Genomic DNA, 89,685 nt, shown 5'->3' with positions numbered 1-89,685 from the left:
GTTCAACAAGGGATTATGTGACACAAACAACGTGTCCCATAAATACTAAGATGTTAACTGTCTTGTTTAATTTTGGGGCTGAATTCATGGAATTAGAAAATGATATAGTTATTACTGGTAAGGTTGTTGGATATAAAGGTGATAATTCACTTATAAAAGGCGTTATTTCTAATGAACACTCTTTAGATCCTATTAAAGTTGAATTGATTCGAAAGCAATTCCAGATTGTAGGTGATATCTCGCTTATCCCTATGTTGGAAACTGAATTATTTGGCTATTTTAATAATAATCATTCAGAAGCCTTAATAATTCCTAGTATGTGGGAATCAGGTGGCACTGAGAAAACTATTCTTAGGCTTAAAAAATTGAGGGAGAGGTTTGACTTACATGTAAGTAGTAATCTAAATAAAATATTCGATCAAAGCTCCACAAAGTTTCTCATTAGCCCCCTAGTTAATGAAGCTGAAGGATTGAAGATTCAAGCACATGAATATGCATTACATGAATTAGGCCATATATCTAATAACTCGTTATTGAAGAAGTATAAACAGGGGGTGTTTTCTAATTTATCTTGCCAAGCTATTGAAGAACTAAGGGCTGATTTGATTGGCTGGGCTATAGCTCATAATGTTTTTGATTCAGCTTACTGTGTTGATATCTTCCTATCAACTTTATGTTTAAGGCTTGGTTATGACTACCATCGTTTCGATAACGACTTAAATCCTCATAGTTTATGCGGAGAGATGTACATACAATTTTTAAAGCATAAAAAAGTTATCAAAAAAGAAAATGGTAAGTATAAGTTTTGTGACATCTCTTTTGATTTTATGGAATTATTTGATGAATTAATAAACTGGGCTATTGAATCTTCAATAAATGTAGACTCATATGAGTATGGATTAGACAAAAAAATCTTAAAAAAAATTGGAGCTTGGTATGAGTGATTTAACTTTTGAATTCAGTGATTTGCTTGGTTATATAATAGCGATTTTATCATTGTTTGTTTCATTTTGGCTACATTACAAATCTAAAATAACCGAACTAAATAGCAACGTTTATAAGCAGTCTTTAATCGATATTTCTAAAATGATTCACAATGTTGCTTTTAAAACTGTTTTAGAAACCAAGAATTATCCTTCAGATGTTGAAGGGTTATCTAAACAACGTGACCTTCTAACTTCCTCTTTAGAAAGCATTCAAGAAATTGCCAAGAATAAATTAGGGGATGAAATTTTAATTGGAGATTACGTATATGGAGATAAGCTTAGCCGACTAGAGCTGAGCTCATCAGTTTCTGATATATGGCTATTTAGCCATGATTTAAAACCTGATATTGATGAATATGAAGTGCTCAAGATCGTTTCAATGAATTTGGCTGCGGGAAAGAAGTACCATTATATTTTCCCTAGCGACCTTGATGAAGAAAAAATAAATACGTTTAAGAATAGAATACAAAATCAGCTTAGAAAGATTAAAGGCCGAAAACAAAGTGGGTTAAGTAATTTATATTTTATCCCTATAGATAGAGCAGTGAATATAGATCTATTTGCTCGTGGGAATATTGCTATTTACGAGTTTGAAAAAGAAGTAGATAGTGGAACTGTTGATGGATATATGGAAATTGTCCTCCCTAACAAAAGGAGAGGTTCATTATGGATACGTCAAGAGGGAAGTGTTACAAGTTCACTTTTGTATCAATTTCAGCATTTATCCAAGCAGAACTCTAAAGTTGATATGGACCTAGTTTTTAATAATACAGATTCAGAAAAGTCTATTATCGTAAAAATTGTTGAAACACCTGAAGAGTTCGAATTTGTTAAAGATATACGCCGAAAAGTTTTCATAAATGAACAAGGTGTAACTGAAGAAGAGGAATTTGATAGTGTTGATGAAAAAGAATGTACTCATTTGATAGCCCTTTCTGCTGGGAAGCCTATTGGTACATTACGTTTTTATCCAATAGAAAATCAGGTTCAAATTGGACGTGTTTGTGTTCTAATCGAATTTAGAGGAAAAGGGATTGGAAAGATATTAATGCACAATGCTCTTCAGTTAATAAATATTCAATATGTTAAAAGCGTAGTATTAGAATCACAATTAGAAAAAATAGGTTTCTACGAAAAGTTTGGCTTCATTCCCTATGGTGATTTATTTATTGATGCAAGAATACCTCACAGAAAAATGGTATTGTGTTTAGACAGTTAACAAATTGCTCAAAGCGGATTCCATAAACTGCTCCGTTTTTTGCTATTACGCTTCGCGAGCAAAAACCGGCCCAGTTTATTCCACCGTTTAGCAAAGCGTTATGCTTAATCACGTAAAATCAGTAGCTTATGCTTTTTCTTTGTTCCCTCAGCTTTTTGGCTTTGAGCTTGTCGGCAAGTTGGCTTCAGTGGGCGCTGTTTTCCGGACACTTATTCTTTGGCGCTGAAAATTCAGAGTGTTGCCTCAGTCAATTTTCGGGTAAGCGCGAGGTTAGTGCGGCTAGCTCAATCAGTACTTCGAACTTAGGTTTCTGAGTTTTAGCAGCCAAATTTCAAAGCCTGATTTTCAAAACTTATGAGTCATTTCGGCTTTCTACGTTTTGGCTTTTGTTTGTAAATCAAAGTCGAGTTAATCTTGGTTTAGGAAAAGTTTAACCCATTGAAGCTTAAGCATAACACATATGAGCCTTCTCAAAGTCAATAGGTAATATCATTCTTTTGGCCGCGTTAGCGGCCAGTTTATTGTCCATTAGCAAGATAGACTGCTTCATCTGTCATCATGGTTGCCAAGCGATGGCTTGCAACAAACACATATCGGGGCTCTCTTATCTCACTCTCAATGAGCGCCTGCTGATCTCAGTATCCTTACTGACAGCAGGGGCACCAGACATTCATTGGTTAACCTATTGCTGGCACTATTCAACGTGTCGGGCTTAAAGCCAGTTAATTTCAGGCTCAGCATAGGTGCATACCATCTTGCTGATGGTAAATGCGCGGCGACAAGGTGTCTAATCAAAGCGCTCTGGCTACGGCAGTGTGCCAGAAGGTGGGTGTTCAGTTTATTGCTACGGGCTACCCACTCTTCAGTTGAGCATCAAGCATGATGTTCGAGTTAGACCTTCAGCTCACCTTGTCCCGCGACTTTAGTCGGCTAGGAAACGTTTTTCATTGGAGACCTTTTGATTTTTCAGCATGTAATATACACAACGGCCAATTTTATGCGCTAGGGCGGAGAGTGCCTTTGCCTTGCTCATACGTTTTTGTAGTTTTAACAAATAGTTTTTGGCTTTGTCATTACCGCGTAAGTAAAGCACTGCAATTTCGCCGAATGCCCATTTCAAATGAGCGTTACCAATTTTATTACCTCGGGTGCCATAGCTTTTACCAGCTGATTCGGCTTTGCACTTTATTAAGCGGCTGTAGGAAGCAAAGTCCTGTACAGTGTTAAAGCGGGCGATATCACCAATCTCTAGAGAATAGTCAGCGCTAGGATGCGGCCAATGCCTGGAAAGCTGGTGAGGATATGATAATCACTACCGTTATGATGTTTAGCATGCTTTTCAATGAAGCATTCGATAGCGCTGAGTTCATGGTTGTAAAAGGCAATAATGTTTAAATCTAAATCAATATTACGTTGTACAAACTGATCGTCAAAGCGATCCCGCATCGCATCGCGGGCATAGGGATAGCGTAAGTTCAGATCATTAGGGGGTAAGTTGTACTGACTGGTGGTGTTTTTAACATGTGCTTTTAAGTCCGCCCCATGACGCACAATGCGGGTGCGGCGGCGCAGCAAATCACGGACAGAGCGCATTGCCGATGGGTACACGTAGGCTAGAGGGAAATTTCCACCACGAATAAGATGAGCGATTTTATAGGAATCAATACGATCGTTTTTGGCTTTGCCGCCATAATAGCCTTCATGTATAAGGCATGACCAAGGATAAAATCGATGCCGTGCTTAGCACAAAAGTCACTGACCCAGTACCAGCAGTGCATGCATTCGACACCGACAACGATATTGCCGATATAAGGGTTTAATAAATCAAACAAAGGCTCTGGCAATGCCTTGATTTCTCGGTGTAATATGGTTTCACCCGTGGCATCCAGAATACAAACGTATAATGAGCGAGCATGCAAATCTATTCCACAATAGTACGGATGTTGTGTAGTATAAAATTTCATTGGGTCTTCTCCTTTTTGGTTTGGTCGCCTTCCAGCTTAGTCAATATGGCTGAACTGGGGGAGAAGGCTCAATGAGTATCAAGGCAAGTCAATCTGACAGCTTACTCTCCACTTGTGTTCGTGCGGGAAAAGCTTCGCACAAACACAAGTTCCGTTTCAGCTGCAGTTGCTTGCGGCGTTATGTGGCATGGAGATAAATTGAGAACCTCAAGGATAGTCAAATACACTTTCATCATGTTCGTAATGCTTACAGCATTAAGTACATTTACGAGTATGGTAATAGGAATAGACAATTTAGCGGCACTATCATTTGGCGAATATTTTACATATCAATTAATGCCGCCATCTTTGTTAGCAGTAGCCATGTATGCGCTAATGGCGAAACGAGACTCAGCTAAAGCCTGGAGCTACACTGCCAGTGTGTTTTTGTTTGGCTTCCTAATGGGCATGTTAATCCTTTCGTTGCTGATGCAAGAACTGTATATCCCACCAACATGGTTCGTAGAGCTTCCTTTGTCGGTAGCCTCGGCTATTTTTGGTACTTTAATCGGGATAAAGTGGGGTATAAAAAGTGCGTCTGCCACATAACAAACGCATGAATGAATGGACGTCTAAAGCTTGGCTGACGCTCGTTCCTCGCTGATTTTAGCCAAGCTTAATCCGCCCATTATGCAGGCGTTAGGCATCTTATTACCATCAAGGAAGTATCAATTGGAAATCAATTTAAGAGAAATAACTGTCGAGAATTGGCTCGACATGATCAATTTAGAAATTACAAAAGAACAAGAAGACTTTGTTGCATTGCCCTCTGAAGCAATAGCAGCCTCGAAATTTTACGAATACTATATCAACAGAGGAATTTATCTAGGCGACAAGCCTGTAGGGTTTATTCAATACTATCCGAATTTCAGAGACGGAAAGCCCAAAGAAATCTTCATTGACCAGCTTTTGATTGACGTCGAATTTCAAGGGAAAGGATATGGCTCTGCCGCTACCAAGCTAGTACTTGAAGAAATTAAGAATCTAAGTGGCTTTGACTCTATCTCTATTTGCTATGTCGAAGGGCACGATATAATGAGAAGATTCTTTGAGCGGTTTGGGTTCAAAGTCATCGAACAAGATGAATTCGATGAGACTATTATGGAGCTGAATTATGCCTAACAATCGCATTAAAACGCTCGCAGGCTCGCTGGGACGCTAACACATGGGCAGCGTCACTTTGTTCCTAATTATAGCTCGAGTGTTATCGCCCTTTATGTGGGCGTTAGCAGGCTTTCGGGTTTTAAGGGTTTTTAGTCAGTAGTTTTGTTCGGGCCTAGCTCGCGTTTGGCTTTCCAAACAGCACTGGCAAATAGTCAAAGTTCGTCAGTTTGTAGGTTTGCTGCAAACGTTTAGTAAATTGGCGCTGCTCTTCGTGGCTTCGCTTAACAGTTTTACAGGTTCCGGTTGGCTCGCCGTATCGCAGTTGGCTGGTTTAGTTTTTAATAAAAGCAGTCGGACGCGTACCGCGCAGCTGTTTTGGGCGTTATACCTGAATAAGATAGAGGCTTATGGACAATCCGATAAGTAAATTTGAAAGTTGGTGGCAGGAAGCTTTAGCCGATAGCCAATTGCAGCAAAAAAGTGCTGTATGTGTTTCCACAATTGATGAGAATGGTTTTCCAGCGGGCAGGTTTGTCGATTTAAAGTCGGTCAGTGATTCAGGCTTTATTTTTTGCAGTTATTTTGATTCAGCCAAAGGCAAGCATATTGCGCGGGAGCCAAAAACTGCAATGACAGTCTGGTGGGATCATGTTGGTTACCAAATCCGAGTTGTTGGTTCAGCTCAAGTGATAACTGATGTTGAAGCTGATTACTTTTGGCAAGACAGAAGTAGAAGTGCACAGGTAATAACAACCGCCTTTGAACAAAGTGAAATATTAAATTCAGAAAGCGATTTGGTCATCCGGCTTGAGGCTGCATCAGCACAATTTGCAGACCGGCCTATTCCCAGACCCAATAATTGGGGTGGCTATTGTATTAAGCCTATCTCAATTGAGTTTCTCACATTTCGGGAAAGCCGATTACACCTGAGAGAGTTGTTTGAGTTCAAAAGTAATGGCTGGGTTAAACAACTACTTCAGCCGTAAAAGTATAACAATCCGCGTCATTCAGGGCCTTCGGCCCTTGCGACGCTCGCAAATTCGCGCGCATGCGCGGGGCGTTATGTGTCCAAATTATGATTAGCCTTTTTAGACGAACTAGGATTATTGATACACCACTCAAAGTAGAAAAAGTTATTGAGAAGTTGAATCAGATCAACGGTAAACAAATCAGTCAAACTAAGAGTGTTGAAGTTACAAGCAAAGGAACAAGAACCTTCGGTGTCTCGTTTCGTAACCCTTTAGCTGTAAGACAGATGAATTATTCAGTATCAAAGGAAATTTGGATAGAGAATTACGAAGCTGGTGCAAAACTTCATGTGAAAACTAGACCGATAGTATTTATCTGGGCTTTACCATTACTTATGTTAACAATGCTGCCCAACCTGTTGTTCGAGTATGGGTTTGCCGGTTTGCTTATTTACTTGGCCCCTCTGGCTTGCATTGATTTATTGTTTTTGGGGAAATCGATCCCAGAAAATAAAGCTCTTGATTTATTAGTTAATGGTCAGTTTTGATGGCACATAACATCTTAGTATTTATGTGACACAAACAACGTGTCCCATAAATACTAAGATGTTAGCCACCCAATAATGTGCAGCCATCAAAAATAAAACTGTATAAACAACCAGTGCTTGTGTTATCGTGTTCTAAATTAGAGACAATACACAAGGTAGTAATATGTTACTGGATTTAGAACCGAATGCTCTTCAAGATTTTGACTTCATAATTGGTAATTGGAATGTAAAGCATCGCCGCTTAAAAGATATTCTAAATGGCGGTGAAGAATGGATTGAGTTTAATGGGCTATCTTCAACCGTTAATACCCTTGGTGGTTATGGAAATATCGAAGATGTTCAACTTAATTTCCCAGATTCGTCAGTAAGAGCAAAAGCTATTCGTTCATATAATTCTGAAAAAGGAGAGTGGTCTATCTGGTGGCTAGATGGTCGAAACCCGAATGCACTAGATACGCCAGTTGTTGGCAAATTCTCCGAAGGGATTGGACGATTCTATGCGGATGAAGTCTACAATGACACTCCAATTAAAGTAAGATTTCTTTGGAATTCAACTAATCCCAAAAAACCTACATGGGAACAGGCGTTTTCTAAAGATAATGGAGAAACTTGGGAAACCAATTGGTTAATGGAATTTTCTCCAATAAATTAGTACGTTGTAAGTGGCTAACAAGTTGCTCCAAAGGACAATTTATACGTTCACACTTTTAGCTGAACCGCTCGCGGGCAAAAACTGCGCCCATATAAATTGGCTATGAGCAAAGCGTTAGCAACCTAATTGAGCATATAGAAATTTTTTAACCCCTTTTGGTGTGCTTGAGCGTTATTAAAAAATAACTAAAAATTACAGGAAGAATATGAATAACAAAGTTTTAATATCTCTCTTCATAATTCCACTAGTTTTATCCAATGTAGCGAGTGCAGCAAAGTGCAGCGATGTCTCAGAAACTATTGCAAATAAACTGGAAAACAACTACGTCATACCAAGTACAGCAACCAAACTATCTCAGCTAATACGTTCAAAGACTTTTATAACGGGTTGCAATAACCTTCAATCAAGTGAAGAAATAGCCGAGTTTATGACTTCAGAATTAAACAAAATTGCTAATGATAGACACCTCTCTGTTGTTTATGACCCACAATGGGTAAATGAATTGAAAACATACCGTTCTTCAGCACAAACTGAGTCGTTTGCGGATAGTCGAGTCATGGAGACTCCGACAGATAACTATGGTTTTAAAAAAGTTGAAATGCTTGATGGCAACATTGGTTACATCGACATAAGAGCGTTCTCTGACAGTCACTTAGGTGGTGAGACGCTTGAAAATACGATGAAATTTTTACAGCATGCCGATGGTATCATTATTGATTTAAGGAACAATTTTGGCGGTAGCCCATTTATGGTGACTTCCTTAGCAAGTTACTTTTTTGACTTAGATACTGTTCATTTATCGACTTTTGAAAGCCGTGAGAATGGTGTGTTAACTCAAACGCAAGATTGGACTTCTCCTTATGTTCCGGGTCCTAGGTTTAAAGATACTCCTCTTTATATTCTCACCAGCAGTAATTCTGCATCCGCTGCTGAAGGCTTTAGCTATGCAATGCAAAGTTTGACCAGAGCAACCATTGTTGGAGAGGTAACTGCTGGAGCCGCTCATGCTAGAAGAGCAGAAATAGTAAATAACGATTATATTCTCACATTACCATCTGCACGACCTGTTGACCCCAGAACAAACGATAATTGGGAAAGAAAAGGTGTAAAACCAAATATTGAAACGAGCAGCGACAATGCACTTAATGTAGCTTATGCAGAGGTGCTTAATTCCTTAATCAAAAGTAATAGTAAAAACCTTGGTTTGCATCAATGGGTCTACCCATTGGTTAAAGCAAAATCGAGCCAATACCAGCCAAGTCAAAGTGATTTCAATGAGATAGTAGGTACGTTTGGAGAGCGCAAGATATTCCAAGAAAATGGTAAGCTCTTTTATCAATATTCAAATGATCCAGCGTTTGAAATTGAGTTGCTTGATAAAAAGACCATCGTTTTTAAAGCGTTTACTGAAGCAAGACTACAAGCAATATATAAAAATAAGCAAGTCATTGCATTGAAAATGCTCTCTTTGGGTGAGGATGAAAGAGTGTTTCAGAGAACGATGTAAAAATTGTTATCAAGGCTGTTAACACGGACAAAAAATAGTTGGCTTTGCTCGGGTTACCCTCGTACCTCACAAAATTTTGGCCAACTATTTTTAGCCGGTTACAACGGCGTTAGGTTTTTAATGACTTCTACTCAAACGAATAAGCATGATTAATATACTTACTATTATATTCCTTATACTTTCATTCACTTGCAATGCGGTTGTTAAGCGACATGATGTTCAACCAGAAGTGTATGAAGTTAAAAAGATCCCTGATTTTTTTATTGATATGCCGCATGAAGGAGCTGCTGTTCTTATTGATAAATATTGGTTGGTAACTGCTGCGCATGTAGTCTTTTACGATTATCACGATAAACCCATAATGCTTCATGGCGTAGAAAATAGAATTGAAAGGGTTATCTTCCATCATGGATACAAGGAAGACCCAGGCAATCGGGGGCAAGGAGTTGCTAAGCCATTAATAGATTTTTTGAGCAATCGAGATGATATAGTGCTACTCAAATTAGCTGAACCAGTTGAACATTTAAACCTATATCTCGATACTATGATAATAAAGAAATAGGTGAGGAAATTACTATATTTGGTAGAGGAGCAACTGGTACAGGTCAGACGGGAGAAATATTGACTACCAAAGCACCTTCTCTTTGGGAAAGTATTTCAAACACTATAAGATCTCCGTTTACAGATATAGACGAAACTCAAGCTAATAGAACACTAAATAATTATAAAAATATTATAGAGTCAGCAAATGAAAACTGGTTTACGTTCCGGTTCGATAGGGCTGATGATGCACTTCCACTTGAAGGAAGTGTTGGTTCAGGTGATAGTGGAGGTCCTGCAATTATGGTGCAAGATGGCATACCTGTGCTTATCGGATTAGCAAGTTGGCAAGAATACGAAGGTGATTTAAAAGATTATGTCGGAGGAAAGTATAGGGCTGTTTCTGTATTTGTCAGAATCTCATCATACAACCAATGGATCGATAAAACCATCTTGGCATACGGAAACAAAACCTAACAAGGTTTTTTCAGTCGAACTCGCAACAGCTTGCTCGGTTCCACTTCGTTTCACATTTTAGCAAGCTATTACTTGCAGCTTAAAACGGCGTTAGTGTTTTGAGGAGATTTTTTTGAAATTCATTTTGTTATCTATCTTTGTGTTGTCCTTTTCTGTGGTCGCAGAACCGAAGTTTTCAAAGATTGGGGACTTTGAACTGGAATATGAAATCGCTGGCAGTGGAGAGTATACAGTCCTTCTAGAAGGCGGTGCTGGTGCTGGTTTATCAGACTGGGATCCTGTCTTCGATAAAATTGCTGAAAAAGCGACAGTTATTCGCTACTCAAGGGTAGGTAATGGTAAGTCAACTACAATAAAGCGTCATTTTACTTCTGACGAGTATGCTAATTATGCCAGCCACCTTTTACAAAATTTAGGGATTACGCAGCCTGTCATTTTAATTGCTCATTCTTATGGCGGAAATGTAGCTAGGGATTTTGCCGTGGCTTACCCTACTCAAATACAGGCACTACTGATGCTTGATCCCTCTTCGGAGCATGATGTGGATATTATGCGGGCTATTAATTTAGAGCAGGCTAACAAAGAAATTGCCGCGGTTAAGCTTGCTGATATGGAAAATGGCATGTCAAACAACTACTTGGATTTTTGGAGTAAGAGACCTTTACCGAACTACCCACAGATCAAAGATATGCCTGTTACTGTTATTGCCTCTATCAAAAAAAATCCCAATCCTCCACACTTGCTTGCTAGTGACCAAGGTGTAGCCAAGTGGGGTGAGACATGGAAACAATGGGCTGAAGCTTTTCCACAAGGGCGGGCCGTGTTAACAGAGAAGAGTGGTCATTTTGTGCAGTTTGACGAGCCTGAATTAGTAATGAGTGAACTTAACCAACTTATTGAGCGGCTTATAAAAAATAAAATAAAATAGACACCCACAATTACTGTTTTTTGTTCTTTGACTATCTTTTATCTATCTGGGTAAAAGGTAGGCAGCATTGATGGCAACGGCGCGTAAAAGACAGGTCAGCATGGCGGATACCAAATATTATCACTGAATTTTGCGCTGTATTCGCAGCGCCTTTTTGTGCGAAGAAGACAGAGTAACGGGCATAAGTTATGAGCATCGCAGGCAATGGGTGGAAGATAAACTGCTTGCGCTTGCCAAAGTATTTTGTATTGATGTCGAGCATATGCGGTGATGAGCAATCACACGCATATTGTATTGTAACGGACAACCTTTAGGGAAAGATTGTCCATAGTGATAGAGTACTAGGCAATATTAGTAGCTAAGTTCAATTTGACCAACGGTTATACTGCCTTTATCCCATGTTGTTCTACACCTTAAGTCTAGAACAGCGCCACTTTCGTAGTTATTGTTTAAAGTTGTGGTGTAGCTAACAAATTGCTCTGCTGTTACGCTTGAGTCTGATATATCTGTCCAATTAAAAGCTTTACCGGTATTAAACTTGAACCATTTATTTATACCACCATCACTCACTTTACGGATCGTTGAAATCATACAGGAGGCATTGGTACCGGTTAGTCCTTTAGTTAACCCATAAACGGTTAGCGTAAATTGGCCAATATTGGCATTGAGCGGCACGCTACAGTTGAAGTACCGCTCAGTTCTTAAATAGGTAGGATTGTAAATAAATTCTCCATTTGCCGTGGCGCCTGTTTGCTCGCTGTGTTTTTGTGTTAACGCTGCTAAGTTACCAACCGTATTTGCATGCTTAGTGAAAGCTGCAGCCTCTAGCTTGGTATCCAAAGCACAGTTATTTGCACCTGAGTACAACTCAACAGTAGCGTAGGCAGAGTTTGCTGCAAATAATGAAGCGATAATCGCAAGTTTGGTTTTCATACTAATTCCTTGTTTTAGTTAGCGAAGTCGGCACATTAACAGGGTGTGATGATTTAGTAAATAAAATGATTATAAATATTAATGAAAGTGTTTTGAGGAGAATGATAAGTTAAGTTACAAATGTGAGGTGACAGCGCAAAACTAAAGAAGCGGACTCCACTTGTGAGCAAGGTTAGCAGCTAACAAGTTATTAAATTTTATTCCGGCCACACACAGCGAGGATGCCACAAGGCAGCCTCGCTGCGCTGAGGCCAACCGAAAATTATCCCATCTTACAATAATGATTTAAATAATCCTGATGACTTGGCAGTTGCGCAACGGTGCGGGCGACTTGGTTTTTTAACTGGCCCAGTAGATTTGCTAACTCTTCGTCGCTCATTACATCCACGATAGGGTGATAGCTTTTGGGCATAATTCGTTGGCCAAGCATGACTTGAGTCCAAGAATTTTCACCAAATAGCTCATTGCCAACTTTAAATACTCGGCCGGTGTTTTCGAATAGCGCAATACGATGGCGTAGCGAGTCAGGGATTTCTATACTGCTGCAATGGCGCCAAAAGGCACTGTCGCGACGTTCAGTGGCGTAATAGTGAAGGATGATAAAGTCTCGAATATTGTCGACTTCTTCGCGGGTTTGTTGGTTAAACTCGTCAATATCAGCTTGAACAATGCCTGCCTGTGGGAACAATTGCATTAGTCGCACAATACCACGTTGGATCAAATGAATACTGGTTGATTCCAGCGGTTCAATAAAGCCTGAGGCCAAGCCAAGCGCAACACAGTTTTTATGCCAATGTTTACGCCGTTGCCCAGTAATAAACTTAATCACACGGGCTTCATGTAATGCCTCAGCAGGGAGGTTTTGCATTAATGTATGACGGGCTTCATCATCCGACATAAAACGGTCGCTGTAGACAATACCATTACCCATGCGCGTTTGTAATGGAATTTGCCATTGCCAACCTGCGGCATGGGCAATCGCGCGGGTATAAGGCTTGGGGGCGCTATTTAATGCGGTTTGCACCGCAATTGCCGAGTTGGCAGGTAGCCAATGGCTCCAGTCGTCATAACCCGTATGTAGCGCTTGCTCAATTAATAGTGCTCTAAAGCCAGTGCAATCAATAAACAAGTCGCCGTCAATAACGCGGTCATGATCAAGCGTAAGGCTTTTGATATAACCAGTTTGCTCACACAAGTTTACTCGTTGAATTTTGCCTTCAATGCGTTTTGCGCCATGTTCAAACGCCATTTTTTGCAGGAATTTGGCGTATAAAGAGGCATCAAGGTGATAGGCATAGTTCAAGCTTTGTTTATGTAAGTGGGCAAATTTACCTTGCTTGGCGGCAATTAACTCGGGGCAATAGTCGCCAAATTCACTGGCCATTCCTTGAGCTTTACCTTTTAACCAAAAATGCTGAAAGCCTGCCGCCCAGCAGTCTTTGCCAGTGTAACCAAAGGAGTGAATATAGTTATCGTGCTCAGCGGCCCAATTTTCAAAGCCGATACCGAGTTTAAAGGTGGCATTGGTGGCTGCCATAAATTCTTGTTCGTTGATGTGCAGTAAGCGATGCAAGGTCAATAATGTGGGGATTGTGGCTTCGCCAACCCCAACTGTGCCAATTTGGTCAGACTCGACAAGGGTGATATCGAGAGTTTTGCCGAGCAACTTTGCTAACGATGCTGCCGCCATCCAACCGGCGGTGCCACCGCCTGCGATCACTACTTTTTTAACTTGATTATTGAGCATCTTTATTTACCACTTTCATCGCTTACACGCTTATTTACGCATTAATTGTTGGGCTAATTGTTGTTTTAGTTGCTTGATTAGCCGCTCGTCAGTGTCTCCAAGCCGGCCTTGTAAGTGGCTTGGGATATGGTCAATTGATTGGGTATCAGCAAACACATAATGTTCAAAAAGCTGTTGCCACGCGCGTTTTTCATGAGTGGGCAAATGGCGCAGCGTTAAGATGGCATGGTTGAGTGCCTCAGATGGGCTGCCCGCTGTCGTTGGCGTATCGCGCCACCAGTAGTTGATTTGCGCATTAATGGCTTCCAAACCTTCCACATAATGCCACCACATGCTTGGAATATAAACGCAATCACCGGGGGCTAAATCAACCACTAATGCATGTTCTAGTGCCTGTTCGAATTTTGGGAAACGTGCAAAATCCACTGCCGCAAAATCAACCATGCTAATGGGGCGCCCCGCTGGATTAAAATCCAACGAGCCAATATATAGGTTTTTAACCTGCTCAGGGGGGAACAAAATAAATCGCCGTGTGCCAATTATGTTGCAGGCTAAATTAAGCGGAAAGTCGCTATGCGCCGCCACTTTGCTTTGCTGCCCAAGCCACAGGCTGGTGAGCGGTTGGTGCGCCTCAAGGCCACAGTGATGCGTTTGTGCTAACCGCGGAAACCAGCGCTCAATTAAGGTTGAGCCCAAGTAAAACGTGCTGCTCCCCGTTGGTGATGGGGTTTTTAATTGTGCTGCGAGCCGAGTAAATGGCCCTTGATGAACGCGAAAATTAAACCCAGTGAAATTCTCGTTATAAAAAACTCGGCCGTTGGCAGTAGGTGCCACTTCAAACACAGTGACTGGCTCTGTGGTTGCGTGCTCGCTCAAATAATCAAGCGCAGTTAGGCTATCTTGCTTGGCTAACGCGACAATTGGCCAATCAGCCACTTGTTGGCGCAGTACCACAGGGGTTGTCAAAGCGCTCAGTGTGGCAGCAAGCTCAGTTGCTGCGATAGGTGGGTGCTCAGCAACAGGAGCAAGGCTTGTGATATCAAGCGGTTCAAGCGCCATTTGGATTATCCCTGTAGCGCGTTGGCTTTTTGCACTAAGTTTGCTAACTGCGATTGTGACGCCAGCATCATATAAATCGCATCTAACATACCTTGCTGCTGCAGTGTTTTTAAGGTGTCGGCGCTGAGCTCGGCCAGTTTGTTTTCATTAATAGTATAAAGACCACTGAGCTGCATGGTTTCGCCACTATTGAGTTCGATATCAAGCGATAGCGACTCAAGTAAATGATATTCCAATAACGAGCTAATAAACTGCGCATTTTCAGCAACACCTTGATGCAATAACTCAAGAGATTGACCAATGCGTTCAAGGTACGGTGTGTACGCGCCAAATTCGCCAAAGAGCGCTTCGCCTTGGGTCGTTGAGATTTTAGGGCTGGCTAGGTCAATGTGGATCACGCGCTGCTCACCTTGCACACCTATTGAGAACGGCAAACGTTCTATTGCAAGCGGAATATAGCTAGCTTGCCAGCAATTTTGCTGCAAAAACAAGTTTTGTTGAGGCTTTAGGCCAAGTAGCGCGGTAGGGAGAAATTGGCCTGTTTGGCTGTCTTTTTGCAAAAATATTGGATAGTGCGCTTGTACCTGACGAAATTCAGACACAAAGGTAAATGCATAATGGCAATCGTCGCCAAGCGCTGCTGATTTGTCGGTGATTATTTTTAAATCTTTATGCTCGGCAAAGTTTAAGAGTACGGTTTTAGTCATTATTATCTGCCTCTAAAGTCACACGGTGGCTAGGCCGTGCTTCAAAATTTTGTTGATCAGCTCTCGGTTGCTAGGCAGCCGCAGCTGCTGCGTTAATTTTTGTTGAAAGGCCGGATATTCCTTCGCAGTTTGCGCGGCAATACGTTGCTGCTGGCGGTTTAGCTTTAAACTGACATTGGCTGGTGCATTTTGCATCCCATAATACACATACTGCCAACTCGCCGCAGGAAACAGCCCTTCAATCATAGGTAAATCATAGCGGCTGGGGAGTGTGGTTGACCATTTTCTTAACCATTGTTGTAAACGCGCGGAGCAGTACATGCCATCCTGATGCTGGCGCCAGTACGCCTCGGTGCGTTCACTGAGCACATAATGGAGTTTAAGAAAGTCGACAATATCTTGCCAACGCGCTTTAAATAAGTGGTTAAATGCGGCAGCGTTATCTGCCAGTTGCGCGGCTTGGTAGGGGAATTGCTCCACTAAAAACCGCGCAGAAAGCTCAACCATAGCGAGCGCGGACGCCTCAAGCGGCTCAACAAAGCCTGCCGCCATGCCGATAGCGAGCACATTCTTATGCCAAAACTGTTCACGATACCCAGGGGTAAATTTAAATAAGCGTGGCTCTAAGTCTTTGATATGTGGGTACTTTTGCGCAATGTAAGCCATAAGGTTCGCGGTTGCGTCTGCCTCACTACAGTGATCACTCGAAAACACATGGCCAATACCCGCGCGGTTTTGTAAGCCGATTTCCCAGATCCAACCATGTGGTTGCGCTGTTGCTAAGGTTGCAGATTGAATGGGGTGCTGGGCACAACTATAAGGAACTTGAACCGCCAGTGCAGAATCATTAAATAGCCTATCTTTAACACTATGAAACGGCACTTGGTAATGCTTGGCTAATAGCACACTGTCAAAACCGCTACAGTCGATAAATAAATCTGCAGTGATATCACCATATTGCTGACAAGTAAGGCTGAGAATATGTTGTGTTTCAGCGCATGCGTTGACCGCGATTACTTCATCGACTATCAGCTTAACTCCAAGCGTTTCGCAAGCATGTTGTTTAAGCAGTGCGACAAAGCCATTGGCGTCAAAATGGTAGCCATAGTTATTGATAGCGGCGTATTCTGGCGTGGTGATGTCTTTAGGTGCAATGCCTTGCTCAATTAAGCGCGGCTGCCCTGAAACGACATGAGCAAAAGGTAAATGATTGGCCTGCGCGGCCCAAAATAAGCTGCTATCAATACTGGTTTGTTGCCAAGGGGCTGAGAAGGGGTGATGGTAAATATCGCTGCCATTACGCCAGCCAAAAAACGCGGAACCTTGTTTAAAAGTGGCTTGGCAGTGACGAACTAAATCGCTTTCTTTGATGCCAATACGCTCTAAAGTGCCACGCATGGAAGGCCAAGTTCCTTCACCAACACCAAGTGGCTTAAGTGAGGGGGATTCTATGACGGTTACTGAGTTTAAATGGTCGCCTAATTCTGCTTGTAATAAGGCTGCCGTAAGCCAACCTGCTGAACCACCACCGAGTATAACCACATGATTTATCGTATTATTCATTCTGCTTACCACATACAGATGGGAAAAGGGCTGCACTCAGTGCGAGCCCTTGGGATAAACACATTATGACAATCGAGTTTAGAATGTATAGCGAACGCCAAAGTTATATCTTGGGCCAGTTTGCGTTACATTCAGCACTTGTTCTTTAGCGCGACCATGCGTGCGGGTGTATTCATCAGTAAGGTTTAAACCTTCGATAAACACCGTGAGTTTTTCATTAATATCGTAACTCACGCTGGCATCCCATTGACCGTAAGATTCCACGTACACTGAGTGTGAGCCTGTGCCTTGACCTGTTGATGCTAAGAACTCGTCACGCCAGTTGTAAGCGATACGTGCTTGCAAGCCATCATTTTCATAGAACAAGATAAAGTTAGCAGAATCACTTAAGCCAAGTAGGGCAAATTGCTGCTCAAGACTGAAATTATCGTAAGCGATATCACCTTCAACAAAAGTCAGGTTGGCAATGACACCAAAGCCGTTGGCAAATACGTGTTGCGCTGCAACTTCCCAGCCTTTTAGGGTAGCTTCTTTTTGGTTTACTGGCACTGTGATGTTAAAGAACGCAGCCGCATCATCACCTTCAATACCATAAATGGTTGAACCATCTACAGAATCTGGGTAGTTAGTAATGATGTAATCACGAATGGCTTCGGCATTGTTACCCACTGCTGCAACGGCTTCTTGGTAACGTGAGCCTTGCGCTGGGTGAGGCAGATTGAATACAGCTTCTCGCTCAATGCTGGTACCAATGAAGTTTTCAACATCTTTATGGAAGTAGCCAATTGCAGCATAGCTGCCTTCAGCGTAGTACCATTCAAAGGAGATATCTAAGTTAGTTGACTCAAAAGGTTTCAGCGCTGGGTTACCGCGCGCACCTGTACCACCGTCAATACGCACTAACGAATCAACCGTTAAACCACCTTGAATATCGCCATAGCCGGGGCGTGCGATAGTTTTGCTATAAGACGCGCGCACAATCACATCGTCGATTACTTCTAAGCTCGCATCAATATTCGGGAGTACATTGCTGTAATCGCCTTTGAGCTCGGTGAAGTCTTGCTCACCGGTGGCAACCAAGTTAAATTCGTTCGCTGCGACCCAACCAATATTGCTATAAGTTGGTACCAGTGCGCGTGAGGTGACATCGGTTTTTTCATAGCGTAAACCGGCAATGACCGTCAGCGGCATGGATTGAATATCCGTCGCCAATTTGGCTTGAATATAAGCCGCTTGCGACTTTTCTTCAGTCCGGCGGTCAGTGGTGTAATTACTTGATGCACAGAAGCCATTACCACAATCGCCTGCATCCGGTACAGCGTAAAGCTCAGCGGCACGGGCACGAACTTTGGCAAAATCCCACATAAAGAATTCGTTGATCAAATCATTCGAACCACTACCTGGAATATCGAAATGGTCAGCAACTGATTCAAGCGGCCAGAATGAACTGTCGAAATCACCAGCCGAACCAACGCCACCCCAAGTGTCACGCTGGACGTTAGAAAATGCAGAGCGGTTATTTACTTCAGTTGTTGCGATACCAAAATCAATACTTTCAATTAGACCATCATCAAACACGTATTGGCCGCGCAGTTGATATTGGTCTATTTCGCTTTTCATCTTACTATTACGGAACGAGCTACCGGTAACGCGCATATCGGCAGGGTTAAGGGCAGTAACGCCATCTGGATATTGAATTTCAAGAACTGGGAAATCCTTATCAAAATGCGCTGTCGTGACTGCACGCACCCAAGTTGCTGCGCTCAGAATGTTGTTGCTGCCAAACGGGCTATCTGGACGAGATTCAGCAGTTGAATTATGTGCGTCAAATTCAACTTTAAGGTTTTTGCTGGCTTGCCACTCAATATTGAAACCAAGTGATTTGTTCTCATTAAGCGTCGCGAAGTCGCCGGCACCCATCGAGAAATCAGCAGGGCCACCTGAGGTGTCTTCAGAATAAATCAGTGGTGAAGCGATTGGGCCGTCGGTCCATTGGCCAGTTGAAGCGCCAAAGTTAAACCAAGCGGATAAATCGTTAAACTGAGTTGCCACTTCGTTTTTAGAATAGGTGTAATCGACTGTGGTAGTGAGCGATTCAATAGGGCGGTATTGTAGTACCAATTGGCCGTTAGTGCGGGTGCGCTGCACCTCATTTAGGCTATAACCTAAGCTTTGTGGCACAGAATAAATGCTGTCTTCACTTGGGCGGTTGATATGGCCTGAGTCTGGGCCATCGGGAATACCACCCCAATCAGCGGTACCTGCACCCCAATCTTGGTCTACAGAACCTGGAAAACTACGCCAACCAGTGCCAACGTTAGCTTGTTGGTTGCCACTCTTACGCTCTTGATAACTGCCAGAAAGGGCGATACCGAATTTGTCGTCATCAAAAGTGTTGCTATACAGACCTGAAAACTCAGGCGTCACACCGTTATTCTCTTCTGAAGAGGTGTCCATCACGGCTTTTACACCAACTGTAGCTTTCAGCCCCGGTGCATTCAATGGACGGGTAGTAAGGATGTTGATAGTTGAACCCATACCACCAGTTGGCACGCTTGCTCGACCCGTTTTGTAGACTTCTACCGCTGAAATACCTTCCGAAGCGATGTTAGCAAAATCATATGAGCGCGATGACGATGCCGTCGTGGCTTCAAGCGATGAAGCAGGCATTTGACGGCCGTTCAACGTTACTAAGTTAAAATCTGGACCAAAGCCACGCACAGTGACGCGACTGCCCTCACCATTTGCACGGTCAATCGATACACCTGAAATACGTTGTAACGACTCGGCGAGGTTAGTGTCTGGGAATTTACCTATGTCTTCAGAAGAAATTGAGTCAACAACACCATTGGCATTTCGTTTTAAATCCATAGATTTAATTAAACTGCTTTTGATGCCCGACACTTCAATCACTTCGATGTCTTTGCCGTCTGCCGCATAAGCAGTCGACAAAGTGCCCAACACTAGCGATAGAGCGGTCGCCAGTTGGGTCCTTTGCAAGCGTGTGGTTGTCATCTTTGTTCTCGTCTTGTTGTTGTATTGTTACTGTAAGCGCTTACATTTTTAAATGCAAATGTAAGCGCTTTCATTAGGGTAGGCGAATAGTATTTAACCGTCAATTAAGAAATTCATCAAAACGTAAGAAATCATTACAGGTAATTTCATCTATATGAAAAATATAAGAATTAAATCTTGTATATACATTTGTTTTTTACCTAAATGGCAAATGTTTGGAGCTGTTTTAGGTAGTCGATTTGAGCTTCAGTTGCAAAATTTATGAATACGTATGTAATGCCGGCCACGGAGCAAAGATTTTACATCTGTTTACTTATCTGAAGGTTAACGGTTAAAAAATCACTGAGTTTTCTGTTACCTTGCACCTCGCAAAGTGAAAATATCATTTATAACAAGGATCTCGTCATGACACTTGGCAGTTTTAAGCTGCAGACTTGGCTTACAGTCGTTGCTCTCACTTTAAGTAATGCAGCATTAGCACAAAGTGCTAATGTAGAAGCGAAACTGAAGGTTAACCACAATCAAGTTGAGAATAAAACCAGTCAAACTAATCGCTTAGAGGGATATGCGCTAAATAGTTATGTGATTAACGAGCAAGGACAAGTTACTGATATAGAGCCATTTTGATCTCGAGCGTCAAAGATAATCGAATTGAAGCCGAGAAGTTTTATGCGAAGTTGGAGTATGCGCCAGCGCTCGTTGCAGGAGAGCTTGTTGCAGCTGCAAAAACTAACTGTTTTGAAGACAATATAGGTTTTATTGGCGACCATAACGACAGTGTTAAACGTGGTTTTTTAAATAATTACAGTCGCTTGCAAAAAATCAACACCAGTAAAGATTTAACTCAAGCAGAAGTTACGCTAAAGGAGTTGCATGACGACCACGGCAAAAATACCAGCGAGCAAGTGCTTTATCATTACTTAGCATCGCAATTAGCGCAGCTACGACAAGATTGGCCGCGCTACGAATACCATGTACTACATGCGTTTACTTTGAGGAGTAAATTACCTCAGGAATATCGTCTTGCTGCGGCAAAAAACATGCTTGATTGGTATATGTATGCCCAGCAATTTGGCGATGCCAAGCGAGTTGCAGCTAGTTTTGGCTATCTAAAAGGCATTAACATTCAGCCTGAAACAGTAGAAAAAGCAGTTTCAGATGTGGTTTCGTTTGCGTCGTCGCAGCCTGCGATTGTACAACAAGTTGAGTTTAGCTATTTACCTACGCGGTTGCTAACTCCAGTCCGTCGCGAGATAAAAATGCAAATTGAACAAGGACAATTACAGCAGGTACAACTACGCTGCGCATTTCATGTTGAGACGTTACCAATCAGCAAAGAGATGCGCTTTGAAATTAAACCTGAGTTTGGCGGATGCCAGATTTTAATTAAAGGGACTGATAATACACGTTTGCAGATAAGCCAAACCGGTCAGCTATTGCTGTAGGATAAATCCCACCCGCTGCATACAAATGCATTAAAAGTGGTTTTTGCTTCACGCTTGAGTTAGGGTGACATGTAGTCACCTAATTCTAATAATAATGGGCGCCGTGCAGCATGGAACTTGTTCAATTTATTAATCAAATCCTTTGGGGCCAAGGGCAGTTACTGATCTTCTTATTGATTGCTGCTGGTCTTTGGTTTACTTGGCAGTTTCGTGCAATTCAGTTTAGTGGCTTTGCACATATGCTGGCACTGTTGAAGGTCAGCGTAAAATCCGATAAAAGTGAAATAAGCTCGTTTCAAGCGCTATGTACAGGGCTGTCAGCGCGCGTTGGAACAGGTAACTTGGCAGGTGTGGCAGTGGCTGTCTCGCTAGGTGGCCCCGGCGCAGTATTTTGGATGTGGGTCATTGCCTTGCTGGGTATGGCCACGGGGTTTGCCGAAAGTGTGTTAGGGCAGGTATATAAAGTACGCGATAGCAACGGCGAGTTTCGTGGTGGTCCTGCTTATTATATTCGTCTTGGTCTAAATAAACCTTGGTTAGCGGCGCTCTTCTCTGTTTGTTTGTTTTTAGGTTATGGCTCAAGCTTCAGTGCTATGCAAGCCAACACCATCAGTGACGCAATGAGTCATGCCTTTGCAATTCCGCCCATGTATACAGGAATTGTCGTCACCCTTGTCGCTGGGTCAATTATTTTGGGTGGTATGCGTCGTATCGCGCGTTTTGCAGAAATGATAGTGCCCGTAATGGGGATTGTATTTATCAGTACTGCAATTGTGATTACCGTTATCAATTTTTCAATGCTTGCTGATGTCTTTACCGCCATTGTACGTAGTGCGTTTGGCCTTGAAGAGGCGGGGGCTGGCGCCTTTGCGGCGGCGATTAAAAATGGCGTACAACGCGGATTATACTCTAATGAAGCTGGTGCAGGTAGCGTGCCTCACGCCGCTGCATGTGCTACGCCAAACCCTAATCACCCCGTCACACAAGGCTATTTGCAAATGTTCGGGGTGTTTTTTGATACGATAGTGCTATGTAGTTGTACAGCTATGATTATTTTATTGGCTGGAAATGGCGATAGCGGTGAAATGGAAGGGATCCGTCTAACGCAAAATGCCATGAGTGCACATTTAGGTGAGTTTGGTGTGGCGTATGTAGCACTGATCTTATTTCTGTTTGCGTTTAGTTCTGTGGTGGCAAATTATGCCTATGCTGAAAGCAACTTACACTTCTTCCATCTTGATAATCGCGTTGGCCGTAGTATTTATACCATGCTCTATCTGGTAATGGTGCTTTGGGGGGCCAACGCAACACTAAAAGATGTGTGGGACTTAGCAGATATGGCGTTGGGCTTGATGACACTTGTGAATATTTATGCAATAGTGCTGTTGACGCCGACCATCAAAGCAGCCTTACAAGATTATCGAATTCAACGCTCGACAGGTAAAAGTCCTAGTTTTGTTAATACCAATGTTGCTGTACAGGGGCGGCTTGCCCAACATGTTTGGCACACCGCGGGTTCAGATACAGCTCAAGTCAAATTAACGGACACGCTAAAATAGACGCGCCAGCCGAGTTTGCGTTAAATCTTAGCGAACTTGGCTAAGAAACTCGGCATTGGCTTGTTGTAGCTCTGGGCATGCACCTTTGCGGCAACACCGTGAAAGGCGAGCAAAATGGTCATTGCTGTGCTCGCGGATCACTTTCCCCAGTAGGTTACGCAGCCAGATCAAGCCTTGGTCGTTATCTTGGCGCTTGTGCCAGAGCATACCCAGTTGAGTCGGTGGCATTTCTATCGGTGTCTCATAAACGGCCAATTCACCATTAAAAATTTCCCGCTCAATAGCCATAGAAGGCACGACACAGATGAGATCTGAGCTTTTAAGTAACGGCGCTACAGCTGAAAAGTGATTGACCGACATTGCAACGCGTCGCGACAAGCCAATTTTTAATAAAGAGGTGTCAGTGATGCCCGTGGTATCACCAGACATAGACACCAGCAAATGCTCTGCCGCTATAAAATCCTCTAGTGACAACGCTTTTTTGGCCAGTGGGTGCTCTGGGCGCATCACACACACGTATCTTGGGCTGAACAAAAACTCAGTGCGGATCACATTCGACACCGCCATTTGACCGCCAAGCACGATATCCACTTCGGCATCATTAAGGGCACTTTGGTTGTTCACTATGGTATTGGGGATGGCGTGAATGTTGATGTTAGGTGCAAATTGCTCGATATGTTGACGTAAAGCGCCCCACGCAATATTGACCATAACATCTGAGGTAACAACACGAAAAGTGCGCTTTGCAGTTGTGGGGTCAAATTGACCTGGGTCAACCGCTTCTTCAAGTTGACGAAGCGGATCTCTTATCTGACGCCACAAGTCTTGTGCAAAAGCAGTAGGCTGAATACCGCGACCGTCTTTGACAAATAATTCGTCTTTCCAAGCCACTCGCATACGCGATAAGGCATTGGATACCGCAGGTTGAGTCATCGCTAAACGCGTGGCTGCACGGGTAATGGCACCTTCGGTCATGATAGCGTCAAATACCATTAGTAAATTTAAGTCTTGCTGTCTCATATGCCCACCCCAAAAAGTCAAGTGAAGTATTGTTCAACTCCTACTATTCGCAAACATATCATAATTTGTGATGTAATCCATACAAACAAATAATTATTTTTATTCTATCTTAAGCCTCATACTGGTACACGTCGCAAATGGTCATCAATGAGGAAACCACCATGCAATTAAATCACTTGGTTCGTGCTACTGCCATATTAGGCGCTTTGACGCTGGCAGGATGTAGTGATGGGGAAGCAATGCAGCAGGCACAAATGCAAGCACCACAAGTTTCAGTTGCGCCTGTTATCAGTCAAAGGATCACTGAATGGGATGAATTCACCGGCCGCTTAGAAGCGCCAGAGCAAGTTTCACTAAGACCACGTGTTTCTGGTTATATCGAAAGCGTAGCGTTTATAGAAGGCGCATTAATAAATGCAGGTGATACCTTATTTGTGATAGACCAAGCACCTTTTAAAGCCGAGGTACAACGTTTAGACGGTGAGCTACAACAAGCGCAAAGCCGTTTGCAGCTGGCTAAATCTGAGTACGCTCGTGCGCATAAATTGTCTTCACAATCGGCGATTTCTGCTGAGCAAGTTGACCAACGTCGTTCGCAATTACAACAAGCTGAAGCGCAGTTGCAGTCAGTTAAATCGGCACTGCAGCTGGCCGAATTGAATCTAAGTTATACCGAGGTAAAGGCACCAATTAGTGGTCGAGTGTCACGTGCCTTAATCACCAAAGGTAACTATGTCACCGCAGGACAAAGTTTACTCACGTCATTGGTTTCGACCGACAAGGTCTATGCCTATTTTGATGCTGATGAGCAAACTTATCTAAATTACATCAAGCTTGCACAACATGGCGAGCGTCCTGATGTGCGTGAAGTGGCGCATCCAGTATTTATGGAACTTGCTGGTGAAAGGGACTTCCCGCATCACGGTGTCGTCGATTTTATGGATAATCAAATTAACCCAACCACAGGCACCATCCGTGCCCGAGCTGTATTTGATAACGCTGATGGCAACTTTTTACCCGGCATGTTTGCCCGTATTAAGTTAAGTGGTAGTGGTAGTTTCCAAGGTGTGTTAATTGAAGACCGCGCAATTGGCACCGACTTAAATCATAAATTTGTCTTGGTATTGGATGAAGCCAACCACGTGCAATATCGCGGTATTGAGCTAGGCGAAAAATTAGCAGGTTTGCGCATTATTAAAGCCGGTTTACAAGCTCACGACAAAATAGTGGTTAACGGTTTACAGCGCGTTCGCCCAGGGACACCAGTTAATCCGCAGTTCGTTGAAATGAGCGACAACGACACACTCAATAAATTACAAGCCTTGCAAAAACGCTTAGATGAGCACAGTGAAGAGGTCAATATGGCGCTTGCAACTGCAACCGCGGGTTTGGGGTTAGGGGATTAAGATGAATTTCTCGCAGTTTTTTATCCGTCGACCGATATTTGCAGCAGTGCTGTCACTGCTGATTTTTATCGCAGGCGCTATTTCAGTTTGGCAATTGCCCATAACTGAATATCCAGAAGTGGTGCCGCCAACTGTGGTGGTGACAGCAAACTATCCCGGCGCAAACCCAAAAGTCATCGCTGAAACGGTAGCGACGCCATTAGAGCGAGCGATCAATGGCGTTGAAGACATGCTTTATATGTCATCGCAAGCAACTTCTGATGGTCGTATGACATTAACCATTACTTTTGCTATCGGAACTGATCCTGACAATGCCACGACTTTAGTACAAAACCGGGTTGCCCGTGCGGTGCCGCGTTTACCACAAGAAGTACAGCGCTTAGGGGTTGTCACAGAGAAATCGTCACCAGATTTAACTATGGTGGTGCATTTAATTTCACCTGATAATCGTTATGACATGTTGTACTTGTCGAACTTTGCTGAGCAAAACGTCAAAGACGAGCTGTCACGTATTGATGGTGTGGGTAATGTGCGTCTTTTCGGTGCTGGCGAATACAGCATGCGAGTATGGCTAGACCCAAACAAAGTCGCCGCACTGGGCTTAAACCCAAGTGATATCGTTAATGCTATTCGTGCGCAAAACCAACAAGCAGCAGCGGGTAGTTTGGGGGCACAGCCTACTGGTGATAATGACTTCCAACTCTTGATCAACGTTAAAGGTCGTTTAGAGAACGAAGAAGAATTTGCCGACATCATTATTAAAGTCGGTGCTCAGGGTGAGATCTCTCGTTTACGCGATGTCGCGCGCATTGAACTTGGGGCAAGCACTTATGCGCTGCGTTCTTTGCTTGATAATCAACCTGCGGTGGCGTTACCGATTTTCCAAGCGCCGGGTTCTAATGCCATTCAAATTTCTGATGATGTCCGCGCTAAAATGGCGGAGCTTAAGCAAGCCTTCCCTGAGGGAGTTGATTATTCCATAGTGTATGACCCGACCGTATTCGTGCGTGGCTCAATTAAAGCGGTAATGAATACGCTGTTAGAAGCGGTGTTATTAGTCGTCTTGGTTGTGGTGTTGTTTTTACAAACTTGGCGTGCGTCGATTATTCCACTTGTTGCAGTACCCATTTCTTTGGTCGGTACTTTTGCCATCATGCATTTGCTCGGCTTTTCACTTAACGCGTTATCGTTATTCGGATTAGTGCTGGCAATTGGTATCGTAGTGGATGACGCCATCGTAGTGGTCGAAAACGTTGAACGTAATATTCATGATGGTTTGTCACCATTAGAAGCGACCAAACAAGCCATGCGTGAAGTAACTGGGCCGATTATCGCGACGACCTTGGTTTTGGGGGCGGTATTTATTCCGACCGCGTTTATGTCAGGTTTAACCGGCCAGTTTTATAAGCAATTTGCGCTTACGATCACCATTTCTACTGTGATCTCAGCCTTTAACTCACTCACTTTAAGTCCTGCTTTAGCTGCTCTGTTGCTAAAAAGCCCGCATGCACCAAAAGATTGGTTAACAAAAGCCATGGATAAGCTATTTGGCCGCTTTGTGTTTGCACCGTTTAACCGAGTTTTTGACCGTGGTGCGAAAGGGTATACGCAAGGTGTGGGTAAGTTAATCCGTCTAAGCGGTATTATTGTTGTGCTTTACGGTGGCCTGATCGCTTTGACTTATCAGCAGTTTGCCACAACACCAACGGGTTATGTGCCGGGTCAGGATAAAGAATACTTAGTGTCATTTGCCCAATTACCCGATGCGGCGTCGCTGGAGCGTACCGAAGCGGTGATCCGTCAAATGTCAGACATCATGTTGAAACACCCTGGTGTTGAACATGCGGTGGCATTCCCTGGCTTAAACATTAACGGCTTTACCAACAGCCCAAGTAGCGGCATCGTGTTCGTGCGCTTGAAATCGTTCGCTGAGCGTAAATCACCAGAGCTTGCAGCGGGTGCGATTGCCGCGCAGTTAAATCAGGAATTTGGTGCTATTCAAGATGCGTTTGTTGCGATATTCCCACCGCCGCCAGTGCAAGGTTTGGGCACGATAGGGGGGTTCCGTTTACAAATTCAGGATAAAGCCGGTTTAGGATTTGAAACGCTCTACAAAACAACTCAAGAAGTGGTGGGTAAGGCTTGGGCAGCACCGGAATTGACAGGGAACTTCTCAAGCTTCCAAGTCAATGTGCCACAACTGGATGTTGATTTAGACCGTACTAAAGCCATGAGCCAGGGTGTTGATGTGGATACGGTGTTTACCACCATGCAAGCCTATTTGGGGTCTCTGTATGTGAACGACTTCAACCGCTTTGGCCGTACTTATCAAGTAAATGTGCAAGCGGATGAAAGTTTCCGTCAGGAGCCAGATCAGATCACTCAATTGAAAGTGCGTAACCATAATGGCGATATGATCCCACTCGGTTCGTTCCTTTCGGTGAAGCATGCTGCGGGTCCAGACCGAGTAATGCATTACAACGCTTATCCCACCGCTGAAGTAAATGGTGCTCCAGCTCCGGGTTATAGCTCTGGCCAAGCTCGTGCCGCGATTGAAAAAATCTTAGACGAAACTTTGCCGTTAGGTATGAGTTATGAGTGGACTGAGCTGACTTATCAACAAATTTTAGCGGGAAATACAGCGTTACTGGTATTCCCTCTGGTTGTTGTGCTGGTGTTTATGGTGCTCGCTGCGCAGTACGAAAGCTTAAGTTTGCCGCTGGCTATTATTCTAATCGTGCCAATGACGCTACTTTCAGCGATGACAGGGGTCATTCTCTATGGCGGTGACAACAACATCTTTACTCAAATTGGTTTCATTGTATTAGTTGGTCTTGCGACGAAGAACGCGATTTTGATTGTGGAATTTGCCAAAGAGTTGGAAGACAAAGGGATGAGTACTTTGGATGCGATTAAGGAAGCCAGTCGTTTACGTTTACGCCCAATATTAATGACCTCAATTGCGTTTATCATGGGGGTGTTACCTATGGTGCTATCAACTGGAGCTGGCGCAGAAATGCGCAAGGCAATGGGCGTGGCGGTGTTCTCAGGCATGATAGGCGTGACTATCTTTGGCTTAATATTAACGCCAGTGTTCTACCACATGTTGCGTAAACGTCGCGCTAAAAAGGCATCAGACACGCAGGCTGATGAACTCTCTCATCAACAATCAGTACAAGGACAGCAAGCATGAAAAAGCGCGACATGTTAAAAAGTAGTCTAATCGCTATTGCAGTTACTGCTGGTTTAAGCGCTTGCTCTATCACTTCAGAGGTGCCACAAGTGGAACTCGTTAGTGCGAATTTTGGCACCAGTGCAAATGCAGTGCCCCAGCTCAAGGTAGAGCCTTGGTGGCAACACTTTAATGACCAGCAACTGAGTGAATTGGTATCGCTTACGTTGCAGCATAATCCGTCATTGACCGTAGCCAAAGCAAATATGTTAGCAGCAAAAGCAGTATTTCAAGATGTGGATAATGACACTTTGCCTAAGGGCAATATGTCATTCAGTCAAGATAGCAATAAAGTATATAACGGAAGCACAGAAAACCGCGTGCTCAGCCGTCAAATCCGTGGCGGGTTTGATGTTAATTGGAGCTTAGACCTCTTTGGTCGCATAGAACATACCATAGCAGCGGCGCAAGCCGATGCTATGGCTGCTGAGTTGGCGTGGCGCGATTTACAAGTAGAGTTAGTTGCGCGGACCGCGCAAACTTATGTTGAGTGGCTAGGGTTTCAAGCACAAATTGAGGTCGCCGAGCAAAATGTGGCGAGTTTAACCAAAACCCATCAAGTCATTACCGTAAGACTTGAGTCTGGCTACGCTAACGAATTGGATTTACTGCGTGTTACTGCTCAGTTAAAAGGGGTAGCGGCAAGTATCCCCGCTTTGCAAGCTAGAGCGTCACAAGTAAAAGCTGTGTTAGAAGCCTTAGTTGGCGGAGATGCCAATTTGACTGACTTACAGCGTAGCAATTTGCCGACCTTAGATATGCCAATTGCGATTGTAGATCCGGTAAGTTTGCTGCGTCGACGCAGCGACATTGCGGCAGCTGAGCAGCGTTTACTTGCCGCAAATGCCAGACTCAATGCTAATGAAGCCGCGCTTTATCCTGATCTTTCCATTAGTGGTTTTCTTGGTTTTTTATCACCAGAAGTGAACTTACTAGGTAATCAAACCAAAGCTTGGCAGGTGGCACCTTCGTTGTCTTGGCCAGTGTTTGATTTAGGTTCGCTGCAAGCGCGAATTGATATTGCATCAGCTCAACAACAAGGAGCTGTTGCGCAATTGCAACAAGATTGGCTTACTGCGGTAACGCAAGCAAAAACAGCGTTAAGTGATTATGCTTTTTTACAAACAGAACAGCATTTGTTACAAGCTCAAGTTACTGCAAGTGCCAAAGCACTAGAATTGGCGCAATTACAGTATGAAGCAGGCACGATTGATCTTTTGAATTTGCTCGATAGTGAACGTACCGCGCTTGTGGCAAAAGATAAACTTACTCAAGCTAATACACGTACGTTTGTCGCACTTACGTCTGTTTATCGCGCGTTTGCTGGTGATGTAAGTCATGCAATTTAACTTGCTACCCCTCCAAATTCATTTATTTTTTATACGTAGCTCTTATTATTTATTTTTCAAATAAGGGCTAAGTGATAGATGAACATTGAACCAAAAAGTACATTATTTAAATTTTTTAAACTCTAAAAGTTAATTTCCTCTCTTTGTGGTGGGTTAAATTTTTCTAATTTAATCCACTCTGTCTTTGTAAGTTGTTTTTAGCCATTCACATCTGTTGTTGTTTATCTTTTTGCCGTCTTTTATGTCTGGTATTTTTTGTTGTTGTTTTTGGAATTTGGTTGTTTATTTTGTTAATTTTAAAATTGGACCTGCTATAGGCGTATATTGACTGGCTTGATTAATTTGTGTAGGTTGTTTTTTGGTATCTAATGCGATTTAAATATAATTATAAAGGAAATAAATATGAAACAATCTAGACTTTCATATGCTATCAGAGCGTCCATGCTCGCAGGTGTTATTACAGGTGGGCTATCAAACTCAGTAATGGCAGCGGATGAGCAAGCAGGAGCTCAAGAAGGAAATGTAGAGCGTATCGAAGTAACGGGTAGTCGGATCAAACGTTCGGCAATGTTGGGAGCAAGTCCTGTCGCAACCATCACCGCTGAAGATATTAAAGTCGCAGGTATTACTCGCGTTGAAGACTTGTTGAACGATATGCCAGCAGTGTTTGCTGGCCAAACAGCGGGTACTGCAAATGGGGCTACAGGTACAGCTACGGCAGATTTACGTAACCTTGGTCCAGAACGTACGCTTGTGCTTATCAATGGTCGCCGAATGCCGTCAGGCTCGCCATCAGCAGGTGGCATTTCAGCTGACTTAAACCAAATTCCTGCAGCTTTAGTCAAGCGTGTTGATGTACTAACAGGTGGTTCATCTGCGACTTATGGCTCTGATGCAGTAGCGGGTGTGGTAAACTTTATTCTACGTGATGATTTTGAAGGATTTGAGTTTGAGTATCAAACCAGCGCCTATCAGCACAATAATGATCATGCTGATATGCAGCGAGCAGTAACTGACAGAAACTTTGCACTACCAGATTCAAATGTTTGGGATGGTAAAGCTGATGATTTCACAGTGGTACTTGGTGCAAATACTGCTGATGGACGCGGTAACATTACTGCGTATGCAACGCTGCGTCATGTTGATGCATTAATTCAATCTGAGCGTGATTTCAGCGCTTGTGCGATGAACGTTGATAAAACAGGTAAGCGAGTTTGTGCAGGCTCTGGTACTATTCCAGAGGGTCGTATTACGGACTTTGATACGTACGACTTTAAGGTTCAAGGCAATGAATTTGTGCCAACAGCTGGGACAGTATATAACTATGGTCCACTGAACTACTTCCAACGTCCAGACACTCGCAAAACGTTTGGTGTGACGGGTCATTACGATATCCGTGACAACATCCGTGTTTATGCTGAAGCAAGCTACATGGATGACATAACAGTTGCGCAAATTGCGCCTTCTGGTTCATTCTTCGAACAAGTTGATTTGCATTGCGATAACCCATTGTTCTCGGCTCAACAACGTAAAGTTTTATGTACCGACCGAGGCCTTGCCGATGACGCCGTAATTGAAGGTGCATTTATTGGTAAACGTAATGTTGAAGGTGGCCCACGTCAAGATGACTTACGTCACACTTCTTCAAGATTCGTGTTAGGTGTGAAAGGCGATATCAATGATAGCTGGTCATACGATGCGTTTATGAACTTTGGTTCAGTTGGCTATGTTCAAACCTATCAAAATGACCTATCTAATACGCGTATTGGCCGAGCGTTAAATGCAACTCGTGATGCAAACGGTAATATCGTCTGTAAATCTGTAGTTGATGGTTCTGATCCTACTTGTGTGCCTTGGAATATTTTTGAACCGTCAAAGATTGATCAAGAACAGCTTAACTATTTAATCGTACCTCTGTATGCACGTGGTGATACAAAAACCACGCAAATCAGTGGCTACCTCACTGGTGATTTGACAGATGCTGGCGTGATTGTGCCTGGTACTTCTACAGGCGTAGGCGTTGTGTTTGGTTACGAGTATCGCAAAGAATATCTGTCTTTACTGCCGGACCAAAACTTTACCTCGGGTGATGGTGCAGGCCAAGGTGGTCCAAGACTTGGTGTGACGGGGGAATTTGACGTAAATGAATTCTTCACCGAATTTAACGTTCCGTTACTAGAAGATACGAGTCTTTTGCAGTACGTCAATCTTGAGCTTGCGTACCGTTATTCCGATTATTCAACAGATAAACAAACACATACTTATAAAGCGGCTTTTGATGTTCGTGTAAACGACGAACTAGGTCTTCGTGCTAGTTATCAGCGAGCAGTACGTGCTGGTAATATTCGCGAGTTGTTTAGAACAGCAGGTATTGAACTGTTTAACTGGGAAGATCCCTGTGGTGCAGGCGCGCCTGAAGCCGCACGTTTGACGTTAGAGCAATGTCAGCGTACAGGATTAAAGGAAAGCCAATACCTTAGCAATGCGTTGTCTAGCCCAGCGGGTCAGTACAATGAAGTCAGAGGTGGCAATGCAGCTTTAGATCCTGAAAAGTCAAATACCTATTCTTTTGGTATACTATTGTCGCCAGAGTTTATTGACGGACTAGACATCGCAATTGACTACTTCAATATTACAGTCGAAGATGCAATTCAAGCTATCCCTTCTGGCGTTATTCACAACCAATGCGCGGTAGGTGGCAATGACGAAGCTTGTAAGCAAATTAGTCGTGATCCGGCAACTGGTGCACTTTGGTTAGGTCAAAATGCAATTACCTCATACGATGTTAACATTGGTGAGATAGAAACGTCAGGTATCGACTTTGACGTGTCATACCGTAATGATATCGGTGATTATGGTTCAATGCGTTACTCAGTTGTTGGTACATGGCTAAATAAATTTGCCACGCAAAACCTTCCAGGCGGCGATATTGACGACTGCGTAGGTTATTGGGACCGTACCACTTGTGAAGCGCCAACACCAGAATATCGTGTTAATTTCTCAGCAACTTGGGTGACGCCTTGGGATGCGAACATAACGGCTAAAGTACGTTACTTTGGTGAAGCGGATGAATACACTCGTGATGCAAACAATAATGTTGTAGCAGGTGATACTACTCTAGGTGCCGTTACTTATTTAGATATCGCAGGTACTTGGCAAGCTCATGAGAATGTGACTTTCCGTGCAGGTATTAACAACTTGTTGGATAGACAGGCTCCGATTGTACCAAACGGTCCATCAGGTATTTCTAATGGTAATACCTTCCCTGGTCCATACGACGCGCTTGGACGTTACTTGTTCGCAGGCGTGACGCTGTCGTTTTAATTAATCGTAAATTGAATTCAGCCCAAGCACGGTCTTGGGCTTTTTTATTCTACAAAGATTATGGTAACAAAATAAATAGGGCGTGCTTAGAGTAGATATTTAGATGTGTTTGTTGTGATTTTTAGAAAGTATAAGGTAAAAAAGTCTATAAGTGATTATGTTAAGACCGAACTATATTGTTGGCACGGTCTTTAATAAAATGCATAAGTTTATTTAACTTGGCTCACTGCGTTACCGCGTGTACTTAGCATGTCTTTAGCTTCTTGTTGGTCGGCTTTTCTTTGTTCTGCAGTTCTACAGCGTTTTTTGGTAAATCTAGAACCCGTCGTGACCTCTTTGTCGCATTTGTAACCTTCAGTGTTTAATATTTCACTGCTATTTTGTTTTGCCAGTTGCATGTTGGAATCGGACGAGGCTTGAGTACTTTGGTTATCACTTGTGGAGCCACATCCCACAAGCATGAGTAGTGCAGCAAAAGTGAGAGCGTGTTTCATTTTGGCGTTTCCTTCTTTAAATTAAAGTACCTAAAAAAGCACAATATACAATTGTGTTCAAAACTTCAACAAGATAGAGTTAAAGTCAATTGCGGTTGAGCAAACTGGAAGTGAATCATCAATGCGTAGTTGAGGCGAGTAGAATTGGTTCAGTGACCTTCAGGTCGTGTCAGAGAGAGCAGTGATGCTTTTTTAGTACATTAAAAATGAAATTGATACAATCTGAGTGGGGTTTCATTAATGATGAGGGGCATAGTTAAATGCGGGTGGTGGAGCTTTTATTTTAATATTTAACGCGTGATTTACTAATAATAGAACTGGTACGACCGAGTGGACTCGAACCACCGACCCCCACCATGTCAAGGTGGTGCTCTAACCAGCTGAGCTACGGTCGTACAGAAGACGATATTTTAATAGTTTGGTACGACCGAGTGGACTCGAACCACCGACCCCCACCATGTCAAGGTGGTGCTCTAACCAGCTGAGCTACGGTCGTACAAAGTTGTTATGGCTTATTTGCCTCAACAGGGCGCTAATATATAGCGGTGTTAGCAGCGTTGCAAGTCGAAAAACACTTTTTTTGTTTAACTGCTTGTTTTTGCATCATTCGCGGTAAGTTTTTAAACAAAATTGCGTTTAGGTTTTAATAAGGCTTGATGGCGCAGCGTTGATAAAAGCTTTGCCACCACTCAACGTGCGATTTTGCCGACATTTTAAGTTGTGTTAATAAACTAAGTTTGCTTTCCACATTTAATTGATTTGATAATGCCGCATCTTGCACATATAGCTCATAAAGAAGTGGGAGTAGGGCCTGTAATTCCCCACTGATGTCAGCTTGGAGTGGTTGAAGCTGGCCGATATAAAACTTTTGAAACACATTGTGCATAAACTGGGCGGTATCAGAAGGGCGCTGTTTGACACAGAGGCGACTCTCAATTGGCAAAGTGGCCAGAGTGGCAGTGGTGACTAAATTAAACTCACGTTGCCGCTGCGCTTCTGTGAGTAGGGTCTTAACATAAGTGTTGCGGTGTAGCTTTGCAAGTTGTGAAGTAAGCTCATTGACGTCATCGTTATCAATGGAGTCTGCGATAATCTTAGATTTAACGCGATTAAAAAATGCTAGTGCTTCAATGGCAGCTTCTTTGCCTGCTAATTCGCGACTAAAACCTTGGTTAGCTAAACTAAAGAGTGCACGGAATTCAACCTCTTGGTAAAGCATGTAGTTGAAATAATCCAGCAAGTGTTGTTTCTTTGCCTCCAGCGCCTGCTCTAACTTATCGGCAAGCGGCTGCTGTTTCCCCTGTAAACTGGCAATACAGTTTGGTGCCTGAAGGATAAAACGCAGTTGGTATTTAAATAGTTCACTTGGCGCGGCGACTTTGCCTAATTGTGAATTATGCTCTGCAATAAGCGTGGACAATGGGCAGTGATTTATCGCGGAAAGTTCGAGTAAGCCAATAGTTACTTGGGGCTCTGGCTTACTTTTAGTCGCCAATGGCAGTGGCGTTAATGCTGAGGGTGGCGTAAAGGTGCCATTTGATACATTCGCAAGACGTTTTTGATAGTCAAGGTACAATGATGCAGGGCTATGGTCACAGCCCTGCAACATAAAGACGACACTAATGAGCAGCCAAAATCGCAACACGGCGTCTTACCGCAATGACCAATAAAATTGCAGCTATGCTAAGGCCAACGATTATGCCGACCCAAAAGCCCTGCGGGCCCATAGGTGCAGTGATTAAATCTGTCTTTGCAAGAACATAGCCCAAAACAAAACCCACCAACCAATAACTGATAAAAGTAATATAGGAAATAGGTTTAGTATATTTCAAGCCTCGGAGAACGCCATTGGCGGCAACTTGAAGAGCATCTGGTAATTGATAAATACACGCAAGCACTAAAATGCTCACTGCTAACGCGAGTACTTCAGGGTCTGAAGAGTACAAACCTGCGACAAAATCACGACCAAGGTAGGTCACCAATGCAACAAATGCTGCGATAATACAAGCCAAGCTAAAACTGGTATTAATGGCAACTTTGAGCTCATTGACTAGCCCTTGTCCTGCCAAATTACCAATGCGTATGGCGATGGCCATAGATAAGCTCAATGGCATCATAAACAACACAACAGAAACGCTGGTGGCTATTTGATGACCCGATACCGCAATTGGGCCTAAGTCAGCAATAAATAATGGCACACACGCAAATAGCGTCACTTCAAAGAAAGTTGCTAAGCAAATTGGTAGCCCGAGTTTGAAAAGATAGGCAAGTTTAGTTAATTGCGGCTTAGTAAACGCTTTATAGAGCTCAAGATTACGCAGCACCGCGCTTTTCTTGCTATAAGCAATTTGTATCAATGCCATAAACGCATAAACTAGGCTAGTTGCAAGGCCGCAGCCTGCACTGCCGAGTTCCGGCATGCCGAATTTGCCATGAATAAAGATGTAATTAGCAGGGATGTTAAGGGCAAGGCCTAAGATGCTGATATAAAACGCTGGTTTTGTTAGGCCAACCCCTTCGGTGACATTACGATAAATGGTAAACAGCAAAAAGCCGAGCATGCCCCATTTAACAAAGAAAATGTAGTTACTGGCTTTATCAGTAACCGACGCGGCAATATCAAGCCGCGCAAAGACCACATCAGTCAGCGGCGCAACGGCTAAACCGAAGCCCGCAAGAAGCAATGCTAAGTATAAACTTTGTTGAAAATAAAGACGTATGCCGGTGTTGTCATTTGCGCCGTGGCAGTGCGCGACCACGCCAGTCAAAGCCAGCAAAATGCCTTGCAGCGCAAATAGCAGAGGGTTCCAGATCCCGACAGCAATGGAGAGCGCAGCCAAATCTTCAGGGCTGACCTGACCTGCCATCATAGTGTCAACGACAGACATTAAAACTAAGGTAATTTGGGCAAAAAAGACCGGGATAGCCAATTGTAAAAGACGGCGTGCTTCCCAAGCAGAAAACTTCATAACTTCACACCAACGGCGATAAAGTTCCATTGTAATCAAAGTGATTGAAATGATCACTCAAGAACCGTCGAGTTAAGTGACAAATACGATAGCCTTCGGTTACCATGACGCGGTTTGCCAAATGAAGAGAAAACTATGTTCACAGGAATTGTTCAGACTCAAGCAACAGTAATTTCACTGCATAATAATGACGGGGTGTTACGTTTAGTTCTCTCGGTAGAAAAGGGATATTTGGCGCGTCTTGATATAGGAGCAAGTATTGCGGTTAATGGTTGCTGCTTAACTGTGACGCACTTTGAAACTTCGGCTCAAGATGTTGTTGGCCAAGTTCATTTTGATGTTATCGACGAAACACTAAAATTAACCAATCTTGGTCAGTTGCGTCATGGTAATCAGGTTAACTTTGAGCGCTCAGTGACCTTTGGTACTGAACTGGGTGGGCATATTGTTTCAGGTCATATTCATTGCACGGCGAGAATTGCAGAGATTGATAGGCCAGATGGTAATTGTCGGCTCAAGTTAACTTTGCCGCAAAAGTGGCTTAAATTTATAATGTATAAAGGCTTTGTGGCTGTTAACGGTGCGAGCTTGACGGTCGGACAAGTCGACGCAGATGGATTTTGGCTACATTTGATACCGGAAACTTTGACTATCACCAATATGGGTAAAGCAGTGGTGGGTGATGAGTTAAATATCGAAGTGGATCAGCAAACCATGACGATAGTTAACACAGTCGAAAATTACTTACGAAAACAATCCAACTAAAAAACTTGTTCGTCATCACTGTCTACTCTGAGTTCAAGCTTATTGCGAAGGTGGTCAATATGCATATTAAGATGGATAGCATTACAACAGGCACTACAGTCTTCGTAGTAGTCTTGGTCACCACAGCTGGTATCCAATGACACGAAAATATGATGTCCGCAGTGCGGACACTCAATACGCTGTGAATATAGCTCTTTCATCGCGTGTCCTTAATGATGTCTGACAACCCTATAACTATAGCAGTAAATTCAATTATGGCACGTTGATGACAGCCTAAATACAGCTCGTAGATGTAAAATGTTTGCGATAAAACAAATTAGCGTAAAATCTCATCGATCCGCTGTTTGGCTTGCATTAGATAATTACCTGCGTAGGCATTGGCTTGGTGCAAAATGGGGTAGAGTTGATAAATAGCTTTTCGCTCTTGATAACCATGATGAAGCGGATAAACGCTTTCGTAGCCTTGATAGAAAGCGTTGGGAAGTGGGCCAAATAGTTCACTGGTTGCGATATCTACTTCTCTATCACCATAATAACACGCAGGTTTAAACAAACAGGGTTTATTATCGTGGAAACCTATGTTGCCGCGCCAGAAATCGCCGTGCAATAGCGACGGAGTGACTTGATGAGGTAGCAAGTCTCGAATAGTGCCCACAAACGCAGAAATATCGCTGACCATATGAATACCCTGTTCTGCGAGCAATTGCAGTTGCCAACCAATACGCTCTTCTGCAAAGAAGGTATCCCATTTTTTATGCCAACGATTAGGTTGTAAGGTTGCTTGGAGATAATTGTCATCCTCAAAACCATACATTTTTTGCTCATGACGACTGTGCATTTTTGCCAGCAGTTCACCGCAGGAAAACCAATTATCTTGTTGCGGTTCAGTCGTGACCCACTCGATGACCATATAGGCAAACTCAAGGGTGGTGCCAATTAAAATGGTATCGGCAACTAAAAAATCGGAGTCGCGGATTAACAGCGAGCGAGAATTCGCTTCACATTCAAAACGTTCCAACGCTTCAATACGAGCAACTTTGACCAGAAACTGGACATTGCCGTTACTTATCCGGAAACGTCGTTCATAATGATGCCCTGGAATTTCCGACTTTTTGGATATTTCAAAGGGTTGATGTAGAACCTCACTCAATTGTTGGCAAACTACATTCCACATAACAGCACCAATAAAAAATGACCCTACAGTAATAATGGACTATTCCTGACAAAGCTCAACCTATTGAGCATAAAAAATAATTAGTTAGAATACCGATAATTTAATCATACGAGTTGGTTCATGAATAAAAGTTTACTTACTAATTTGCTTGCTTTGGCATTGGTGTTAACAGGTTATGTTGCATCTGAGGCTATATTATTCTCCATTGGTTTGTTTGCTTTATCAGGCGCGGTGACGAATTGGCTGGCAATTCATATGTTGTTTGAGCGTGTGCCGTTATTATATGGGTCAGGCGTGATAGTACTAAAGTTTGCGGAGTTTAAATCAGGGATCAGAGATCTGATCTTAAAAGAATTCTTTAACCGCGAGAAAATTGCACAGTTTATCGAGCAAGAGCAGCAAAAATTCGACTTGGCCCCTGTAATCGCAAAACTAGACTTAAGCCCTGCATTTGACAAGTTAATCGCCGTGATAGAAGGGTCGCAATTTGGTGGAATGTTAGCGATGTTTGGTGGTCGCGAAGCACTTGAACCAATGCGCCAACCGTTTCTAGAAAAAATGACCGAAGCACTGACCGATATGGCGCACAGTGAAAAGTTTCACGCCATGTTGGCTGAAGAACTATCCCAAGGTCATGCTAACGAAGAGCTGCTGACCACCATTGAAGAATTAGTTGATAAACGTTTAGCTGAGCTTACGCCAAAAATGGTAAAGGACATCATTCAAACTATGATCCGTACGCACCTTGGCTGGCTTGTTGTTTGGGGAGGAGTATTTGGTGGTTTGTTTGGCTTAGTCGCCGAGCTTGTCTAACCACCTAGGCTAAGTCAGCTTTATTGGAATGGTATAATTTAGCGTTTAGATAAGGCGGCACAATCAACGCGGCGTTAATCATTTTACTTAACTCTAATAAACCTTAGAGCAGAAAAATTAATGCCGCGTGGCGACTAAATGGCTCATTTACTGCCGCTAATCATAATCGGTTGTAAATTATGCGCCGCGAGATCTTTAATACTGGTTTCAGTGCCAATATCTAAATGAAGAAAATTAGCAGTGCGATTTAGATTGTACACGCTAGCAAATTCAGCGACTGGCATTTCATTACAATGCAGTTTCTTTTGTACCGTAACGGTACGCATGCCGACTTCTTTCATTTCTAGTCTTAAATTGAGTGGGCGATTACTGGCCACTGCCATACATACGCGGGTGGCCACAGAATCGTCTGCTGCAATAAACTCTTGCGCAGCAACATTGGTTGCGGTTAAACAAAGTAATGAGCCTGCGGTCAGTAACGTTGCTAAAGTTTTCATGATGCAATTCCTTGGGTTGGTGTTGGGATGCACATTGATTATGACAGCACCAGCCAATAAAGCTGTTAACCAATCTATTCAGAGTGTAAAAGGGTGTGTAGCAAATTAAAATTTATGCTAAGTGACTCAGTTTTATAGTAATTAGTGTGTCTGAATTGAAATAATTAACGAAAATTATTTTCTGGGTAAATTTGCGAGAGGTAAAATGCCGCAACTCGTCGTAATTTGCAGCGAGTTTGGCTTTTTTGTTAGCATAAACTACCTTAATTCGTTAGATTGACAAAAAACAACAGAGAAAACAACAATGCAAAAACTCTCTCCGTCTTTGTTAGCGTTGGCCCTTGGGGTTGCGTTAACGGGCTGCCAAGACCAAGGCCCAAAAAGAGATAAGGTCGAAATCAACAAAAACCCATTCCCAAGCACGTATCAAGTACTCCCAGCTACGGCAACTTTGATAAAAAACGCAACAGTGTTAACTGGCACTGGTGAGCGCCTTGACAATGCCGATGTCTACATGGTTGATGGCAAAATTCAACAAGTTGGACAAGGTTTAGATGCAGCTGGCGCAACTGTGATTGATGCCAAAGGGAAATGGGTTACACCAGGTATTATTGACGTACATTCACACCTTGGTGCTTATCCAAGTCCACAAGTTGAATCACATCAAGACGGCAACGAAATGACCAGCCCCAACACCGCAGAAGTGTGGGTTGAACATTCTGTGTGGCCACAAGACCCAGGTTTTAACCGTGCGCGCGAGGGCGGCATCACCACATTACAAATTTTACCTGGCTCAGCTAACTTATTTGGCGGTCGCAGCGTAACGCTGAAAAACGTACCGTCACCGACAATGCAAGGTATGAAATTCCCAGATGCGCCTTATGGCTTAAAAATGGCGTGTGGTGAAAACCCGAAACGCGTTTATGGAAGCAAAGGTGTGTTGCCTGCAACTCGTATGGGTAATATGGCAGGATTCCGTAGCTCTTGGATTGAAGCAAAAGAGTACAAGGCTAAGTGGGAACAATATGAAGCTGAGTACGCGGCAGGCCTAAACCCAGAAGCACCGCATCGCGATATTAAACTTGATACCTTGCGCGGTGTACTCGATGGCGAAGTATTGATTCATAACCATTGTTATAAAGCCGAAGAAATCGCCATGATGATAGACATGTCAAAAGAATTTGGCTATCACTCTGGTACTTTCCATCACGGTATTGAAGCTTACAAAGTTGCAGGCTTATTAGCTGAAAACAATAATTGTGCAGCTTTATGGCCGGATTGGTGGGGCTTTAAGATGGAAGCCTACGATATGGTACAAGAAAACATTGCTATCGTTGATGCAGTGAAAAACTCTTGCGCAATTGTACACTCAGACTCAGACACTACCATTCAACGTTTAAACCAAGAAGCAGGTAAAGTAATGTACCGTGCCAACGACAATGGTTTTAACATCTCTGAAGAACATGCGATTAAGTGGATCACTTACAATGCGGCGAAAGCTTTGGGCCTACAAGAAAAAGTAGGTTCTTTGGCGGCTGGTAAAAATGCCGATGTGGTTATTTGGAACCAAAGTCCATTCAGTGTTTATGCAAAAGCAGAACAAGTGTTTATTGATGGCGCTAAAGTCTACGATCGCTTTGATGAGAAGTACCAAGCGGTTAGCGACTTTATGCTAGGTCAACGTTAAGGAGAAGAGCAATGAAAAAGTTTACCCAATCTACCTTAGCATTGGCATTAGGCACATTAATGAGTGGCTCAGCGTTTGCAGCATCATTGGCTATCACCAATGCGACAGTTCATACTGCAACCGAGCAAGGTGTGCTTAAGGGCGCAAGCATAGTCGTTACAGATGGCAAAATTACTGCCATTAACCCGGCGGAAGTGAAGGCCGATCAAATTATTGATGCGGCTGGCGCGATTGTGACGCCAGGTTTTATCAGCTCGATGAACCAACTTGGTTTAGTTGAAGTGGGTGCTGTAGCACGCTCTCGTGATGCGGAAGACGACAAAGCCGGCATTGATTTTGATCCAAGTCTTGCGTTTAACCCACGCTCTTCTTTGATCCCTTATGCGCGTAAAGGCGGCATTACCCAAGATATTATCGTACCAGATGGTGGTGACAGTATTTTTGCTGGTCTTGCAGCGACGGTTGACCTGAGCGGTGAGTTTGACAGCGTGGTGGCAACAGAAACTGCCCTGATTGTGCATTTAGGTGCTAAGAGCAAAGGCTCGCGTGCCATGTCGTTGAAAAATCTGATTGATAAGCTAGACGGTCAAAAAACCAAGTTAGCTAAAAAGGACGATAAGAAAGACGACAAAAAAGACGAGAAGAAAGCCGACAAACCAAGTGCTGAAGAAAGAATCCTGACTGAGGTACTAGCGGGTAAATTACCTGTGGTTGTGCACGTCAACCGTGCGTCAGATATTCTTGAGCTACTTAAAGTCAAAGCGACCTTTGGACTTAACCTAGTGCTTTGGGGCGCAAACGATGCGGTGTTGGTAGCTGATAAGATAGCAGCAGCAAAAGTACCTGTGATTTTGAGCGCTATGGATAATCTGCCGGGTGACTTTGATTCACTTCATGCGCACTTAGGTAATGCTGGTAAGCTTGAACAAGCCGGCGTGAAAGTGCTGCTAACTGTAGGCGGTGATGCCAGTCACAACATGTATCAAATGCGTTTTGATGCCGGTAATGCGGTCTCCAATGGCATGAGCTACGACGGTGCAATAAAAGCAGTTACAGCTAACGTTGCTGAGGTATTTGGCATTGATGGCGGAAAAATCGCGGTTGGTCAAAAAGCCGATATCGTAATGTGGAATGCCGATCCGCTTGATTTCCAAGGTCATGTGGTCAAAATGTGGATTAACGGTGAAGAAGTAACGACCGAATCACGTCAAGATAAACTACGTGAGCGTTACACCACTCCAACTAATATGCCAGTTAACTATACTAAGTAGTAACAACATATTGCGGTTTAAAAGGCTTGTTTAATACAAGCCTTTTTTATTGCTTAGCGATTTATTAAGTTATCTGGATCTCATCAGGTTTTAGCATAAGGAAGTATAAGGATGAACACAGAAAATGCCGTCCAAGTAATACAGCGGCAATTAGATGCTTATAACAACAAAGATTTAGTTGCGCTTTTGAACTGCTATGCGGAGCATTCACAGCTCTTTAACGTTGAAGGTGAAGTGCTAGCAAAAGATAAAGCACACATTGCACAAAACCTTGCTGCGCGTTTTCAAGAGCCTGACTTGTACGCTGAGTTACTCGAGCGACGGGTGTTTGACAATGTGGTTATTGACCATGAAAGAATAACTCGAAACTTCCCTGAAGGGCGAGGTACGATTGATATGCTATGTATTTATGTAGTTGAAAAGCAGTTAATAGTTCGCGGCACTTTTAAAGTGTTTAATCAGCATCTGTTTTAGGCTGCTGTAGTGAAATGTCCAAGCGTTAAAAATGCCAAACTTATTACTAAGTTTGGCATTGTGGCTTACGCCATTTGCTTACATTAATGCGTTAAGACGGAGTTGCTCTGTTAGCTTTAAAGGTTCGCCGTCGACATCAAGTACGGCTTCAATAAACACCACATCGTTGGCTGTGGTTTCTTGCGGTAAAGTTAGCTCGAAACTTAGCTTGTGCTGACCATAAGGTTCTAAGGTGATAGCTTGTTGTTGCTCAGTTTGACTATCGCTGGTCGTTGGCGACCTATAACTTACTTTGACGTTACCTGACGAAGCACCTGAATACGGGCCACTTAAATTGACTTCAACAGTCAGTTGTTGCGCCTGTTTTAGCGCGTTACTGTGCATAACAACGCCATCAAAAGGTGTGGTTGGCGCATGAAGCGCAACCGCAACTTTTGCCTCCGGCCAATGTAGGTTACCCGTTATTGCGAGTGTATCGGCATGGGTAATTGTTGGTAGTGCCAGTTGTTTGTTGATTGCGTCAAGTTGCGCGTTTATTGGATGAGAAGCGATAGCTTGGCCATCTTTGCCATAGAACTCTACTTTACCTTCAAAGTGTGGTGGTGTTTGGCTTTGTGTCGATAAAGACACAAATGGTTGATTGCGATGGTAAGCAACTTGCACTGCAGTGCCTGTTAATAAGGCTATGGCTTCACCTTGATGCTGTTTAGCAAGTTTAGTTTGCCATCTATGCATGAGGTCATTAAGGGTTGTATCTAATCTGGCATGTTGGGCTGGGCTTGTCACTTGCGTGAACAGTGGCGTCAATGCAGCTTGGCAATTCGGTAGCAGAGCACTGTAATCAACACAAGTTGCAAAGATTTGATAGAGCTCGCCCCAGCGCGCATATCCCCAAGGATTAGTGGTCGCTTGAGCTACTTTTGTATAGCCGCGCGTCATGAGCAGTGGGGTTAGTGCATGATTGTTATTTTCAACCAGTAGGCTGATCTTATTGCTGTCATGGGGAAGAGCCACATCGGGTTCCAGTACAGCAGTAAGCTCTTGGCTAACATCAAGGCTAGTCAGGCTAATTTTCAGCGTATTGTCCACTAAGTGCGTCACTATTTTTAGTGTTAAGCTGCTGCGAATCTTATCAATCAATGCTGGGCTTAACGAATAACGTAACGGGGCTTGTGAAAAAGCATAAATGGCTAATTGTTTGCCATCTTCTAATAAGATTTGTAGCGCTGCAGAGGTATCGACTGGTGCATCGCCAAGGTAATTTTGGCGATAAGCCACCGTTTCCTCGTCCCACGCTTTACGCCAAGCAAAGCCGATACGGCCACGAGAAAGCTGCTCGGGTTGAAAGTGTATCGCCACGCCGACTTGATGAGCTTGGTTCGTATCATTGGCAGAGAAGTGCAAGCTTCGTGGAAAATCCATTAAAGGCATAGGGGCTTGCATTTGCGGCTCAACATCAAGACGAGCGAGTCCTGCTTGGGTGGTATTGCGCAACCAGTAAAACTCGCCATCTTGTTCCCACGGGCCATCGTTAATGGTAAAGGTCGGTTTAATTTGACTGACAAACGCCGCAAATTCGCGTTCTAGTTTTGGCCAGTCTGGGAAAGTTTCTTTTAGTAAAGTATTGGCAGTGGGGAGAGTTTGCTCGCTGTGCGGATTGGCCGCCATCAAGCGGTTTAAAAAATGGCGGAAATAAAGTGCCCGCTCAGGGTCGTTTAATAAAAAATGCACAATGAAGAAGTTTAAACCGCGACGCAACACCGGGTCGTCGTTAATGGCTTCAATACTTGGTTGCTGTTGCTCAGCATATTGCTTAAGGCCAGTGATCAGATAATTCATAGGTGCACGGTCAAATACCATGACTGTCAGGGCTTGCTGTACCGGATCGTACACATGATGGGCTATTGCGTCCGCCAAACCTTCGGTGATCCAATTGGGCGCCCAGCTCGAGTGCCCAGTCAACGCCATATGATAGGCATGCATGGTTTCATGAATAACGATATACCTTTGATGATGATAGCGATGGCTTGGGAAGTTATAACCTGCACGGTTGTAGTACATGGTTTCACCGCCAGCGGTATCATGAATACCGCGCAGAAATCCATCATCGAGCATGGCTTCGCGCACTCGCTCTCGCGAACTACCATACACCACTGCAATGCGTTGCTGGTGAATGTTAGCGGGTTCTGCGCCAAACAATTCTACATAGTGCGGATAAGAAAGCTCTAATAAATTGAGGTAAAGGCGTACTTGGGCTTCAGGTAAGTCACTTTTTAATGCGAAATGTTTACTAACCCACCAGTTATAGCCACGGCTATTGGTGATTTTGCCGTCACTGTAGGTGTAAGGGATCTGCTTACCGACAAACTGTATGTCAATCTGCTGTAGGGTTGAAGTACGGCCACTGAGTTCAATGTCTGCGCGCATCGCACTTGGCGCAGGGACGCTTTTAGACACCTTGCTAGCAGAAAAGCTTGAAGTTGATGGTGGCGTGGTTTCAGTTTGGCAAGCTGTGAGCTGCGATGTCGCTAATGCTAACAGCGACAGTGAGATCATATGAGCGCATAGTTTCATTAAAAATCCTTGGTAAGTTTAATTAAATCAACGTAGTAATTTTTTACTGGGTATTTTTGCCACGTTGGCCAATATTATGGTTGTGATTGTTGTATATTGTATGCAATATTAAAAATACCTTGGATAAGACAGAATGTAAACAATGAAAACAACCAGCATGGCAGTGAGCCAGTCAATAACGAGGGGTGGCTTTGGGAAAAATTTTTATGCCGCAAATGTCATGGAGATTTTTGAGCGTTTAGCTTGGTATGGTTTTTTTGCTCTCGCTTCACTGTATATGACGACACCTGTAGCGCAGGGCGGAGTGGGCTTTAGTGATACTGAGCGTGGGGCAATATTGGGGATAGTGCCGTTCTTTTTGTATATTTTGCCGGTTTTTACCGGTGCTTTGGCCGACCGTTATGGTTATCGCAAAATGTTTGCGCTCAGTTTTGCGATTATGGCGCCGGGTTATTTTTTACTTGGCAGCATGACGAGCTTTAGTGGCTTTTTTATGACCTTGATGTGGGTTGCGTTGGGGGCTGCCTGCTTTAAACCCGTTGTGGTGGGGACGATAAGTCAAAGCACCGATGATACTAACCGAAGTCTCGGCTTTGGTATCTTTTACACTATGGTGAATATCGGCGGCTTTCTTGGCCCATTGGTGGCGGGCTATATTCGCGTGATCAGTTGGGATGCGGTATTTATGATGTCGGCGCTTTGGATCCTCATCAACTTTATTCCACTTGGGTTATTTTATCGTACACCTAAACACACAATTCATAGCCAACAATCTTTACAACAAGTACTTTTGGCCGCACAGCAAGTGTTAGGTAATTTACGTTTTGGCGTGTGGTTTTTTGTTAGCATAATTATCGTGATGGCAATGGGCGTCGAGTGGCTTCACTTTCATCATGGGCTTTTGCTCTTAGTGGGCTGGAGCGCGACGAATGTGCTGTGGAGTAAACTTATGCGCAACAGGGTGGCAACGGTTTGGTATTGCCAGCCAATTCGCATTAGTAACCCAAAGTTCGCCCTTTATTTACTGATTTTGACAGGGTTTTGGACGGTTTATAATCAGCTTTTTTACACCTTACCGCTGTATATCCGCGATTTTGTTGATACGAGCGATTTAGTCCAAGCGCTTGCATTACTTGGCCCAGAATGGGTGAGCTTTTTTGCCCATGTAGATTTATCAGCGGTAGAAAAGCTCCTATTAGAAACCGTTATTGGCGACCAAAAGTGGGATGTGCCGATAACAGCACAAGCTCTACAAACCGCACTGAGTCATACCAAATTATTGTTGCCAGATAGCGATGTATTGTCGCTTACGCAAAGTCTCAAGCAACTTGTTGGGCTATCAAGCGAGCAGCAAAAGGATACTATCAGTGTACTTGCCACTTCGCTGCTGCAATATCGCCAAGTGAATCCTGAATACCTGATAAATCTTGATTTTGCCGCCATCGTGCTGCTGCAAGTGCTGGTTAGTCATAAAGTACGGCATTTTAGGAAAATTACCGTGCTGGTGGCGGGTTTACTTATCACTACGCTGGCGTTTTTGCTGTTGGTCATTGCCAGTGATTGGCTCACCGGTGGGATGTTAATTGTGATGACCATATTACTGATAGCGCTTGGGGAAATGTTTACCTCACCGAAAAGTCAGGAATATGTTGCGACTATGGCACCTCATGGCCAAGCCGCGCTCTTTATGGGGTATTACTTTGTCTCTATGGCGCTTGGGTTTTTATTTGCCGGATTTTTGTCGGGTTGGAGTTATGGGTATTTGGTTAAAGAACTTGGTAAACCTGAATATATGTGGGGGATTTTCGCGGCGATAGCGTTACTGACTGCGCTAGCATTTCGTCTATTTGCCAAGCGAGTTGAGGAGCGCTAAGTCGAAGGAGATAGGATAGCTGCACGCAGCAATCCTATCTTTTATATGCGAGAGCGGTGTTTAACACGCAGCGACAAAAGTAATTTCAACTTTATAGGCAGGATCGGCAAGTTCTGCTTTCACACAAGCGCGACTAGGCGCAGTGCCAGCTGGCAGCCAAGCTTCCCAAGCTTGATTGAACTCGGCAAGATATGCAAAATCAGTCAGGTAAATTGTCGCAGAAAGTAAGCGACTTTTATCACTGCCAATGGCGGCAAGCGTTGCCTCAGCTTGTGTGAAAATCTGCAGCGCTTGGGCTTTTGCGTCTTGGGTGGGATCAGCGGCCACTTCAACAAAATGGCCAATGCCATTGTAAACTGTGGCATCTGACCATCTTGTAGTAGGGTTTAAGCGTTGAATTGTCATGGTTTTCCTTAGCGTAAATATAGAGCGGGTAAATGCTGTTCTTCGGCACGTAGCGTGAGGATTTCTACGCCGTTTTCTGTAACCAATAAGGTATGTTCAGCTTGTGCCGACAATTTGCGGTCTTGGGTCACTACAGTCCAGCCGTCGTTTAAAGTTTTACCACGATAAGTGCCCTGGTTGATCATAGGCTCTATGGTAAATGTCATGCCGGGTTTTAACTTAAGTCCAGTATCTTTATTGCCATAGTGTAGGACTTCAGGCGATTCGTGCATCTCGCGGCCAATGCCATGGCCACAGTAGTCTCTTACCACACTATAGCCACGACTCTCAGCAAAGCTTTGAATCGCATAACCGATATCGCCCATGCGATTACCGGGTTTAACTTGCGCAATGGCACGCCATAAGGCTTCATTGGTTGCGGCGACTAACTGCTGGGCAGCAAGCGGTGCTTGTGTCATCACAAACATCTTACTTGAGTCAGCAATAAAGCCATCAAACTCTAAGGTGATATCCAGATTAATAATATCGCTGTCGCTTAAAATAAACTTTTCACTTGGCATACCATGGCAAATAACGGCATTAGGCGAGGCATTTAGGGCATAAGGATAGTCATACTGGCCTTTACTTGCGGGGCGAGCATTCAGCTGGTCGCGGATATATTGCTCAACTTGATCATTGATAGCCATAGTTGATAACCCAGGCTTGACCAAATCGTTTAACATTAAAAACACGTCAGCGAGCTTTTGCCCCGCAACGCGCATTTTATCAGCCTCTTCCTTGCTTTTTAAAATCACTTTACTCATGGGGTTGAGTATCCTTGGCAGTTAAATAGTCGGGGTTGTGATTGGCTTGCTGCATGTGATATGCCACGGCATCAATAAAGGTTTGATGCGGATTAAGTTCAAGCCAGCGGCCCATTTTTATCCAAAATTCGGCTTGTGCGTTGATAGAGCGCGACATCACCTGACTGGCGACACGTAACTCCTCATGCAATTCATCAGAGATTTTTACGATACCCATTATGTGTTCCGTATATATTTTATATATAAAGTATATCTAAATGGGGTGTAATTACAAGGCAACCTTAGGGTTGCCTTGTCTTTGAGGTGGTTAACGCGATTGCGTCAGCGCGAATGGATCCGCCAAGCTATGCGCAGGTTCGGTAAACCATTTTGGTCCGTTTTCTGTCATATAAAAGTGGTCTTCAAGACGGATCCCAAACTCACCCGGTACCACCAGCATAGGTTCATTGGAGAAACACATCCCCACAGCGAGTGGTTCAGGGTTGTTCTTGACTAAATAAGGCCATTCGTGAATATCCAAACCAATGCCGTGCCCAGTACGGTGTGGGCAGCCCGGTAAATTATACTCTGGGCCTAAGCCGACCGAGGCGAGATAACTGCGTGCAGCATCATCAACCGCACCGCAGGGGCTGCCAAGTTTAGCTGCATTAAAAGCGGCGAGCTGAGCTTGTTTTTCGTGTTGCCACAAGGTGTTTTGTCGTTCACTTGCTTCGCCAAATACGTAGGTACGGGTAATATCTGAGAGATAGCCATGCACTTTACAGCCGGTATCAATTAGCACCATATCGCCCGCTTTTAACGTTTGTGGCTCTTTTACGCCATGTGGGAAAGATGTTGCAACACCAAACAACACGATACAAAAGTAATTACCCGGTGCGCCGACTTTTTTATGCGCTTGATTGATAAAGGCTTCCACCTCTGTGGTGGTGATCCCTTCACGCAAAATACTTGCTGCTGCTTTGTGCACTGCCAGCGTCATATCCATAGCACGTTGCATTAACGCCAATTCATTGGCTGATTTGTGCATCCGGCAATGTGCTGATACGCATTTACCATTGATAATATTAAGCGTAGGGGCAACTTGGCGAATGCCATCAAACAGGAAAAACGCTGCGCTTTCATCCATGGCTATGGTTGCATCGACGGCTATTCCCATCTCTGCCAGCACTTGGACGAATAATCGATAAGGGCTTTGATGTTCCTGCCAATCGCGAATTGGCGCCTCAATTAATTGAAAATCCTTTAATGAGCCGATTTCAAACGTAGGTGCAATGTATTGAAACTGTCCCGAGGCTGGCAAAATCGCGCCAACCATACGCTCACTGGCGTACCACTGCATACCCGTAAAATACTTTAGATTAGTACCGGCATTTAAATAAAGTGCCGCAATACCATTGGCCTGCATATAGGCTTGCGCCTTGGCAATGCGTGAGTAGTGCTCTGCAACATCAATTGGGGTGAGATCTTGCGTCATGTCGCTGAGGCTAGCAAGGGCTTGTTCTATTGATTGTGTGCCGATACCCGCTGGTAGCTTAAGGTTATTCATGCTGACTCCTAAAAACGGTCAATTCGATATGGGTGAAGTGTAATACGCGGGCTGCGTCTTTGGATACAATCTGCGACCAGTTCCGCCGTAATGGCTCCTTGTGTTAAGCCAAGATGCTGATGGCCGAACGCAAAATGAATATTTGAATGCTTGGGACTAGTGCCTATCACTGGCAAGGAGTCAGGCAATGAAGGCCGACATCCCATCCAAGTGCTGCTAATGGTATCGCCAGCAAGCGTGGGAATAAGAGCTTGCGCATGGGGTAGCAATACTTGAGCGCGTTGGTGGTTTTCTGGTGCGTTAAGTCCGGCAAATTCAACTGTGCCTGCAAGGCGTAAACCCATTGCCATAGGTGTGATAATAAATTGCCTGTCCGCTGACGCGACGGGGCGAGTGATTGGATTTGCGCAGTTGAGCATGGCGTGATAACCGCGTTCGGTGTCCAAAGGCACATTAAAGCCAAGTTGTTTTACAAGTGGTTTACTCCAAGCACCGGCGGCAATCACCAACTCATCAAAGCGATGTTGTTCGTCATCCACTGTGGTAACTATGACACCTTGTGAAGAGCTGTAAATGTGCTTGATGTGTGCTTGGTTAAATTGAACTTGGGCACTATCCAGCTGTGCTTTAATCGTAAGGCAGAGCGTATGAGGATCGCTACTGTGTGCAACTTCTGTAAACCATAGTGCTTGCTGAACATTTCGCCCTAATTCAGGTTCAAGTGCTTGAATTTCTTGGCCACGTAAAACTTTTACTGCAACACCTTGAGCGCGAAATTGCGCAGCTAACTTATCGACCAATGCGAAATCTTGATGCTCAAAGGTTAAAAGACTGCCATTGGCGTTTATTAAGGTTGCATAGCTCTCGCCAAGTAAGCGCTGATAGGCGGGCAGCGCAGCTTCATTTAGCGCTCGCAACGCTTGGCTGTGAACGACAAAATGGCGTTTTTGCATATTCAGTAAAAAGCGCCAAAACCAAGGGAGTGCTTTACCTAAGTAGCGCCAATCGAGGCGCAGTGGTCCAGTTTTATCAAATAACATCCGCGGTAATTTAGTCAATAAGCTAGGTTCAGCTAACGGAAACACTTGCTCCGTCGCAAAATGCCCCGCGTTGCCAAACGAGCAGCCCATAGCAACCCCTTTACCATCAAAAAGGGTGACTGCTATACCGCGTTTGGTGAGTTCCAAAGCGGTACAAAGACCGATGATCCCAGCACCTATTACAGCTACGCTCTGTGCCATTTCATTTACTCCAAACTAACAATTCTAAGATTGCATCAGCGGCAAGTCGCACTGATAAAATATTTTTTTAAAGCAAATAACTATATTAAAACAATGGATTACATAGCCATTTGCACTTTTTTCACTGCGCTCGTAAATTAACTAAAAAGTTAATGTTGAATATTGTATACAATATGCCTATTATGGCAAGTATAAAACGTAAGCAAGATAAATTCGTTGTCAGTTTAGTGTTCATTGCTGCCAGTTGTGCTTACAGCCAATAGCGCGAATAACTAAAAGACAGCATCACACAATCGCGGTATCGCGTTATAAAGAGGAAAGTAGTCATGGCCTTAGCGCAATTAGCTAACCCAAGTTTAAATTGGCACGGTGTATATCCGGCCGTTACCACGCAATTCAAAGCAGATGGCAGCATAGATTTCCCTGCGACGGCAACAATGCTTAATGCCATTATTGAAGATGGTGTCCATGGCATTATCGTTATGGGCACGGTAGGAGAAAACTGTCAGCTACGCGCCGAGGAAAAGCGAGAAGTATTACGCCAAGCTAAACAAGTGGTAGCGGGTCGCGTGCCGCTCATCAGTGGTGTTGCGGAAACGTCTACGCAACTGGCGATTGAATATTGTCAGGATGCCGAAAAAATTGGTATCGATGGCCTGATGGTGTTACCGGGTATGGTTTACCGTGCGACTGAACGCGAGGCAATTTACCACTACCAGCAAATCGCAAGAAACACCCGTTTACCAATTATGGTTTATAACAACCCTGTCACTTACGGTGTTGATTTAGGTTTAGAGAGCATGGCGGTATTAGCGGAAGAAGCGAATATTGTCGCCATCAAAGAGTCGACAACTGATACCCGTCGTATCACTGAATTGGCAAACACTTTTGGTAATCGTTTTACGGTGTTTTGTGGTGTAGACGATATCGCTCTTGAAAGTATGATGCTGGGTGCGCATGGCTGGATCTCAGGGCTTACCAATGTATTCCCAAAAGAATCTGTGGCGATATATAAATTAGCGCAGCAACAGCGTTATCAAGAAGCGTTGGAAATTTGGCGTTGGTTCTTACCTCTGTTGCGCCTTGATACTATTCCAACCTTAGTCCAGTGTATTAAGTATGCCGAGCAGTTGGCAGGACGTGGCACAGAAACGGTGCGCGCACCGCGTTTACCGCTGACCAGTGAAGAAAAGTCAGCAATTGACCGGATGTACGACCATGCCATGACAACGCGGGTTGACCTTAGTAAATTCAACTTGGATTAACGCTATGCGTAAAGGTACATTTTTCTGTATAGATGGTCACACTTGCGGAAATCCTGTACGTTTAATCACCAGTGGGCACCCAGTATTACAGGGTGCCACTATGAGTGAAAAACGTCAGCATTTTCTTGCTGAGTATGATTGGATCCGCACCGCTCTAATGTTTGAACCGCGTGGTCATGACATGATGTCAGGCTCATTTATTTATCCCCCTAGCACGCCAGATGGCGACGCCGCAGTGTTATTTGTCGAAACTTCCGGCTGTTTACCTATGTGTGGGCATGGTTTGATTGGCACCCTGACGTTTGCATTAGAGCAAGGTTTAATCGTTGCTCGTACACCGAACCTACTGAAAATTGATACGCCTGCAGGGCGGGTGAACGCCGAGTTCCAACAAACTGCTGGTAAGGTCGATTGGGTCAAGCTCTTCAACGTACCCGCGTTTTTGGCCTATCAAGATATCTCTATTACCGTACCTGAACTTGGCGAGCTGACAATAGACATAGCTTACGGCGGAAACTTTTACATTATCGTAGAGCCGCAAGCGAACTTCCCCGGGATTGAGCACTGGAGCGCGGCGCAAATTTTAAAATTTAGTCCGTTAGTACGTACGCTCGTCAATCAACAGTTGGCGTGTGTACACCCGCTCGACCCAACGGTAAAAGGCGCTTCGCATTTGCTTTGGACTGGCACCCCAACGCAAAGTAACTCGCATGGCGCCAATGCGGTGTTTTATGGCGATAAAGCGATTGACCGCTCGCCATGTGGCACTGGCACCAGTGCGCGCATGGCACAGCGCCACGCGAAAGGCTTGCTTGCTGTGGGTGAGCAGTTTGTCCATGAAAGCTACATAGGGAGTCAGTTTATTGGCAAAGTGGAAGGGGTGACGGAGCTTGCGGGCAAGATTGCTATTTTGCCAAGTATTCAAGGCTGGGCACGCGTTACCGGCCATAACTGTATCACAGTCGATGACGATGACCCTTATGCGTACGGGTTTCAGGTCATTTAACCGAGCTTATATTTGGAGATTAACGTGCAACTAACTGGATACTCATTTATTGCAGGACAGTGGCAAGGTCACCCAGAAGCTGGCCAGTTCTATGCTTTTGAACCTAAACACAATCGCTTTTTAAACCAAGCTTATTGTAATGCTACCGCTGCGCAATTAACCTATGCTATCGATGCTGCCCAACAAGCCTTTTTAACTTATCGCAAAGCCACAAGTGCACAGCGAGCAACGTTTTTAAACACCATAGCGGATGAAATCATGGCACTTGGTGATGCGCTTTTGGACATCACCCATCAGGAAACCAATTTACCGCTTGCGCGTTTGCAAGGTGAACGTGGCCGCACCGTGACTCAGTTACGGGCATTTGCAACCGCACTGAATGCGGGGCAAGCAACGCTAATTGATGCCGCTGAGCCAACACGTGAGCCATTACCCAAACCACGCCTTGAATTGGCAAAACTGCCTGTTGGGGTCGTTGCGGTATTTGGTGCGTCTAATTTCCCGTACGCGTTTTCGACCTTAGGCGGCGATACTGCATCGGCTTTGGCAGCGGGTTGCCCCGTTGTGGTCAAAAGTCATACGGCTCATCCGGGTACTAGTGAATTGATGACGCGTGCCATTGCCACCGCCATAAGTAAATGCGGCATGCCAAATGGCACTTTTTCTATGATCCAAGCCAAAGATTATGCGATTTCGCATCAACTGGTGGCACATCCATTTATCAAAGCGGTGGGCTTTACTGGGTCATTGAATGTGGCACAAAAACTGATGGCAACAATTCAAACGCGGCGTGAAGTTATCCCGTTTTATGGTGAGCTTGGCAGTATCAATCCGCAATTTGTATTGCCAGAATTGGCTGCTACTGAGGGTAATACGCTCGCCGCGGCGCTGGTGCAGTCCATGCTGATGGGTAATGGTCAGTTTTGTACCAGCCCTGGTGTGTGGCTTATTCCAGAAACTGCATGTGAGCTACTAAACCAAGCGCAAGCGCTGGTCCTGAAAAGCCAATCTGATACTTTGCTAACGCCGGCCATTACTGCCAGCTATCAGCAAGCGATTACAGCTCGGGCACAAATGCCCGGTGTGCAGCTATTTGCCCGTGGTGAATTATTGGCACCATATCATGGCGAAGCCGTCTTGTTTAAAACCACCTTAGCTAATTATCTTGCTATACCTGCGCTACATGAAGAAGTGTTTGGCCCACAAGCTGTGATTGTTACTTACCGAGATATAGCAGAGCTGGCGCAATTTATTGCGGTGTTAGAAGGGCAGCTCACGGCCAGTATGCATGGCAGTCACGCAGATTTAATCCAGTTCAGTGCATTGGCGGAACAATTGCAATATCAGGTTGGACGCCTTATTACCAATCAAATGCCAACTGGGGTTGAAGTCAGTCCTGCGATGAATCACGGAGGGCCTTATCCATCATCGTCAGATGTGCGTTGTTCGTCGGTGGGGCTTACTGCCATGCAGCGTTTTCAGCGGCCGATTTGTTATCAGGGCGCTTAAACCGATTTCCCTACTCGAAGCACAATCCAGCCAAGGAGGCATGATTGTGCTTTTTCGATTTTTGGTTAAGCGTTTATTTATCCACCAAATTAGAGTAGGCGCGTTAGGTGATTGATGTATAATGTATGCGTAGCAAATAACAATAAGAGTGCAATATGGCGATTGAGCATAAAACCAGAACACAACTGGTCGCAGAAGCTATTCGGGAAAAAATCTTAACGGGCGAAATTAAAGCGGGTGAACCTTTGCGCCAAGCCGCTTTGGCGACAGAGCTTAACGTGAGTCGTATTCCAGTACGTGAAGCGTTATTGCAACTTGAAGCTGAAGGCTTGGTCAATTTTGAAGCGCATAAAGGTGCGACAGCAACACAATTAAGCGCCGATCAAATCGATGAGATTTTTGATTTACGCGCTTTATTGGAGGCTGAGCTACTCAGGCACTCAATTCGTAACTTGACGCCGCGCGACCTGCTCGAAGCTGAAGCGATATTGTATGATCTAGAGGCCGCAACCACAGCGGGTGATACACAACTTGCGACGGGTAAACTAAACGCGGAATTTCACGGTAAGCTTTACAGCAAAGCAAACCGTCCACAAACTCAAGAGTTGGTTGACGTCTACAGTAAAAACTCAGAACGTTATGTGCGGATGCACATTTTGCTTGCTGGCGGTATAAAAACCGCACCTGAAGAGCACCGTGAATTACTCGAATTATGTAAACAACAAGACGCAGACAAAGCTTGTGCGTTTTTAAAACAGCATATTAAAAGTGCCAAAGAAGACATTAAGCAACTATTGCTAAAAATGGAAAGCCAGCCTAAGTAATCGCGTTTTTTGCTTGTCTACCATACAAGAGACCTTAAGGTCTCTTGTATATACATTAAATCCCAAAATACCTTCTTTAAAATCAGCCTATTGGCTCAACATGTTAGAAGTGCTCATCGCCTTTGAGCTCACTTGCGTTTACACAACTTCAGCTGTAAAAATTTGTATATACAAGTTTTTACAGTTCATCTGAATTTTCCATTCATTTTTCAACTATATAAAAGTCAGTGAAATCAATTCCATACGAACATGATCTAAAAATAATAGTTTTGTTACAAATAAATGTATAATAAATATTGTATACAATATTTAATTTATGTATCTTTTGCTCATCAACAGTGTTCGACATCAACAAAAAACAACTAGGACGAAACATGAAGAGCAATAATGATAGACGTTTTAAACCCGTGCGTTCTTTGGCCGCAACTGCAATTGCAATGGCGTTGTCTGGTGCCTTACTGCATGCTGGGGTTGCTGCTGCAGCCGATGGCAACAGTTTGGTCAAAGGCCAAATTACCTCGGTAGAGGGTAACAAGTTAATTGGCGCTACGCTCACCTTTACACACAAAGCCAAAGGCTTGAAATATACCGTTTCCACTAATGGTGACGGCGATTACATACTGCGTAATTTACCTGTGGGCGAGTACGATGTAGCCATTATTAAAGATGGCTATGAGCAGGTGGTGCAGCAAAATGTCACAGTCGCGATTGGTCAGGCAATTATTATCGATGCCGCAATGCAGCAAGCGGGTAGTAACATGGAGCGTATTGCGGTAACGGGCGCTGCTATTCGCCGGGTTGATATGGCTTCTTCAACTTCTGGTATCACCTTAACTGATAACGACCTTAAGCTTATGCCGGTTAACACGGGTTTTGAGAATATGGCGCTGATGGCACCTGGTACAGCAACGCCGGGCGGCTCTAACTTCAAAAACGCCTCGAGTTTTGGTGGTGCTTCGTCTGCAGAAAATGGCTACTATTTTAATGGTTTGAACGTCACTAGCATTCGTACTGGTCTTGGTGCAATACGTTTACCTTGGGAAGCCGTCGCGCAAACACAAATTAAAACCGGTGGTGTGAGCCCTGATTTTGGTGGCGCTATGGGGGGCATTATCAATGCAGTGTCTAAATCGGGTGAAAATGACTTTAACTTTGGGATTGAAGCGCGCTGGGACCCTGAATCATTAGACGAAAATCACGACTCTATTTACCAGCACAATGGCACCATAGATACTAACACTCAGCAAGATAGTTACGACTTCAAAGAGTTTCAGGTATGGGCAAGCGGTGCATTAATTGAAGACCAACTATTTGCTTATGCGCTTTTTGCTCCGCGTCGCGAGGAACAAACGTGGGCTGATCAGACAACTTACACAGCGCGCGACCGTGAAGAAGACCGTTGGTTTGCCAAGCTTGATTGGTTTATTAATGAAGACCATGCCATTGGCTTCTCCGCGATGAATAACAAGCGGACATGGACGAAACAAACTTCACGTTACGATTGGCAAAAAAATGAAATCGGCGAGCGCCAAGGTGTCGATGCGCCCGGTGAAGATGGCGGTAAAGTCTATAGCTTTAATTATAACGGCTATTTAAGCGATACCTTATCAGTCACTGCGGTTATAGGTCAGGTTACAGAAAACGTTGAAAACGTGGTTGCATCCGCAGTACCAGGAGTATGGGATTATCGCGATGGAACTGTAACCCTCAGTCAGCACACCGCCTCGTCTGTGACGGAAGAAAAGTTCACACGAGATCAAGCGCGTATCGACTTTACTTGGGATTTAGAAGCCCACTCAATCCAATTTGGTTTTGATCACACTAAAGTTAAGGTTAAGTTCCATGAGGGGCAAAACGGCTTAGGTGATGCTGAAGGTTGGTGGTCAATTAAAAATGCTGGCGCAAATGATGTATCCGGTGCGGCGCTCGGTCAGTCGTTTATCGAACGCCGTGTACGTACGCGCGATGTCGACTCTGACGTGACCGCACAAGCAATTTATATTAATGACTCATGGCAAGTGACTGAGCAACTGGTACTGAACTTAGGCGCACGTTACAGCAAGTTTGAAAACACCGTTTCTGATGGTCGCGCGTTTGTTGATTTTGACAACCAATTTGCACCACGCTTGCAAGCGATTTACGACCTTAGCGGCGATGGTAGCAGTAAAGTGTTTGCTACATTTGGCCGTTACTTTCAACCTGTGTCAGCCAATATGAATATTACCCAAGGTTCAGCTTCGGTTGAGTGGTTCGAGTATTTCGCCTTAGATCAAGTGGACTCTGCCGGTCATCCGGTGATCACTGGCGACGGCTCGCCAAGTCGTGGCGCAATGTTACGTGACCGTCGTTGGCGTCAGCGCGGTATTACTGAGCCCGGTTTAATTGCTTCAGCATCTCTTAAGCCTATGTACTCAGACGAATTCACATTAGGTTATCAAACCGAAGTGTTTGACAACATGTCTGCGGGCGTGCGTGCCATTTATCGTGACTTGCGCCGCAGTACAGAAGACACAGATGTCGCTCCTGTACTTGCGAAAAAACTTGCTGCTATGGGTATTACCGACAATGTTGGGCAAGGTTCGTATTATGTACTGAATAACCCCGGTGAAGACATTACTATGTCTTACGATTTTGACGGCGATGGCACCATAGATAATGTGGTGTTGAGCGCAGAAGAATTAGCCTTACCTACGCCTAAACGCCGTTATTTAGCTATGGAGTTTACTTTAGAAGGTGCTTTGACTGACGACATTAACTTAAACGCGTCATACACTTGGTCAAAAAGCTACGGTAACACTGAAGGTCTAGTTAAAACGGATAACGATCAAGCTGATCCGGGTTGGACTACGTCGTATGACTACGGCGATTTAATGGATCACAGTTACGGCAACTTGCCCAATGACCACCGTCACGCGCTTAAAATATCAGGCACTTATCGTATCAACGACGACCTAACCTTAGGTTTAGTTGCGCGTACCACATCGGGACGACCAAAAAGTTATCTGTCGGTCCATCCAACTGGGGTAGACAGCTGTGCGACGGGTTCACCATGGGATGATTGCGTCAGTGTGTATTATGACCATGCCTCTCACTATGACGAGCACGGTAACCCAGCACCACGCGGCTCTGCAGGCACATTACCTTGGGCGACCAATATCGACATGTCGTTGGCATACAAAACGGATTTGTTTGGAAACGAGCTAACTTTAAAAGGCACTGTCTATAACTTGCTTAATGCTGATGCCGCACTAGACGTCAACGAAGAGCGTACTGTGTACGGTGATAATGGCGTTGAATTAAACCCTAACTACGGCCTTACTGAGATGCGCCAATCCGCACGTTCAGTTTCTTTAGTAGCGCGTTTAACATTCTAGTTTCCCTGTGATTGTTTGGTACAAGGAAGTGCCAGTTGTTGTGATGCCAGTTATCGTCGTCCGTAAGGGGGAAGGTAGGTCTGGCATTTTTAATTAGGAGCACAGAGTGCAAGATTTCTTAACACTATTGGCTGGTCAAGTGGAGCGCAGCTTACTGTCTAGAGAAGCATGCTGGCAGACTATAGATATGCACACTGCGGGCGAGCCGTTACGGGTGTTTGTAAGTGGTTTTCCTGTACTTGCGGGTTCCAGCATCTTGGCAAAGCGCGCAGATGCCAAAGCAAACTATGATCATTTACGCACCATATTAATGTATGAACCGCGTGGCCATGCTGATATGTATGGCGCTTGGTTGGTTGCCAGTGAACGTGAAAACAGCGATTTTGGTGTGTTGTTTTTACATAACGAAGGTTATAGCACTATGTGTGGTCATGCGATTATCGCACTGACGCAATTGGCATTGAGTTGTGGCTATAAAACCACAGGGGAATGGCTGCGTATTGATACACCTGCAGGGCAAGTGCAATCAGTGAGCTATGGCGATTACGCCGAGTTTCTTAATGTACCAAGTTTTGTCTATCAGTTAGCTTTGCAAGTTTCGTACCACGGACAAGTTTATCGCTTCGATTTAGCCTATGGTGGTGCCTATTACGCCTTTATCGATGCTGATGAATATGGCCTTTCGCTTGCTATGGATAACCATGCAACACTTAAAACACTAGGTCGGGCACTTAAGGCAGCGATTGCTGATGCTTACCCAATAAGTCATTCGGGAGATGAAGCCCTAGGTTTTCTGTATGGGGTTATTTTTACCTCAACTACACAATGTGACAAAGCCCATCATTCTCGACAAGTGTGTATTTTTGCTGACGGCGAATTAGACCGCAGTCCAACTGGGACGGGAGTCAGCGCCAGAGTGGCGATTTTGGCGGCTAAAGGGACGCTTTTGCCACAGCAGGAAATTAGGATTGAAAGTATTTTGGGCTGCCCGTTTAGTGTCAGTTATAGTGTGCCGCAAGATGACCCAACTGGTCGCACTGTACTTCCGAAAGTAGCGGGAACTGCTTATATTACCGGACAACATACTTTTTATCGTGATCCGGCCGATCCGCTCTCACAAGGGTTTATTTTCAAATGAATGCGATGTATCTAGAACGTCAACGTAAAGCACAAGCGCTACTGCAACAACGTGAGCTTGATGCACTTTTAGTGTTAGGTTACGAAAATATCCGTTATTTAACCGGCTATAGCGGCAACGCCGCTTATTTGCTGTTAACACCACAAGAAAACATTCTCATCACTGATTACCGTTACTACCAACGTGCGTTGCAAGAAACCCATGGTGCACTGGTAGTTGAACGTGACCGTGAGGCAGAAAGCTTAGGTGCGTGTTTACAGCGCCATTTTGCCAAAGGTGTGGTCGGTTTTGAATCAGCTAGTGTAAGCGTTGCAGTTTGGCAGGATATCGCCAACACCTTAACTGGCTGGCAATGCCAAGCTTGTAATGGCTTGATTGAGTCTTTACGCACAGTAAAAGAACACTGGGAAGTGGCGTCGATTAGAAAAGCGGCAGCCATAGCTGATGAAGCCCTAGCAGAGACATTAAAGCTAGTTAAAGCGGGAGTGGCTGAGCGCGATTTGGCCATAGAATTGGATTATCGCATGAAGCAGCTTGGCTCAGATGGTGTGAGTTTTGACACCATTTTGCTATTTGGCGCGCGCTCAAGTCTGCCGCATGGTAAGCCGGGCGATACGCGCTTACAGCATGGCGATATGCTGCTGGTGGATTTTGGTGCAGTGGTGAATGGTTATCGCTCGGATATGACCCGCACTTATGTACTGGGTGAAGCGTCAGCTAAGCAACAGCATATCTTTGATGCAGTATTTGCGGCGCAGCAAGCCAGTTTTGCGCTTCTTAAAGCGGGTACGGATTGTAAAACGCTGAACGCGGCGTCAGAGCGAGTTTTGGCTGAGTTTGGCTATAGTGAATTTGCGGGTAAAGGGCTTGGTCACGGTGTTGGGCTATTTTTACATGAAACGCCGTTTATCAACCGTAGCACTGACTATCAATTACAAGCGGGTAACGTAATTACCATTGAACCGGGCGTGTATATTCCTGCGCTTGGTGGTGTGCGTTTAGAAGATGACGTGCTTATTACTGAACAGGGTTTTGAGTTTTTGACTCATGCCCCTAAACAGTTTGTGCTGCAAGGAGGGTAAATGCAGATAATTACGGCATCACAAGTTCACCAGCATTTGGCCTTTCCAACCGTGCTGAACAAACTCGCACAAGGTTTTGCTGCACCAGCGACTATGCCACAGCGGCAAATATTTGAATTAGATTCAAACCCGCACAATCATGACGCCTTTGCGGTATTACCAGCGTGGAATGACGAGGTGATAGGGGTAAAAAGCTTTACTTATTTTCCTGATAATGAAGCTTCTGGTTATGCGAGTTTATATTCAAAAATTATGCTGTTTTCGCGTGCGCATGGCGAGCCATTAGCCTTAGTTGATGGCACCAGTGTAACGCTCTGGCGTACCGCTGCGGTGTCGGCGCTCGCAGCAAGCTTGTTGGCTAAACCTAATGCTAAGCATTTGGTGTTGTTTGGTTCAGGAAAATTGGCGCCTTTTCTTATTCGCGCACACTTGGCGGTGCGTCAATATACTCAAGTTACTCTGGTGGCGCGTAATCACGCTAAAGCGGCAGCTGTAATCACTATCCTTGCCAACGAATTTAGTGGCGTTGAGTTTGCCTATGTCGATCAGGCGGATGAAGCACTAATTAGCAGTGCCGATGTGATTTGCTGTGCAACGGGGGCGCGCAGTCCGCTATTTAATGGCGCATGGTTAACGCCAGGTTGCCATGTGGACTTATTGGGGAATCACCATAAAGAAAGTCGTGAATGTGATACCACTACAATTATACGCGCGAGCGTTTATGTTGATAGCCGCACCAATGTACTGAATGAAGCAGGGGAGTTATTAATCCCTATCAAGGAAGGTGTGTTTAGCGCCGCGCAAGTGAAAGCAGAGCTGGCAGACATGTGTCGCCAAGCACCAAATCGCAGTGCGGATGAAATCACTGTGTTTAAATCTGTGGGCACGGCACTGGCGGACTTATTGACCGCGCATTTGGTGTTAACCTTATGCCAACAACAGGATAAAGCCGAGGCCGCAGCATGTTTAGCCTAAATGGATATTGGTTGGTATTGTGCTCAGTGCTGTTGGTATTAGCCGTGTTACCTAGTTGGGTGAAAAGCCGTAAGGCGTTTAAAAAACGTAAATGGCGCAGTGTAAAACTAACGGGCTTAACGCGGGTCAAAGCGGCTAAAACAGGCCCATTAGAGCTGTTATCTGAGTCGGGTTTATTAGCGCAGTTTGAATATCAAGGTCAGCATTACAGCTGTCAAATGGCGTTTCGCGATACGCTTTGGCAACGTTTTCAAGCTAAATTGGATACCCATATTTGGGTTGATCCAGATAACTTACAGCAATGTCACCATAATGCACAACAAGCTTATCGCTACAGTAAATTATGGTTGTTGTCGGCGTTATTGCTGATGTTGTGCGCAGCGTTAGCTGCACTTACAGCTTGATGCAGCATGATGAGCGGTTATTGATATTCTTGTTTAGCAACAAAAAAAGCCTTGGCATGCCAAGGCTTTTTTAATCTAAATGAGGATTAACGTAATGCGTTAATACGCTCTTCTAACGGTGGGTGAGAAGCAAACATATCGGCAATGCTCTTACCTGATGCGATACCAAACGCCATCATTGAACCTTCAAGTTGCGATTCATGGTTGTGGCGTAAACGCTCAAGTGCAGCACGCATTTTATGTGCGCCAACTAAGTTCGCGGCACCACGGTCAGCAGCAAACTCACGTTTACGGCTAAAGTAAGCCACAATCATAGAGGCTAAAATACCGAACACCATTTGGAAAATCATATCAAAGATAAAATAAGTCCAGCTGTGGCCTGAGCTTTCGCCTTCTTCGTTGCTATTGAAAAAGTTGTCTACAATGCCTGCCAATACTTTAGAAATGAAGATAACAAAGGTGTTTACCACGCCTTGGATAAGCGTCAGCGTCACCATGTCGCCATTCGCAACGTGGCATACTTCGTGGGCAAGTACGGCTTCAGCTTCATCTTTGCTCATGTTATGCAACAGACCTGTACTTACCGCAACCAAGCTATTGTTTTTACTTGGGCCAGTCGCAAAGGCGTTCATTTCTGGGCTGTCGTAAATCGCGACTTCTGGCATAGCAATACCAGCTTGTTGCGCTTGACGTTGAACCGTTGAAACTAACCAATGTTCTGTTTCGTTACGTGGTTGCTCAATTACATATGCGCCAACAGATTTTTTTGCCATCCATTTAGACATAAGTAGAGAGATAAACGCACCGCCGAAACCAAATACGGCTGCAATCATCAGAATGCCGCCAAGGCTACGATTAGAAATACCGAAAACACTCATTAGGATAGATAGCACTATCCCCAGAACAAGCATCACGGCTAAGTTGGTGATGAGAAATAATATGACTCGTTTCATGATAAATAACCCTAGTTTAAAATTAGTTGTCTTAACTAAGTGCTCCGTACCCATGTTTGTCTGTAAGCACCCAAGTTGTTTTTATTGGTGCCCACGACATGCGCTGCACGGTTCACACCGAGCCTTTTGCTCATCCAATTGCACTTTAAGTTTTAACAAGCACACAGATGAGCGAGCCAAAGCAGTTACTTAAGCCAAGTAACAGTAGGTTATCCCAAGTATTCCCAGTGCATTTATAGGGGCAAGTCTGATAAAAAACAAGGGGGATGGGCGCAATTCACGCTTTTATGGTTTTTTTGCGCGACATTTATACATTCTCTATGTCCCATGCTTCCTTGCCCGCAAGGCTTTAGGTATAATTTGTCTCTTCGTCGTGGTAACAATGAGCAAGTAAATGACAGTAGAGCAGTTTGACCCAAAACAAACCACCACTTTGGAAACCGCTAAAAAGCAGTTGGATGCCGGTGTTGCATCAGGCGCTGACAAGCTAGGTTCAAAGGTTGGCTTTGTTTCGTTAGGGTGTCCAAAAAACTTAGTAGATTCTGAGCGCATCTTAACGCAGCTTCGTACAGAAGGTTATGAAGTGGTCAGCAGCTATCACGACTCTGACGTGGTTATTGTTAACACCTGTGGTTTTATCGATAGCGCAGTGCAAGAATCGTTAGACACTATCGGTGAAGCACTCAAAGAAAACGGCAAAGTAATTGTAACGGGCTGCCTTGGCGCGCGTGAAGACGAAATCCGTCAAGTGCACCCAAATGTATTAGGTATTACAGGCCCGCACGCCTATGAAAACGTCATGGAGCATGTTTACAAATACACTGAGCGCCCTAAGCGCAATCCATTTTTGAGCCTAGTGCCAGATCAAGGGGTGAAGTTAACTCCCAAGCATTATGCTTACTTAAAAATATCAGAAGGCTGTAACCACCGCTGTACGTTCTGTATTATCCCTTCAATGCGTGGTGATTTAGTATCTCGCCCAGTAGGTGAAGTGCTAACCGAAGCGGAGCGCTTAAAGCAAGCCGGCGTAAAGGAGTTATTGGTGATAAGCCAAGACACCAGCGCTTATGGCGTTGATGTTAAACACCGTACTGGTTTTTGGAATGGCCAGCCAGTTAAAGCTGATATGCTTCATTTGTGTAAGACACTAAACCAATTAGGTATTTGGGTACGCCTTCACTATGTTTACCCATACCCACATGTGGATGACGTTATTCCATTAATGGCGGAAGGTAAACTGCTGCCTTATTTAGATATCCCGTTCCAGCACGCCAGCCCGCGTATCCTTAAACTGATGAAACGCCCAGGCCAAGCAGAGCGCACCTTAGAGCGTATCAAAAAATGGCGTGAGCTTTGTCCAGAGCTTGTGATCCGCTCTACTTTTATCGTGGGCTTCCCAGGTGAAACGGAAGAAGACTTCCAAATTCTCCTAGATTGGCTAGAAGAAGCGCAGTTAGATCGTGTGGGCTGCTTTAAATACTCACCAGTTGAAGGCGCAAAAGCTAACGAATTGGCAGATCAAGTACCAGAAGACGTCAAAGAATCGCGTTTTGAGCGCTTTATGTTGAAACAACAAGCCATCAGCCAAGCACGCTTAGCGAAACGCGTTGGTACAGTGATGGAAATCTTGATTGATGAAGTGGACGAAGAAGGCGCCATTGGCCGTACTTATGCTGATGCACCAGAAATCGACGGTTTAGTTTACCTCAACGGCGAAACCTCATTAAAGCCGGGTGATGTAGTCAAAGGCCTAATTACAGATTCTGACGAGTACGACTTATGGGCTGAGCTGCAAAGCTAAGCTTGCAATTGCCGAATTAATAAAGTGCCGGGTTTCCCGGCATTTTTGTTTAAAGAGCCAATTTATTCACTTAATCGCCCTCAAGAGCCATGCGAAGCTCGACAGCAGTCACACTGCCTCTGTATAATTCGCGCCCTTAAATACCGTACTTTTATTCTTAGCGCAAAGACAAGTAATTGTCGCGCTAAAGCCTAGCTTAGGAATTGATTTTGATCTCGACCTCGAATATCACCATGCAGTTTGGTGCAGAACCATTATTTGAAAATATTTCGGCAAAGTTTGGTAACGACAACCGTTATGGCCTAATTGGTGCCAATGGTTGTGGTAAATCAACCTTTATGAAGATCCTAAGCGGGGCGCTAACGCCAACCTCAGGTAACGTTTCAATTGGCCCCGGCTTAAAGCTGGGCGTGCTAAGCCAAGATCAGTTCGCTTTTGAGCAATACAGTGTTATTGACGCCGTGATCATGGGCGACAAAGCCTTGTGGGACGTTAAAAAAGAACGTGACCGTATTTATGCTTTGCCAGAAATGAGCATTGAAGATGGCATGAAAGTCGGTGAACTAGAAAGCCTCTATGGTGAAATGGACGGCTACAGCGCCGAAGCGCGCGCGGGCGATATTTTGCTTAAAGCGGGTATCGAAGAAGAACTCCATTTTGGCTTGATGTCACAAGTAGCACCGGGTTGGAAGCTAAGGGTACTTTTGGCGCAAGCGCTATTTGCCAACCCAGATATTCTGCTACTTGACGAACCGACCAACAACTTGGACATTCATACCATAGGTTGGCTTGAGAACGAGCTTAACCAACGTAAATGCACCATGATCATCATCTCGCACGATCGTCACTTCCTAAATGCGGTGTGTACGCACATGGCGGATATGGATTACGGTGAACTACGCATTTATCCAGGTAACTACGACAAGTTTGTTGAAGCCTCAACCCTTATTCGCGAGCAACTATTAGCGGGCAACGCCAAGAAGCAATCTGAGCTAGACGAATTACAAGACTTCGTAAACCGTTTTGGTGCCAACGCCTCTAAAGCCAAACAAGCCAGCTCGCGGGCTAAACGGATGGAAAAAATCACCTTAGATGAAGTCAAAGCCAGTAGTCGTGTTGCGCCGTATATTCGCTTTGGTGAGGGCAAAAAATTACACCGTCAGGCACTGATTTTAGAAAATTTTGGTCATGGCTTTGATGGCGAAACGTTATTTGCTAATGGCGACCTGATCCTTGAAGCTGGTTCACGCTTAGCCATTATCGGTGAAAACGGTGTAGGTAAAACCACTTTCTTGAAGTGTTTAATCGGCGAGCTTGAAGCCAATCACGGTGTGGTAAAATGGTCAGAAAATGCCTCAATTGGCTATTGCCCACAAGACAGCTCGGCAGATTTCGACAACGATCTTACTTTATTTGACTGGATGTCGCAGTGGCGCACGCCTAAGCACAACGACCTGATGGTACGAGGCATGTTAGGACGTTTATTGTTTACCGCTGATGATGCCAATAAAAAAGCCAGTAACTGTTCAGGTGGTGAGAAAAACCGTTTGTTGTATGGCAAATTGATGATGCAAGACAACAACGTGCTGATCATGGATGAACCAACTAACCACATGGATATGGAAGCCATCGAAGGGTTAAACACTGCCCTTAAACATTATCAGGGCACATTAATCTTTGTTAGCCACGACCGCCAATTTGTTTCATCACTTGCTACTCATGTAATTGATATTAAAGACAAGCAAGTGGTTAACTTCCAAGGTACATTCGATGAATACCTTGCAAGCCAAGCTGAAAAATCCGCACAGCTTGGAGTGCGTTAAGCGCAAGATAACGAAGAGGCAGCGAAAGCTGCTTTTTTGTTTCCAGCCCTAAACCAACTACTTCAGTAGTTGGTAATCATCAATTAGGCTTAGCCTTTAAATTTATGGCCTTAGATTGAATTAGCGAGAGGTGAACTCTCCCAACAAAGGCTTTTTACTCTGTAGGCGCGAGGTTATGTTGCGCTTATCTTAGGTAATACAGTGGCAGGAACACACTAAAGTCGATAGCGCCCCTTCAAGGAGCTAATGCAAAGCCACCTTCTTTAGAAAGTGGAGCCTTTAATTTTTGGTTACTCGCTTTTGTTTGTTATGCTGGTTTTTAATAAAAATCGATTTAAAATCAATGTTATGGCGTTTTTTTATGCCCAAAGCACGCACGTTACTCCCAAACATTAACCCTGCAAATACATATTATATTTTTCAAGATGCAGCATTAGTACTTTGAGTTCGTTCAGTTACATCACCGAAGGTGGTTTGCCAAGAGCGCTCAAACGCATAAAGCTTTTTATGGCAATAAGTTATCCGATATGATAAAAATTTAGCAATCAGAAAGTCGCGCGGGTTCGAAGCAGAAAAACGACCCAATCGCTTGATATTAAATTGTAGGGTGAATCATGAAGGCTAGTGTTGAAGCCGGCAGGAAATGAGCGTTAACACTCCACCAGTGCGACAAAGCCAATACAGATATTGAGCTCGCATTCCCCAAAGCGGTGCAATGAATAAGCGAGCAGGCTGAAAGCGCAATAAATGTAAGCCGATTGGGAGTGAATGAGCTGGTCGGCTTTACCTACGCCCCACCTATTAGCGAAAGCGAAAAAATTGTGCATTGTATCAATCTATTGCGGTGTAAATTTAAAGCGCCAGTACTGATACAGGCTGGACCAAAAAACAAAATAACAGGATCGACGCCAATATGACTGATAGCAAGCAGAGCGAAAACATAAAGACGAACGAAATTATCATCGACTTATTTGCGCCCAACCTTCCAGGCAGTACCAATGAAGGCGATTTAATTCAGAAAGCATTGCGTGATCAGTTGGTTGAAAGCATTCGAAACTCTATTACTCCTTCGGAATCTAACAATCCGTCAGGGGTCGCCCGATTTATTGATGAATCAGGCCGAAATGTGTTCTTTGTTGATGGTACTCGCGGTGCAGGTAAAACCACCTTTATCAACAGCGTAGTTAAATCCCTGAACAGTGATAAAGGTGATGCTAGTATCAGCATCAAGTGTCTGCCGACGATTGACCCTACTAAGCTGCCTCGTCATGAACCCATTCTGGTCACAGTGACAGCTCGCTTGAATAAGATGGTATCAGATAAGCTAAAAGAGAACTGGTCATCTAATGACCATAAAGGGCATAAAGAGCGTTGGCAGAATCATCTTGAGCAACTGAAACGTGGGTTACATCTGTTGACCGACAAGGAATATAAACCAGAATATTTCAGTGACGCTTTGAAGCTGGATGCTCAGCTGGATTATTCCATCGGTGGCCAGGATTTGTCAGTAATCTTTGATCAACTGGTTGAATGCGCGTGTCAGATTCTCCGCTGCAAGGCGATTTTGATCTCATTTGATGATATCGACACTCAGTTTGATACTGGTTGGGATGTGCTTGAGTCCATTCGTAGATTCTTTAATAGCCAGAAATTGGTGGTGGTCGCGACTGGTGATTTGCGGCTATATTCCCAGTTGATTCGTGGAAAGCAATACGAAAATTACAGCAAAACGTTGCTCGATCAGGAAAAAGAGAGTGCCCGTTTAGCCGAGCGGGGCTATATGGTTGAACATCTTGAACAGCAATATTTATTAAAACTCTTTCCAGTACAAAAACGAATTCAACTGAAAACGATGCTGCAGCTGGTTGGCGAAAAGGAAAAAGTCCGAAAAGAAAAAATCAGGGTTAAAACTAGGCCTGATATGAGCGCTGAGGCTGCGATAGAAGTTCGCGATGCTATTGGAAATGCTGTTAGAGAAGGGTTGAATCTTCGAGATGGCTCCGATGCAAATATGTATGTCAACGAACTGCTGAAGCAGCCTGTCCGGTTGTTGATGCAGGTGCTTCAAGATTTCTATACAAAAAAATATCGTGCTCCATCGGTAAAAATCAAAGGTGAGCCAGGCAACGATGAAAAATCTGATGAGCTATCAGTTCCTAATTTACTTAGAAATGCCTTGTATGGCTCAATGCTTAGTAGCATTTATCGTGCGGGCTTGAACTATGAACAACATCGTTTTGGTATGGATTCACTCTGCAAGGATATATTTACCTATGTAAAGCAGGATCGTGATTTTAACACCGGATTTTATTTGCGGCCTCAGTCTGAAAGTGAGGCATTAAGGAATTGTTCGATTTATTTGGCATCTCAGGTAAGTGAGAACTGCCAGGGAAGTCTTTCCAAAGTATTACAGATGCTTTTAGTCGGTTGTGGTTCGATCAGTATATTTAACCAGTTCGTTTCCGGGTTAGTTCAGGCGGGAAATGATAAGGAAAAGTTTGAGCAGCTTGTCAGTGAGTATGTTGCTTATATGTCAGTTGGCAGAAATGAAAGCGCCTCTCATTGGGCTAACCGTTGCTCTGCAGTTATAGCGGATGCAAGTACCGACAGAAAAGTTGGAGTTTTCATCGGCCAAGTCCAATTGAACCGTGGTTCAAAAAAAGAGAAAATAGAGAACTTTAACTATTTTAAACTTGATAAAGAAAGTGGCTTAGCCAAAGCGGCAATGGCTGCATCTTTAAGTACGGTTGCATCAAGTAACTTGATGGATTTTAGCAGTGTTTTCAACTTGATTGGCGCTATTTCTGATCTCGCTGCATGTTCAAGTGATATTTCTGAAGCTTCTAAAGTTTTCAATAAAACTATATCCCAACCGACTTGTATTGCGCCTCCTTGGAGCAATGCTGCTGCACGCGCGGAAGTGAAGACTGGTAAAACTGATAATGAAGACGAAAATTTCCATCAGGTAGTCGATGAAATTGAAACCGAAGATGATGACGAATCAGTCGGTATTAACCAAACGGTAGAAGCGGAATTTAAAGATGCGTTTGATGCTATTAGTAAGTGGCTTAATAGTGTCAAAAAGTTAGAGCCGAGAATTAGACCTTCTGCAATATTGATAGGTAAAATATGGACTAGGTTCTATTTTAATATTAATAACGTGGAAGATTTGCATAAGAGTAGGCTGAATAAACCAAACGCACGGCTTGGCGTTATTGCTATGCACTCTAATGCTGCAAAGATCATGCGATTTAATGTTTTAGCTCTTCTTCACGCTGTTTTGGTTGAGGAAAGTCTATATCATGCGGTGGAGGATAGAGACTATATTGGAGATGGTTTGCGGCTTAATCCGGTTACATCAGTAGGGGAGTTTGAGACAAAACTCAGGAGTATGGATTCTGTTTTGAAAAAATCTAGAAAGAAGTGGAGCGAAACTAATCCAATATTTTTCCTTTTAATTAGTTGTCCTATCCTTCATCCATTTATATTCCCATTTGGTGGTGTTAATAGTTCTTCGAAATCACTTAAAAAAGAAGAAGGGTTCCGTGATCTTATTTTTAATATTGTCGGGTTTGAGTTGTTTTCTAAAGATGACTGGAATGATTTGACTGCACAAAGCGATCCTGATGAAAGTAAATCGTTCAATAAAATCATTAAATCCCTAAACTCAGCTACAATCGCAGGTGCAAAATACGCTGACTCAATGTCAGCAGTGGGGAGTGCCCCTCCCTCTTCTGGTGACAAGGCAGGCAAGAAATGATGACCACCATATAAGGATTGGATATGGAAAGGTTTCTTCTTAACTCAACAGCATTATTGACTCAGCTTAGCTCCGTTTCATTGGGTGAGGTGTTGCCTAGTGACGGTGTGGAGTCATCTGTATTTCTTACTCAATACGAGCAGGCGCGTAGTTTGCCTGATCATGTCGCCAAATCCGCTTGGTCATCCTTGGAACAGCAACTCAAACAGCGAAATATGAAATTCGGCCCGGTTGCGGCCTTACGCCTAGTTGCTGAGAAATTTGTTAAAAACGAGAAAGATGGCCCCAGAATCGACCTTGCTTTGTTCTCGGAATGGCAAACGCTGATGAGTCGGCTATCTTGCCTACCAATTATGGCGTGTCATCAGGTATTTAACTCTGGCCCTGCCAGTAAGGAATATAGTTTTAGCTGGCCTTTGTACCCTTATCACCCGGCTGTTGAGGACTACATTGCCCGTGAACGCTTGCACGAAACTCACCAGCATCTTAATGGCAGTACCAGTGCGGAAGAGTGTTGGCTGGATGCACTCAAGCACCCTGAAGTGACCGTCAGAGATTTTGAGAAAGGCTGGGCCTCGCAAGAGATGAAACAACTCTGTGCACAGATTGATAATTCACTAACTCCCAAAACCTTCAAGGATCGTTTACAGGTCGCCAGCAATATTCGCGAAATTCTTTTTCGCGTAGCTCAGAGCATGGAGTTACCAGAGTGGATGGCGTCGTTGCAGCACCCGCAGCAGTTGGTGGATAGCACAATTCTTCATAGGGGAAAGGAGTACGGGTTTGCAACAGTTTGGCCAACGGACGACAAATACCGTCAGGAGTCTGAATTTTTCTGGTTAACCGGGTTGTTGGAAAAATGGCGGTATGGTGCACCCGAAGGATTGGAGCGACTGTTTTGGATTTACCTGCTGATTCAGAATCAGTATCTGACATTGCTGGTTCAGCGAGACGATTTTTTCGGTTTTGATCAGTTCCAGAAGTACACCATGACGGAGCTAAGAGAAGAAACCGAGAAATCTTATTTATCTCGTTTCAAACATGCACATGGTGCTGGTCTGTATTCTCAGGTGCGTTATTTGGAAGGACGTTTTGCTCCTAAGAGCGACCCCAGTAAAATGCAAAAACTGCTCTTCAGCGTTTTGCGTGGGTACTGGGAATATCTTAAAGGTCATATTCCCGTGGAATGGGAGCATCCTCAGCCACTGAATATCACTCAGACGCTAGATAATCTTGAACAGGTTAAGTCTGGCAGTATATGTTCCGAGTTGGCGCTGGTGCCGCATTTTATCAAGAGAAAGCCCAAAAAGGATGAAGTCTACCCCTACGCGCTGCTGTTCAAAGATTTGAAGAATCAGGCTGCTATCCTGATGGACATCCTGAGTAATGAACCGAGCTTGACACGCTGGATTCGAGGAGTAGATGCCGCTGCTAATGAGATGCACGCGCCACCGGAGTTGTTTGGCCCTTTGTTTCGGGTGCTGGCCAAATCGGGTATTGCTCATTTTACCTATCATGTTGGCGAAGACTTTCCGCATCTGATCAGTGGTATTAGATCTATTGATGATGCCTTGAGGTTTTTGCCGTTGCGTAATGGTGACCGTCTTGGGCACTGCACGGCGATTGGCATCACGCCTAACATCTGGAAACGCTCTCTGCCATTGTCTTTGTCCATGGTCAAAGAAACGCGATTGCTCGATTTGGTGTTTATCTGGCGGGAACTTCGAAGTCATCCGGAGCTACTGCGCTACGCCAGTGATGCAGCGATTGAAGCGGTTCGTTTAGCCCATGAGGTGTTTTCGCTGGAAGACGAAATCTCGATTATCACCCTCGATCAGGTTTTTGAGTTGCGGGGTGAGTTAGCGGAATCGGAAGGCCTGCTGGGTGAATTGGATGGGCCATTAAAGCCCAAATCCCTCTGGTTGGAAGAGTACGAGCGCGCTAGAGAGTTGGCTAAAACGGCGGGAATGAAAAGGCCACTGAAGTTGTATAAGCAATGGCTGACAGATGACAACGTGCGAAAGCAGCGTGCTGAATATGTTGAGGTTGCTCTGGAATATTTGCCGGACGAGGCATTAGTATCATTGCAGCAGACTGTGATGGCAAAAATGGCAGACCGAAACATTGCGATTGAGTGCCCTCCGACTAGCAATACCCGTATCAGTCAGTATTATGATGTTAGCGAACATCATATCTTTCGCTGGATGGGCTTGCCGGGTGCAGTGATTGAAGGTGATGTTCCAATGTCTATCTGTCTTGGATCTGATGACCCGGGCATCTTTGCTGCTGATTTGAAATCCGAGTTCTATCACCTGTTCGTTGTGTTAACCCGAAAGTTCGGTTTATCGCCTGCAGAGGCTTTGCGAAAGGTTGCAGAAATTAACGAGAATGGTCGGATCTATCGCTTTCACGATGTAAGGTAACGCGTATACATCGAGGATTCTGCGATTGTTCAAATACCTAGGCTCATTGGTTCGCCCACTATACGACACTGTTGTAACTGGAAAATATGTTTTTCGACGATATTTTACTCTCTATGGTCGTTGGTTTGGTAGTCAGTTGTGGTGATTCTATCACCTCTAATTAGGTGGCTAAAAAGTATTGACCTCTACAGGTTTGAGTCAAGGTAAGCGAGCTGCTGTTGTATCGGGCTTTTCATCTGGGGCGGGGATCTTGTTCCATGTAGTAGCCTCAACTTGCGGTTTAACTTTGTTAATTCAAACCTCTGAGCTTGCGTTTTACGCTGTTAAAGTTGTCGGTGCGGGGTATTTAATGTGGCTTGGTATTAAAGTACTCCGTTCGCGTAGTTTGTTTAATTTAGAGCCAGCCAACGTACAAACGCTACGCAGTATTTTTTCGTCAGGTTTTCTCTCTGCCGCGCTAAACCCAAAACCCGGTATGTTTGTGCTGGCGTTTGTTCCACAATTTGTTAATCCCACATTGGGTTCCGTCACTTTGCAAATGATAGGTTATGGTGTGTGGTTTGCGCTTCTTACCGCTGCTGGGTTTAGTTTAATGGGGATTTTTGCCTCGAAATTAACGCTGTGGTTAATACGTACTCCTAAGTTAGTAAAAGGATTAAATGTGGGGGCTGGGGTGACGTTTATTTCTTCCTCGCTTGCGATTGCTATGATGAAACAGCGCTAGCGCTAGCTCTAGCTCTATCTCGCATTCGCAGTTAGTAGAATGCAAAAGTAAAAGCCCAATTTCCCGCTAGAACAATGGGTTCTTTGTGCCATACTGGTTTAACTACAACAACAAGAGTGAAAGTCATGGCAAAAGTTACAGGTATTGGCGGGGTGTTTTTAAAGTGTAAAGGTGATAGTGGCGAGCTCGCTGCTTGGTACGAAAAGCACTTAGGTATGCAGCTAGAATCTTTTGGTGGGGCGGTATTGCGCTGGCCAGACGATAAAGTCAACGACGAAGGTATGACGGTGTGGGCGTTAGCCAGCAAAGACAGCCTGTGGTTTAGCCCAAGTGAATCATCATTTATGATTAATTATCGCGTTGATGATTTGGTCGAGTTACTGGCACAATTGCAAGCCGAAGGGATTGAAGCGATTGGTGGGCCAGAGTCGCACGAAAACGGTAAGTTTGCGTGGATAATGGACCCAGATGGAAATAAGGTCGAGCTATGGCAACCTATGCTGTGGGACGATAAAAATAAACAAAGTTAAACTACGCTCAGGTGTTTTAGATGCAGTTAAAGCAAAAAACTAGTGATTTTGTGGCGTGTTACCAAACACCGAACGTAAACGAATTTATCGCACTACGAAATCAAGTCGGTTGGACTAGCCCGCGTGCTGATGTGGTTGCAACAAGTTTGGCCAACTCATTATTTATTGTGTCTGTTTATCAACAGACTCGACTGGTCGCAAGTGGTAGAGTGGTGGGCGACAAGGCGATGTTCTTTTATATCCAAGATGTCATTGTATTGCCCGAACTACAAGGTTTCGGCCTCGGTCAAAGGATCATGGATGAAATTGAGCGCTATTTAGCCGATGTGGTGACTTCAGGTGCGACCGTGGGGTTAATGGCGGCGCAAGGTAAAGAAGGTTTCTACCGGAAATATCACTATTTAGAAAGGACGGGTGAACCACTTGGCTTGGGCATGTGTAAGTTTATCCCTTAAAAAACGATTTGGCGTTATTACAACAAAGCCAGAAATTGGCCGTGAATATATGCCGTCAATTAAGGTAAACTAAGTCAAAAATAACCCATTAAGAATTGCTGTGCCTGCGACTAAGTCTATTCAAAACTTTTATATCAATGAAGAGCAATCAATTTATTTGCTCTCTCATCAAGATGCGAAAAAGCACCGCCAGTGGCTGAACATTTGTAAAAAGCAATTGGGTATGCTCGGCTATCAACAAGTTGAAGTGGTTGGCTCTGGTGCGTTTGGCTTTGTGTTTGCGGGTGTGGCAGCAGATGGTGAAGAGTGGGTTTTTAAGTTTTCCCGTATTACCTTAGCGCAAAGCGTACGCGATAGGCTCGAAGACGAAGCCTTTATGCTGTCGCAAATTCATAACCCTATGGTGCCAAAGTTTTTTGGCTTTGAGCGCTTAAAAAAGCAAGGGATCTTAATGATGGCGCGCGCCAAAGGAGAAGATCTCGAAAAAGTCTCACTCAAGCGCGGGCGTTTTAAACCTCACGAAGTCGTGGCGTTGGCACTTAAGCTGCGCAATGTTCTGGTGGATTTGCGCGACCACAAAAATGGTATGTCACCACAGCCGATAGTGCACGGCGATATTAAACCTTCTAATATAGTGTGGGATGCGACGAGTGATTCATTCGCTTTGGTCGATTGGGGCAGCTCGGTATACGCCCAGCTCGATAGCGATGGTCAGCCAGTCGCAAGTAATATTATGGATTTGATGTCGAGCGATGTCAGTCATACCAATGCGCGCATGGGCGATGTATATTTTATTGGCGATGAACAGATGTCGGGCGCGCAATCATCGCCTCGTTTTGATGAACAAGGTGTGGCTTCTACGCTATATGCACTCGCGAGTGCCCAGTCTTGTCGCTTTGGTGCGGGCGTTATTCCTGCCGCGAGTTTAGGATTACCGCAAGAGTTTGCAGCGGTGATTGATGCGATGTTGTCGAAAGACAAAAAAACACGCGATCAAGCGGGCGACTATTTTATTCGTAATATGCCGACCATGGCCAAAGCCTATTTGCCCGAACTACCCGCAAAAACGACCAAGGCGAAAATTCCGTTTTGGCTATCCAGTGGGCCAGAAAAGCCCGACACCGTTGTTTACAGCTCACGTAAGCAGTTTTTACGCCGTGCCGACCAAAACCAGCAGCTGCGTGATGTTAACGACGCTCAGCTAGACCGTTACTATAAAGAGTTTTTGTTTGATACTGGCGATACTGAAAAAGCCTTTTTGGCGTCTATCAGCCGCTTAGCAAAATACCCAGTGGTGGGAGGCTTAAGTTTTCATTGGAAGCAAGAATCGCTGTTTGTTGAATCAAGCCTAATATTGTATGACGAGTCGCGCAGTAAAGCTTTTACCGATGCCGTCAATGCAGCTGTGATGTTAGCACAAGGGATCACGCAAAAAGGTTTGTTTAAATGCTGCTTATTTGATGCAAGGCAGACGATCCAACTAGAGCGCGACGGCACTGGCGCGTTTATTTTCGAAAACTTACCTAAGCTTAAATATGATGTGGTGGATGTGAAAGCCAGTGAAATTACGCGCCCACACTCTTATTTTGAAGACGGTAAAGATCCAGACGAACAATTGCAGCTCCCTAAAGCTATTATTCAATGCGTATTTGAGCTGAACCAAATTCATCATACTGGCTGTATTATTTTTGAATCTTTACATAACCGTTTGAAAATACACCATTATTATCGTTTGTTAGATGCCTCAAAAGAGGCGCATTTTAAGTCCTTACTCGACCGCATTATGCAGTACGCCATGAGCATTCAGGATGTTGGGGTGGCTGGCTTTATGAAGTTACCGTACAAAAATACCCGTGAGTTCAACTTGTGCGAACGTCAAGTAGATGCATTTTACCCGCGTAATCCAAAAGCCGTGCTGGACGCTAAGCAAGCATAATATCTTGAATGAGCTCAGTTACTTCATCGTCACTAAGATTAAAGTGATCGCAAATTTGATCTGTGGCAACCAACCAATCTTGTTGGTATTTATCGCCATAACAGGCGCTACGGGCAATCTTTAGAATTGACAGCAAATCTAAGCCCACTTCATCCAACTCGCCTGAGCTGTACAAGTCCTCCATATCATGTTGATAATAAATGGCGTAGATCATGGCTTTAGGCAATCCCCATTGCTGGGCAAGAAGTGCGCCGATAGTGGCGTGACAGGTATTATACTGCTGTGATTGAAACACATTAGCTTTGTCCCACCCATTTTGCTCGGCAAATTCAAACACACAATCGTAATCTTTAAAGTGCTGATAAAGAATTGGTACGCCAGCAAAGTGAAACAGGCCAAGCATGTAGGCGTAATTACTCAGTCCCGGTTTGTTTAATCTTAGAGCAAGTTGTGCACAGCATTCAGCAATTTTAGTTTGATCATCCCAAAAGGTTGCCAAAGCGGCTGAGGTTTTTACTGACGATTTAAGCGCAACGGCTTTGACTAAGGGAATAATACGTTTCAGGCCAAGCATCATAATTGCTTGATCTATCGCGTCAATCTCACGATTGCGGCGAAATGCAGCAGAATTGACCACCTGTAATACGGCGGCTGAAATTGCGCCATCACTTTGTAGAATTTTCGCGATTTTACTGATATCTGGCTCAGGTTGTTTGGTTTCTGCGGCAAAGTCGAGCAAAGCTTGGGGACGGGGTGGTAAGGCTACTTGTTTTAAAATGAGTTTTTCTTGTTGTGTCAGGGTGATAGCCATATTTTTAGCGTGCTCCAGAGCGTTTCTCTAAGCATAGCTGAGCACGGTTTAGATTCAACTAGAGAACATTAATGCAAATAAAAGATCCACCTTCTAAAGAAGGTGGCTTTGCATTAGCGCCTCGAAGGAGCTCTATCGACTTCAGTGTTTTCCTGTCACCATATTATCCAAGATAAGCGCGACATAAAGTCGCGCCTACAGAGAAAAAAAACCTTTGTTGGGAGAGTTCACCTCTCACTAATTCAATCCAAGGCCACTAATTTAAAGGCAAAGCCTAATTGATGATAACCACCTACTGAAGTAGGTGGTTTAGGGGTGAAAATAAAAAAGCCCAGCAAATTGCTGGGCCTATGCACTTTTAAAGTAGATGTACGGTAGAACTCATTAAGCGTTTTGTAGCGCTGTACGTGGATCTACGTATGGCATGCCGAAACCTTCAGCAACTTCTTTAAACGTCACTTGACCGTTGATCACGTTTAAGCCGTTCATAAAGTGTGGGTCGTCAAGCAATGCTTGCTTATAGCCTTTATTCGCTAGCTTAACGATGTAAGGTAACGTTGCGTTGTTTAGGGCGAAAGTTGAAGTGCGTGGTACTGCACCTGGCATGTTCGCAACACAGTAGTGAACAACGTCATCAACAATGTAAGTTGGCTCTGCGTGAGTTGTCGGCTTAGAAGTTGCCACACAACCACCTTGGTCGATTGCTACGTCAACGATTGCAGAACCTGGCTTCATCGCTTTGATGTGCTCAGCAGTCACTAGCTTAGGCGCCGCAGCACCCGGAACAAGTACGCCACCGATAACTAGGTCAGCTTCTAAAACGTGCTTCTCTAGTGCGTCAGCAGTCGAGTAGATCACTTTAGCTTGGCTGCCGAATTGTGCGTTCAATGAACGTAGTACGTCGATGCTGCGGTCAAGAATAACCACGTCTGCACCTAGGCCAACAGCCATTTGCGCCGCGTTACGACCAACCATACCACCACCGATGATAACCACTTTAGCTGGCTCAACACCTGGTACGCCACCTAGTAACATACCACGGCCAAGACGTGACTTTTCAAGTGCTTGCGCGCCAGCTTGAATAGACATACGGCCAGCAACTTCTGACATTGGTGCAAGTAGAGGTAAGCCGCCACGAGCGTCAGTTACGGTTTCGTAAGCGATACAGATAGCTTTGCTCTTGATTAGATCTTCTGTTTGTGGAAGGTCTGGAGCTAAGTGTAAGTAAGTGAATAGGATTTGGCCTTCACGTAGCATTGCACGCTCAACAGCTTGTGGTTCTTTTACTTTTACAATCATGTCTGCTTTGGCAAACACTTCTTGTGCTGTTGCTAAAATCTCAGCGCCTGCTGCAATGTAGTCGTCGTCTGTAAAGCCGATGCCGCTACCAGCATTGTGCTCAACAAACACTTGGTGGCCATGGTTGATTAACTCACGGACGCTAGCAGGAACCATACCTACGCGGTATTCGTGGTTTTTAATCTCTTTTGGTACACCGATGATCATAATAAATCGCCTCATAATAAGAACGGGATAAGATATTTCACTATTATATCTTGGCCTATCTAGTGTGTCTCACCATATGTAGCTGGATATCTAGTGAATAAAACTATATATTTTCATTAAATAGAATTAAGCACTACCAAGATGGCACAACAATTAGACAGAATAGATAGAAAAATTTTAGTCGAATTACAAAAAGATGGCAGAATTTCTAACGTAGAACTCGCGCGGCGCGTGGGTTTGAGCGCAACGCCTTGTTTGGAAAGGGTTAAAAAACTCGAGCGGGAAGGCTATATTCGCGGTTATAAAGCGGTAGTGGATCCTGCTAAGCTCGGACAGAGCCTTTTGGTGTTTGTAGAGATCACGGTGAATAAAAATTCACCAGACGTGTTTGAGCGCTTTAGCCAAGCAGTGAAAAAACACGACGAAATATCTGAGTGTCATTTAGTCTCAGGCAATTTTGACTTCTTACTAAAAACGCGCGTGGCGGATATGTCAGAATATCGTGGGGTGCTTGGTGAGATTTTGTTAAAATTGCCAAATGTCAGTGAAAGTCGTACTTATGTCGTAATGGAAGAAGTAAAAGGTGAGGAAGGAGAGGTAATAAAACCTTATGCTCCTTAGCTTTTTCTTGCTATTGTTGTCAGGTTAAGTATTAAGACAGCTTATGTTTGTTAAATTTGCTAAAATAGAACGGTAAAACATAAGTTTATAACAAGAATTAGAGGAATACGCTGCTATGCGTTTAAATGGTGTACAACGCCTCTTAGAAACGGGATTAATTGTCAGCACTGCAGCGGCAATTTTTATACTCTGTGCCTTAATCAGTTTTGACCCTGCCGATCCTGCGTGGACGCAAACAGGCGAATTCGTCAAAGTGAACAACGTAACCGGCGCTGCGGGCGCATGGATTGCAGACATTTTGTTGGTGACTTTCGGTTGGCTAGCGTTTTTAGTGCCGGCCGGATTACAGCTATTTGGTTATCTACTTTTTAAAAAGCCGCATAAAATCTTACAGCTTGATTACGTAACGCTAAGTTTGCGTATTATTGGTATGGCGCTGTTTTTAACCTCAGCCAGTGCCATTAGCAGCATTAATTTTGATGATATTTTCACCTTTTCATCAGGTGGGGTAGTGGGGGATGTAATTGCCCACGCCATGATGCCAGCGTTCAACTTTACTGGTACATCTATTTTGTTGTTGTGCTTTTTCTTTGCGGGACTCACTCTGATGACGGGGGTCTCATGGGTACAATTTGTTGACTATTTAGGTGAGCAAGTGGTGTATGTGTGCCGCTGGTTAGCCAAAAAGTTTAAAGCCTTTACTGATACTAGCGAGATCGTGCGTGCGCAAGATAACGAGCAAATGCCAGAAACGTTAGAGATAAAAGAGCCGCTTAAAGACAGCAAACCTGTTATTCATCTGCGTAATGACATCGAAGCTTTACCACAAGTGAGCTTAGACAACGACAAGTCAGGTGAAGAAGCTGCGCCGCCGCGTCGCTCACTAAAAGACAAACTATTTTCTAAAGCGCAACCTACACAGCGTGCAGAGCCAGTGCTGGATGCTCAAGTACGCCAAGAGCCAGACGTGTTTGCTGATTTAGATGCTGCGTTAGACCAAGAAATGAGTTTTAGCGCTATTGATGACGAAAACTTTGACACGGTTGCTGCGCTCAATCAGCTGGATGAGACTGTGCCGTTTGCCGCGGATAAACCAGCAACTGTAGTGGTTTCACCTGCGCGGCCAATTAAACCTGCGGCACAAGAAAAGCCAGGTTACCAACCGCCGCCAACGGCAAAAGAACGTTTTGAAGAGCTATTAGCACAAGAGCCGCCGAGTGACCCATTACCGTCGTTAGACTTGCTTGACCGTCCGGACAAGCAACAGAATCCGATTTCTCCGGAAGAATTGGCCGCGGTGTCGCGTTTGGTGGAAGAAAAACTGCTCGACTTTAATATTCAAGCCAGCGTTGTTGGCGTGTATCCGGGGCCGGTGGTAACTCGTTTTGAACTAGACCTAGCCCCTGGCATTAAAGTGGCGAAAATCACCAGTCTCTCTAAAGACTTAGCGCGTTCGTTGTCTGCTGTTAGTGTGCGGGTAGTAGAAGTTATTCCGGGTAAAACTTACGTCGGGATTGAGCTGCCAAATAAACATCGCGAAATCGTGCGTTTGTCAGAAGTCATTGGCGCACCGAAGTTTGAACAAAACCCGTCACCGCTGACTATGGTATTGGGTAAAGATATTGCTGGTGAGCCTGTTGTGGCAGATTTAGGCAAAATGCCGCACTTATTGGTTGCCGGTACAACTGGTTCAGGTAAGTCAGTTGGCGTTAATGTCATGATCTTAAGCTTACTCTATAAATCGCCACCGGAAGATGTGCGAATGATCATGATTGACCCAAAAATGCTTGAATTGTCGGTTTATGAAGGTATTCCACATCTATTGTGTGAAGTAGTCACCGATATGAAAGAAGCAGCTAACGCGCTTCGTTGGTGCGTGGGCGAAATGGAACGCCGCTATAAGCTGATGTCGGCGCTTGGCGTACGTAATTTAAAAGGCTACAACCAAAAAGTGTTGGATGCTAAAGAAGCGGGTTATCCAATTCTAGATCCGCTCTTTAAAGATACCGACGGGATGGCAGATGGTCCGGCAGAGCTCGACAAAATGCCAAGTATTGTCGTCGTGATTGACGAATTTGCAGACATGATGATGATTGTCGGCAAAAAAGTCGAAGAGCTGATTGCCCGTATCGCGCAAAAGGCGCGTGCCGCTGGTATTCACTTAGTGCTTGCCACTCAGCGTCCGTCAGTAGACGTTATAACTGGTTTGATCAAAGCCAATATTCCAACTCGGATGGCGTTCCAAGTGTCGAGTAAAATTGACTCGCGCACTATTTTGGATCAACAAGGTGCTGAAAACCTCTTAGGTATGGGCGATATGTTGTATTTGCCACCGGGAACATCAGTGCCTATCCGTGTTCACGGTGCGTTTGTAGATGACCATGAAGTGCATGCGGTGGTAAATGATTGGAAAGCGCGCGGCAAGCCGAATTACATTGAAGATATTTTAAGTGGCGATACCACAGATGACATGTTACTGCCGGGCGAAGCCTCAGACGAAGGCGACGGGGAGGCAGATCCACTCTATGACGAAGCAGTGTCCTTCGTAATAGAGACAGGTAAGGTCAGTGTATCGAGCGTACAACGCAAATTACGAGTCGGTTATAACCGTGCTGCGCGTTTAGTAGAACAAATGGAAACATCCGGCGTGGTCAGTGCCCCAGGCCATAACGGCGCGCGTGATGTTCTAGTGCCTAGAGGAGGCGCACATTAATGAAAAAGCTCCTGTTATCTGTATTAGCAATGGGCGTTTTAAGCACGCCTAACTTTGCCTTTGCTGAACAAACGGTAGATGCAAAAATGGTTTTGCAGCAAAAACTTGCGGAGCTTAAGAGCTTTCAAGCCCGTTTCAATCAGGTAGTTACTGACGAACAAGGTTCGCCAGTGATGAATGCTGAGGGTAAGTTGTTGTTACAAGCGCCACTCAAAATTCGTTGGCAACAAGAAAGTCCAGACGACACTTTGTTTGTCTCCGACGGCAATAAGGGCTATTTCTACGATAGCTTTGCAGAACAAGTTACGGTTATGAATGCCAGTGCATTAGTCGCACAAACGCCTTTTGTGCTGTTAACTAGTGAAGATCCAAACGACTGGCAAAAGTATGATATTGCCATGGTTGGGCAAGCATTTGTGATTGTACCAAAACCAGACTCAGGCGCTCAGGTTGAAAAACTTGAAGTGCGCTTTAGTGATTCAGGCGCGCTGTCGAGTCTGAATCTGAAAGATGTTTCGGGACAGTTGTCGCGCTTTACTTTTAGTGAGGTCGCAAGCAATGTTGAAATTGCTGCGTCGCAATTTACCTTCACCATTCCTGATGGTGTTGCCATAGACGACCAAACCCAAGGTGAGTAGTGAGTAGTCTAGGATTTAATTTTGCACCAGACGTCAGGCCGCTTGCAGCTCGCATGCGGCCTACTTGTTTACAGCACTATATTGGCCAAGAGCATATTCTTGGGCCGGATACTGCTCTATATCGCTCTCTGCAAGCGCGAGTATGTCATAGTTTGATTTTGTGGGGCCCACCAGGTGTGGGCAAAACCACGTTGGCAGAATTAATCGCCAGCCAAGTCGACGCTGAGCTCTGTAAACTCTCTGCAGTGACATGTGGCGTAAAGGATATTCGCGATGCGGTGTTGGAAGCTAAAGCGCTTTTAGCTCAGTTTGGTAAACGAACCTTGCTATTTGTTGACGAAGTACATCGTTTTAACAAGGCGCAGCAAGATGCGTTTTTGCCCCATATTGAAGATGGCACCTTTGTCTTTATTGGTGCGACCACGGAAAACCCTTCATTTGCGTTAAACAACGCGATTTTGTCGCGTGCGCGCGTCTATGCTTTAAAAACCTTGAGTGATGACAGTTTACAGCTAGTGATTGCGCGCGCGCTTAATGAGGACGCGCAACTCAAGGCTTGGCAGGTGAGTTTAGCAGCTGAAGCCCTTAAAGCATTATGCCAAGCCGCTCAGGGCGACGCGCGTAAAGCCCTCAACTTACTTGAGCAAGCGGCAGAAATGTGTGAGTCACAAGCGGGTAAACGCCATATCACCTTTGCGGTGATGAAACAGGTACTCCCTAGTCATTTTGCTACCTACGACAAAGGTGGTGACCTGTTTTACGATTTAATCTCTGCTTTTCATAAATCTGTTCGTGGTAGTGCGCCTGATGCAGCATTATATTGGTATTGCCGCATTCTCGCGGGCGGTGGCGACCCTTTGTATGTTGCAAGGCGATTGTTAGCTATTGCCACAGAAGATATTGGCAATGCCGACCCAAGAGCAATGCAAGTAGCGCTCAATGCGTGGGATATTTTTCAGCGTGTAGGTCCAGCGGAAGGAGAGCGCGCAATTGCACAAGCGACTATTTATATGGCGCTCGCACCTAAGAGCAATGCCGTGTATTCCGCCTTTAAACAGGCTAAACAGGATGCTATGGCGGACACTAATGTCCAAGTACCTTTGCACTTACGTAACGCGCCAACGGCGCTGATGCAAGAAATGGGTTTTGGCGACAGTTATCGTTACGCTCATGACGAGCCAGGCGCTTACGCCGCAGGTGAAGTGTATTTTCCGCCAGAATTTGCTGACAGGCAATATTATGTGCCAACAGAGCGTGGGCTTGAACGACAACTGCAAGAAAAACTGAATTATTTAAACCAGTTAGATCAAAATAGTGATAACAAGAGATACTAAGCTGTGCTGCAGACTTACTTAATGATTGCCATAGGTGGCGCAACGGGCGCCTGTTTACGTTATTTTGTCAACGAAACTGCATTGAAACTACTCGGAAAGGGATTCCCTTTTGGCACTTTGCTGGTTAATATTCTTGGTTCGTTCCTGATGGGGATTTTATTTGGCTTGATAGAAAAACAAGTCATCGCGGTTTCCCCGGCAAAAGCCCTGATAGGTATCGGTTTTTTAGGCGCCCTGACGACATTTTCAACATTCTCAATGGACACGCTGTTATTGTTTCAACAAGGGCAGCTGGTTAAAATGGCGCTCAATATTTTGCTCAACGTTATCGTGTGTGTCACGGTAGCTTGGTTAGGACTGACGCTCATAACGCAAAAAGGTTAAAAATTAGCTCATGTTAGATTCAAGATTTTTGAGACAGGACATCGCAGAAGCGCAGCAAAAGCTGGCTAAACGTGGCTATCAGCTTGATGTTGCTACGATTACTGCATTAGAAGAACAACGTAAAGCACTGCAAACACGGACACAAGAGCTACAAAGCGAGCGTAACAGTAGTGCCAAGGCAATTGGTCAGGCGAAAGCGAAAGGTGAAGACATTCAGCCGCTGTTAGACGCTGTCGCTTCTTTAGGTGACGAGTTAGAGGCAGCCAAGACTGAGCAAGACAAAATCCTTGCCCAGTTAGATGCTATCATTCAATCTTTGCCTAACTTACCAGCTGACGATGTGCCAGCGGGTAAAGATGAGAGCGAAAACGTTGAAGTATTAAAGTGGGGTGAGCCGCGCCAGTTCGATTTTGCGGTGAAAGACCACGTTGATATAGGTGAAGGCTTAAACAAAGGCCTAGATTTTGAAACTGGCGTGAAGTTAAGCGGTGCACGTTTCTCTGTGATGCGCTCTGGTGTGGCGCGTATGCACCGTGCGCTTGTGCAGTTTATGTTGGACACTCATGCAGACAAAAACGGCTACACAGAAATGTATGTGCCGTATTTAGTAAATAAGGACAGTCTATTCGGTACAGGTCAATTACCTAAGTTTGCTGAAGACTTATTCCATACCAAAGCACTGACAGATAGCGACGACGGCTTTAGCTTAATTCCTACCGCTGAAGTGCCGCTAACTAACTGTGCACGTGACGTGATTTACGAAGAAAGCGAACTGCCATTAAAGATGACAGCGCATACGCCATGTTTTCGTAGTGAAGCGGGCAGCTATGGTCGTGACACGCGTGGTCTTATCCGCCAACACCAGTTTGACAAGGTTGAGCTTGTGCAACTAGTTAAGCCTGAAGATTCAATGGCAGCGTTAGAAGAGCTCACAGGTCATGCCGAGCAAATTTTACAAGCGCTTGAACTGCCGTACCGTAAAGTGATCTTATGTACTGGTGATATGGGCTTTGGCTCATGCAAAACCTATGACCTTGAAGTGTGGTTGCCTGCGCAAAATACTTACCGCGAAATTTCTTCATGTTCAAACATGGGGGATTTCCAAGCGCGTCGTATGCAAGCACGTTTCCGTCGCCAAGGTGAAAAGAAGCCTGAGTTGCTCCATACTCTAAATGGCTCTGGTTTAGCGGTTGGTCGTACGTTGGTGGCAATCTTAGAAAATTATCAACAAGCAGATGGCTCAGTGGTTGTGCCAAATGTACTTCGTCCATATATGGGCGGTTTAGAAGTACTGAGCAAATAACCAGTAACCAACGCTAAGTAGCCGCCACTAGGCGGCTTTTTTTATGACTCAAAAATGTCAGAAGTATGAATGTTTTTTTAAAGCGTTTTTAGGTAAATTTATTTTCTTTTAATTATAGTTCGATCTTACTCTTCTAAACTCCTTTTCCATTTTGAATTGAACATTCAATTTCGTTTCATCGCAAAAACTATCGCGTTAAATGCCATTGCAACCCGCTTGCGAATATGATTAATTTAAAGGGCAGGTTTGGCCAAACCCATAATGTGGTACGTGAGTGTCGTTTTGGAATACTTGAAAAAGCTAGGTTCCAACGCGAGCTGACTCTCGATTTTGTTCAATAATACGCAATGGATTTAACCCTGATTTCTATTTCATTGCGCCGAGAATGAACCGTAAGTTAGGCAAGATTTAGCTTACAGCGTAACTTAAAAAAGTGCATACATTGCCAACACGAAAAGTTGCGTATTACGGTTTTATTATCTATTTGTTAAGTGTTGATGTCGATTGACAGAGACGTTCTTGAACAGAACAAAGGTGAGGACATTACCTATGAAAAGACAGAAAAGAGACCGTTTAGAAAGAGCATTTTCCCAAGGTTATAAAGCAGGTTTGCAGGGGCGGTCTAAGGAGCTGTGCCCATACCAACAAATTGAAGCCCGATCAGAATGGTTAGGCGGTTGGCGTGAGGCGCTAGATAGTCGAAATCTATACAAAACATGATTTAGCATAGGATCCTAACAATAAGCCCCAGCAAATGACTGGGGCTTATTGTGTTAGCACGAGCAGAATCGATTAGAATGCGCTAGTGTCTTGGAATAAACCTACTTTAAGGTCTTTCGCTTCGTAAATCACGCGGCCGTCAACTTCTACTGTACCATCGGCCATGCCCATAAACAGTTTACGTTTAATTACGCGCTTCATTTCGATGCGATACGTCACTTTTTTAGCGGTCGGAAGAATTTGACCGGTAAATTTCACTTCACCCACGCCAAGTGCACGACCTAAACCAGGACCACCAGACCAGCCTAAGAAAAAGCCAACCAACTGCCACATTGCATCGAGACCTAAGCAGCCAGGCATAACAGGGTCGCCTTTGAAATGGCAAGCAAAGAACCAAAGATCAGGATTGATATCAAGCTCAGCAACGATAAGGCCTTTGCCGTGTTCGCCGCCGTTGTCATTGATTTCAATAATACGGTCCATCATTAACATATTGTCGCTTGGTAGACGGCAATTACCTTCACCAAACATTTTTCCCTCACCGCACAGTACGAGTTCTTCTTTTGTATAACTATTTTTAGGTTCCATAACTTTTTAACTTTGCTTAAAAAATTGACGCTACTTTAGCGTACACCTGTACGCTAAACAACTCTGAACAGTTGGATACGGGTAAAAATACGCCGCTATTATTGCTTTAGGACAAATTACCGCGATTTTTGTCTGAAAGATCTTTATAATCCCAGCTGTTACTTATTACTCTATAGGCTGTTTATGATACTTTTTGTAAACGATTTAACCGTTATCGATTTTTCTTATCTTTGTAATCAACGTGGCGCCGTAGGCGAAAGCTGGATAGTAGACGTTACGCTACATGGTAATCTGAATGAAGAATCTATGGTGTTAGACTTTAGTTTAGTTAAAAAGCAGATTAAACGTATTATCGACAACAGCATAGACCATAAACTCGCTGTGCCGACGAGCCTAAATGGTAAATATCAACTCGACGACGAGCGTGTAGTCATAGACTACGAATTTAGTGGTCATCATCTTGCAATGGCTGCGCCCAAAGATGCCGTGTGCTTTATCAACGGTGACAGTATTAATTATGACAGCGTCATCGCGTTTTTACGTCAAACTGTGCTGCCACAGTTGCCAAAGAACGTCAAAGATGTGGAGTTTACGCTGCGTCCAGAACCTTCTCGCAGTTTTTACTATCACTACAGTCACGGCCTTAAGAAGCACGATGGCAATTGCCAACGTATCGTGCACGGTCATCGCTCACAAATCGAAATTATGCTTGATGGCATTCCAATGCCTCGTTTACAAAAAGAGCGCGCAGAGCGTTGGCAGGATATTTATTTGGGCAGTGAAGACGATATAGTGACAGCAGATGCGCTTCAAGAGGTTACTGCGCGCGACAGCGACTTGTGTTTTGCTTATACCTCAACGCAAGGTTATTTCGAACTCGCGATTTCAAAAGATCGCTGCGATATCATTCCTTGTGATTCTACCGTGGAATGCATCGCTGACTACTTGGCGCGTGACATTAAGGCGCAATTCCCTGACAAACAAGTCATGGTGCGCGCTTATGAAGGTGTAGGTAAAGGCGCGATAGGGATAGCCTAGTATGAAGTGGCTTGTATTATCCGGTTTTTTAATCGCAAGCTCGGCCACCCAAGCGTTAGAGTTGCGTGGTCCGCTCACGCAAGGTGGCTTAATCACAGGCAAAGTTGCTGAACTTGAATATGTGGCGCTGGATGGTAAAGCACTTAAATTTACCGATAAGGGTGAGTTTG

General features: G+C 44.4%; 73 protein-coding genes, 2 tRNA genes and 2 pseudogenes (1 of these 77 running past the window's edge). 51 read left to right on the top strand and 26 right to left on the bottom strand.

Features of this window, described 5'->3' with window-relative positions:
• Together ACFOEE_RS02740 and ACFOEE_RS02735 are read left to right on the top strand one after the other, a co-directional pair.
• Positions 1-944, top strand: a 944-nt coding sequence (locus tag ACFOEE_RS02740) for a hypothetical protein (protein ID WP_377120671.1), incomplete at its 5' end; no start/stop codon positions are given.
• Positions 937-2,205, top strand: a complete 1,269-nt coding sequence (locus ACFOEE_RS02735; protein ID WP_377120669.1) for a GNAT family N-acetyltransferase — start codon at positions 937-939, stop codon at positions 2,203-2,205. The genes ACFOEE_RS02740 and ACFOEE_RS02735, both read left to right, overlap by 8 nt.
• Positions 2,206-3,127: 922 nt before the next feature.
• Here ACFOEE_RS02735 and ACFOEE_RS02730 read toward each other — a convergent pair.
• Positions 3,128-4,169 (bottom strand): annotated as a pseudogene (locus ACFOEE_RS02730) (IS110 family transposase).
• Positions 4,170-4,442: 273 nt separating this feature from the next.
• Between ACFOEE_RS02730 and ACFOEE_RS02725 the strand changes: the two are divergent.
• The 10 genes and pseudogenes from ACFOEE_RS02725 to ACFOEE_RS02680 form a co-directional block, all read left to right on the top strand.
• Positions 4,443-4,757: a hypothetical protein gene (locus tag ACFOEE_RS02725; RefSeq protein ID WP_377120667.1), complete on the top strand. Its 315-nt coding sequence runs from the start codon at positions 4,443-4,445 to the stop codon at positions 4,755-4,757.
• Between the two features lie 30 nt (positions 4,758-4,787).
• Positions 4,788-5,330, top strand: coding sequence for a GNAT family N-acetyltransferase (locus ACFOEE_RS02720; RefSeq protein WP_377120665.1), 543 nt, complete (start codon positions 4,788-4,790; stop codon positions 5,328-5,330).
• A 389-nt stretch (positions 5,331-5,719) separates the two neighbouring features.
• The gene (locus tag ACFOEE_RS02715) at positions 5,720-6,298 is read left to right on the top strand and encodes a pyridoxine/pyridoxamine 5'-phosphate oxidase (protein ID WP_377120663.1); all 579 of its coding nucleotides are present in this window, start codon (positions 5,720-5,722) and stop codon (positions 6,296-6,298) included.
• 89 nt (positions 6,299-6,387) lie between these two features.
• On the top strand, positions 6,388-6,828 hold the full coding sequence (locus ACFOEE_RS02710) for a hypothetical protein (RefSeq protein WP_377120661.1): 441 nt from the start codon (positions 6,388-6,390) through the stop codon (positions 6,826-6,828).
• Between the two features lie 163 nt (positions 6,829-6,991).
• Positions 6,992-7,480 (top strand): DUF1579 domain-containing protein, encoded by a 489-nt coding sequence (locus tag ACFOEE_RS02705; RefSeq protein WP_377120659.1) that lies wholly within the window; start codon positions 6,992-6,994, stop codon positions 7,478-7,480.
• A gap of 205 nt (positions 7,481-7,685) precedes the next feature.
• Positions 7,686-8,987 (top strand): S41 family peptidase, encoded by a 1,302-nt coding sequence (locus ACFOEE_RS02700; RefSeq protein ID WP_377120657.1) that lies wholly within the window; start codon positions 7,686-7,688, stop codon positions 8,985-8,987.
• A 145-nt stretch (positions 8,988-9,132) separates the two neighbouring features.
• Positions 9,133-9,549, top strand: a complete 417-nt coding sequence (locus tag ACFOEE_RS02695) for a hypothetical protein (RefSeq protein WP_377120655.1) — start codon at positions 9,133-9,135, stop codon at positions 9,547-9,549.
• Between the two features lie 59 nt (positions 9,550-9,608).
• On the top strand, positions 9,609-10,004 hold the full coding sequence (locus tag ACFOEE_RS02690) for a trypsin-like serine protease (RefSeq protein WP_377120653.1): 396 nt from the start codon (positions 9,609-9,611) through the stop codon (positions 10,002-10,004).
• Between the two features lie 112 nt (positions 10,005-10,116).
• The gene (locus tag ACFOEE_RS02685; protein WP_377120651.1) at positions 10,117-10,932 is read left to right on the top strand and encodes an alpha/beta fold hydrolase; all 816 of its coding nucleotides are present in this window, start codon (positions 10,117-10,119) and stop codon (positions 10,930-10,932) included.
• Positions 10,933-11,059: 127 nt separating this feature from the next.
• Positions 11,060-11,229, top strand: a pseudogene (locus tag ACFOEE_RS02680) (transposase); the annotation flags it as partial.
• A gap of 54 nt (positions 11,230-11,283) precedes the next feature.
• Here ACFOEE_RS02680 and ACFOEE_RS02675 read toward each other — a convergent pair.
• From ACFOEE_RS02675 to ACFOEE_RS02650, 6 genes are all read right to left on the bottom strand, one after another.
• Positions 11,284-11,865 (bottom strand): hypothetical protein, encoded by a 582-nt coding sequence (locus tag ACFOEE_RS02675; protein WP_377120649.1) that lies wholly within the window; start codon positions 11,863-11,865, stop codon positions 11,284-11,286.
• 262 nt (positions 11,866-12,127) lie between these two features.
• Entirely contained in the window at positions 12,128-13,612 is a 1,485-nt protein-coding gene (locus ACFOEE_RS02670; RefSeq protein ID WP_377120647.1) for a tryptophan halogenase family protein, read from the bottom strand.
• A 30-nt stretch (positions 13,613-13,642) separates the two neighbouring features.
• On the bottom strand, positions 13,643-14,671 hold the full coding sequence (locus tag ACFOEE_RS02665; protein WP_377120645.1) for a cupin-like domain-containing protein: 1,029 nt from the start codon (positions 14,669-14,671) through the stop codon (positions 13,643-13,645).
• 5 nt (positions 14,672-14,676) lie between these two features.
• Positions 14,677-15,378 (bottom strand): SapC family protein, encoded by a 702-nt coding sequence (locus ACFOEE_RS02660; RefSeq protein ID WP_377120643.1) that lies wholly within the window; start codon positions 15,376-15,378, stop codon positions 14,677-14,679.
• An 18-nt stretch (positions 15,379-15,396) separates the two neighbouring features.
• Positions 15,397-16,941, bottom strand: coding sequence for a tryptophan halogenase family protein (locus ACFOEE_RS02655; protein ID WP_377120641.1), 1,545 nt, complete (start codon positions 16,939-16,941; stop codon positions 15,397-15,399).
• A 78-nt stretch (positions 16,942-17,019) separates the two neighbouring features.
• A complete protein-coding gene (locus ACFOEE_RS02650) occupies positions 17,020-19,956 on the bottom strand; it encodes a TonB-dependent receptor (protein WP_377120639.1) in 2,937 nt (978 codons plus the stop codon).
• A 405-nt stretch (positions 19,957-20,361) separates the two neighbouring features.
• On the opposite strand from ACFOEE_RS02650, the gene ACFOEE_RS02645 reads away from it, so the two are divergent.
• From ACFOEE_RS02645 to ACFOEE_RS02635, 3 genes are all read left to right on the top strand, one after another.
• On the top strand, positions 20,362-20,583 hold the full coding sequence (locus tag ACFOEE_RS02645; RefSeq protein WP_377120637.1) for a hypothetical protein: 222 nt from the start codon (positions 20,362-20,364) through the stop codon (positions 20,581-20,583).
• Entirely contained in the window at positions 20,580-21,401 is an 822-nt protein-coding gene (locus ACFOEE_RS02640) for a hypothetical protein (RefSeq protein WP_377120635.1), read from the top strand. The genes ACFOEE_RS02645 and ACFOEE_RS02640 overlap by 4 nt, the downstream gene beginning before the upstream one ends.
• Positions 21,402-21,511: 110 nt before the next feature.
• Positions 21,512-22,960, top strand: a complete 1,449-nt coding sequence (locus tag ACFOEE_RS02635) for an alanine/glycine:cation symporter family protein (protein WP_377120633.1) — start codon at positions 21,512-21,514, stop codon at positions 22,958-22,960.
• Positions 22,961-22,987: 27 nt separating this feature from the next.
• Here the strand turns inward: ACFOEE_RS02635 and ACFOEE_RS02630 are convergent, their stop codons facing one another.
• Entirely contained in the window at positions 22,988-23,980 is a 993-nt protein-coding gene (locus ACFOEE_RS02630; protein ID WP_377120631.1) for a LysR family transcriptional regulator, read from the bottom strand.
• A gap of 161 nt (positions 23,981-24,141) precedes the next feature.
• Between ACFOEE_RS02630 and ACFOEE_RS02625 the strand changes: the two genes are divergently transcribed.
• From ACFOEE_RS02625 to ACFOEE_RS02610, 4 genes are all read left to right on the top strand, one after another.
• Positions 24,142-25,386 (top strand): efflux RND transporter periplasmic adaptor subunit, encoded by a 1,245-nt coding sequence (locus ACFOEE_RS02625; protein ID WP_377120629.1) that lies wholly within the window; start codon positions 24,142-24,144, stop codon positions 25,384-25,386.
• A 1-nt stretch (position 25,387) separates the two neighbouring features.
• Positions 25,388-28,579, top strand: coding sequence for an efflux RND transporter permease subunit (locus ACFOEE_RS02620; protein ID WP_377120627.1), 3,192 nt, complete (start codon positions 25,388-25,390; stop codon positions 28,577-28,579).
• Positions 28,576-29,967: a TolC family protein gene (locus tag ACFOEE_RS02615; protein WP_377120625.1), complete on the top strand. Its 1,392-nt coding sequence runs from the start codon at positions 28,576-28,578 to the stop codon at positions 29,965-29,967. The genes ACFOEE_RS02620 and ACFOEE_RS02615 overlap by 4 nt, the downstream gene beginning before the upstream one ends.
• A 402-nt stretch (positions 29,968-30,369) precedes the next feature.
• Positions 30,370-33,291, top strand: coding sequence for a TonB-dependent receptor plug domain-containing protein (locus ACFOEE_RS02610; RefSeq protein WP_377120623.1), 2,922 nt, complete (start codon positions 30,370-30,372; stop codon positions 33,289-33,291).
• 209 nt (positions 33,292-33,500) lie between these two features.
• On the opposite strand, the gene ACFOEE_RS02605 is transcribed toward ACFOEE_RS02610, so the two are convergent.
• The 5 genes from ACFOEE_RS02605 to ACFOEE_RS02585 all read right to left on the bottom strand — a co-directional run bounded on the left by ACFOEE_RS02605 (position 33,501) and on the right by ACFOEE_RS02585 (position 36,754).
• Complete coding sequence (locus ACFOEE_RS02605) at positions 33,501-33,785, bottom strand: hypothetical protein (RefSeq protein WP_377120621.1); 285 nt, start codon at positions 33,783-33,785, stop codon at positions 33,501-33,503.
• A 318-nt stretch (positions 33,786-34,103) separates the two neighbouring features.
• Positions 34,104-34,180: transfer RNA gene (locus tag ACFOEE_RS02600), tRNA-Val, on the bottom strand.
• A gap of 24 nt (positions 34,181-34,204) precedes the next feature.
• Positions 34,205-34,281 (bottom strand) — tRNA-Val (locus ACFOEE_RS02595).
• Between the two features lie 147 nt (positions 34,282-34,428).
• Positions 34,429-35,427 (bottom strand): DUF3080 family protein, encoded by a 999-nt coding sequence (locus tag ACFOEE_RS02590; protein WP_377120619.1) that lies wholly within the window; start codon positions 35,425-35,427, stop codon positions 34,429-34,431.
• On the bottom strand, positions 35,405-36,754 hold the full coding sequence (locus ACFOEE_RS02585; RefSeq protein ID WP_377120617.1) for an MATE family efflux transporter: 1,350 nt from the start codon (positions 36,752-36,754) through the stop codon (positions 35,405-35,407). Before ACFOEE_RS02585 ends, ACFOEE_RS02590 begins: the two co-directional genes overlap by 23 nt.
• Before the next feature lie 135 nt (positions 36,755-36,889).
• On the opposite strand from ACFOEE_RS02585, the gene ACFOEE_RS02580 reads away from it, so the two are divergent.
• Complete coding sequence (locus tag ACFOEE_RS02580; protein ID WP_377120615.1) at positions 36,890-37,519, top strand: riboflavin synthase subunit alpha; 630 nt, start codon at positions 36,890-36,892, stop codon at positions 37,517-37,519.
• Here the strand turns inward: ACFOEE_RS02580 and ACFOEE_RS02575 are convergent.
• Complete coding sequence (locus ACFOEE_RS02575; protein ID WP_377120613.1) at positions 37,516-37,719, bottom strand: CPXCG motif-containing cysteine-rich protein; 204 nt, start codon at positions 37,717-37,719, stop codon at positions 37,516-37,518. The genes ACFOEE_RS02580 and ACFOEE_RS02575 overlap by 4 nt on opposite strands.
• 116 nt (positions 37,720-37,835) lie before the next feature.
• Positions 37,836-38,693: a fructosamine kinase family protein gene (locus ACFOEE_RS02570; RefSeq protein ID WP_377120611.1), complete on the bottom strand. Its 858-nt coding sequence runs from the start codon at positions 38,691-38,693 to the stop codon at positions 37,836-37,838.
• Between the two features lie 120 nt (positions 38,694-38,813).
• Here ACFOEE_RS02570 and ACFOEE_RS02565 point away from each other — a divergent pair, with 120 nt between their 5' ends.
• A complete protein-coding gene (locus tag ACFOEE_RS02565; protein ID WP_377120609.1) occupies positions 38,814-39,506 on the top strand; it encodes a DUF445 domain-containing protein in 693 nt (230 codons plus the stop codon).
• A gap of 143 nt (positions 39,507-39,649) precedes the next feature.
• Here the strand turns inward: ACFOEE_RS02565 and ACFOEE_RS02560 are convergent, their stop codons facing one another.
• Entirely contained in the window at positions 39,650-40,003 is a 354-nt protein-coding gene (locus ACFOEE_RS02560) for a DUF3718 domain-containing protein (RefSeq protein ID WP_377120607.1), read from the bottom strand.
• A gap of 304 nt (positions 40,004-40,307) precedes the next feature.
• Between ACFOEE_RS02560 and ACFOEE_RS02555 the strand changes: the two genes are divergently transcribed.
• The 3 genes from ACFOEE_RS02555 (at position 40,308) to ACFOEE_RS02545 (ending at position 43,435) form a co-directional block, all read left to right on the top strand.
• Entirely contained in the window at positions 40,308-41,690 is a 1,383-nt protein-coding gene (locus ACFOEE_RS02555) for an amidohydrolase (RefSeq protein ID WP_377120605.1), read from the top strand.
• 11 nt (positions 41,691-41,701) lie between these two features.
• Positions 41,702-42,961, top strand: a complete 1,260-nt coding sequence (locus ACFOEE_RS02550) for an amidohydrolase family protein (RefSeq protein ID WP_377120603.1) — start codon at positions 41,702-41,704, stop codon at positions 42,959-42,961.
• Between the two features lie 111 nt (positions 42,962-43,072).
• Positions 43,073-43,435 carry a nuclear transport factor 2 family protein gene (locus ACFOEE_RS02545; protein ID WP_377120601.1) on the top strand — a complete coding sequence of 121 codons (363 nt, stop codon included), beginning with the start codon at positions 43,073-43,075 and terminating at the stop codon, positions 43,433-43,435.
• A gap of 78 nt (positions 43,436-43,513) precedes the next feature.
• Here ACFOEE_RS02545 and ACFOEE_RS02540 read toward each other — a convergent pair whose 3' ends face one another.
• The gene (locus ACFOEE_RS02540) at positions 43,514-46,009 is read right to left on the bottom strand and encodes a hypothetical protein (protein ID WP_377120599.1); all 2,496 of its coding nucleotides are present in this window, start codon (positions 46,007-46,009) and stop codon (positions 43,514-43,516) included.
• Positions 46,010-46,151: 142 nt separating this feature from the next.
• On the opposite strand from ACFOEE_RS02540, the gene ACFOEE_RS02535 reads away from it, so the two are divergent.
• Complete coding sequence (locus ACFOEE_RS02535) at positions 46,152-47,882, top strand: MFS transporter (protein ID WP_377120597.1); 1,731 nt, start codon at positions 46,152-46,154, stop codon at positions 47,880-47,882.
• A 60-nt stretch (positions 47,883-47,942) separates the two neighbouring features.
• On the opposite strand, the gene ACFOEE_RS02530 is transcribed toward ACFOEE_RS02535, so the two are convergent.
• The 5 genes from ACFOEE_RS02530 to ACFOEE_RS02510 form a co-directional block, all read right to left on the bottom strand.
• Positions 47,943-48,287 carry a RidA family protein gene (locus tag ACFOEE_RS02530; RefSeq protein WP_377120595.1) on the bottom strand — a complete coding sequence of 115 codons (345 nt, stop codon included), beginning with the start codon at positions 48,285-48,287 and terminating at the stop codon, positions 47,943-47,945.
• 8 nt (positions 48,288-48,295) lie between these two features.
• On the bottom strand, positions 48,296-49,090 hold the full coding sequence (map, locus tag ACFOEE_RS02525) for a type I methionyl aminopeptidase (protein ID WP_377120593.1): 795 nt from the start codon (positions 49,088-49,090) through the stop codon (positions 48,296-48,298).
• Positions 49,083-49,307, bottom strand: a complete 225-nt coding sequence (locus ACFOEE_RS02520; RefSeq protein ID WP_377120591.1) for a ParD-like family protein — start codon at positions 49,305-49,307, stop codon at positions 49,083-49,085. Before ACFOEE_RS02520 ends, map begins: the two co-directional genes overlap by 8 nt.
• A gap of 90 nt (positions 49,308-49,397) precedes the next feature.
• Entirely contained in the window at positions 49,398-50,636 is a 1,239-nt protein-coding gene (locus tag ACFOEE_RS02515; protein WP_377120589.1) for a M24 family metallopeptidase, read from the bottom strand.
• 8 nt (positions 50,637-50,644) lie between these two features.
• Positions 50,645-51,877: an NAD(P)/FAD-dependent oxidoreductase gene (locus ACFOEE_RS02510; RefSeq protein WP_377120587.1), complete on the bottom strand. Its 1,233-nt coding sequence runs from the start codon at positions 51,875-51,877 to the stop codon at positions 50,645-50,647.
• 326 nt (positions 51,878-52,203) lie between these two features.
• On the opposite strand from ACFOEE_RS02510, the gene dapA reads away from it, so the two are divergent.
• The 9 genes from dapA (at position 52,204) to ACFOEE_RS02465 (ending at position 63,454) form a co-directional block, all read left to right on the top strand.
• On the top strand, positions 52,204-53,142 hold the full coding sequence (gene dapA / locus ACFOEE_RS02505; protein WP_377120585.1) for a 4-hydroxy-tetrahydrodipicolinate synthase: 939 nt from the start codon (positions 52,204-52,206) through the stop codon (positions 53,140-53,142).
• 4 nt (positions 53,143-53,146) lie between these two features.
• The gene (locus ACFOEE_RS02500) at positions 53,147-54,148 is read left to right on the top strand and encodes a 4-hydroxyproline epimerase (RefSeq protein WP_377120583.1); all 1,002 of its coding nucleotides are present in this window, start codon (positions 53,147-53,149) and stop codon (positions 54,146-54,148) included.
• 24 nt (positions 54,149-54,172) lie between these two features.
• Positions 54,173-55,657 carry an aldehyde dehydrogenase (NADP(+)) gene (locus ACFOEE_RS02495; RefSeq protein WP_377120581.1) on the top strand — a complete coding sequence of 495 codons (1,485 nt, stop codon included), beginning with the start codon at positions 54,173-54,175 and terminating at the stop codon, positions 55,655-55,657.
• A 155-nt stretch (positions 55,658-55,812) separates the two neighbouring features.
• Complete coding sequence (locus ACFOEE_RS02490) at positions 55,813-56,481, top strand: GntR family transcriptional regulator (protein ID WP_377120579.1); 669 nt, start codon at positions 55,813-55,815, stop codon at positions 56,479-56,481.
• A 374-nt stretch (positions 56,482-56,855) separates the two neighbouring features.
• On the top strand, positions 56,856-59,855 hold the full coding sequence (locus ACFOEE_RS02485) for a TonB-dependent receptor (RefSeq protein WP_377120577.1): 3,000 nt from the start codon (positions 56,856-56,858) through the stop codon (positions 59,853-59,855).
• A gap of 106 nt (positions 59,856-59,961) precedes the next feature.
• Positions 59,962-60,993, top strand: a complete 1,032-nt coding sequence (locus ACFOEE_RS02480; RefSeq protein ID WP_377120575.1) for a proline racemase family protein — start codon at positions 59,962-59,964, stop codon at positions 60,991-60,993.
• A complete protein-coding gene (locus ACFOEE_RS02475; protein ID WP_377120573.1) occupies positions 60,990-62,075 on the top strand; it encodes a M24 family metallopeptidase in 1,086 nt (361 codons plus the stop codon). Before ACFOEE_RS02480 ends, ACFOEE_RS02475 begins: the two co-directional genes overlap by 4 nt.
• A complete protein-coding gene (locus tag ACFOEE_RS02470) occupies positions 62,076-63,050 on the top strand; it encodes an ornithine cyclodeaminase family protein (protein ID WP_377120571.1) in 975 nt (324 codons plus the stop codon).
• On the top strand, positions 63,038-63,454 hold the full coding sequence (locus ACFOEE_RS02465; protein ID WP_377120569.1) for a hypothetical protein: 417 nt from the start codon (positions 63,038-63,040) through the stop codon (positions 63,452-63,454). Before ACFOEE_RS02470 ends, ACFOEE_RS02465 begins: the two co-directional genes overlap by 13 nt.
• An 86-nt stretch (positions 63,455-63,540) precedes the next feature.
• Here ACFOEE_RS02465 and htpX read toward each other — a convergent pair whose 3' ends face one another.
• Positions 63,541-64,407 carry a protease HtpX gene (htpX, locus tag ACFOEE_RS02460; RefSeq protein ID WP_377120567.1) on the bottom strand — a complete coding sequence of 289 codons (867 nt, stop codon included), beginning with the start codon at positions 64,405-64,407 and terminating at the stop codon, positions 63,541-63,543.
• A 394-nt stretch (positions 64,408-64,801) separates the two neighbouring features.
• Here htpX and rimO point away from each other — a divergent pair, with 394 nt between their 5' ends.
• The 8 genes from rimO to ACFOEE_RS02420 all read left to right on the top strand — a co-directional run bounded on the left by rimO (position 64,802) and on the right by ACFOEE_RS02420 (position 77,859).
• Positions 64,802-66,208: a 30S ribosomal protein S12 methylthiotransferase RimO gene (gene rimO, locus ACFOEE_RS02455; RefSeq protein WP_377120565.1), complete on the top strand. Its 1,407-nt coding sequence runs from the start codon at positions 64,802-64,804 to the stop codon at positions 66,206-66,208.
• 209 nt (positions 66,209-66,417) lie between these two features.
• Entirely contained in the window at positions 66,418-68,031 is a 1,614-nt protein-coding gene (locus tag ACFOEE_RS02450; RefSeq protein ID WP_377120563.1) for an ABC-F family ATPase, read from the top strand.
• 913 nt (positions 68,032-68,944) lie between these two features.
• Entirely contained in the window at positions 68,945-71,791 is a 2,847-nt protein-coding gene (locus ACFOEE_RS02445; protein WP_377120561.1) for a hypothetical protein, read from the top strand.
• Between the two features lie 23 nt (positions 71,792-71,814).
• The gene (locus tag ACFOEE_RS02440) at positions 71,815-74,214 is read left to right on the top strand and encodes a hypothetical protein (RefSeq protein WP_377120559.1); all 2,400 of its coding nucleotides are present in this window, start codon (positions 71,815-71,817) and stop codon (positions 74,212-74,214) included.
• 178 nt (positions 74,215-74,392) lie between these two features.
• Positions 74,393-74,938 (top strand): LysE family translocator, encoded by a 546-nt coding sequence (locus tag ACFOEE_RS02435; RefSeq protein ID WP_377120557.1) that lies wholly within the window; start codon positions 74,393-74,395, stop codon positions 74,936-74,938.
• 125 nt (positions 74,939-75,063) lie between these two features.
• Positions 75,064-75,468, top strand: coding sequence for a VOC family protein (locus ACFOEE_RS02430; protein ID WP_377120555.1), 405 nt, complete (start codon positions 75,064-75,066; stop codon positions 75,466-75,468).
• Between the two features lie 20 nt (positions 75,469-75,488).
• Complete coding sequence (locus tag ACFOEE_RS02425) at positions 75,489-75,923, top strand: GNAT family N-acetyltransferase (RefSeq protein ID WP_377120553.1); 435 nt, start codon at positions 75,489-75,491, stop codon at positions 75,921-75,923.
• A 100-nt stretch (positions 75,924-76,023) separates the two neighbouring features.
• Positions 76,024-77,859, top strand: coding sequence for a serine/threonine protein kinase (locus ACFOEE_RS02420; RefSeq protein WP_377120551.1), 1,836 nt, complete (start codon positions 76,024-76,026; stop codon positions 77,857-77,859).
• Here the strand turns inward: ACFOEE_RS02420 and ACFOEE_RS02415 are convergent.
• Positions 77,846-78,670 carry an HDOD domain-containing protein gene (locus ACFOEE_RS02415; protein ID WP_377120549.1) on the bottom strand — a complete coding sequence of 275 codons (825 nt, stop codon included), beginning with the start codon at positions 78,668-78,670 and terminating at the stop codon, positions 77,846-77,848. The two genes, ACFOEE_RS02420 and ACFOEE_RS02415, sit on opposite strands and share 14 nt — an antisense overlap.
• Positions 78,671-79,054: 384 nt before the next feature.
• The gene (ald, locus tag ACFOEE_RS02410) at positions 79,055-80,176 is read right to left on the bottom strand and encodes an alanine dehydrogenase (protein ID WP_377120547.1); all 1,122 of its coding nucleotides are present in this window, start codon (positions 80,174-80,176) and stop codon (positions 79,055-79,057) included.
• A gap of 141 nt (positions 80,177-80,317) precedes the next feature.
• Between ald and lrp the strand changes: the two genes are divergently transcribed.
• The 7 genes from lrp (at position 80,318) to rmf (ending at position 87,889) form a co-directional block, all read left to right on the top strand.
• Positions 80,318-80,797, top strand: a complete 480-nt coding sequence (lrp, locus tag ACFOEE_RS02405) for a leucine-responsive transcriptional regulator Lrp (protein WP_377120545.1) — start codon at positions 80,318-80,320, stop codon at positions 80,795-80,797.
• A 115-nt stretch (positions 80,798-80,912) separates the two neighbouring features.
• Positions 80,913-83,510, top strand: a complete 2,598-nt coding sequence (locus tag ACFOEE_RS02400; RefSeq protein WP_377120543.1) for a DNA translocase FtsK — start codon at positions 80,913-80,915, stop codon at positions 83,508-83,510.
• The gene (lolA, locus tag ACFOEE_RS02395) at positions 83,510-84,148 is read left to right on the top strand and encodes an outer membrane lipoprotein chaperone LolA (protein WP_377120541.1); all 639 of its coding nucleotides are present in this window, start codon (positions 83,510-83,512) and stop codon (positions 84,146-84,148) included. Before ACFOEE_RS02400 ends, lolA begins: the two co-directional genes overlap by 1 nt.
• A complete protein-coding gene (locus ACFOEE_RS02390; protein WP_377120539.1) occupies positions 84,148-85,482 on the top strand; it encodes a replication-associated recombination protein A in 1,335 nt (444 codons plus the stop codon). Before lolA ends, ACFOEE_RS02390 begins: the two co-directional genes overlap by 1 nt.
• A 21-nt stretch (positions 85,483-85,503) precedes the next feature.
• The gene (gene crcB / locus ACFOEE_RS02385; protein WP_377120689.1) at positions 85,504-85,866 is read left to right on the top strand and encodes a fluoride efflux transporter CrcB; all 363 of its coding nucleotides are present in this window, start codon (positions 85,504-85,506) and stop codon (positions 85,864-85,866) included.
• A gap of 10 nt (positions 85,867-85,876) precedes the next feature.
• Positions 85,877-87,169, top strand: a complete 1,293-nt coding sequence (gene serS, locus ACFOEE_RS02380; protein ID WP_377120537.1) for a serine--tRNA ligase — start codon at positions 85,877-85,879, stop codon at positions 87,167-87,169.
• Between the two features lie 549 nt (positions 87,170-87,718).
• Positions 87,719-87,889: a ribosome modulation factor gene (gene rmf, locus ACFOEE_RS02375; protein WP_377120535.1), complete on the top strand. Its 171-nt coding sequence runs from the start codon at positions 87,719-87,721 to the stop codon at positions 87,887-87,889.
• Between the two features lie 72 nt (positions 87,890-87,961).
• Here rmf and fabA read toward each other — a convergent pair whose 3' ends face one another.
• Positions 87,962-88,477: a 3-hydroxyacyl-[acyl-carrier-protein] dehydratase FabA gene (gene fabA, locus ACFOEE_RS02370; protein WP_377120532.1), complete on the bottom strand. Its 516-nt coding sequence runs from the start codon at positions 88,475-88,477 to the stop codon at positions 87,962-87,964.
• A 183-nt stretch (positions 88,478-88,660) separates the two neighbouring features.
• On the opposite strand from fabA, the gene ACFOEE_RS02365 reads away from it, so the two are divergent.
• Both ACFOEE_RS02365 and ACFOEE_RS02360 read left to right on the top strand, forming a co-directional pair.
• Entirely contained in the window at positions 88,661-89,515 is an 855-nt protein-coding gene (locus ACFOEE_RS02365) for a 6-carboxytetrahydropterin synthase (RefSeq protein ID WP_377120530.1), read from the top strand.
• 1 nt (position 89,516) lies between these two features.
• On the top strand, positions 89,517-89,685 hold the start of the coding sequence (locus ACFOEE_RS02360; protein ID WP_377120528.1) for a M23 family metallopeptidase. Its footprint extends 650 nt past the window's final position; the window shows 169 of its 819 coding nt (coding positions 1-169); the start codon lies at positions 89,517-89,519; its stop codon lies off the right edge, out of view.

The sequence above is a fragment of the Pseudoalteromonas fenneropenaei genome (assembly GCF_042643375.1).
Taxonomy (GTDB): domain Bacteria; phylum Pseudomonadota; class Gammaproteobacteria; order Enterobacterales; family Alteromonadaceae; genus Pseudoalteromonas; species Pseudoalteromonas fenneropenaei.
Note: the sequence above shows the minus strand (reverse complement) of the source record. Positions and strands in the feature narration are given on the sequence as shown.

Coding starts and splice junctions, on each gene's coding strand:
- fabA (WP_377120532.1), bottom strand. CDS start 88,477: ATGGAACCTAAAAATAGTTATACAAAAGAAGAACTCGTACTGTGCGGT.
- rmf (WP_377120535.1), top strand. CDS start 87,719: ATGAAAAGACAGAAAAGAGACCGTTTAGAAAGAGCATTTTCCCAAGGT.
- ACFOEE_RS02490 (WP_377120579.1), top strand. CDS start 55,813: ATGGCGATTGAGCATAAAACCAGAACACAACTGGTCGCAGAAGCTATT.
- ACFOEE_RS02575 (WP_377120613.1), bottom strand. CDS start 37,719: ATGAAAGAGCTATATTCACAGCGTATTGAGTGTCCGCACTGCGGACAT.
- ACFOEE_RS02570 (WP_377120611.1), bottom strand. CDS start 38,693: ATGTGGAATGTAGTTTGCCAACAATTGAGTGAGGTTCTACATCAACCC.
- ACFOEE_RS02630 (WP_377120631.1), bottom strand. CDS start 23,980: ATGAGACAGCAAGACTTAAATTTACTAATGGTATTTGACGCTATCATG.
- ACFOEE_RS02650 (WP_377120639.1), bottom strand. CDS start 19,956: ATGACAACCACACGCTTGCAAAGGACCCAACTGGCGACCGCTCTATCG.
- ACFOEE_RS02655 (WP_377120641.1), bottom strand. CDS start 16,941: ATGAATAATACGATAAATCATGTGGTTATACTCGGTGGTGGTTCAGCA.
- ACFOEE_RS02735 (WP_377120669.1), top strand. CDS start 937: ATGAGTGATTTAACTTTTGAATTCAGTGATTTGCTTGGTTATATAATA.
- ACFOEE_RS02705 (WP_377120659.1), top strand. CDS start 6,992: ATGTTACTGGATTTAGAACCGAATGCTCTTCAAGATTTTGACTTCATA.
- ACFOEE_RS02555 (WP_377120605.1), top strand. CDS start 40,308: ATGCAAAAACTCTCTCCGTCTTTGTTAGCGTTGGCCCTTGGGGTTGCG.
- ACFOEE_RS02440 (WP_377120559.1), top strand. CDS start 71,815: ATGGAAAGGTTTCTTCTTAACTCAACAGCATTATTGACTCAGCTTAGC.
- dapA (WP_377120585.1), top strand. CDS start 52,204: ATGGCCTTAGCGCAATTAGCTAACCCAAGTTTAAATTGGCACGGTGTA.
- ACFOEE_RS02565 (WP_377120609.1), top strand. CDS start 38,814: ATGAATAAAAGTTTACTTACTAATTTGCTTGCTTTGGCATTGGTGTTA.
- ACFOEE_RS02670 (WP_377120647.1), bottom strand. CDS start 13,612: ATGCTCAATAATCAAGTTAAAAAAGTAGTGATCGCAGGCGGTGGCACC.
- ACFOEE_RS02485 (WP_377120577.1), top strand. CDS start 56,856: ATGAAGAGCAATAATGATAGACGTTTTAAACCCGTGCGTTCTTTGGCC.
- ACFOEE_RS02610 (WP_377120623.1), top strand. CDS start 30,370: ATGAAACAATCTAGACTTTCATATGCTATCAGAGCGTCCATGCTCGCA.
- ACFOEE_RS02665 (WP_377120645.1), bottom strand. CDS start 14,671: ATGGCGCTTGAACCGCTTGATATCACAAGCCTTGCTCCTGTTGCTGAG.
- ald (WP_377120547.1), bottom strand. CDS start 80,176: ATGATCATCGGTGTACCAAAAGAGATTAAAAACCACGAATACCGCGTA.
- lrp (WP_377120545.1), top strand. CDS start 80,318: ATGGCACAACAATTAGACAGAATAGATAGAAAAATTTTAGTCGAATTA.
- ACFOEE_RS02540 (WP_377120599.1), bottom strand. CDS start 46,009: ATGAAACTATGCGCTCATATGATCTCACTGTCGCTGTTAGCATTAGCG.
- ACFOEE_RS02445 (WP_377120561.1), top strand. CDS start 68,945: ATGACTGATAGCAAGCAGAGCGAAAACATAAAGACGAACGAAATTATC.
- ACFOEE_RS02585 (WP_377120617.1), bottom strand. CDS start 36,754: ATGAAGTTTTCTGCTTGGGAAGCACGCCGTCTTTTACAATTGGCTATC.
- ACFOEE_RS02620 (WP_377120627.1), top strand. CDS start 25,388: ATGAATTTCTCGCAGTTTTTTATCCGTCGACCGATATTTGCAGCAGTG.
- ACFOEE_RS02415 (WP_377120549.1), bottom strand. CDS start 78,670: ATGGCTATCACCCTGACACAACAAGAAAAACTCATTTTAAAACAAGTA.
- ACFOEE_RS02645 (WP_377120637.1), top strand. CDS start 20,362: ATGACACTTGGCAGTTTTAAGCTGCAGACTTGGCTTACAGTCGTTGCT.
- ACFOEE_RS02725 (WP_377120667.1), top strand. CDS start 4,443: ATGGTAATAGGAATAGACAATTTAGCGGCACTATCATTTGGCGAATAT.
- ACFOEE_RS02660 (WP_377120643.1), bottom strand. CDS start 15,378: ATGACTAAAACCGTACTCTTAAACTTTGCCGAGCATAAAGATTTAAAA.
- ACFOEE_RS02550 (WP_377120603.1), top strand. CDS start 41,702: ATGAAAAAGTTTACCCAATCTACCTTAGCATTGGCATTAGGCACATTA.
- ACFOEE_RS02510 (WP_377120587.1), bottom strand. CDS start 51,877: ATGGCACAGAGCGTAGCTGTAATAGGTGCTGGGATCATCGGTCTTTGT.
- ACFOEE_RS02500 (WP_377120583.1), top strand. CDS start 53,147: ATGCGTAAAGGTACATTTTTCTGTATAGATGGTCACACTTGCGGAAAT.
- ACFOEE_RS02515 (WP_377120589.1), bottom strand. CDS start 50,636: ATGAATAACCTTAAGCTACCAGCGGGTATCGGCACACAATCAATAGAA.
- ACFOEE_RS02635 (WP_377120633.1), top strand. CDS start 21,512: ATGGAACTTGTTCAATTTATTAATCAAATCCTTTGGGGCCAAGGGCAG.
- ACFOEE_RS02470 (WP_377120571.1), top strand. CDS start 62,076: ATGCAGATAATTACGGCATCACAAGTTCACCAGCATTTGGCCTTTCCA.
- ACFOEE_RS02430 (WP_377120555.1), top strand. CDS start 75,064: ATGGCAAAAGTTACAGGTATTGGCGGGGTGTTTTTAAAGTGTAAAGGT.
- ACFOEE_RS02400 (WP_377120543.1), top strand. CDS start 80,913: ATGCGTTTAAATGGTGTACAACGCCTCTTAGAAACGGGATTAATTGTC.
- ACFOEE_RS02700 (WP_377120657.1), top strand. CDS start 7,686: ATGAATAACAAAGTTTTAATATCTCTCTTCATAATTCCACTAGTTTTA.
- ACFOEE_RS02560 (WP_377120607.1), bottom strand. CDS start 40,003: ATGAAAACTTTAGCAACGTTACTGACCGCAGGCTCATTACTTTGTTTA.
- ACFOEE_RS02605 (WP_377120621.1), bottom strand. CDS start 33,785: ATGAAACACGCTCTCACTTTTGCTGCACTACTCATGCTTGTGGGATGT.
- ACFOEE_RS02710 (WP_377120661.1), top strand. CDS start 6,388: ATGATTAGCCTTTTTAGACGAACTAGGATTATTGATACACCACTCAAA.
- ACFOEE_RS02425 (WP_377120553.1), top strand. CDS start 75,489: ATGCAGTTAAAGCAAAAAACTAGTGATTTTGTGGCGTGTTACCAAACA.
- map (WP_377120593.1), bottom strand. CDS start 49,090: ATGAGTAAAGTGATTTTAAAAAGCAAGGAAGAGGCTGATAAAATGCGC.
- ACFOEE_RS02580 (WP_377120615.1), top strand. CDS start 36,890: ATGTTCACAGGAATTGTTCAGACTCAAGCAACAGTAATTTCACTGCAT.
- ACFOEE_RS02625 (WP_377120629.1), top strand. CDS start 24,142: ATGCAATTAAATCACTTGGTTCGTGCTACTGCCATATTAGGCGCTTTG.
- ACFOEE_RS02475 (WP_377120573.1), top strand. CDS start 60,990: ATGAATGCGATGTATCTAGAACGTCAACGTAAAGCACAAGCGCTACTG.
- ACFOEE_RS02535 (WP_377120597.1), top strand. CDS start 46,152: ATGAAAACAACCAGCATGGCAGTGAGCCAGTCAATAACGAGGGGTGGC.
- lolA (WP_377120541.1), top strand. CDS start 83,510: ATGAAAAAGCTCCTGTTATCTGTATTAGCAATGGGCGTTTTAAGCACG.
- serS (WP_377120537.1), top strand. CDS start 85,877: ATGTTAGATTCAAGATTTTTGAGACAGGACATCGCAGAAGCGCAGCAA.
- ACFOEE_RS02365 (WP_377120530.1), top strand. CDS start 88,661: ATGATACTTTTTGTAAACGATTTAACCGTTATCGATTTTTCTTATCTT.
- htpX (WP_377120567.1), bottom strand. CDS start 64,407: ATGAAACGAGTCATATTATTTCTCATCACCAACTTAGCCGTGATGCTT.
- ACFOEE_RS02520 (WP_377120591.1), bottom strand. CDS start 49,307: ATGGGTATCGTAAAAATCTCTGATGAATTGCATGAGGAGTTACGTGTC.
- ACFOEE_RS02465 (WP_377120569.1), top strand. CDS start 63,038: ATGTTTAGCCTAAATGGATATTGGTTGGTATTGTGCTCAGTGCTGTTG.
- ACFOEE_RS02530 (WP_377120595.1), bottom strand. CDS start 48,287: ATGACAATTCAACGCTTAAACCCTACTACAAGATGGTCAGATGCCACA.
- ACFOEE_RS02675 (WP_377120649.1), bottom strand. CDS start 11,865: ATGAAAACCAAACTTGCGATTATCGCTTCATTATTTGCAGCAAACTCT.
- crcB (WP_377120689.1), top strand. CDS start 85,504: ATGATTGCCATAGGTGGCGCAACGGGCGCCTGTTTACGTTATTTTGTC.
- ACFOEE_RS02615 (WP_377120625.1), top strand. CDS start 28,576: ATGAAAAAGCGCGACATGTTAAAAAGTAGTCTAATCGCTATTGCAGTT.
- ACFOEE_RS02715 (WP_377120663.1), top strand. CDS start 5,720: ATGGACAATCCGATAAGTAAATTTGAAAGTTGGTGGCAGGAAGCTTTA.
- rimO (WP_377120565.1), top strand. CDS start 64,802: ATGACAGTAGAGCAGTTTGACCCAAAACAAACCACCACTTTGGAAACC.
- ACFOEE_RS02695 (WP_377120655.1), top strand. CDS start 9,133: ATGATTAATATACTTACTATTATATTCCTTATACTTTCATTCACTTGC.
- ACFOEE_RS02545 (WP_377120601.1), top strand. CDS start 43,073: ATGAACACAGAAAATGCCGTCCAAGTAATACAGCGGCAATTAGATGCT.